At 42.6% G+C, this 115,343-nt stretch carries 92 protein-coding genes, 2 tRNA genes and 3 pseudogenes (1 of these 97 cut by a window edge); 57 read left to right on the top strand and 40 right to left on the bottom strand.

Features of this window, described 5'->3' with window-relative positions:
- A protein-coding gene (locus KPY62_RS03835) for an APC family permease (protein WP_216580892.1) crosses the window boundary here: on the top strand, nucleotides 1-100 show its final stretch. Its footprint begins 1,343 nt before the window's first position; only the last 100 of its 1,443 coding nucleotides appear in the window; its start codon lies off the left edge, out of view; its stop codon occupies nucleotides 98-100.
- Nucleotides 101-245: 145 nt separating this feature from the next.
- Here the strand turns inward: KPY62_RS03835 and KPY62_RS03830 are convergent, their stop codons facing one another.
- From KPY62_RS03830 to KPY62_RS03805, 6 genes and pseudogenes are all read right to left on the bottom strand, one after another.
- Nucleotides 246-1,625: an NAD-dependent succinate-semialdehyde dehydrogenase gene (locus KPY62_RS03830; protein ID WP_216580891.1), complete on the bottom strand. Its 1,380-nt coding sequence runs from the start codon at nucleotides 1,623-1,625 to the stop codon at nucleotides 246-248.
- 158 nt (nucleotides 1,626-1,783) lie between these two features.
- Nucleotides 1,784-2,719: pseudogene (gene aguA, locus KPY62_RS03825) on the bottom strand (agmatine deiminase).
- Between the two features lie 143 nt (nucleotides 2,720-2,862).
- Nucleotides 2,863-3,732, bottom strand: coding sequence for an N-carbamoylputrescine amidase (aguB, locus tag KPY62_RS03820; protein ID WP_216580890.1), 870 nt, complete (start codon nucleotides 3,730-3,732; stop codon nucleotides 2,863-2,865).
- Between the two features lie 122 nt (nucleotides 3,733-3,854).
- On the bottom strand, nucleotides 3,855-5,348 hold the full coding sequence (locus tag KPY62_RS03815) for a Na+/H+ antiporter NhaC family protein (protein WP_216580889.1): 1,494 nt from the start codon (nucleotides 5,346-5,348) through the stop codon (nucleotides 3,855-3,857).
- A 158-nt stretch (nucleotides 5,349-5,506) separates the two neighbouring features.
- Nucleotides 5,507-6,871: an NAD(P)/FAD-dependent oxidoreductase gene (locus tag KPY62_RS03810; RefSeq protein ID WP_228730560.1), complete on the bottom strand. Its 1,365-nt coding sequence runs from the start codon at nucleotides 6,869-6,871 to the stop codon at nucleotides 5,507-5,509.
- 1 nt (nucleotide 6,872) lies between these two features.
- Nucleotides 6,873-8,216 carry a glutamine synthetase family protein gene (locus KPY62_RS03805; RefSeq protein ID WP_216580887.1) on the bottom strand — a complete coding sequence of 448 codons (1,344 nt, stop codon included), beginning with the start codon at nucleotides 8,214-8,216 and terminating at the stop codon, nucleotides 6,873-6,875.
- Between the two features lie 346 nt (nucleotides 8,217-8,562).
- Between KPY62_RS03805 and KPY62_RS03800 the strand changes: the two genes are divergently transcribed.
- Together KPY62_RS03800 and KPY62_RS03795 are read left to right on the top strand one after the other, a co-directional pair.
- Nucleotides 8,563-9,300, top strand: a complete 738-nt coding sequence (locus KPY62_RS03800; protein WP_216580886.1) for a gamma-glutamyl-gamma-aminobutyrate hydrolase family protein — start codon at nucleotides 8,563-8,565, stop codon at nucleotides 9,298-9,300.
- On the top strand, nucleotides 9,278-9,922 hold the full coding sequence (locus KPY62_RS03795) for a cupin domain-containing protein (protein WP_228730559.1): 645 nt from the start codon (nucleotides 9,278-9,280) through the stop codon (nucleotides 9,920-9,922). Before KPY62_RS03800 ends, KPY62_RS03795 begins: the two co-directional genes overlap by 23 nt.
- A 114-nt stretch (nucleotides 9,923-10,036) precedes the next feature.
- Here the strand turns inward: KPY62_RS03795 and KPY62_RS03790 are convergent, their stop codons facing one another.
- The 5 genes and pseudogenes from KPY62_RS03790 to nirB form a co-directional block, all read right to left on the bottom strand.
- Complete coding sequence (locus KPY62_RS03790; RefSeq protein ID WP_216580884.1) at nucleotides 10,037-11,374, bottom strand: glycosyltransferase; 1,338 nt, start codon at nucleotides 11,372-11,374, stop codon at nucleotides 10,037-10,039.
- A 210-nt stretch (nucleotides 11,375-11,584) separates the two neighbouring features.
- Nucleotides 11,585-12,457, bottom strand: coding sequence for a TIGR03915 family putative DNA repair protein (locus tag KPY62_RS03785; RefSeq protein ID WP_216580883.1), 873 nt, complete (start codon nucleotides 12,455-12,457; stop codon nucleotides 11,585-11,587).
- Between the two features lie 61 nt (nucleotides 12,458-12,518).
- A complete protein-coding gene (locus KPY62_RS03780) occupies nucleotides 12,519-13,787 on the bottom strand; it encodes a putative DNA modification/repair radical SAM protein (RefSeq protein WP_216580882.1) in 1,269 nt (422 codons plus the stop codon).
- Nucleotides 13,788-14,087: 300 nt separating this feature from the next.
- Nucleotides 14,088-14,453, bottom strand: a complete 366-nt coding sequence (nirD, locus tag KPY62_RS03775; RefSeq protein ID WP_216580881.1) for a nitrite reductase small subunit NirD — start codon at nucleotides 14,451-14,453, stop codon at nucleotides 14,088-14,090.
- Nucleotides 14,454-14,504: 51 nt separating this feature from the next.
- Nucleotides 14,505-16,485, bottom strand: a pseudogene (nirB, locus tag KPY62_RS03770) (nitrite reductase large subunit NirB); the annotation flags it as partial.
- 97 nt (nucleotides 16,486-16,582) lie between these two features.
- On the opposite strand from nirB, the gene KPY62_RS03765 reads away from it, so the two are divergent.
- The 4 genes from KPY62_RS03765 (at nucleotide 16,583) to cobA (ending at nucleotide 19,112) form a co-directional block, all read left to right on the top strand.
- Nucleotides 16,583-17,167 (top strand): molybdopterin dinucleotide binding domain-containing protein, encoded by a 585-nt coding sequence (locus tag KPY62_RS03765; RefSeq protein ID WP_216580880.1) that lies wholly within the window; start codon nucleotides 16,583-16,585, stop codon nucleotides 17,165-17,167.
- Nucleotides 17,168-17,209: 42 nt separating this feature from the next.
- Nucleotides 17,210-17,635 (top strand): hypothetical protein, encoded by a 426-nt coding sequence (locus KPY62_RS03760; RefSeq protein ID WP_216580879.1) that lies wholly within the window; start codon nucleotides 17,210-17,212, stop codon nucleotides 17,633-17,635.
- Nucleotides 17,636-17,656: 21 nt separating this feature from the next.
- Nucleotides 17,657-18,046 (top strand): (2Fe-2S)-binding protein, encoded by a 390-nt coding sequence (locus KPY62_RS03755; protein WP_216580878.1) that lies wholly within the window; start codon nucleotides 17,657-17,659, stop codon nucleotides 18,044-18,046.
- 157 nt (nucleotides 18,047-18,203) lie between these two features.
- Nucleotides 18,204-19,112 carry a uroporphyrinogen-III C-methyltransferase gene (cobA, locus tag KPY62_RS03750; RefSeq protein WP_216580877.1) on the top strand — a complete coding sequence of 303 codons (909 nt, stop codon included), beginning with the start codon at nucleotides 18,204-18,206 and terminating at the stop codon, nucleotides 19,110-19,112.
- Here cobA and greA read toward each other — a convergent pair.
- From greA to KPY62_RS03725, 5 genes are all read right to left on the bottom strand, one after another.
- Nucleotides 19,099-19,575 carry a transcription elongation factor GreA gene (greA, locus tag KPY62_RS03745; protein WP_216580876.1) on the bottom strand — a complete coding sequence of 159 codons (477 nt, stop codon included), beginning with the start codon at nucleotides 19,573-19,575 and terminating at the stop codon, nucleotides 19,099-19,101. The two genes, cobA and greA, sit on opposite strands and share 14 nt — an antisense overlap.
- A 275-nt stretch (nucleotides 19,576-19,850) precedes the next feature.
- Nucleotides 19,851-23,129 carry a carbamoyl-phosphate synthase large subunit gene (carB, locus tag KPY62_RS03740; RefSeq protein WP_216580875.1) on the bottom strand — a complete coding sequence of 1,093 codons (3,279 nt, stop codon included), beginning with the start codon at nucleotides 23,127-23,129 and terminating at the stop codon, nucleotides 19,851-19,853.
- Between the two features lie 152 nt (nucleotides 23,130-23,281).
- Entirely contained in the window at nucleotides 23,282-23,833 is a 552-nt protein-coding gene (locus KPY62_RS03735; protein WP_216580874.1) for a hypothetical protein, read from the bottom strand.
- The gene (gene carA, locus KPY62_RS03730; protein WP_216580873.1) at nucleotides 23,833-25,071 is read right to left on the bottom strand and encodes a glutamine-hydrolyzing carbamoyl-phosphate synthase small subunit; all 1,239 of its coding nucleotides are present in this window, start codon (nucleotides 25,069-25,071) and stop codon (nucleotides 23,833-23,835) included. The genes KPY62_RS03735 and carA overlap by 1 nt, the downstream gene beginning before the upstream one ends.
- 310 nt (nucleotides 25,072-25,381) lie before the next feature.
- Complete coding sequence (locus tag KPY62_RS03725; protein ID WP_216580872.1) at nucleotides 25,382-25,930, bottom strand: phosphatase PAP2 family protein; 549 nt, start codon at nucleotides 25,928-25,930, stop codon at nucleotides 25,382-25,384.
- 390 nt (nucleotides 25,931-26,320) lie between these two features.
- On the opposite strand from KPY62_RS03725, the gene KPY62_RS03720 reads away from it, so the two are divergent.
- From KPY62_RS03720 to KPY62_RS03705, 4 genes are all read left to right on the top strand, one after another.
- Entirely contained in the window at nucleotides 26,321-26,857 is a 537-nt protein-coding gene (locus tag KPY62_RS03720) for a gamma carbonic anhydrase family protein (protein WP_216580871.1), read from the top strand.
- 67 nt (nucleotides 26,858-26,924) lie between these two features.
- The gene (locus KPY62_RS03715; protein WP_216580870.1) at nucleotides 26,925-27,662 is read left to right on the top strand and encodes an HAD family hydrolase; all 738 of its coding nucleotides are present in this window, start codon (nucleotides 26,925-26,927) and stop codon (nucleotides 27,660-27,662) included.
- A gap of 282 nt (nucleotides 27,663-27,944) precedes the next feature.
- A protein-coding gene (gene prfB, locus KPY62_RS03710; protein WP_216580869.1) for a peptide chain release factor 2 occupies nucleotides 27,945-29,040 on the top strand; the annotation gives its coding sequence in 2 pieces (ribosomal slippage) (nucleotides 27,945-28,016 and nucleotides 28,018-29,040; 1,095 coding nt in all).
- A 45-nt stretch (nucleotides 29,041-29,085) separates the two neighbouring features.
- Nucleotides 29,086-29,370, top strand: a complete 285-nt coding sequence (locus KPY62_RS03705; protein ID WP_201622586.1) for a pyrimidine/purine nucleoside phosphorylase — start codon at nucleotides 29,086-29,088, stop codon at nucleotides 29,368-29,370.
- Nucleotides 29,371-29,506: 136 nt separating this feature from the next.
- On the opposite strand, the gene KPY62_RS03700 is transcribed toward KPY62_RS03705, so the two are convergent.
- Entirely contained in the window at nucleotides 29,507-29,962 is a 456-nt protein-coding gene (locus KPY62_RS03700) for a GNAT family N-acetyltransferase (RefSeq protein WP_216580868.1), read from the bottom strand.
- A gap of 313 nt (nucleotides 29,963-30,275) precedes the next feature.
- Here KPY62_RS03700 and KPY62_RS03695 point away from each other — a divergent pair, with 313 nt between their 5' ends.
- The 6 genes from KPY62_RS03695 to KPY62_RS03670 all read left to right on the top strand — a co-directional run bounded on the left by KPY62_RS03695 (nucleotide 30,276) and on the right by KPY62_RS03670 (nucleotide 40,016).
- Nucleotides 30,276-31,421 carry a DNA topoisomerase IB gene (locus tag KPY62_RS03695; RefSeq protein WP_216580867.1) on the top strand — a complete coding sequence of 382 codons (1,146 nt, stop codon included), beginning with the start codon at nucleotides 30,276-30,278 and terminating at the stop codon, nucleotides 31,419-31,421.
- Between the two features lie 61 nt (nucleotides 31,422-31,482).
- Entirely contained in the window at nucleotides 31,483-32,286 is an 804-nt protein-coding gene (locus tag KPY62_RS03690; RefSeq protein WP_216580866.1) for an SDR family NAD(P)-dependent oxidoreductase, read from the top strand.
- Between the two features lie 169 nt (nucleotides 32,287-32,455).
- Complete coding sequence (locus KPY62_RS03685; RefSeq protein WP_216580865.1) at nucleotides 32,456-33,019, top strand: L,D-transpeptidase family protein; 564 nt, start codon at nucleotides 32,456-32,458, stop codon at nucleotides 33,017-33,019.
- Between the two features lie 345 nt (nucleotides 33,020-33,364).
- Nucleotides 33,365-35,959, top strand: coding sequence for an ATP-dependent chaperone ClpB (gene clpB / locus KPY62_RS03680; protein WP_216580864.1), 2,595 nt, complete (start codon nucleotides 33,365-33,367; stop codon nucleotides 35,957-35,959).
- A gap of 570 nt (nucleotides 35,960-36,529) precedes the next feature.
- Complete coding sequence (locus KPY62_RS03675) at nucleotides 36,530-38,179, top strand: BCCT family transporter (RefSeq protein ID WP_216580863.1); 1,650 nt, start codon at nucleotides 36,530-36,532, stop codon at nucleotides 38,177-38,179.
- Nucleotides 38,180-38,360: 181 nt separating this feature from the next.
- Nucleotides 38,361-40,016, top strand: a complete 1,656-nt coding sequence (locus KPY62_RS03670) for a BCCT family transporter (protein WP_216580862.1) — start codon at nucleotides 38,361-38,363, stop codon at nucleotides 40,014-40,016.
- A gap of 425 nt (nucleotides 40,017-40,441) precedes the next feature.
- Here the strand turns inward: KPY62_RS03670 and KPY62_RS03665 are convergent, their stop codons facing one another.
- From KPY62_RS03665 to dnaQ, 7 genes are all read right to left on the bottom strand, one after another.
- Complete coding sequence (locus KPY62_RS03665; RefSeq protein ID WP_228730558.1) at nucleotides 40,442-40,813, bottom strand: DUF3144 domain-containing protein; 372 nt, start codon at nucleotides 40,811-40,813, stop codon at nucleotides 40,442-40,444.
- Between the two features lie 51 nt (nucleotides 40,814-40,864).
- On the bottom strand, nucleotides 40,865-42,031 hold the full coding sequence (metK, locus tag KPY62_RS03660) for a methionine adenosyltransferase (RefSeq protein WP_201622578.1): 1,167 nt from the start codon (nucleotides 42,029-42,031) through the stop codon (nucleotides 40,865-40,867).
- 501 nt (nucleotides 42,032-42,532) lie between these two features.
- Nucleotides 42,533-43,228, bottom strand: coding sequence for an endonuclease III (nth, locus tag KPY62_RS03655; RefSeq protein ID WP_216580861.1), 696 nt, complete (start codon nucleotides 43,226-43,228; stop codon nucleotides 42,533-42,535).
- Nucleotides 43,229-43,346: 118 nt separating this feature from the next.
- Nucleotides 43,347-44,207 (bottom strand): RnfABCDGE type electron transport complex subunit B, encoded by an 861-nt coding sequence (locus tag KPY62_RS03650; RefSeq protein WP_216580860.1) that lies wholly within the window; start codon nucleotides 44,205-44,207, stop codon nucleotides 43,347-43,349.
- A 78-nt stretch (nucleotides 44,208-44,285) separates the two neighbouring features.
- Nucleotides 44,286-45,287 carry an NAD(+) diphosphatase gene (gene nudC, locus KPY62_RS03645; protein ID WP_216580859.1) on the bottom strand — a complete coding sequence of 334 codons (1,002 nt, stop codon included), beginning with the start codon at nucleotides 45,285-45,287 and terminating at the stop codon, nucleotides 44,286-44,288.
- Nucleotides 45,288-45,450: 163 nt separating this feature from the next.
- Nucleotides 45,451-47,172 carry a hypothetical protein gene (locus KPY62_RS03640; RefSeq protein WP_216580858.1) on the bottom strand — a complete coding sequence of 574 codons (1,722 nt, stop codon included), beginning with the start codon at nucleotides 47,170-47,172 and terminating at the stop codon, nucleotides 45,451-45,453.
- A 147-nt stretch (nucleotides 47,173-47,319) separates the two neighbouring features.
- A complete protein-coding gene (dnaQ, locus tag KPY62_RS13660; protein WP_228730557.1) occupies nucleotides 47,320-49,197 on the bottom strand; it encodes a DNA polymerase III subunit epsilon in 1,878 nt (625 codons plus the stop codon).
- 293 nt (nucleotides 49,198-49,490) lie between these two features.
- On the opposite strand from dnaQ, the gene KPY62_RS03625 reads away from it, so the two are divergent.
- The gene (locus KPY62_RS03625) at nucleotides 49,491-50,048 is read left to right on the top strand and encodes a hypothetical protein (RefSeq protein WP_216580857.1); all 558 of its coding nucleotides are present in this window, start codon (nucleotides 49,491-49,493) and stop codon (nucleotides 50,046-50,048) included.
- A gap of 85 nt (nucleotides 50,049-50,133) precedes the next feature.
- Nucleotides 50,134-50,448 (top strand): hypothetical protein, encoded by a 315-nt coding sequence (locus KPY62_RS03620; protein WP_216580856.1) that lies wholly within the window; start codon nucleotides 50,134-50,136, stop codon nucleotides 50,446-50,448.
- A 174-nt stretch (nucleotides 50,449-50,622) separates the two neighbouring features.
- On the opposite strand, the gene KPY62_RS03615 is transcribed toward KPY62_RS03620, so the two are convergent.
- Nucleotides 50,623-51,090 carry a YkvA family protein gene (locus KPY62_RS03615; RefSeq protein ID WP_228730556.1) on the bottom strand — a complete coding sequence of 156 codons (468 nt, stop codon included), beginning with the start codon at nucleotides 51,088-51,090 and terminating at the stop codon, nucleotides 50,623-50,625.
- 337 nt (nucleotides 51,091-51,427) lie between these two features.
- Between KPY62_RS03615 and KPY62_RS03610 the strand changes: the two genes are divergently transcribed.
- The 6 genes and pseudogenes from KPY62_RS03610 to KPY62_RS03590 all read left to right on the top strand — a co-directional run bounded on the left by KPY62_RS03610 (nucleotide 51,428) and on the right by KPY62_RS03590 (nucleotide 55,921).
- Nucleotides 51,428-52,699, top strand: a complete 1,272-nt coding sequence (locus KPY62_RS03610; RefSeq protein WP_216580855.1) for an LD-carboxypeptidase — start codon at nucleotides 51,428-51,430, stop codon at nucleotides 52,697-52,699.
- 314 nt (nucleotides 52,700-53,013) lie between these two features.
- Entirely contained in the window at nucleotides 53,014-53,808 is a 795-nt protein-coding gene (locus KPY62_RS03605) for a tetratricopeptide repeat protein (protein WP_216580854.1), read from the top strand.
- A 96-nt stretch (nucleotides 53,809-53,904) separates the two neighbouring features.
- Nucleotides 53,905-54,483 carry a tetratricopeptide repeat protein gene (locus KPY62_RS03600; RefSeq protein ID WP_216580853.1) on the top strand — a complete coding sequence of 193 codons (579 nt, stop codon included), beginning with the start codon at nucleotides 53,905-53,907 and terminating at the stop codon, nucleotides 54,481-54,483.
- A 244-nt stretch (nucleotides 54,484-54,727) separates the two neighbouring features.
- A pseudogene (locus KPY62_RS13875) lies at nucleotides 54,728-54,811 on the top strand (SEL1-like repeat protein); the annotation flags it as partial.
- Nucleotides 54,788-54,976 carry an SEL1-like repeat protein gene (locus tag KPY62_RS03595; protein WP_267459616.1) on the top strand — a complete coding sequence of 63 codons (189 nt, stop codon included), beginning with the start codon at nucleotides 54,788-54,790 and terminating at the stop codon, nucleotides 54,974-54,976. The pseudogene KPY62_RS13875 and the gene KPY62_RS03595, both read left to right, overlap by 24 nt.
- 426 nt (nucleotides 54,977-55,402) lie before the next feature.
- Nucleotides 55,403-55,921 carry a spore coat U domain-containing protein gene (locus tag KPY62_RS03590; RefSeq protein WP_216580852.1) on the top strand — a complete coding sequence of 173 codons (519 nt, stop codon included), beginning with the start codon at nucleotides 55,403-55,405 and terminating at the stop codon, nucleotides 55,919-55,921.
- 147 nt (nucleotides 55,922-56,068) lie between these two features.
- On the opposite strand, the gene truC is transcribed toward KPY62_RS03590, so the two are convergent.
- Complete coding sequence (gene truC / locus KPY62_RS03585) at nucleotides 56,069-56,854, bottom strand: tRNA pseudouridine(65) synthase TruC (protein ID WP_216580851.1); 786 nt, start codon at nucleotides 56,852-56,854, stop codon at nucleotides 56,069-56,071.
- Between the two features lie 566 nt (nucleotides 56,855-57,420).
- On the opposite strand from truC, the gene KPY62_RS13655 reads away from it, so the two are divergent.
- The gene (locus tag KPY62_RS13655; protein ID WP_228730555.1) at nucleotides 57,421-57,705 is read left to right on the top strand and encodes a PH domain-containing protein; all 285 of its coding nucleotides are present in this window, start codon (nucleotides 57,421-57,423) and stop codon (nucleotides 57,703-57,705) included.
- Nucleotides 57,706-58,029: 324 nt separating this feature from the next.
- On the opposite strand, the gene KPY62_RS03575 is transcribed toward KPY62_RS13655, so the two are convergent.
- Entirely contained in the window at nucleotides 58,030-59,025 is a 996-nt protein-coding gene (locus KPY62_RS03575) for a diaminopimelate dehydrogenase (protein WP_216580849.1), read from the bottom strand.
- A gap of 511 nt (nucleotides 59,026-59,536) precedes the next feature.
- On the opposite strand from KPY62_RS03575, the gene KPY62_RS03570 reads away from it, so the two are divergent.
- The 8 genes from KPY62_RS03570 to KPY62_RS03535 all read left to right on the top strand — a co-directional run bounded on the left by KPY62_RS03570 (nucleotide 59,537) and on the right by KPY62_RS03535 (nucleotide 71,625).
- On the top strand, nucleotides 59,537-60,514 hold the full coding sequence (locus tag KPY62_RS03570; protein ID WP_216580848.1) for a LysR substrate-binding domain-containing protein: 978 nt from the start codon (nucleotides 59,537-59,539) through the stop codon (nucleotides 60,512-60,514).
- 232 nt (nucleotides 60,515-60,746) lie between these two features.
- A complete protein-coding gene (locus tag KPY62_RS03565; protein WP_216580847.1) occupies nucleotides 60,747-62,015 on the top strand; it encodes an aspartate aminotransferase family protein in 1,269 nt (422 codons plus the stop codon).
- 53 nt (nucleotides 62,016-62,068) lie between these two features.
- The gene (locus KPY62_RS03560) at nucleotides 62,069-63,487 is read left to right on the top strand and encodes a VOC family protein (protein WP_324033788.1); all 1,419 of its coding nucleotides are present in this window, start codon (nucleotides 62,069-62,071) and stop codon (nucleotides 63,485-63,487) included.
- A 169-nt stretch (nucleotides 63,488-63,656) separates the two neighbouring features.
- A complete protein-coding gene (locus KPY62_RS03555) occupies nucleotides 63,657-65,147 on the top strand; it encodes an aldehyde dehydrogenase family protein (RefSeq protein WP_216580846.1) in 1,491 nt (496 codons plus the stop codon).
- Nucleotides 65,148-65,804: 657 nt separating this feature from the next.
- A complete protein-coding gene (gene nhaC / locus KPY62_RS03550; protein ID WP_216580845.1) occupies nucleotides 65,805-67,274 on the top strand; it encodes a Na+/H+ antiporter NhaC in 1,470 nt (489 codons plus the stop codon).
- Nucleotides 67,275-67,291: 17 nt separating this feature from the next.
- On the top strand, nucleotides 67,292-68,578 hold the full coding sequence (locus KPY62_RS03545) for an NAD(P)/FAD-dependent oxidoreductase (RefSeq protein WP_216580844.1): 1,287 nt from the start codon (nucleotides 67,292-67,294) through the stop codon (nucleotides 68,576-68,578).
- A gap of 257 nt (nucleotides 68,579-68,835) precedes the next feature.
- Nucleotides 68,836-70,293, top strand: a complete 1,458-nt coding sequence (locus tag KPY62_RS03540; RefSeq protein WP_216580843.1) for an FAD-binding oxidoreductase — start codon at nucleotides 68,836-68,838, stop codon at nucleotides 70,291-70,293.
- 309 nt (nucleotides 70,294-70,602) lie between these two features.
- The gene (locus tag KPY62_RS03535; RefSeq protein WP_216580842.1) at nucleotides 70,603-71,625 is read left to right on the top strand and encodes an ornithine cyclodeaminase family protein; all 1,023 of its coding nucleotides are present in this window, start codon (nucleotides 70,603-70,605) and stop codon (nucleotides 71,623-71,625) included.
- 247 nt (nucleotides 71,626-71,872) lie between these two features.
- On the opposite strand, the gene rluF is transcribed toward KPY62_RS03535, so the two are convergent.
- From rluF to KPY62_RS03510, 5 genes are all read right to left on the bottom strand, one after another.
- Entirely contained in the window at nucleotides 71,873-72,862 is a 990-nt protein-coding gene (rluF, locus tag KPY62_RS03530) for a 23S rRNA pseudouridine(2604) synthase RluF (protein ID WP_216580841.1), read from the bottom strand.
- Nucleotides 72,863-73,329: 467 nt separating this feature from the next.
- Nucleotides 73,330-73,416, bottom strand: a tRNA-Leu gene (locus tag KPY62_RS03525).
- A gap of 140 nt (nucleotides 73,417-73,556) precedes the next feature.
- Nucleotides 73,557-73,630 (bottom strand) — tRNA-Cys (locus tag KPY62_RS03520).
- 215 nt (nucleotides 73,631-73,845) lie between these two features.
- On the bottom strand, nucleotides 73,846-73,980 hold the full coding sequence (locus tag KPY62_RS03515; RefSeq protein ID WP_216580840.1) for a putative transporter small subunit: 135 nt from the start codon (nucleotides 73,978-73,980) through the stop codon (nucleotides 73,846-73,848).
- A gap of 79 nt (nucleotides 73,981-74,059) precedes the next feature.
- Nucleotides 74,060-75,718, bottom strand: a complete 1,659-nt coding sequence (locus KPY62_RS03510) for a sodium:solute symporter family protein (protein WP_216583103.1) — start codon at nucleotides 75,716-75,718, stop codon at nucleotides 74,060-74,062.
- An 820-nt stretch (nucleotides 75,719-76,538) separates the two neighbouring features.
- Here KPY62_RS03510 and folD point away from each other — a divergent pair.
- A complete protein-coding gene (gene folD, locus KPY62_RS03505) occupies nucleotides 76,539-77,408 on the top strand; it encodes a bifunctional methylenetetrahydrofolate dehydrogenase/methenyltetrahydrofolate cyclohydrolase FolD (protein WP_216580839.1) in 870 nt (289 codons plus the stop codon).
- Nucleotides 77,409-77,527: 119 nt separating this feature from the next.
- Here the strand turns inward: folD and corA are convergent, their stop codons facing one another.
- Nucleotides 77,528-78,721, bottom strand: coding sequence for a magnesium/cobalt transporter CorA (gene corA / locus KPY62_RS03500; RefSeq protein WP_216580838.1), 1,194 nt, complete (start codon nucleotides 78,719-78,721; stop codon nucleotides 77,528-77,530).
- A gap of 50 nt (nucleotides 78,722-78,771) precedes the next feature.
- Nucleotides 78,772-79,161, bottom strand: coding sequence for a DUF2237 family protein (locus tag KPY62_RS03495; RefSeq protein WP_201622557.1), 390 nt, complete (start codon nucleotides 79,159-79,161; stop codon nucleotides 78,772-78,774).
- Nucleotides 79,162-79,805: 644 nt separating this feature from the next.
- Here KPY62_RS03495 and KPY62_RS03490 point away from each other — a divergent pair.
- From KPY62_RS03490 to KPY62_RS03435, 12 genes are all read left to right on the top strand, one after another.
- Nucleotides 79,806-81,071 carry an ATP phosphoribosyltransferase regulatory subunit gene (locus tag KPY62_RS03490; RefSeq protein WP_324033785.1) on the top strand — a complete coding sequence of 422 codons (1,266 nt, stop codon included), beginning with the start codon at nucleotides 79,806-79,808 and terminating at the stop codon, nucleotides 81,069-81,071.
- 174 nt (nucleotides 81,072-81,245) lie between these two features.
- On the top strand, nucleotides 81,246-82,535 hold the full coding sequence (locus KPY62_RS03485) for an adenylosuccinate synthase (protein ID WP_216580837.1): 1,290 nt from the start codon (nucleotides 81,246-81,248) through the stop codon (nucleotides 82,533-82,535).
- Nucleotides 82,536-82,910: 375 nt separating this feature from the next.
- Complete coding sequence (gene ndk / locus KPY62_RS03480; RefSeq protein WP_201622555.1) at nucleotides 82,911-83,342, top strand: nucleoside-diphosphate kinase; 432 nt, start codon at nucleotides 82,911-82,913, stop codon at nucleotides 83,340-83,342.
- Between the two features lie 477 nt (nucleotides 83,343-83,819).
- Nucleotides 83,820-85,085, top strand: a complete 1,266-nt coding sequence (gene rlmN / locus KPY62_RS03475; protein WP_216580836.1) for a 23S rRNA (adenine(2503)-C(2))-methyltransferase RlmN — start codon at nucleotides 83,820-83,822, stop codon at nucleotides 85,083-85,085.
- Nucleotides 85,086-85,311: 226 nt separating this feature from the next.
- The gene (gene pilW, locus KPY62_RS03470; RefSeq protein ID WP_228730553.1) at nucleotides 85,312-86,328 is read left to right on the top strand and encodes a type IV pilus biogenesis/stability protein PilW; all 1,017 of its coding nucleotides are present in this window, start codon (nucleotides 85,312-85,314) and stop codon (nucleotides 86,326-86,328) included.
- Nucleotides 86,325-87,137, top strand: a complete 813-nt coding sequence (locus KPY62_RS03465; RefSeq protein ID WP_228730552.1) for a helix-turn-helix domain-containing protein — start codon at nucleotides 86,325-86,327, stop codon at nucleotides 87,135-87,137. Before pilW ends, KPY62_RS03465 begins: the two co-directional genes overlap by 4 nt.
- A 253-nt stretch (nucleotides 87,138-87,390) precedes the next feature.
- Complete coding sequence (gene ispG / locus KPY62_RS03460; protein ID WP_216580834.1) at nucleotides 87,391-88,506, top strand: flavodoxin-dependent (E)-4-hydroxy-3-methylbut-2-enyl-diphosphate synthase; 1,116 nt, start codon at nucleotides 87,391-87,393, stop codon at nucleotides 88,504-88,506.
- 111 nt (nucleotides 88,507-88,617) lie between these two features.
- Nucleotides 88,618-89,919 carry a histidine--tRNA ligase gene (gene hisS, locus KPY62_RS03455; protein ID WP_216580833.1) on the top strand — a complete coding sequence of 434 codons (1,302 nt, stop codon included), beginning with the start codon at nucleotides 88,618-88,620 and terminating at the stop codon, nucleotides 89,917-89,919.
- Nucleotides 89,920-90,132: 213 nt separating this feature from the next.
- Complete coding sequence (locus tag KPY62_RS03450; RefSeq protein ID WP_216580832.1) at nucleotides 90,133-90,945, top strand: YfgM family protein; 813 nt, start codon at nucleotides 90,133-90,135, stop codon at nucleotides 90,943-90,945.
- A gap of 123 nt (nucleotides 90,946-91,068) precedes the next feature.
- Nucleotides 91,069-92,277 carry an outer membrane protein assembly factor BamB gene (gene bamB / locus KPY62_RS03445; RefSeq protein ID WP_216580831.1) on the top strand — a complete coding sequence of 403 codons (1,209 nt, stop codon included), beginning with the start codon at nucleotides 91,069-91,071 and terminating at the stop codon, nucleotides 92,275-92,277.
- 217 nt (nucleotides 92,278-92,494) lie between these two features.
- Nucleotides 92,495-93,916, top strand: coding sequence for a ribosome biogenesis GTPase Der (gene der, locus KPY62_RS03440; protein ID WP_216580830.1), 1,422 nt, complete (start codon nucleotides 92,495-92,497; stop codon nucleotides 93,914-93,916).
- A 343-nt stretch (nucleotides 93,917-94,259) separates the two neighbouring features.
- On the top strand, nucleotides 94,260-96,158 hold the full coding sequence (locus tag KPY62_RS03435; protein WP_228730551.1) for a sensor histidine kinase: 1,899 nt from the start codon (nucleotides 94,260-94,262) through the stop codon (nucleotides 96,156-96,158).
- 175 nt (nucleotides 96,159-96,333) lie between these two features.
- On the opposite strand, the gene KPY62_RS03430 is transcribed toward KPY62_RS03435, so the two are convergent.
- Both KPY62_RS03430 and KPY62_RS03425 read right to left on the bottom strand, forming a co-directional pair.
- Nucleotides 96,334-97,500 carry a D-alanyl-D-alanine carboxypeptidase family protein gene (locus tag KPY62_RS03430; protein WP_216580828.1) on the bottom strand — a complete coding sequence of 389 codons (1,167 nt, stop codon included), beginning with the start codon at nucleotides 97,498-97,500 and terminating at the stop codon, nucleotides 96,334-96,336.
- A gap of 601 nt (nucleotides 97,501-98,101) precedes the next feature.
- Nucleotides 98,102-98,542: an MCR_0457 family protein gene (locus tag KPY62_RS03425; protein ID WP_216580827.1), complete on the bottom strand. Its 441-nt coding sequence runs from the start codon at nucleotides 98,540-98,542 to the stop codon at nucleotides 98,102-98,104.
- A gap of 548 nt (nucleotides 98,543-99,090) precedes the next feature.
- Between KPY62_RS03425 and surE the strand changes: the two genes are divergently transcribed.
- From surE to KPY62_RS03405, 4 genes are all read left to right on the top strand, one after another.
- Complete coding sequence (surE, locus tag KPY62_RS03420) at nucleotides 99,091-99,951, top strand: 5'/3'-nucleotidase SurE (protein ID WP_216580826.1); 861 nt, start codon at nucleotides 99,091-99,093, stop codon at nucleotides 99,949-99,951.
- A 299-nt stretch (nucleotides 99,952-100,250) separates the two neighbouring features.
- Nucleotides 100,251-101,036 carry a peptidoglycan DD-metalloendopeptidase family protein gene (locus KPY62_RS03415; RefSeq protein ID WP_216580825.1) on the top strand — a complete coding sequence of 262 codons (786 nt, stop codon included), beginning with the start codon at nucleotides 100,251-100,253 and terminating at the stop codon, nucleotides 101,034-101,036.
- A gap of 130 nt (nucleotides 101,037-101,166) precedes the next feature.
- Entirely contained in the window at nucleotides 101,167-102,726 is a 1,560-nt protein-coding gene (locus KPY62_RS03410; protein ID WP_216580824.1) for a phosphatase PAP2 family protein, read from the top strand.
- A 67-nt stretch (nucleotides 102,727-102,793) separates the two neighbouring features.
- Complete coding sequence (locus KPY62_RS03405) at nucleotides 102,794-104,953, top strand: ATP-dependent helicase (protein ID WP_216580823.1); 2,160 nt, start codon at nucleotides 102,794-102,796, stop codon at nucleotides 104,951-104,953.
- A gap of 142 nt (nucleotides 104,954-105,095) precedes the next feature.
- On the opposite strand, the gene KPY62_RS03400 is transcribed toward KPY62_RS03405, so the two are convergent.
- Nucleotides 105,096-105,788, bottom strand: a complete 693-nt coding sequence (locus KPY62_RS03400) for a thiopurine S-methyltransferase (RefSeq protein WP_216580822.1) — start codon at nucleotides 105,786-105,788, stop codon at nucleotides 105,096-105,098.
- Between the two features lie 44 nt (nucleotides 105,789-105,832).
- A complete protein-coding gene (locus tag KPY62_RS03395) occupies nucleotides 105,833-106,177 on the bottom strand; it encodes a DMT family transporter (protein WP_216580821.1) in 345 nt (114 codons plus the stop codon).
- Nucleotides 106,178-106,756: 579 nt separating this feature from the next.
- Here KPY62_RS03395 and KPY62_RS03390 point away from each other — a divergent pair.
- The 3 genes from KPY62_RS03390 (at nucleotide 106,757) to KPY62_RS03380 (ending at nucleotide 109,431) form a co-directional block, all read left to right on the top strand.
- Nucleotides 106,757-108,019: an NAD(P)/FAD-dependent oxidoreductase gene (locus KPY62_RS03390; RefSeq protein ID WP_216580820.1), complete on the top strand. Its 1,263-nt coding sequence runs from the start codon at nucleotides 106,757-106,759 to the stop codon at nucleotides 108,017-108,019.
- A gap of 102 nt (nucleotides 108,020-108,121) precedes the next feature.
- Nucleotides 108,122-108,460, top strand: coding sequence for a RidA family protein (locus KPY62_RS03385; protein WP_216580819.1), 339 nt, complete (start codon nucleotides 108,122-108,124; stop codon nucleotides 108,458-108,460).
- Nucleotides 108,461-108,966: 506 nt separating this feature from the next.
- Nucleotides 108,967-109,431 carry a hypothetical protein gene (locus KPY62_RS03380; protein ID WP_216580818.1) on the top strand — a complete coding sequence of 155 codons (465 nt, stop codon included), beginning with the start codon at nucleotides 108,967-108,969 and terminating at the stop codon, nucleotides 109,429-109,431.
- 202 nt (nucleotides 109,432-109,633) lie between these two features.
- Here the strand turns inward: KPY62_RS03380 and KPY62_RS03375 are convergent, their stop codons facing one another.
- Together KPY62_RS03375 and KPY62_RS03370 are read right to left on the bottom strand one after the other, a co-directional pair.
- Nucleotides 109,634-110,794, bottom strand: a complete 1,161-nt coding sequence (locus KPY62_RS03375) for a glycerate kinase (protein WP_216580817.1) — start codon at nucleotides 110,792-110,794, stop codon at nucleotides 109,634-109,636.
- A 126-nt stretch (nucleotides 110,795-110,920) separates the two neighbouring features.
- On the bottom strand, nucleotides 110,921-112,279 hold the full coding sequence (locus KPY62_RS03370) for a GntP family permease (protein ID WP_216580816.1): 1,359 nt from the start codon (nucleotides 112,277-112,279) through the stop codon (nucleotides 110,921-110,923).
- Nucleotides 112,280-112,466: 187 nt separating this feature from the next.
- Between KPY62_RS03370 and cobT the strand changes: the two genes are divergently transcribed.
- From cobT to KPY62_RS03355, 3 genes are all read left to right on the top strand, one after another.
- Nucleotides 112,467-113,606 (top strand): nicotinate-nucleotide--dimethylbenzimidazole phosphoribosyltransferase, encoded by a 1,140-nt coding sequence (gene cobT, locus KPY62_RS03365; RefSeq protein WP_216580815.1) that lies wholly within the window; start codon nucleotides 112,467-112,469, stop codon nucleotides 113,604-113,606.
- Nucleotides 113,606-114,421 (top strand): adenosylcobinamide-GDP ribazoletransferase, encoded by an 816-nt coding sequence (gene cobS, locus KPY62_RS03360; protein WP_216580814.1) that lies wholly within the window; start codon nucleotides 113,606-113,608, stop codon nucleotides 114,419-114,421. The genes cobT and cobS overlap by 1 nt, the downstream gene beginning before the upstream one ends.
- Nucleotides 114,422-114,562: 141 nt before the next feature.
- Entirely contained in the window at nucleotides 114,563-115,114 is a 552-nt protein-coding gene (locus tag KPY62_RS03355) for a histidine phosphatase family protein (RefSeq protein WP_324033780.1), read from the top strand.
- The last annotated feature ends 229 nt before the right edge of the window (nucleotides 115,115-115,343 follow it).

Raw genomic sequence — 115,343 nt, 5'->3', positions numbered from 1 at the left:
CAAGTATCCGGGTATTAGTGAAGCCATTATGAATGAGGAATTACGTGAATTAAAAATTGTTAATCAATTATGGCTAAAGGAAAATCCGCCTAAAAAATAAGCAGATTTAATCAACGGCTATCAAGAACTTAATACTAAAAAAGCCTAGCGTCAATTCGATACGCTAGGCTTTTTTTATGTTATCTGTCCTATCTTAAAAGAATTTGTCCTTATCAAGATAAGCAGAGGTTCGCATTGATCCAGGTTTATGCTGTGGTTTTATCGCGTATGAGTTTGTAATTTAAAAACTCAGTAATACCAAGGGTACCTAGCTCTCGACCAAATCCTGAGCGCTTGACGCCACCAAATGGTGTGCTGGCTTCAGTACCAGAAGGCGCATTAATAGTGACCATGCCTACTTCTAGCTTGTCAGCAATCTCGGCAGCTAGCTCTGGGCTTTGGGTTTGTACCGAAGCACCAAGGCCAAAGGGTACATCGTTTGCAATTTTAATAGCATCATCGATATCCTGAGCTTTATAAATCACTGCTACAGGGCCGAATAACTCCTGACGGTAGACATCCATGGAATCAGTGACATCCGTAAGTACGGCAGGCTTAAACCAAGCGCCAGGCTTATCGGTTATTTTGCCGCCCTCAATCAATACCGTTGCCCCAGCTTTGATAGCGCTGTCCAGCTGCTGTTGTAAGTTATCAGCGGCAGCTTTTGACGACATAGGACCAATAAAGGTTTGCTCATCTAAGGGGTCAGCTAAGGTCATGGCATTGACTGCAGCAGTAAAGCCTTTGACGAAATCGTCATAAACGTCGGCAACGACAATCAAGCGCTTAGCGGCATTACAGGCTTGACCGGTGTTACCAAAGCGCCCAACGATTGCGCCTTCTATTGCCTGCTCAATATCAGCGTCTGCTGTCACAATAAAGGCATCAGAACCACCAAGTTCTAATACTACTTTTTTGAGGGCGCCGCCCGCTTCTTTAGCAACGGCGGCACCTGCACGTTCAGAACCGGTTAGAGAGATGCCTTGCACTCTTTTGTCTTGAATAATGGTGGCGGCTTGCTCATTGGTCGCAAAGATATTATTGTAAACGCCATCAGGTAAGCCGGCATCTTTGAGAATCTCAACGATAACTTCTGCAGTATTAGGGCATTGCGGCGCATGCTTTAGGATAATGGTATTACCCGCCATGACGTTTGGCGCCACAAAACGAGCCACCTGATAGTGTGGATAATTCCATGGCATAATACCTAGCAGCGCACCAACAGGGTGTTTTTCTACCTTAGCCATACCTTCATCAACTACGATCTCGCTAGTTGCTAATAGCTGTTCTGCGTTGTCTGCATAATAGCGGTAAATCTCTGCTACTAGGCCGATTTCACCTTTGGCTTGTGCAACTGGTTTGCCCATTTCAGTAGCAACGATACGTGCGAGCTCATCTTGACGCTCAAGATAAATGTTAGCAACCTTATGTAATAAAGCACTGCGTTCACTAAGAGGAACATGGCGCCAGTCTTGATAAGCTTGGTCAGCATTTTTGATAGCTTGCTGGATATCGTTATCGCTAGCGACTGGATAGGTGGCTTGAAGCTCACCAGTGGCTGGGTTGTTGACTTGATAATCGCTCATAAAATCTCCTTGGATTAGGATCCATTTTTGGTTATGTTTTAAAGATAGGGACTAAATAACAAATAAATGCTCTCACGAGGTACTTACTGCTGGCTGCTGCTGGGCAATATAAGGAATATTGCTATCACCCAATATAATTGCTTTAGTCTGCACTCTCATTACCTGATGCTTAGGAAAAATTTTTCAAGGTGTTCAATCGTTAAGCTGTTATTTATGTCATCGTATTGAGGTACGATAATACCGTTATTACAGATTAAAAAGTTAGCATAAGAGGCAATGCAGACCTCATCACTAAGTCGTGGTTTGGCATCATCAGAGGATACGATATCATGGTTAACAGGCAAAGTTACTGGGTTTTTAGTACAGCAAAGCTTGTGCACCTTTAAATGTCTGCCTTTGGCACCGGTCATATCTAAGAGCTGACGATAAGCTTTTTACGTTGCTGCATAGAATGGATGGGTAGGGTCATCTGTAAATAAGCAAACTACCTTGCCGGGACGCGCAAAGCAGGCCAGATCATCAATGTGACCGGTGGTCTCATCAGGATCAATCCCATCATCGAGCCACAATACCTTTTCAACGTTGAGGTAGTCTTTAAGCTTATCTTCGATTTGGGGCTCATTAAGATGCGGATTATGGCCGGGGCTAAGTAGGCACATACGTGTGGTGAGTACTGTACCCTCGCCATCGACATGAAAAGCGCCACCTTCCATCACCAAGTCATCAGTACGGTAACGCTGAATGCCTAACTGCTCACATAAGCGCTCAGCAAGCTTACCATCATCATCCCATGGCGAATACAGTCCGTCGTAGTCGCCGCCCCACGCATTAAATATCCAGTCACAAGCCCGTAGTGCGCCATAATTATCGATTAAAAAGGTAGGTACAATGTCCCGTACCCATGCATCATTGCTTGGCATTGCTATTACTTCAATATCATCTGGGAGCTGATCGCGACAACTCTGTAGAGTATCAGCATTAACTAAAACACTAACCTCACAAAATTGCCTGATAACTATGGCAACTGCCGCATAAGCGGCTTGTACTGGAATGGCCTGCTGTCGCCAGTTATCCGTTCGATAAGGCCATATCATCCACACCTTTTGGACAGGCGCAAACTCTGCCGGCATATAAAAGCCATTTCGTTTGGGCGTTGAGTCTGTGATTAACAATGACATAGCAATGACCTTATTTGCTTTACTAAGATAGGTAGCGCTTACAAAAGTAGTTTTAGTACCTAGCCATGAGTAAGTAGAGTGCCATACATCGACCGACGTCGATCACGGAAAACTCCCCATTGATGACGATCAGTCGCCAGCTTGTCCAAATCGAAAGTGGCACTGATAAATTCCTGCTTATCCCTTGAGGCCTCCTCGATAATCTCACCGCGACCATCAGTAATAAACGAGCTACCATAAAATGTCATGACGCTATCAGTCCCATTTTGTGTAATCGTCTCAGTACCGATACGGTTAGAGGCTACTACTGGCATCAAGTTGGCCGCGGCGTCACCTTGCATACAGCGCTGCCAATGACCTTTTGAATCAATATCCAATGTTGGCTCATCACCAATAGCCGTCGGATAAAATAATATTTCAGCACCCATTAGTGCCATGCTGCGCGCACATTCAGGGAACCACTGATCCCAGCAAATACCAACACCGATTTTGGCATATTTGGTATCCCAAACCTTAAACCCGGTATCACCTGGGGTAAAATAGAATTTTTCGGCATAAGGAATACCATCAGGGATATAGATTTTACGATACGTACCTAGTATCTCGCCATCAGCATCAATCACCGTGACGCTATTAAAAAAGGTATTACCTGACTTTTCATAAAAGCTGATCGGTAATACCACCTCCAGCCCTTTTGCCAATTGCTTAAAATGCTGAATAGCGACGTTGTTCTCTACTGATGTAGCAAGCTCAATATAGCTAAAGTCATGAACTTGGCAGAAGTAGGGGGTCTCAAATAATTCTTGTAGTAGAATAATATTAGCACCAGCCTTAGCGGCTTTAGTTACTAGCTCAGTGGCCAGCTCGATGTTCTTTTGCTTGTCCCAGCTACAGGCCATTTGGGTTGTAGCTACAGTGACTGATCCCATGGTCTAATTCCTTTTATTTATCAAGAGATAATAGCCTGAAAATCATATTGAACACTTGCTAACGGGCAGTTGCTAATCAGCAACTACCCGTTAGCTTACAAGGAGATAGTATTAAGTGACGCTTAAGCCATCATAAACCCTAATCCTAAGAAGGTAATAACGGACAGGCCTGCACCTAGCATCGCATAAGGAAACTGAGTAAAGGCATGTTGCATTGGTGAACAACCAGCGCCTTGTGCTGCGAGTAACGATGAATCGCTAAAGAAGCAAGCATGACTACCGAATGAAGATGCTGATAACAATGCACCAATCATCAAGGGCGTGCTAACGCCAAGCGTTAACGATATTGGGAAAACAATCGGCATCGCGAGAACATATAGTCCCCAGCTCGATGAGGTTGCAAAGGTTAAGAATGCCATGACTGCGAAGATAACCGCAGGAAAGATAATAATAGTCATATATGGGGTAATGCTATCAATAACATAACTGGTCATACCAAGGCTGTCATTGACTTCTTTGAGAAAGAAGCCGCCAATAACGGTAGAGAGCGGGTATAACATTACTTTAAAGCCTTTAAAAATAGCCTCAACTTGGGTTTCAAAGGCCAATATACCTTGCATCCAGTACAAAACAACGGTTACAAAACAAGTGAATAATGCACCCCTTAATAGATCAACCTCAAAGTAAACGGTTGACACAATGAGTAATATCATAGGAAAGGCAAAGTTAGTGATGTTAGCTTTGTAAGACAATTTGCGTTTGGCTTGAACGTTGGAGACTAGCTGCTCATCTACAAAGTCCGCAGGTACAGGGTTACCAGCTTTGGCGCGTGCCTCGGCTTTTTTCATCGGTCCCCAATCACCTAACATGCCGTAAGCTACCAAAAACACGATGATCAAAGCAAACCAAGCATAAGCCATATAAGGAATAGCACTTATATAAAGAGTTAAGCCGCTGCCATCTGCTGCCACACCGTTCTCTTCTAATAGACCAGAAAAATATACGGCCCAAGTAGAGATAGGCACAATAATACACATGGGCGCTGCTGTTGAATCCACAATATAGGCAAGCTTTTCGCGTGACACATTATAAGCATCAGTGAGTTTTTTGACCGAGGTGGAAACGGCTAGACAGTTTAGGTAATCATCAATAAAGACCACAACACCCAAAGCAAAAGTAGCTAACATTGACTGGCGACGAGATTTGATAATCTTTTGCAGCCATTCGCTAAAGCCATCAAGACAGCCACTGATCTCAAGCAGCTGAATAAGGCCACCCATCAGTCCGCAAACCAGTACAATCCAGATAATGGTCTCATTACCCAGTACTATAGATATATTGTCAGCAAAAGGAGAGACTAGATCAAAGGGGTTGAGCATGACTAGACCGGCAACACAGCCTGCGATCATAGACTCAAAAGGACGTCTTGAGACGATGGCGGTCACCAACACTAGCAGTGTAGGTAATAGGGACAGTGCGCCCCAAGATTCTGCTGCATCATGATTGAATGACATCCAAGCAAAAACGAGATATATGGCAACCCCCGCTGCTAAGGTCATAAACATACGCTTATTTCGATACTGTCGTTCAATTGCATCGTCGAGTTTCATATTCATAGATACATTCCCTGTAGACCCTCATTGTAGTTATAGAACAATCCTGTTCCTGAGTTTTGTGTGAGGCTATGGCGATCAATAAGAGTGCAATAGCCTACAAAATCAAACGATTAATTTAACGTGTATCCTCAAAGTGAAAGCTGTTACTTATTTTTTAGCTACATACCCGTGCTATCTTTTAGCGCGTACCACCATGATCCCATTACTGAGTAAGGTACTCTTAAAGCTCGACCACCAGGGAAAGGTATCCATGGAATCTGTGCAAAGGCATCAAATTCAGCGGTTTTACCATTAATGGCATCAGCTAATATCTGCCCAAATAGATGCGACCCAGTAACACCATGACCACTATAGCCATGTGCAAAATACACACGATCATGGAGTTTACCTAGCTGCGGTACTCGTGAAAAAGACAAGGCAAAGTTACCGCTCCAAGCATAGTCGACCTTGAAGTCGCGTAGCTGCGGAAATATCTTATACATATTGGGTTTGATTTTATTAGCGATGTCAGCGGGGTCTTGACCGCCATAAACAGAGCCGCCGCCAAATAGCATGCGCTTGTCTGCTGAGAGCCGATAGTAATCAAGAATATAACGCACATCCTCAACACAAACATCCGATGGAATCAGCTCATTTGCTAAATCGCCTAGTGGTTCAGTAGCAATAATCTGTGTGGATACTGGCATCACCCGATCCGTAAGCTTGGGAATGACTTTATTCAAATAAGCATTGCCACAAAGTACTGCTTGTTTGCAGGTAACGGTACCGAATTCAGTGATAACTTTAATAGAGTCATCAGCGTATTCGATATCGACTACTAGGGTATTCTCATAAATAGTACCGCCACCTTGCTCGATGGCTACGGCTTCACCAAGCGCTAGATTTAGAGGATGAAAGTGTCCTCCTGAATGATCAATGATACCGCCCACATAAGCATCCGTATTAATATACTTCTCAATGCCCTCTTTATCTAACATTTCGCGATCATGCATGCCATAACTCTCCCATAAGTCATGGGTACTCTGTAGGTCTTTGAGCTGGCTGGTATTGAAGGCGGCAAAAATATTTTTTTCTTTGAGATCACATTTGATGTCGTAATCGCTAATAAAACGACGAATAATTTTGCCACCGCGAGTAACCAGTTGACTGACAAAATCTGCATTTTTCTGACCATAAGACTTTTTAATCTTCTCTAAGCTGGCATTCAAACCATTGACGATTTGTCCGCCATTGCGCCCTGATGCGCCCCAGCCAATCTGTGCCCCCTCTAAAACGACAACTTCATGGCCTGTCTCTATGAGGTGTAGCCCAGCTGATAACCCGCTATAACCACCACCGACCACACAAATCTCAGCTTGAATATCGTTTTTTAGCGTTGGTCTATCAGGCTTAGGGTTTCGACTGGCAGCATAGTAGCTGTCAGGATACTGTCCGTTGTCCGAATAATGAGGGATATTGCGGTGATTATTATTCGGCAAAGTGTTATTGGTCAACGCGTCATTAGGTAAGGTGTTATTTGACATATTAGACATCCTGTAAATAAGTGCGATATTCAAGATTAGTGACTTGCTGAGCAAAGCGCTTGGCTTCTTGCTTTTTGACTGCAATGAGGAGCTCGATCATTTCACTTGGGAACAGCTCGTCAATGACTTCACTATTCTCAAATTCACGAATCGCAGACAACCAGTCTAAGGGCAAGGTTTTTAACTCAGTGTCGTCATAAGTAATGCTATTGATCGGCTCTGGGGCTTCAAGTTTGTTTTCAAGACCGTATAGCATGCCGGCAAGTACTGCGCTACAGACCAAATAAGGGTTGGCATCTGCACCAGATACGCGATGTTCAATACGACGGGCTTTAGAGTCGCCACCTGGGATACGTACCGCAGCCGTTCGGTTCTCATAACCCCATGAGATGTTATTAGGCGCAAGGGTGCCTGGAGTAAAGCGGCGATAAGAGTTGACGTGTGGTGCAAATAATAGCGTACAGTCTGACATAGTTTTTAGGAGTCCGGCCACTGCATGACGCAGTGTATCTGACCCTGCCTCGCTGCCATCATCAAAGACGTTACTGCCATCTTTATCGAGCAAGCTACAATGGACATGAAAACCATTACCTGACTGCAGGCCAAAAGGCTTTGCCATAAAGGTCGCCGTTAAGCCTCGGCGTGTCGCTACTGACTTGACGACTTGTTTGAATAAAACAGCATCATCTGCCGCTTTTAGGGGATCATCGACATGTAAAAGATTAATCTCAAACTGACCGCAGCCGTTCTCAGCCAAAGCGGCATCAACTGGAATATCAAGTTTGCGACACTGGGCGTAGACTTCATCTAAAAACTCATCGAACTGCAATAGATCGGTAATACTAAGAATTGAGGTTTTGTTTAATCGCAGACCATTTTTAGGGCGAATAGGCGGCAATGGTGTTTCGCCCTCAGTATAGTCAACCAAATAAAACTCAAGCTCGGTTGCCATCACTGGGGTAAGTCCAAGCGCTTTAAATTTTTTGCTAATATAATCTAGGACATGTCTAGCGTCACCGTAATAGGGCTCGTTGTCTTCTGTATAAAGCCAGATCGGTAGTAGTGAGGAGGGCGCACTAGTGTTAAGAAGTGGATAGGCTGCGCGACCTGTAGGTTTGGCAATCGCATCAATATCACCATTTGATTGTGAAGACTCAATAACATCAGCGCCCCAGATATCGACACCTAAAATAGATAAAGGCAGGCGTACACCGCCACTTTGTGCCTTGTCCATTTGATCGAATGGGATGCGTTTGCCGCGTAGTAAACCGTTGATATCACCTGCTGCAATGTATACATACTCAGTATTGTTTGCAGATTCGACCATTCCATTGGCTGCTATCATGTCTCTCATCCTGTTTATTTTAGAGCTTCTAAGGTTTGTTTTAGTACTTCTTATTCATAATATTAAGCACTTAAGGTGTTTCGATATTGTCATCTAACCATTTACTTGTCGTACAAAATCCTTTGTTAATGTTGATGATGTCCTTTAATATAAGTATGAAATTTATAGTTGTCAATGATTATTTAAAAGTATGTAAAAGTAATTTATATCATTCATTTTATCGATTACATAATAACATTGAAGTTTATAGTTTACATATACTCAAAGGATATGCTAAATTCTAGCTAACTAATACTCACAAGAATGAACTTATTCATTATAGAAACCATATTTAAGGAAGATCAACATGCCTACTTTTAGACCAATCATTGCTATCGTATCCTGCCATAAGATGGTGGATGGTCAGCCAGCACAAGCGGTGTATCAAAAATATATCGATGCAGTACAACATTATGGTGGCAATCCTATACTGCTTCCTTATACCGCAGCGGACAGCGTAAACCTTGAGGCGCTCATGGCAGTGGTAGATGGTATTTTATTGACGGGAAGTTATAGCAACGTGGCGCCGACGCGTTATGGTGCTACGCACGTTGAGGACAAGCAGGATTTGAATCGTGATGAGCTTAGCTTTAAGCTATTGGACTATGCAGAGCAATCGGGTACGCCTCTATTTGCAGTGTGCCGAGGGTTGCAAGAGATGAACGTTTATTTTGACGGCACCCTGTATCCGGATTGGCGCGAAGTAGATGGGTTTTATGAGCCGCATTTAGAGGATAAAGATGCGCCTCTTGAGGTGCAGTATCAGCCTGTACATGACGTTGTTATACAGCCAGATGGTAGATTGGCAGCATTTGGCCGAGAGTGGCGAGTTAACTCTTTGCATAAACAAGCTATCAATAAAGTAGGTAAAGGTTTAGCTCTAGAAGCACTTGCACGTGATGGATTGGTAGAAGCTATTAGCTTAACAAAACATCCCTTTATGATTGGTGTACAATGGCATCCTGAGCTCAATTATGAGCAAGATGACTTATCCAAATTTTTATTTACGGAATTCATTCACTATGCCAGTCAAAAACAATCCTGATCATGATATCAGTACTGACGAGAAAGCATCTGCTATAGAGCAGGTGTTGCCTAAAGCAGCTGAGCAAGTAGAAGAAGATATTGGCAAAAAAATAAATCAGTTGCGCCTTACTAAAGGATTCTCACAGCGTAAATTAGCGCGGCTAGCAGGTCTGACCAACACTTCAATAAGCGCCATTGAACGTAATAAAGTGAGTCCTGCGATCAATACCCTAAAAGCTATTTTGTTGGTGTTGGACTCTGATTTAAGTACTTTTTTTAGTGATGACTGGAAAGAGAAAAAAGAGAGAGTAGTCGTTACGCCAAAGGATCTAATTGAGATTAGTGAGCCGAATAGTCAAGTCTCTATCAAGCAGGTTTTTAATGGCAGTCCAACCAAGAACTTAGGATTTTTAATCGAGGAATATCAGCCTAATAGCTCAACGGAAGATAGAATTTCTCATGAAGGTGAGGAGATTGGGACAGTCATCGAAGGCAAGATTTTGATTCGTATTGATGAGGTTACTTACTTGTTAAATGAGGGAGACAGCTATGTTATTAACACTAGCCATCCTCATACTTTTTTGAATCCTAGTAATAGTATAACGCGTATTGTGAGCGCCCATTCACCAGCCACTTTTTAAACATATAGTTGTCAAACATTTGCATAAAAAAAGCCTAGCGTTAAGACGTTAGGCTTTCTTGTTATGGCAATAAAAAACACTTCTAATAGATATGAATGATAATAGCTTTATCGATTAAGGTTGCTTATTCTCTTTATCAAGCACTTTTGTCGCAGATTTCTGTTTTGTGATAGATACAGTAGTGTCTTTCGTCAGTTTGCCATTAGATTTGATAGGATCATTACTAGTAAAGTGGTCAGATACTTTACTAAAAGCTTTACTAGCAGACTTAAGGTGTTTTTTATTATTTTTCATTGAATAAGCTGCTGATTTTTCTTGCTCTTCAATCAACGCACTATCATACAATCCTTTATAAACCTCTAAGGTCTCTTGTATCATCTCACGCATAGTAAATTGATCGGTCATCTTAGGGCGAGTAACACTCTCTAACTGGTTTCTGACCGCTTTACAAAGCGCCTGAGCATTATGCTTCTTCACTAGACCTTGCGGGTACAAAGGTTGGAGGATTTCACTGAACGCTGCTTGGTCCCAACCAATCACTGGAGTCCCTAAATGTATGGCTTGCAACGCATTAATACCGATAGACTCAGGCTGATTGGCTAAAGCCATGACAATATTGGCTGCTGATAGCCACTCACGCATGTCGTTACGCTTGCTACCCACATAAGTAATGCGATCGCCTAGATTAAGAGCATTGCTACGTTGGCGAAAGTCCTCATGCGCCACATCGCCCTCTCTATAATCTTCATCCATAATAACGGCATGAATCAGAGGAAACTGCTCCTGCAAATTACCTAAGATATCAATCAGCCATTCTTGACCATATTCATGACCGATAATCGTCGGAAACACTAGCCACTTTTTATGTTCAAGCTCAGGATATTCAGCAAAGGTACGTCGTATCCAATAGACGGAAGGGTTGTGTCGATAGGGGTAGCGACGAGTATCAATACCACGATAAATACGTCTAATAGCTTTACTTCCCATATGCTCACGGCGCAAACCTTTTTTGAGATAATTGGTTACGCTGTCAGAGACGGTAATGATAGTATCGACGTCAAGTAGTGCTTGCGAATATTTATTAATAGGATAAAAACCATACATCGTTGATACTAATTTGGGCGGACGATTAACTCTTGCTCGACGTAGAGCTAAATGTAGTATCCATGCTGGAGTACGAGAGTGCACGTGGATGACGTCAGGGTTATAACGTTCAATCAAATGACGTAAAGGTATGATTTGTAATAACGATATCCAAGACTTTTTATTCACATGCAACTGGTGATATAAGGTACCGTCGCGCTCTAGACGTTTGACTAACTCATTATCATAGTCAGCGCTGGAGATAATAATAGAAGTATGGCCGTTTTTTACCAAAGCACGACCAAGATGAAAAATACCGCGTTCGGATTCATCATGTTTTAGAGACGACAACAAGCGCATAACTATCATAGTAGCAACAACTACTCAGTAAAATATATAAAGGTTAAAAAGCATGCCAGCTGCTATTGTCAGTTAAAAACTAGCAAAACTCAACCATAACCGCAAACTAGCCTAGAGAAATAAGTACTTTTGCCAGCAGTTGTAAATAAAGCACGGATAGTTATAGTGGCTTATTAATCAAGCCCCCTCGTTATTAATGCAGAGCAATTGTAGCCAACACTAACGACGCTTTTGTAGATAGTCGGCATTAGGGAGTATTTGCTTTTCGCTAAGATATTTCCAATAGCGCTGCGGCAAATATTGCTTGTGTAGCCGTGAGTTTTTGCGCTCCTTGATATTAACATTAGTAAAGTAACCTTGCCAAAAGCGCTGGTAACGCTGCTCATCAGCACTATGAATGCTGGCCGGATTGCGCAGCACCGCATTATCAAGGTCGGTAATAGTTTGCAATTCGGCCGGGCGAGACGCTGTACTCTGGCTTTTGTCGTAGTAAATACCATAGCCACGGGCTAAGTCATAAATCGCCCAATGTTGATCCTGATAGCGTTGGCGAAAGTGCTCTCCAATCAATGGCAACACATTGAAATCAGGTTCTACTCGAGCAAAATAAATATCATCGGTAGTGTGCTCAAAGCGCACAAAAGCTTCCATACGATGTTTTTCTCGCCCAACTGACTTTACCGTTTGTGCCAATTCCAACACATAAAGATTACCTAAGTCTTGTAAGATGGCGCGCTTAGGATAGTCGATGGCGTATTTGATTACCTGAAATAAGGTAGTACCGATGTCCACTTTTTCGGATAAAAAGCCCCATAGGACTTGGCGCATACCTGAGCGGCCTAGTAGCTTATTTAATTTGATTAACACTCTTTGAGCTTTTTCATCATCGATAGCCACACTACTAGCGGCACTAATCAATGAGGGGACATAACAATCTTGGGCGGTCAACTGTAAGCTCGGATCGTGCTGAAGTTTATTATCGTACACATAATATACGGCACTGAGCCAACCCTCAAAGCTTGGCTCATAAAGCACGATACTAGCGGTCAAATGACCTAGCGAATAGCTGTCTTTTGCGATCAGTGCTGACATGTTTTCCTCAAGTTGCTATCAATTAAATCCGCTCAGGTAGAGGTGATGATTGCCGCACTGTTTAAAATAAAGCTAACTGGCCACTACGCTGATCTTTAAACTTAGTCTGAGTTTGCGCCAATACATACTGACGAAAGTTATCACGAGTCAGATGCGAGAGGTGCTCATTTTTACCAGTAGTGGCGATAAAGTACTTAGCGCGGTTTACCGCTGCGCCCATTTTCTTTAGATGATATAAAGTTAGCTGATTAAACTTACGGGCTTTTACTATCTTCTTAGCAGTCTTAACCCCGATGCCAGGAATCCGGACGATCATCTCGTAAGAGGCGGTTTGAATATTAACAGGGAAATGCTCACGATGACGAATCGCCCAAGCCAACTTAGGATCACAATCTAGATCTAAAAACGGCGAATCTGGCTCGACAATTTCATGAGCCCCAAAGCCGTAAAAGCGCATTAGCCAGTCAGCTTGATAAAGACGGTTTTCACGAATCATCGGTACTGGAGTACCAATTGCTGGCAAGCGGCTGTCAGACAGCATCGGCACATAGCCAGAGTAATAGACTCGTTTGAGATCGTATTGTTTATAAAAGTGACTCGATAGCTGAATAACTTGTAGATCAGTCTCATTACTAGCGCCAACGATCATCTGACTGGTCTGACCAGCTGGGACAAATTTTGGTGCTTTTTTATGAGTTTTACGGCTTTCACGAATAGTAATGATTTCTTCTTTCACCGTTTCCATTGGGGCTTTTAGTTGCTCATGTGACTTCTCTGGCGCCAGTAGGGCTAAGCCAGACTTAGTAGGAATTTCGATATTAACGCTCAAGCGATCGGCATAGAGGCCCGCTTCTAATAGCAGCTCTTTTGAGGCACCAGGGATAGTCTTTAGATGAATATAGCCATTAAAACGCTCACGAGTACGCAGAATTTTAGCAACCTCGACTAAGCGCTCCATGGTATAGTCGCCGCTTTTAAAGATACCGGAGCTGAGAAATAAGCCTTCGATATAGTTACGACGATAAAACTGCATAGTCAAATCGACTACTTCTTCGACGCTAAAAGCGGCACGCACAGTATCATTGCTTTTGCGAGAAGTACAATAAGCACAGTCATAAATACAATGATTGGTCAGTAATATTTTGAGTAAGCTGACACAGCGGCCATCCTCAGTATAGCTGTGACAAATACCAGTCGCTGAGGCATCACCCAAACCACCGCCTTGGTTTTTGCGCGTGCCAGCAGAGGAGGAGCAAGAAACATCATACTTGGCAGCATCGGCCAAAATGTTCAGCTTGCCTTGCAGTCTTTCATAATTGATGGTTGCCATAAGTAAGGATTTACCACTTAATTAGTAGAAGACTATTTTAACAAAGTGCTAGATAAGTCACTGTAATTATTGGATAAACGACAAAACTATACGACAACGGCTGTCGTATGAGACAGCCATTGTGTTAGCCCTAATGATATAGGCGCAGCAGACAACTAGTGTCGTTCATTAACAGGGATAGAGCCAAGTAGTCTATCGCCATAACCGCAGTGTTTTATCTGTGCTTATGGCTTCTACCTTTATAAACAGTGCTGTAAATAGGCAATAATCAAGGATGCATGGACTTATAAGCGCCAGCCGTTAACCAGCATCAGATAAAGGGCTGCTAATGACGACATCGTCACCTTCTAATTGCACAGGATAAGTGTCAATCTTGATACTTTCATCATCTAAGCACTGACCAGTAGCCAGATTAAAACGCTGCTTATAAATAGGGGAGGCGACATAAAGTACGGCCTCCTCTACACCTTTATGATCAGTGATAACGGTATCACCAAGTAAACCTCTAGAGAGTACGTTGGCTTGACTAAAAGGATCATAATTATCAACCGCGAACAGCTCTGCTTGCTTAGTACAAAAGATGGCGACCTGTTTGCCATTGATTAGTGCGTAGACACCAGTCTCTGGAATGATATCATGAAGTTTACAAACGGTTTGCTGGAACATTAGATGATCGTTAAGGAGTAAGGGTAAAAGCTAATGACAACGAACGGCAGCCTAAACAAGTTCAATGGTTTTAATCTGAAATTTTTCAGACTTAGTTGCTGGGAGAATTTGCTCGCGCTCAGTCACAAAGATCACGTTGTCATTATCTCTTTCGCTATTGACGAAATGACGGAAGCGTTTGAGTTTCTCAGTATTAGTAATAGTCTCTTTCCACTCGCACACATAGTTATCAATTAGCAGCTGCATCTGTGCTTCTAGCTCATCTGCTATCTCTAAACTGTCTGTGATAATGACGTCTTGCAGATACTCAAGACCGCCCTCTAAGCTCTCTCGCCATTTTGAGGTGCGCTGCAATTTGTCAGCGGTCTTAATGTAGAACATAGTGATGCGGTCGATATATCGAACTAGGGTTTCAGTATCAAGATCTGTGGCGAACAGCTCGCCATGACGCGGGGTTATACCGCCATTACCGCAGACGAATAAATTCCAGCCATTTTCAGCCGCTATCATGCCAAAATCTTTGCTTTGCGCCTCAGCACACTCTCGCATACAGCCAGATACGCCCATTTTTATTTTATGTGGGGAGCGTACCCCTTTATAACGGTCCTCAAGTCTTAATGCTAAGCCGATGCTGTCATCGACGCCATAGCGGCACCAGTTATTGCCAATGCAAGACTTTACCGTGCGCAGCGATTTGCCATAAGCATGTCCCGTCTCAAAGCTGGCTTTTACTAGCTCAGTCCAGATATCTGGCAGTTGCTCAAGTCTTGCACCAAACAAGTCAACGCGCTGACCACCAGTAATCTTGGTGTATAAGTTATAATCTTTGGCCACTTGACCCAGCACAATGAGCTTATCAGCAGTAATCTTGCCACCTGGTACGCGCGGTCCTACTGAATAGGTACCCTCTTTTTGGATACTACCTAGATAGTAATCGTTACTGTCTTGTAGTACGGCCAACTCAGGTTTGAGTACATAATCATTCCAGCACGAGGCCAAGATAGAGGCGACAGTCGGTTTGCAAATCTCACAGCCGCGGCCACTACCATGCACAGTCAATAGCGCATCAAAGGTTTTAATTTCATGCACCCGAACTAAGCTGTATAAATCTTGACGCGAGTAAGAAAAATGTTCACATAAGTCGTGATTTACTTCGAATCCAAGCGTGGTTAATTGGTAGCTTAAGGTATCCTTGACCATTGGCGCACAGCCCCACAGCCCCACAGCCTGTAGCAGCACTAGTATAGGCTTTCACGTCCGCTATTGAATAGGCACCACCCTCGACCGCTGCGCAGATATCGCCTTTGCTGACGTTATAGCAAGAGCAAATAGTCGCTATGTCTGGAAGGTTTTCAATACCCATTACTGGCTTTTCGACATTGGGCAATATCAAGCTCTCAGGATGAGCGGGTAGGTCGATATCGTTCAAATACAACTGTAATAGGTTGTTATAGTCTTCAGTATCGCCGACTAGTACCGCACCCAGTAGATTTTTATTGTCATCAGTGGTTACCAGCTTTTTGTAGACGCCCTCTTTGGGGTTTTGGTACAAGTAGCTTAAGCTGCCCTCAGTCTTGCCTTGCGCGTCACCAATACTGCCGACTTCCACACCCATCAGCTTAAGTTTATTGCTCATGTCAGCGCCGGTAAAGGTCTGCTCAGTATCACCAGCGATTTGCGCCGCACAAATACTTGCCATGCTATAGCCGAGTGCCACCAGATCAAATACCTTATTGCCCCACACCGCACACTCGCCAATTGCGTATATATTATCAGCCGTAGTACGAAACTGTTCATCGATCAAGATACCGCCACGGCCGCCCAGCTTAATACCGCACTCAGGATTGTTTTTCACAATGGCATCTTGCGGCCGAATACCGGCACTGAAGACGATTAAGTCGGTGTCTAAGGAGGTGGCATCAGTGAATTGCATTGTCAGATAATGATCCTTATCTGACTGAATACTCGTATGATGTAGGATCTGTTTAGTATTCTTACCCGTCAAGACGGTTACGCCCAATGCTTCAATCTTGCGCTATAAGATATCGCCGCCTGCCGCATCAGGTGCGCTGAGAATCGACAGATATGAGGCTATGACCCCTTTTTAATGGGGAGGTCCACGTATAGTGATGAATGAGTCGCCACCTACTAAAAACCTTAAATCTAGTCACCCAATTACCAGTGACACTCATTACCCTAAAACCATGCTGACCGCTATTGCTTCTTCTAATACACCAAGCTTACCCCATTTGCATCAAGGCAAACGTCAAGTTACTAGCAAGCCTACAATTAAACCCTATCAACATAGTAGTGACGCGCACCACGCAGGCTTTGCTGATTCGCCTAGTGTTAATTTGCGCCTTATTACTGGGCGATTGCGTGATCAATGGCATACCATGAAACGAACAGGATTAGTGGCTAAGCTCAATCAGCATCAAGCCGTGCCAACGATCACTCTACATCCTAGCGATGCTGAGTTATTAAACCTTAACAATGAGGATTTTGTACGGCTTTCTGCAAGATACCTAGATAGCAGGGCGGCCAACGAAGAAGCCTTTCAGTCAAAGCATAGCAAGGTGCTTGCACAAGTTACTGTTAGCGATAGTATGCGTATTGGTGATGCCTCTATGCCAATGCATTGGAGTGATGCTTTTGCAAGCTGTGCTCGCGCAGGTACGCTCATTCCTACAGTGGTTGATCCGCACTCTGGATAACCTGAACTAAAAGATTCAGCGATTAGTACCTGTCCAGTACCTTTGCAGACGTTTGGCAAGATTTTGGTGCATCCTGAGTGGCAAGATAGCCTTATAGAACAGCTCAGGGCTATGTTAGTGGCTTTTGAGATTCAACGAGCCAATACGGCTCCAAAGGTAAGGGCGTTGCCTGACTGTAAGCATCCAAATGAGCCCTTATCGTTACCAGCCTTGACTTGGAGCCTTAACCATCAAGCCAATAGCCTGCTGACTAACTTGGCAAGTCCCGTTGCCAGTATGGCGCAGCAGCTAGTTGATTCGAAGTTTTGGCAGCAGTTTATAAAAAATCTACAGACGCTTTTACCAGTAGAGTCACCAGTGATTGAGCCAATACAAGCTGAGCTTACTGTATCTAAAGAAGCCGCTTCATTAACTGACGACGTTAAGATGACGACTTCATTCAGTAGTGCCTTTATAGTGAGTCCGTAGCAAAGGCAACTAAACTTTGTTTTGACCCAAAATCAGGATAATAAAACAGCAGACTCGGAGATGCTAGAGGCAGTTGAGCACAGTAAACGGCTAATAATGGCCATATATTTTGCTCCCTCATTAGCGAAGCTACCAGTAAGCCATTGGCTTGATAGTTGTTTTTTAAGCACTAGTGATATTCCAGCTGACCTGCGTTATAAATGGCTACTAGCTGGTAGACCGGCTAGCGGTTATGTTGACCCAGGGCCGATGATATGTTCATGCATGTCGGTTGGTAAAAATAGAATAATTGAGGCGATTACTAAGCAGGCCTGTAGCACCGCAGTGGCAATCGGCAAACAGTGTGCAGCAGGTACCAATTGTGGATCTTGCGTGAGTCAGATTAATAGGCTAATAGCAGAGTATGGTTAATTAACGCCACTAAATGTAGGGGGCGATCATACCTATAGCGTGGCAATTGCATTTTATTAAAGAGTACTCACTCTACTTATCACTATACCACGGTTTTTTTTGCTACTAGCAATGGTTTTACTGAGCTTTATGAATGGCATTATTAGGAGCTATTAACATGACTGATTTATCGCTCTCTACCCCCACTATACGATCTGATTATTCAGCTAGTGATATTGCTGAACTGACGGGAGATACTAAAGTGAACTTCAGTAAACCTAGTCTATCATTGAGTAAAAATGCTTCATTAAGCGCAAGACAGGTAGGTACGGTGCATTTAGTCGGAGCAGGGTCTGGTGATCCTGAGCTATTAACCCTAAAAGCACTGCGAGTGATGCAAAGCGCAGACGTGGTGCTTTATGACAGCTTAGTATCTGAAGACGTTTTGGATATGTGTGCGATGAGTGCAGAAAAGATATTCGTCGGCAAACGCTGTGGCGCTCATGCTATACCACAAGCCGGTATCAACGAGTTACTAGTGAAGCATGCGCTGGCCAATAAAACAGTAGTCAGACTCAAAGGTGGTGACCCTTTTATCTTTGGGCGGGGTGGAGAAGAGTTACAAGAAGTGGCGCGTCATGGCATCCATTTTGAGTCTATTCCAGGCATAACGGCAGCAAGTGCCGCCGCTAGCCGAATAGGGATTCCCTTAACCCATCGCGACTATGCGCAGTCGGTCAAATTCGTTACCGCATGCAAAAAAACAGGCGGCGCCAACGAGGACTATAAGGAATTATTAGATAGTACCCAAACCGTTGTTTTTTATATGGGGTTACAGCGCTTGCCTCAGCTGACCCAAGGTCTTATAAGGGCCGGACGAGATAGTGAAACGCCTTTTGCTATTATTAGTCATGCCAGTTTGCCTACTCAGCAGATACTTATTGGTAAGCTTAGTAGTATTGCTGAGCAACAAGCATTGGCTAAACTACCCACACCTGCGTTACTTATTATGGGCAATGTAGTCACTTTGCATTATGAATTGGCCGCTTATAACCTTGGGAGCCTTGAGTCACTTAGTTATAAATAACTTTCATCAACTCATATTCAACCATACCCTTTGGAGTTTCGATACGGACTTCATCGCCTTCGAATTTGCCGATGAGACCACGAGCGATAGGCGAGTTGACTGAGATTTTGCCAGCTTTAAAATCAGCTTCATCATCGCCAACGATTTTGTAGTGCTTTTCTTCTTCGGTGTCCATGTTTTCTATGACTACTGTCACCCCAAATACCACTCGACCATCATTCTTTAAGGTCGCAGGATCAATAACTTGGGCGCCACCAAGCTTGGCTTCGATGTCACGGATACGGGCTTCACAAAATCCTTGCTGTTCACGAGCAGCGTGATACTCAGCATTTTCTTTTAAATCGCCATGTTCGCGGGCTTCAGCGATAGAGGCAGTGATGCGTGGACGATCCACACTTTTTAGCTGTTTTAATTCGACTTCTAAAGCTTCGTGTCCTTGCGGAGTCATGGGATAACGTTGCATATTTTTTCCTTAAACCAATAACAGCACATCGTCTCTTATGGAGACGATGTTGGCGTTATTATAAGTAGTATAAAATGTGAAAAAGGTGGCACTGCTTAAGGGTTGAGTGGCTAAACAGTGCTCAGTTTAGACAGTACCCAATAACAGTGGATAATAAGAAGTCATAATAAAAAGCATAGCCGCAATGATGCCACTATGCTTTTTTAATTTTCGGTTGCTAGTTGTTAGCAAACTGGTTGTTAGTAAACTAAATAGTTAACTCTAATTTACTGAATTTATTCAGCCACGTCAATAGGCTTTGCTTGCTGATGTAAATCTTGCAATTTATAAACTTCGAATGGTAAGTCGATAGCATAAGACTTACAGACCGCATCGGCAGCCCCTAGAGTAGTCACATAAAACACTTTACCTTGTAGGGCACTGCGGCGGATAGAGAAGGAATCCTCTTGCGCTTGTTTGCCTTCAGTAGTGTTAATGATCATATTGATTTTGCCGTTCTTCAGAGCATCAACGATATGCGGGCGACCTTCAGTGACCTTATTTATTTGCTTGCACTTAATACCGTTGGCAGCCAATACTTTTTGAGTACCAGTAGTGGTGACGATATTGAAGCCAAAGTCGATTAACTGACGAGCGATTGGCACTACTTGTTGTTTATCGCTATCACGAACTGAGATAAATACGGTCTTAGTTTCGCCTTCAATAGGTAGGCCCGGTAAGCGCTCATTACTACCGATAACCGCTTTATAAAAAGCTTCGCCAAAGGTTTTACCTACGCCCATCACTTCGCCAGTAGACTTCATCTCAGGGCTTAAAATAGGGTCAACACCTGGGAATTTAGCAAAAGGGAATACCGCTTCTTTTACCGCAAAAAATGCAGGAACGATTTCTCTAGTAAAGCCCTGATCTTTTAGGGAGGTGCCCGCCATACAACGAGCTGCGACTTTCGCTAATGAAGTACCGATACACTTAGAAACGAAAGGAACTGTACGTGCCGCACGTGGGTTCACTTCTAAGATATAAACCGTTTCGCCTTTTACCGCGAACTGAACGTTCATCAAGCCAACCACACCAAGCTCTTTGGCCATGGCTACCGTTTGCTCACGCATCACATCACATAACCCTTTTGATAATGAGTAAGGCGGTAGGGAGCAGGCTGAGTCACCAGAGTGCACGCCAGCTTGTTCGATATGCTGCATGATACCGCCAATAACCACATCAGTGCCGTCACAAATACAGTCTACATCGACTTCGATAGCATCATCTAAGAAGCGATCGAGTAGTACTGGGGCTTCGTTAGAGGCTTGCACGGCAGTACGTAGATAGTGTCTGAGCTCGTCTTCGTTATAAACGATCTCCATCGCACGGCCGCCCAATACATAGGATGGGCGTACTACTAAGGGATAACCGACATCTTTGGCTTTGACTAAACCATCTTCTAAGCTAGTCGCTAAAGCATTAGTTGGCTGTACAAGATTCAATTGCTGAATCATGTGTTGGAAGCGCTCACGGTCTTCAGCGCGGTCAATCGCATCAGGGCTAGTGCCGATGATTTTGACTCCAGCGGCTTCAAGAGCACGGGCCAATTTCAACGGGGTTTGACCACCGAACTGGACGATGACGCCATCAGGCTTTTCGATACGGACGATTTCTAACACGTCCTCTAAAGTAATTGGCTCGAAGTACAGACGATCTGAGATGTCATAATCGGTCGAAACCGTTTCAGGGTTACAGTTAACCATGATAGTCTCATAACCGTCTTCACGCATGGCAAGGGCGGCGTGCACACAGCAATAGTCAAACTCGATACCTTGGCCGATACGGTTAGGACCACTACCGATTACCATGATTTTTTTCTTGTCTGTTGGTTTCGCTTCACATTCGCTATCATAAGTAGAGTACATGTAAGCGGTGCTAGTCTCAAACTCTGCGGCACAAGTATCTACCCGTTTGTAGACGGGATGCACGCCTAAGTCCCAACGTTTTTTACGCAGTTGCTTTTGTGAGATACCTAGTAGTTTGGCTAAGCGTAAGTCTGATAAGCCTTTACGTTTAAAGCGACGTAGGTTTTGCTCAGTCAAGCCGCCAAAGCCTAGCGCTTTCACAGTCGCCTCAGTGTTAACGATATCTTCGATTTGTACTAAGAACCAAGGATCAATTTTGGTAAAGCTAAATACTTCATCGACGCTCATGCCAATACGGAAGGCATCGGCCACGTAGTAGATGCGTTCAGGCGTTGGAATAGTAAGACGATTGGTAATCTCACTACGAGCTTTATCAGCGCTAAGTTGACCATCTTTGATAGCCGCAAAGTCGATTTGTTCATCGAAACCATCTGAGCCAGTTTCCATGCCACGTAGGGCTTTTTGCATCGACTCTTGGAAGTTACGACCGATAGCCATAACTTCACCAACTGACTTCATTTGTGTCGACAAAACACTATCCGCTTGCGGGAATTTTTCAAAGTTAAATCTAGGTATTTTAGTGACCACATAATCAAGCGCTGGCTCAAAGCTGGCTGGGGTTTTGCCACCAGTGATATCGTTTTGCAATTCGTCTAGGGTATAGCCGACTGCTAGTTTTGCAGCGATTTTGGCGATCGGAAAGCCAGTAGCTTTTGAGGCTAAGGCTGATGAGCGCGATACGCGTGGGTTCATCTCGATGACGACCATGCGGCCAGTATCAGGATTAATGCCGAACTGTACGTTAGAGCCACCGGTTTCTACCCCGATCTCACGCAGTACTGCCAAAGAGGCGTTACGCATGATTTGGTATTCTTTATCGGTCAAGGTTTGTGCTGGGGCAACAGTGATAGAGTCGCCCGTATGCACGCCCATCGGATCGAAGTTTTCAATGGCACAGATGATGATACAGTTGTCTTTTTTGTCACGAACCACTTCCATCTCGTATTCTTTCCAACCGATCAACGACTCATCAATCAGCAACTGATGGTTCGGTGATAAGTCAAAGCCACGCTCACAAATCTCGATGAATTCGTCACGGTTATAAGCGATACCGCCGCCTGAGCCGCCCATAGTGAATGAGGGACGGATGATGCACGGATAGCCCATTTTTTCTTGCGTAGCAAAGGCCTCTTCCATAGTCTCAGCAGTCTCGGCACGAGGGCATTCAAGGCCAATACGCTTCATAGCTTTATCAAACAAGTTGCGGTCTTCTGCCATCTCGATTGAGTCTTTGGTCGCGCCAATCAACTCGCAATTATATTTAGTCAATACGCCGTGCTTATCTAACTCTAAGGCACAGTTCAAAGCCGTTTGACCACCCATCGTTGGTAGGATGGCATCAGGGCGCTCTTTAGCGATAATTTGCTCAACAGTCTGCCAAGTAATCGGCTCAATATAAGTGGCATCAGCCATCGCCGGATCAGTCATGATAGTCGCTGGATTAGAGTTAACTAAGATGACTCGGTAGCCTTCTTCTTTTAGGGCTTTACATGCTTGTGCGCCTGAATAGTCGAACTCACACGCTTGGCCGATAACGATAGGGCCTGCGCCAATGATAAGAATACTTTTTATGTCGGTACGTTTTGGCATAATGTTTTTAAGTCCTATTTTGGCGAGTTTATATTTGTATGATGTTTGGGTAAGCAACAAGATTTATAAATAATTAAAAATCTTCTGAAGACAATGTGATTTAATAATTTTAAATACTAAAATAATTTTTATTTAATTTTAAGTAGTATCATTTACTTAATGTTAATCTTTTCAAGAGCAATATCAAGACAGGCTAAAAACTCTATAAATTCATCTGATGAATACGAATAGTTAGATAACCCAACTTCTAGCGCATGTCCAATTACAGCAAAAGTTTGTTTGAGAGATAACTCTGAGTTTTTAGCTAATAATTCAGAAAACCTTCCTAATTCACTAATCGTAAATCCGTATTCATACTTTGCTATTTCTATATCCTCTAACATTATTTCAATAATGTCTGAGTCTAAAGTACGGGTATGTATCAATGGAATATCACGAATAATATCTTCTAATAAATCAAACGGTAATTCTTCATTAAAATTGCTCAAAAGAATATAAGCGAAATCCCAGCGTTGTTTAGCTGATAACTTTGATAAATCCTGAATGTATTTGTTTTGGAAATCTTGTAATACAGCATTCCATGACTTATCAAAGTTTTGCTTATTTTTATCACTCATATTGCTAGAAAATAATTTATGATCTGACAAAGCGTTATCTATATTACTACCACTTTTTCTCACGAAAAGCTGAGAGATAAAGCTCACTATTTAGACCTAGCCATCATCGCCGCAAACTTATCAAACAATGGCGCAGCATCATGCGGCCCAGGACTGGCTTCGGGATGACCTTGGAAGCTAAAGACTGGTTTATTGGTCAGCTCGATACCTTGGTTGGTGCCGTCAAATAGTGAGCGATGGGTCGCTTTTACATTAGCAGGTAGGGTGTCTTCATCAACCGCAAAGCCATGATTTTGACTGGTAATCATAACCGTGCCTGTGGCTAGATCCTGTACTGGATGGTTAGCACCATGATGACCGGTTTTCATTTTGATAGTATTGGCACCACTAGCTAGACCGATTAGCTGATGACCTAAGCAAATACCAAAGGTTGGAATGTTAGTTTCTTCGATGATATGACGGACGGCATCGATAGCATAGTCACAAGCCGCAGGGTCGCCTGGGCCGTTCGATAAGAAGATACCCTCTGGATTCATGGCAATTACATCAGCAATCGGAGTCTGCGCTGGAACCACAGTCACATGACAACCACGGTCAACGAGCATACGCAAGATATTGGTCTTAGTACCGAAGTCATAAGCGACGACGTTATATTTTGACTCGATATGAGTGCCGAGCTGTTTAAAGAAGCCACCAGTACCGCTCTCATGGCTACCGACTAAATCGCGGTTGAGTAGGGTGTCTGATAATTCCCAAGTACCGGCTGTCCACTCAAAGCTATCAGAAGTACAGCACTCTTTGGCTAAGTCCATGCCTTCAATACCAGCAAACTCTTTTGCTAGATTAATCGCTTGTTGCTCATCGTCTTGACTGACCGTTTCACCATTAGAGGCCGTCATGATGCAGCCATTCTGTGCGCCTTTATCCCGTAATAGGCGAGTAAGCTGGCGAGTATCAATCTCAGCAATAGCAACAGTATCGTTACGCTTGAGATAGTCAGTCAAGGATTCAGAATTGCGGAAGTTAGAGGTAACCATAGTGGCATCACGAATGATGAGGCCTTCTGCCCATATTTGATGCTTATGATCTACATTGCCTGATTCAGCATCTTCAGAGTTAGTACCTGTATTGCCGATGTGCGGATAAGTCAGAGTGACTAGCTGACGGGCATAACTAGGGTCAGTTAGGATTTCTTGATACCCTGTCATAGCCGTATTGAATACCACTTCACCGACACGATGACCCGCGCTACCGATACTCAGACCGCGAAAAATCGTACCGTCTGCTAGTGCCAAAATTGCTTGTATTTCTGTCGATGAATTCAAGGATTGCCTCCGCTGTTATAAGTGAGTGCCCCTATGTTCTGCTAGGATAAATATTGGTTTAAAGTTGCGATTTATAGGACTATAACTGCAGTCAATGAACTATAAAAAACAGCCTGAGACAAAATTTAGCCGCAAAAAAGCGAGAAGACATTATCAACGAAAACTACAAAACCCACTAATTAGTGAATAAGTAAATCGTATCATGTCCGCTCGCTTAGGCACAGATTTTGCGCATTATACTAGAGTTTTGCCCTTAGGGCTAGCGACATAAATAGGAAAAAGCTATAAAAGAGTAATAGTTATGGCCGTACTAAAACTGATAGTTTACGGTCAGTCCATAATAATCAGGGGCAAGGTTAGTGGCGATGTGTAAGTTATCATTATAACTTTTGGTTAGAAACATACTGCTGGCAATGCCCAGCGCCGCACCTGCTAACACGTCAGTGGTATCATGCTCGTCTGCCTCTAAGCGAGTATAAGCGACAAAACCTGCGCCTACATAAGCGGGTATGCTGTATTGGAGTCCATAACGTTTATGGATAAAGCTGGCGCCTTGGAAGGCTACTGATACATGTCTAGAGGGAAACGAATTATTATCGCTACCGTTAGGCCGCTCTTTATCGACAGTAGCTTTGAGCACTTGCGTGGCCGCAAGGTTAGTAGCAAACGAACCATAAAATTGCTTACGACCTGCTGTATCATCCATATAATAGGTGCTACCGTAAGCAATAGCGGGGATAGCAACAGCAACAATATCACCAGCTCTTGTAAGATCTGAGTCATTGGCGATACAAATTGGACTAGTCAAGATCAAGCCTGATGATAACAAGATCGATGCGGCACACTTTTTATGGCTCATAGCCTTACTCCTAAAGATGTTTTGCTATGGGTATTGAAATGCTATCATCCGTTTTTATTTAATGATAAGCCTCAGTTATTGGGTTGCTTCCTTAATCATTCTTTTATTGCTTGTTTAGTCATTTTTTCATTACTTAAAGCTAGCTAGACCAGCGCTAAAGTTCGCTTCAAATCCAGCTTAATGACCATAAAAACTGCCTTTAATAGCAGCTAATTTGGATGACTTGGCAATTGTACTATAAAGCCGGACTAATTTTTTTATTATCTAATACTTATCAAAATCCATTATAAAAACTATTATAAAAACCTTTATCAACACTGATTTATCGCTAGGCACTTGTTGCTAGCTATCTGCTATTGATCAGTTACTATTCACTATTAAGGATCGATTATGATTTATCAATATTTAGACAAAGTACCTAAATTTGCTAGCCCTTTTAATGGTTGGGTAGCCGACTCAGCACGAGTGATTGGTGATGTCTATTTGGGTCATCAAGCTAGTGTTTGGTTCGGCGCTGTAATCCGTGGAGACAATGAGCGCATTCACATCGGCGACTATAGTAATGTGCAAGAGAATAGCGTTATCCATACTGATGCAGGCATTGAGGTCAGTATTGGTAACTATGTTACTATTGGTCATTTGGCGATGTTACACGGCTGCGAAATCGGTGATAATAGCTTGATTGGCATTGGTGCGGTAGTGCTTAATAATGCCAAAATTGGCAAAAACTGCATCATCGGTGCTAAGGCTTTAATCACCGAAGGCAAAGAGATTCCAGACAACTCATTAGTGATGGGCGCACCTGCCAAAGTAGTCAAAACGCTCACTGATGAGCAAGTCGCTATGCTGCAAGCTTCTGCCATGCATTATGCCGCGCGTTGCCAAAATTTTAAAAATGGTCTAAAAGAAATAGCTATGCCTGAATAGATAGGCGCCAGCTTTACAGTTAATACCATTCTAAGTATGCTTACCTATTATCGACGAGTATCACCCTATGAGTAACCCAGCTATTGATTCTTCACTTAACCATTCTTCTATTAATAACATCCCCGCATCAAAGCGCACTTTAGCCTTATTTGACTTAGACCACACTCTACTCGATGTCGATAGCGACTATTTATGGGGAGAATACATTGTTAATAACGGTCTGGTCGATGAGGCGGAATATCGAACTGCCAATCAAGCCTTTTATGAGCAATATATCGAAGGCACGCTAGATGCGACTGAATATAATGAGTTTGTAGCGCAGTTTTTGACTAGCTTGCCGCTGCCGCGCTTGCATGAGCTACGTGAACACTATATCCAGACTGAGATCGAACCGCATATACGTCCAAAGGCGCTAAAGGTATTGGGTGAACATATCGAATTAGGCCATGATGTAGTGATTATCTCAGCGACTAACGATTTTGTAGTATCGGCTATCGCTAAGCGCTTTGGGGTAGAGCAGGCGAATGTATTAGCGACGCCACTTGAAATCATTGATAAGCGTTATACCGGTAAATTAACTGACAAACCCAATTTCAAAGAAGGTAAAATCTATCATCTGAATAAATGGCTGGACAAGCAGCAAGCTGCTGGCGTTAGCTTTGATAAAACTTATGCTTATTCGGATTCCAAAAATGATTTACCGTTATTGCAATGGGCGGATGTGGCCGTTTGCGTCTCACCCGACGATGCTTTACATGCGCATGCTTTAGCGCATCGCTGGGCAGTGGAGGATTGGAGTATTTAGTTTTATTCAGGTATCGAATATTTTATAAGTAGCGTGGGTGGTAACCCACGTGATAATTTAGCTCAGCGTTCCGTGACTGTCATGATTATGGAAATCCTATTTAAAGAATTTCCCTTGCAAAGCTAAAATTGCATTGCAATTTTTTAACGCTTTTCAGGCGTAGGCTAGGTTTTTAACCCAGCGTTTTCAATTCGTAAAGTCTTGCAGCGGGGCTAAAAGCACTAGCCTACAACAGACCTTATTTATCTTATTTTTATTACTTATTAACCTTTAGGAACATTTATGGAAATCAATCCGTATCAAGAGCAAATCAAAGACTTATCTGAGCGTGGACAGGACTTACGGAGGTATCTTTGACTTCGATGGTAAGCAAGAGCGCTTAGAAGAAGTTAATTTAGAACTAGAAAACCCTGAGCTATGGAACGATCCTGAGCGAGCGACTAAGATCAATAAAGAAAAGAGCCATTTGGATGGCGTTATCGACGTAGTGGTATCGCTTGAGACTACCTTAGAAGATGCAACAGCGATGCTAGAACTAGCCGTTGAAGCGGAAGATGAGTCATTGCTTAACGATGTACAAGCTGAGCTGGACAGTGCTGAAAAGCGGGTGGCAGATTTAGAGTTTCGCCGGATGTTCAGCGGTGAAATGGATCCTAACAATTGCTATTTAGATATTCAGTCTGGTAGCGGGGGTACTGAAGCGCAAGATTGGGCGGAAATGCTGCTGCGTATGTACACCCGCTGGGCAGAAGCGCATGGCTTTAAGGTTGAGGTCATTGAAATCTCATCTGGCAGCGTGGCAGGTATCAAGTCAGCAACCATTGAGATTAAAGGTGATTATGCCTTTGGCTGGTTACGCACAGAGATTGGCGTGCATCGCTTAGTTCGTAAGTCACCGTTCGATAGTAATAACGGCCGTCATACTTCATTCGCTGCGGTGTTTGTATCGCCTGAGATTGATGATGATATCGATATCGATATTAACCCAGCAGATTTGCGCATTGATACCTATCGCTCATCGGGCGCTGGTGGTCAGCACGTGAACACTACTGACTCTGCGGTGCGTATTACTCATGAGCCAAGTGGCGTAGTAGTGACTTGTCAGAACGAGCGTAGTCAGCATGGTAACAAAGCCACAGCGATGAAAATGCTGCGTGCTAAACTTTATGAGCTGGAAATGCAAAAGCGCATGGAGAGCCAACAAGCGGTTGAAGACGGTAAGTCTGATGTTGGTTGGGGCAGCCAGATTCGCTCTTATGTCCTCGATGACTCGCGTATCAAAGACTTACGTACTGGCGTTGAAACCTTTAATACCGGAGCGGTACTCGATGGCGACTTGGATCAGTTTATCGAAGCCAGTCTAAAAGCGGGTTTATAAGCCTCAATTCATATTTAAAAAACCAAAACTTAATTAAGGAAGATTATGCCAAGCGTTAATCAATATTTTGATGATAAAGTGACTTCTATTGCCTTTCAAACCGCTACTAAGCCAGCTACTGTAGGCGTTATGTCTATCGGTGACTATGAGTTCGGTACTAGCGAGTTTGAGACTATGAGTGTGGTTAGTGGCGCATTAACGGTCAAGTTGCCTGACAGCGATGAGTGGCAAACCTTTGCTGCTGGCGAGCAATTTACTATTGAAGCCAATAAAAAATTCAAAGTAAAAGTCGCAGTTGAAAGTGCTTATCTATGCTTATATGGTAAGTAGGATTTGTAACTAGTAGCGGTTATGTAGATCGTTTTCCCCGCTAAAAAAAACGCCAAACATTATCTGATTGGCGTTTTTTTATGGCTGTTATTTCTATACCTATTATATGACTAACTGAGCGGTAAACTGTTTTGAGTCATAAATCTTTTCGGTATTGCACCATATCTGTTTGACTAGCGATATGGTCATAAAGCACCCTTGCTGGAGTGTTGCTCTGTTGGGTAGTCCAATAAACACGATTACAGCCTCGTTGCTTAGCGAAATCATAAACGTATTCAATCAACGTACGGCCAACCCCTTGTCCACGCACCGATCCATCGACATATAAATCTTCCAAATAGCAACAGTCAGTAGTGTTCCAAGTATTAGGGTGTAGCACTACATGAGTGATGCCGACTAATACACCAGCCATCCGAGCGCCAAAGCCGTAGATTGCTATCTCACTGTCGATTATCTTGCGCCAAGTATAGTCGGTGGTTTCAGCTGCTAAGCTCGTCTCATAAAAGCTTAAATAGTTTTGCCATAGCGTTAACCAAGCATCATAGTCAGAATCTACAAGCGGGGTTATGGTAATAGAAGATTTACTAGTCATAGTTTATTCAGCTTTACAAAGTTAAAGGGTGTTAAATTATGCCTTAATAGTCATAATTTTATAACCCTGCCAGCCATCATATTGTGCAGCAGGGTGCTTTTAGGCGGTTGCAGGTTTTACACAGGATTACACATTAGGCGTGGCAAACAAACAGTAAAAAAACTGCGAACTCTCTATGCTAAGGCTACGAGAGGTTATTGACTGTCTACTACTAAACTTTAACGACTAAAAATAAAATATCTAATGGTTAAAGTCCAGGCAGCTGCTGGCGATAGCTTACTCAAAATCTTAGTGAAAAAAGGCGCACTATTTTATGGCTAATCGGACTGAGCAAGCAATGATAGAAGATCTACGTCATGATTATGAGTCGCTTGCACGCCGTGCCAAGCTACTTTATGTTAGTGATGAGGAACCAGGCTATCAGCGTCGTCGTCATGGGCGCGGTTTTACTTATCGTGATGCTACTGGCCATACGGTCAAAGATAAAAAGCTACGCCAACGTTTTGAGGCGTTAGTTATTCCACCGATGTGGTCAGAGGTGTGGATATGCCAAGATGATAGAGGACATATCCAATCGACGGGCCGTGATGACAAAGCGCGTAAGCAATATTTATACCATGAGCTTTGGGATAATGTGCGTGACCAAGCCAAGTTCGATGCTATGATTGGCTTTGCTGAGGCGTTACCTAATCTGCGTGCGCAAGTTGAGCTGGATTTGGAGACAACGTCGTTATCTCGTGCTAATGTATTGGCTGCGGTAGTCAAACTGTTAGAGACCACCCTAATTCGGATAGGTAATAGTCGCTACGCTAAACTCAATAAGAGCTATGGTCTTAGTACTCTACGCAGTAAGCATGTCAGCGAGATCGACAATGGGTTGGCCTTTGACTTCGTTGGTAAGAGTGCCAAAACTCATCATATTGAATTACAAGATGAGCGTTTGATTGCTATTGTACAAGCGTGCTCGGAGCTACCAGGCTATCAGATATTTAAATATCTTGACGAGCAAGGTGACAAGCAAGTGGTGGATAGCGCTGATATCAATCGTTACTTACGTGAGAATCTGTGTGCTGATAGTAGTAGTGATAATCAGGATCAAGAAGAGGTTGATAGACGCTATAGTGCCAAAGATTTTCGTACTTGGATGGCTAGTGTGTTGGCTGCCAGCTATCTCTATGACGAGCTACATAGCCCCGCAGGAGCAGAGATAGTCGCTAGCGAACCGCATAGCAAGCTGCGCCAAGCATTAGTGACAGAAATGGTCAAAGAAGTAGCTAGCGAGTTAGGCAATACCCCTAGTGTCTGCCGTTCCTCCTATATTCACCCCGTTATCATCGAGCGGTTTTTGGCTGGAGAGTTCTTTGAACCTTATAAACAAGCACGACGTGGACGCACTAAGCAGTATCAAAGCTCTGAAGAAAAAGCCTTACTTAGCTTCTTATACCGCTTAGAGGTTTGAAACTGCTGAAGCAATAAAGTAATAAAGTAGTACAAGTTAATTCATTACTAAAGGAATAGTTATGAAAATTGAAAACAGCAGTTTTTTGGTTACTGGTGGGGCATCTGGGCTGGGCGAAGCCGTGGTTCGGGCTATCACGGCTCAAGGTGGTAATGTAGTCATAGCGGATCTCAATGAAGCCGTTGGTCAAGCTTTAGTAGCAGAGCTAGGCGCTAAGGTACGTTTTACACGTTGTGATATAACTAATGGCGATGAAGTACAAGCTGCTGTACAGCTAGCCGAACAAGATTTTGGTGGCTTACAAGGTTCTATTAACTGCGCTGGTATTGCCGTAGTACAAAAGTTACTCGATCGTGATAACAATCCTGCCGACCTTGAGGCATTTAGCCGTGGGGTGAATATTAATCTAGTTGGTTCCTTCAATGTGGCACGCTTAGTAGCTGCTAGTATTGCTCGCCGAGTTGCTGCTACTAATATCGCTAATAGTGATGCCAATCAAGAGACTGAAAAGAACCTAGATCAAGGGGTGATTATCAATACCGCCTCCGTTGCAGCCTTTGATGGACAAGTTGGCCAAGCCAGTTATGCCTCTTCTAAAGCTGGGGTAGTTGGCTTGACTCTACCTTTGGCTCGTGAGCTGGCACGTCATGGTATTCGGGTAATGACTATTGCGCCCGGAGTTTTTGGCACCCCAATGATGAATAGCATCCCAGAAAAAGCGCGCGAGCAGTTGGAGTTAGCCGTTCCTTATCCTAAGCGCTTGGGCGCACCTAGTGAGTTTGCTAAGTTAGTTACCCATATCATCGATAACGCTTATCTCAATGGTGAAGTGATTCGCTTGGATGGGGCTATTCGTATGACTTAAGGCTTAAAAAGTCGATTTTCGCAGTATTTAAGGTACTCGCAGTATTGATAGTGTTCGCAGTATCCACGGTATTAATAGTATTCGCACATAACTTAGCCCTAGGTTTTGCTATATTGATGACAAAAGTTTTTACGCAACATTCAAATAGCCCTAATAAGGATTAAAACCTATGTCGTTTTCTACTATGGATACTAATAAAGGCTTACGCTGGTTACTAGTCGCTATTGGCCTTGTGCTGATTATTAGTGTTGCTACTAGCAGTTACGCAAAGAGTGTCACTAACTATGAGCAGCCTATCGATGACAGCGTAACTATCGATAAGATATTTGTCGATAAGTCTAAGCGGCTGTTAAAGCTAATGAATAAAGATCAGGTTATTAAGAGCTACCATGTGGCCTTAGGAGACAGTCCAGCAGGTCATAAGCAGCGACAAGGTGATGAGCGTACCCCGACAGGCAACTATATTTTAGATTATAAAAATGAAAAATCTAAATTTTATCGCTCTATTCATGTTAGCTACCCTAATGCTGCTGATAAAGCCCGTGCCAAAAAGCTTGGCGTTAATGCTGGCGGCGATATTATGATCCATGGCCAGACTAACGGTTTAGGTCATTTGGCGGCGATTACTCAGCAACGTAATTGGACGGATGGTTGTATCGCAGTTACTAATGATGAGATGGATGAAATTATGGCTATCTATAAAGTAGGTATGCCGATTGAAATTGTAGAATAGGCCAGCACAGTTACTGTTTTTTTGATTGCCATTTTTCAATCATTGGTTTTCGATTGTTTCTTGCTTAGTATTTCAATAGATAGTCAGCTATTCCCAGCGTTTGTTCTTAGCCGAGCAAGCGCTTATTTTTTACATTTTTTAAAGATTTTATGGTTTTATTGTCCTTGAAATAGTCGTTAAATATACCAATTAATTAGTCAAGTTAAATATCACTGTTATAAGTAAGGTTTTATTGATTAGCTAGGTTGAAATAACCCATAAGTTACCTTATATACATAACAGAGAATGGTAAGTAAAAACTATAAATTTGCTGCCAAATATACCAATTATAAAAGGATCTAAAATATGAGATTTGAAAAATTTACTCAAAAGTTGCAATCAGCGATTCAAGAAGCGCAGAGCTTAGCGCTAGGGCGTGATAATACTGGGATAGATCCAGTACATCTACTAGCGGTTTTGTTGCAAGATGAATCGAATTTGTCTATCTGTCAGCAAGCTGGCGGTTCTATCCCCGCATTGAAAAATGGGGTAGCCAAAGCCTTAGATAATCAAGCAACGATTAGCGAGCCGACTGGTGATGTCAATCTGAATCCAAACTCAGTCAAAATATTGAACCTTGCTGATCGGCAAGCACAAAAAGAAGGCGATGATTTTATCGCTACTGAATGGGTGATGCTAGCGCTAGCGGAACAAGGTGAAACTAAGAAGATATTTGAAAATGCTGGGGTAACGGCGACTAAATTAAAAGCAGTCATTGAACAGCTACGTGGCGATCAAACCGTTAACAATCAAAACGCAGAAGATCAACGTGATGCGTTAAATAAGTACACTATCAATCTGACAGAGCAAGCAGAGCTTGGTAAGTTGGATCCAGTAATTGGGCGTGACGAAGAGATTCGCCGTACTATTCAAGTGCTGTCACGTCGGACTAAGAATAACCCGGTATTAATCGGTGAGCCTGGTGTGGGTAAGACCGCAATTGTTGAAGGCTTAGCGCAAAAAATTATCAATGGCGATGTGCCAGAAGGCTTACGTCATAAAGAAGTACTATCATTAGACTTAGGCTCACTGATTGCGGGCGCTAAGTTCCGTGGTGAGTTTGAAGAGCGCCTAAAAAGCGTACTTAGCGACTTAGCTAAGCAAGAGGGTAATGTCATCTTGTTTATTGATGAGCTACATACTTTGGTAGGCGCTGGTAAAGCAGACGGCGCGATGGATGCGGGCAATATGCTGAAGCCAGCGCTAGCTCGTGGTGAGCTGCATTGTGTAGGGGCGACTACTTTAGATGAATATCGCAAATACATCGAAAAAGATGCTGCCCTTGAGCGCCGCTTCCAAAAAGTGCTAGTCGATGAGCCAACGGTTGAAGATACTATTGCGATTTTACGTGGTCTTAAAGAGCGTTATGAGCTGCATCATGGGGTCGATATCCAAGATAGCGCCATTATTGCTGCTGCTCGTATGAGTCATCGCTATATTACTGATCGTAAATTGCCAGATAAAGCGATTGATTTGATTGATGAGGCTGCTAGCCGTCTACGCATGGAGATGGACAGCAAACCTGAGTCGTTAGGTAAGCTCGATAGCCGTTTGATTCAGCTTAAAATGCAACGTGAAGTGCTCAAAAACGAAGAAGATGCTGGTGCGCAAGCTGAGCGTAAAGCGTTAAATATACAAATCGAAGAGTTAGAAAAAGAATACGCTGATCTCAATGAGATTTGGCAAGCTGAAAAAGCGCTAGTCAAAGGTAGTCAGCAGTTAAAAGATGAGTTAGATAAAGCCCGTACTGCTTATGACAAAGCCAGTCGTGAAGGGGACTATGAAGCGATGTCAAAATTGCAGTATGAGACTATTCCGCAGTTAGAGCGCCGGATTACTGAGTCTGATCTTGCTGAGCAAAAGGAGCAGACTAATGCGCCTAATATCAAGCTGCTACGTAATAAAGTGACGGATAATGAGATCGCTGAAGTGGTTAGCGCGGCCACTGGTATCCCAGTCAGTAAAATGATGCAGGGCGAGCGTGATAAACTGCTGGCGATGGAAGAAAAACTCCATGAGCGGGTCATCGGTCAGGACGAAGCAGTAGAGGCGGTAGCCAATGCGGTACGTCGTAGTCGCGCCGGCTTGTCTGATCCCAACCGTCCTTCAGGGTCTTTTCTATTCTTAGGCCCAACAGGGGTAGGTAAGACTGAGCTGACTAAATCACTAGCGCACTTCTTGTTTGATAGCGAGGACTCGTTAGTCCGTATCGATATGAGCGAATACATGGAGAAGCACAGCGTTAGCCGCTTAGTGGGCGCACCCCCAGGGTACGTTGGTTATGAAGAAGGTGGTGCATTGACCGAAGCGGTACGCCGTAAGCCTTATAGCGTAGTACTGTTCGATGAAGTGGAAAAAGCGCATCCAGACGTGTTTAATATTTTATTGCAAGTGCTCGATGATGGACGCCTGACTGACTCACAAGGACGAGTAGTCGATTTTAAAAACACCGTCATTATCATGACTAGTAATTTAGGCTCGCATAAAATTCAAGAAATGGTCGGCGAGAGTTATGAGGATATTAAGTCTGAGGTGATGGATTCAGTTAGTGAGCATTTCCGCCCAGAGTTCGTAAACCGTATCGACGAGATTGTGGTATTCCATGCTTTAGGGCAAGCACAAATGGCTGGTATTGCTGATATCCAGATTGATCGTTTACGCAGTCGCTTACAAGAGCGTGAATTGGATATCACCTTAAGTGACGAGGCGATGACTCAGCTAGTGGCTGTTGGTTATGATCCAGTATATGGCGCGCGTCCTCTAAAACGTGCGATTCAGCAAGAGATCGAAAATCCGCTGTCATTAAAACTGCTAGCTGGCGATTTCGTGGCAGGGGATATCATCAAAGTCGAAGTTGGCAATGATGATCGATTGACTTTTAATAAGCTTAGAATGAGCTAATTAGAGAGTCAAACTTAGGTGTTTAATGTTAGCTTTTATAACGCTAACTATTGACGCTCAATGCTAATGTTAGGTACTTAACCCTAACACTAGTGTTAGCTAATAGTGACCCACCCCTTACTTGCCCTAGCAGGTAAGGGGTTTTATGTTTTTAGCTATTAACTTAAGGGCTTATGTTATAGATGAGTCTAGTACTAGTTAAGATTTTGGCCTAGATTTTAGTTTAACTACTGGCTTGGGTTTTAGCCTAGCTGTAAGAGCAAATGGCTCGGAGTTAATAGGGTTATGATAAGAAATACTCTGTATAAGTAGTAGAGGGGTAAGGATGCGCACTAATAGACAATAGACAGTAACAAAAGAAGATTGCTATGCTTACAAGCACCATAATAATAGACTTTCATCAAGTGTTCCTCACCAGTCACTCTACTAGCTAAATTATTTTATATCTCAATAAATTTTGCTAAGTTATTGAAAATATGTTGGTTATTTTATTTGGCTAATTTTTGCCATTTGTTGATAATTGGTAACCAGTTTGTTACAGTGACCTTCCTTAGAAATTGAGATTTAAAGATGGATCATGTGAAGGTTGGCAGATTAGGTCCGTTTCCAAAGGTGAGTAAACCTGTTTTTATTACCTCAGCATTACTTATCGTTGGATTTATTATTTTTGGCGCTTTCTTTACTGAAACCGCTGGTGCTGTATTTGGTTTTTTACAAAAATTTATTACTGATAAGTTTGGCTGGATGTTTATTATTTTAATGAATGTTGCACTAGTCTTTTGTATTTACTTAGCAGCGAGCCGTTATGGTGATATTCGTTTAGGACAACAAACAGAACGTCCGCAATACAGTTTGTTCTCTTGGATAGGTATGCTGTTTTCGGCAGGTATTGGTATTGGGTTAGTATATTGGGGAACGGCTGAACCCTTATATCACTTTATGGCACCGCCATTAGGTGAGGCTGAAACTATAGAAGCCGCCAAGCAAGCGATGAGTATTTCATTCTTGCATTGGGGATTACATGCATGGGCTATTTATACTATAGTCGCTTTATCATTAGCCTATTTCCATTTTCGACGTGGATTACCGCTATCTATTCGCTCAACCCTGTACCCAATATTGGGTAAAAAGATTTATGGGCGTTGGGGTCACACAGTCGATATCTTAGCCGTATTTGGCACGATGTTTGGGGTAGTAACCTCTTTAGGTTTAGGGGTAATGCAGATAAACTCTGGCCTCGAAAACTTATTCGGTATACCCAACTCTTTAACCGTACAGTTCGTTATTATCGCTGTTGTAACCGCATTAGCTTGCGGGTCATTGATGTTAGGTCTTGATAAAGGAATCAAGCGTTTAAGCGATATCAATATGGGTTTTACTGGCGTACTATTAGCGTTTATGGTCATTTTGGGACCCACTTTATTTATTTTCGATAGTTTTATTGAAAATATCGGTAATTACTTAGTAGCTCTAGTGCCTTTATCTACTTGGGGTGAAGCTTATAGTAATACCGATTGGCAAAGTGGTTGGACTATATTCTACTGGGCGTGGTGGGTAAGCTGGGCCCCATTCGTAGGGGTATTTATTGCCCGTATTAGTCGTGGCCGTACCATACGTGAGTTCGTATTAGGTGTCCTATTAATCCCTATGCTTATTTTGTTCTTTTGGTTCACAACTTTCGGTGGGGTGGCTATTCATATGGAGCTGCTTGCCGCTCTTGATCCAGCATTAGTCAGTCCAGGGTTGGTAGAAGCGGTCCAAGCCGATACTGGTAGCGCTATCTTTAAGTTGGTCGAATACTATCCACTTACTAAGCCTGTTACTTTGATGATTGTGATTATGATTGTGCTGTGGTTTGTGACTTCATCAGATTCAGCCAGTTTCGTTATTGATATGCTGACTGCTGGTGGTGATACTAATCCGCCAAAGATTCAGCGCTTATTTTGGGCAACGATGGAAGGTTTAATTGCTGCCATATTATTAGCAGCTGGTGGACTTGGTGCCTTACAAGCTGCCGCTATTGTGGCAGGACTGCCATTTGCACTAGTAATATTTGTGATGATGTATGCGCTGTTACGGGGTCTAGGTCGTGATCGATTGATCCTCTATCGAGCGCAACAACACTTTATCACTGATGAGTCTGCGGATCACAACTCGGCTAATGAGTTCGTCGATGAAGACCTTTTAAAGGGTCCCCCTAAGATTGCATCAGGAGAATAAAAGCTAGCTCTTCATTCTCTAAATATAGCATTAGCTCAGATATTTTTGTAACAATAAAACCCCAAGATACCTAGTTATCTTGGGGTTTTATTTATTAGTAGAACTATAAAGAGCACTAGCTGATTTGATAGTTAGTCCTTATCTTGTTATGGTGTCCCTCTTAAAAATTTGAGACGATGACATGGATCATGTAAAAGTTGGCCGCTTGGGCCCTTTTCCGCGGGTAAGTAAACCTGTGTTCTTAACCTCTGCGTTATTAATTCTGGCATTTATTATCTTTGGTGCGTTTTTTAATGAACAAGCAGAATTAGTATTCAATCAAGCAAAAGCATTTGTTTCGGTACGTTTTGGCTGGTTCTTTATCGTAGTAGTCAATTTAGCTTTGGTCATGAGTATCTACATGATCTTTAGTCGCTATGGCGATATCAGGCTTGGTCATCAGACCGAAAAGCCAGAATACAATTTATTTTCTTGGATAGGTATGCTGTTTTCAGCGGGTATCGGTATCGGACTGTTATATTGGGGTACTGCTGAGCCGCTGTATCACTTTATGGCACCACCATTAGGAGAAGCTGAAACTATTGCGGCCGCTAAACAGGCAATGAATATCTCATTCCTGCACTATGGTCTGCATGTGTGGGCGATCTACGGTATGGTCGCTTTGTCATTGGCTTATTTCCATTATCGAGTAGGCTTACCTTTAGCCATTCGCTCAACGCTCTATCCTTTGATCGGCAAAAAAATCTACGGTCCAATGGGTCATACGGTCGATACTTTGGCAGTATTTGGTACGATGTTCGGGGTAGTAACGACACTAGGTTTAGGGGTATTACAGATCAACTCAGGTCTTACTACCTTATTTGGTATTCCTAATAATATTACTGTACAGATTATTTTGATCGCTTTTATCACTATGCTGGCGGGATTATCGCTGTTTATGGGCTTAGATAAAGGCATTAAACGCTTAAGTGATATCAACATATTATTCACTATAGTGCTACTAAGCTTTGTGATTATACTAGGCCCTACGCAGTTTATTTTTAATAGTTTTGTCGAAAATGTGGGTAACTATCTGCATCAAGTTGTTCCATTAGGTCTATGGACAGAGTCTTATAACGGTAAAGAGAACTGGCAGTCATCTTGGACTATCTTTTACTGGGCCTGGTGGATCAGCTGGTCACCTTTCGTTGGCGTATTTATTGCCCGTATCTCTCGTGGTCGTACTATTCGCGAGTTCATATTAGGGGTGTTGTTAATTCCTATTACTATCTTATTCATATGGTTCACCGCCTTTGGTGGTTCAGCGATACATATGGAACTGCTAGCAGCGGCTGATCCTAGTATTGTTAGCCCTGGTCTCATTGAGGCGGTAAAAGCCGATACTGGTAGCGCTATCTTTAAACTAATGGAATCTTATCCGCTTACCTCAGCCCTTAACTTGCTGATCGTAGTAATGATTGTATTATGGTTTGTGACCTCATCAGATTCTGCTAGTTTCGTTATCGACATGCTGACTTCTGGTGGCGATACTAATCCACCAAAAATTCAGCGTTTATTTTGGGCAGGTACAGAGGGCGTTATCGCTGCAGTATTATTAGCAGCAGGCGGTTTAGGGGCACTACAAGCAGCTTCTATCGTTTCAGGCTTTCCGTTTGCCATTGTAATAGTCATCATGATGTACTCGCTACTGCGTGGTCTAAGTCGCGATAGACTGATCCTCTATCGTAACCAGCAGTGGTTTATCACTGAAGAATCAGCAGAGCATAATTCAGCTAATGAATTCCGTGATGAGGACTTATTGACAGGGCCACCTGACTTCAAAAAGTCTACTGATTAAAATATAGCTTTAGTAAGCTTAAGGGTAAACCCAAAAGTCCCAACTTAGACTATAAGCTGGGACTTTTTTTATGTCAAAAAACTCTATTTAACCGCTCAGTTAAAATTCTCTAGAAAAATCTATACTTAAAGTTTAAGATTAACCTTTAGACCTAAACAGGGATTTAAAAGTTTTTCCTGAGACGAAGGTAATAGTCTGATGTAATGGTCTGATGCAATAGTCTGATGCAATAGTCTGATGCAATAGTCTGACAGGTATCACGCTATAGCCCTTTGAGCGCTAAGTACAACAGTCGAACTATCGAGCTGCCAATTTAGATAAAACAGCGCTGAATAACGACAAAAAAACGGCCCCTTTTAGTCTAAGCTATAAAGGGGCTATTTTATAATTCATAAACGGCTATTAATTAATAGCGTTTAAATAGGCTATGTCTGTTTTTCGATAGTGATGTACTTATCGAAGTTTTGCGCATAATCGGTCAGATTGTCACTAAGCATTTGACGGTATTGCTTGACATAAAACTCAACGATATCGTCTTTTTCTTTAGCAAAGTCATCGCCTTTGATAAAGCCGATTGAGGCCACAGAAGCACTATAACGCGCCGCCGCATAAAGTAGCGAAGCGCCGACTTGACCGGAATGTGCCTGCTCTCCTAGCTGACTATTAGCGACCCCAATGATGGCATCGGCGCGCTGGTAGAATGATTGCATCTCTGGAGTTATTTCAACGCTAGCATCAGTGCTGTCGTTACTATTGATAGTGTTCTTGGTAGTGTCTTGAGCGTCGTTCTGAGACATAAGCTTGTCCTATTAAATATGAGCTGTAAGATAATTGATTTTAAAAAGGGTTTATAAACCGGCATCTGCTTTTAGGATTTCAGCTTTATCTGTTTTTTCCCAAGTAAAAGCAGTCTCAGAGCCTTCACGACCAAAGTGGCCAAAGGTAGAGGTTTGCTGATACATAGGCTGCAATAAGTTTAGCATGCGCGTAATACCATAAGGACGCAAGTCAAAATGTTTGCGAATCAGGATGATTATTTCATCATTACTGATCTTGTTAGTGCCAAAAGTATTGATCGAAATAGAAGTAGGTTCAGCTACGCCAATAGCATAACTAATCTGAACTTCACAACGATCCGCAATACCAGCGGCTACGATATTTTTGGCGACATAACGTACAGCATAAGCCGCACTCCGATCAACCTTGGAGGGATCCTTACCACTGAATGCACCACCACCATGACGTGCCATACCACCATAAGTATCGACGATGATTTTGCGCCCTGTTAGGCCTGCATCACCTACGGGACCACCAATCACAAACTTACCCGTCGGGTTAATGTGATAGCGAGTACCCGCATGTAATAGCTCTGCTGGCAACACGTGCTTGATAATAGATTCCATGATAGCTTCTTGCAGATCAGCTTGCGAGATACTAGGGTCATGCTGAGTTGACAGTACTACGGCATCGATAGAGGTGGGACGATTGCCATCATATTTAAGCGTGACTTGTGCTTTAGCATCAGGACGTAACCAAGGCAAATCACCAGCACGGCGCAGCTCAGACTGACGCTGCATTAAACGATGCGCATATTCGATAGGAGCTGGCATAAGCACGTCAGTTTCGTTACTGGCATAACCAAACATCAAGCCTTGATCACCAGCGCCTTGCTCTTCAGGATTTTGACGATCAACGCCTTGGGCGATTTCAGGGGACTGCTTACCGAGCATGTTGATCACTGCACAAGTTTCGCCATCGAAGCCAAGATCAGAGTGATGATAGCCAATACCGTTAACCGTATCACGCACAATACGTTCAAAGTCAATATTAGCAGTAGTAGTGATCTCGCCTGCTAGCACTACAGCACCGGTTTTGACTAAAGTCTCGCAGGCAACACGTGCCTGTAAATCTTCACGCAAGATTGCATCAAGTATCGCATCGGATATTTGATCGGCCATTTTATCTGGGTGGCCTTCGCTTACGGATTCTGAAGTAAATAAACTATATTCACGCATAGTGGGTTCGCTTAATTGCAGGGACTGTTGTCGATAAGGTCAGTCATTATTGAATGTGGGAAAAAAGAGCAAATAGAACAAAAAATAGCACATTTTACCGTGATTTAGCTTAAAACTCTAGGGCAGCTTTGATATTAGCCAAGCTAGTGTTAGTCGATGGTCATTACTGCTGTCAAATTGTAGCGTAATGCGGTTTCGGCTAGTACAGTACTTACCACGATAGACAAGATTCAGTCAGCGCTATCGGCCATTGACTAGCAGTAAAATATCAGTTCGATAGTCTAACGCGTTTGGCGCTATTGTTTGTAGGCTAACGTTATGCTTATTACGAATAATGCCACCAGTTAAAGAGGTGAACGGTAGACGATAAAGCTCAGATAGGCAGCTAAACATCTTAATAGCGCTTAACAGATCTAAAGGTTCAAAATTATCAAATACTACAGCAGTTAAGGTTTGTATGGAGTTACCTTAGCGTTTTAATAGTCGCTATTAACCGTATTTTTAAATCTCCGCAAAAGCCGCTTTATCCTTAAACATACACTCAGCATACACCGGACATTCGCCGCATTTAGGGGTACGGGCCTGACAAATATAGCGCCCATGCAAAATAAGATAATGGTGAGCATCGAGCATAAAGTCATCGGGTATGCGCGCCACTAGCTTTTGCTCGACGATCAAGACGTTTTTGCCAGTAGCTAGCCCAGTACGATTGCCGACCCGAAAGATATGAGTATCAACCGCCATAGTCGGTTGACCAAAAGCCGTATTCAGCACTACATTAGCGGTCTTGCGCCCAACACCTGCCAGTGATTCTAAATCTTTACGGTTGTCAGGAACTTGGCCATCGAAGTTATCTATTAAGTCGCGACAAGTCTTGATAACGTTTTTTGCTTTAGCATTATAAAGCCCGATGTTTTTTATATAAGGTTTGAGACCATCGACACCTAAAGCCCAAATGGCTGCTGGGGTATTGGCTACTGGATATAACTGTTGAGTGGCAATATTGACACTGATATCAGTAGCCTGCGCTGATAAAATAACGGCGATAAGCAGCTCAAAGTTGCTTTTGTAATGCAGCTCAGTGACAGGCTCTTTAATAGTTTCTGCTAACTTTTCAAAAAACGGCCTAACATTACGTTTAGGCATTAGTCGCGATGGTGGCGTATTAGCGGTTTTATGTTTGACTATTTTACTCATATTTACTCATGTCTAGTAATAGGGGCTGATAACACCTTATAACGTCTTATAAAAGCTAATAGCGATTGGACTAGGGTTGTTAATAACTGTCAGGGCAGCAACGCTAGTTTTAACCGCCTTAAATAAGCGTCAACTCTGCTTTTAGAGCCATAAGCTCTTGCTGCTTGGCCGTATTATCACGCACGCTTAACTGTTTCTCTAACTTTTTAATCTTACTACGTAGCTTAGCTGCCGCAATAGTATCTTTGGCTTGCTGCTCACTGATATCCAAAGTTTGACTAGCGGCATTGTTGAGTTTGGCCTCGACCATACTGACTACTGGTCTAGCATTGCTGCTATCAGCTAGCTGTTCAGTGACGCGCTGAAGGTGAGTGTGATAACGCAAGCGCAAATCATCCTGCTCTTGAGTCCGCTCAGCATCAGTCAGCTCACGCTCGATAGCTACTAAGTCGATGCAATCTACTGGGCAAGGCGCTATACATAGCTCACAGCCAGTACATAAGTCAGTAAAGATAGTATGCATATGCTTACCTGTACCAATGATGGCATCGACTGGACAGGCAGGGATACATTTAGTACAGCCAATACAATCATCCTCACGAATGATAGCTCGCACTTCAGTAGGGCGTTTGGATGTCGGTTCTATCGGCCACTTTGAAGGCTCAGCACTAAGTAGATTGTCAATATTGACATCATGGTCAGTAGCAATAATCTGTGCAATAGCATCAGTAACTGGCTGACCGCCTGGCACACACTTATTATAGGGCTCATAGTTAGTGACGATAGCAGTAGCGTAGGGCAGACAGCCATCAGGATGCTCACACAAGCCGCATTGAGTCTGGGGTAGACAAGCATCGATCTGCGCTATCTTTAATTGAGTCGCTGTCGGTAACGTATCAATAGTCAAAGTATCAAAAAGGATAGGGAGACTAGTTAAGCGCGCATGATTATGGGTAGGAGTGCTGGTATAACTGGACATTCGATCACTGGCCTATAAGCTGGTATAAAAATTAATGGTAAAACTGTTATTCGCCATGATTGTTATTTGCAACAAGGTTTACAGACAAACACCTTGCTCTTGCGCAATTTGGGCAATCAAATCGTAAGCGATACTGCCCTTAAAAGGGATCTTCGGCAAGTTCGATATATCAAAGAACTCTGCATGAGACAGCTCATCTTCTTGGATAACGATATCACCACCCACATAACTAGCTCGAAAGCCTAGCATTAGGTTGGATGGAAACGGCCAAGGCTGGCTACTCACATAGCGGATATCAGTCACCCGAATACCAACTTCCTCAGCCACTTCACGTACTACCGCATGCTCTAAGCTCTCACCAACTTCAACAAAGCCAGCAATCAAACCATACTGTAATGACGGCGTCGTTTGCCCATAGCGATGATGATGTGCCAGCAAGACTTGCATCTCATTAGTCACTGGATTAAGTCGAGTAATAGCGGTAATCACACACGGCTGCACTCGTGGATATTGACGCAGTCGGCAGACTGAGCATACCATTGCTCGCTCACCTGATGTTGCTACTTTTACGGGCGCACTGCAACGGCTACAGAACTGAGTATCTGCTTGCCAGCGCAATAACTGTATGGCTTGACTAAGTTGATCAGCGAGGGCTACTGACAACCTGGCTAATAGCTGGCGATAGGGAATAAAAGCCGTTATGGCACTGTCACTGTCACTGTCACTGTCATTGGCATCTAGAGCAGTATTTTTATTAGCATGGGCTGCAACTTCACCTACACTTGATAACGGGGTTATCTTAGGTAAAGCTAGCTGATGGTTTTGCGCATAATAATAAGTAATAGCGCTAGTCGCTGGTGCGCCATGCTCCATAACTATCGAGTCAGCCGTCGTCGGATCGGCTGATTGCCAGTAGCTAGGGGCTAAGCTGGTCTGCAGTTGGACGCGGCCTAATTGATAAGCTGGCTGCGGCTTATGGTCAGTGCTGAATGCTGGCAAGTCGACTAGTACAGGTGACCAGCCGCTAACTGTTTGCTGACATAACAAAGTTTCATCTTCAAAAACAAATGCACTACTCATTAATAACTATCCAAATAAATTATATAAAACAACTTTTAAAAAAGACCCCTAAAGAAAATACTTCCGTTGAGCGTCCAAAACTAAACATTTAAAACCAAGCATTTAAGACTGAGTATCCAGACTAAGCATTTAAAACAGCCAGCCAAAAATTGACGCACAGTTATTAGGCGGCCAGTAGCTTGCTTAAGCTATGTTGACCCACTTCCAGCGCTTGCTTTATTACCGGTCGCTTATGTTGAGAGCCGTCCAAATAATAGTCTACCGACACCAGCACATCAGCAACATAAGCCAGCATATCGCTGTTAATCAGCTGATTGGATTCAATGCAGGGGGTCAAAAATTTTGCCAATTGATTGAGCATAGTCGCTAAAGTCGATAACTGTACAAAGCTAAGCGCCCCAGCCACTTGACTCATAGTGTGGGGCACTTGTTTTAATAGCTGTAAACCTTGTTTAGGAGCTATTGAATACTCATTGATGACTTTTTCCGTACTAGCAAGGGCGCTACGGCACTCTTTAATCACTGCCTCATAAGCGCTATTGAGCTGATGCAAGGAGATATCAGTATTATTAAGAGGCAGATAGATTTCACCTGGCGTGTGAATCTCAGCCATAGTGATAATAGCGTTTTCAGCGCTCATAAGAACTAGCAATAAATAATCAAAGTCATCAGGAGTCGGTTGCTGCCATTGACTTACCGCTTGCGCTGCACAGCGCAGGGCAGTAGCTGCTGAATTTAGGCCTATCAATTGTAGGGTAGAGCTTAACAATATAAGCTCAGCAACTATTTGCTCGGCTCGAGCCGCAGAGTCATTGAGTTCAGGATTAGCAAAATCACATCGAGAATAAATATCGATTTTTTCTTTGATAGCATTTATATGCAGTTGAACCCACTCATTTAGAGTATCAGTAACTTGTCGATTAGGACCAAACAAAAAGCGCTTCATTCGCTCGCACTGAGTACTATCAAGCTTATTGCTAGTGTACTGTTCACATACCATCTTTGCTTGCTGATGGTCACGTTGGCAGGCAAAACTTACTAAGTCAGCAAAACGACTGTCGATAATCGGTAAATAATTATGAAACTGCTGTTCTAAATAAATAAGCGTGTGCTTTTGGCGTATAGTCAAGGGCAATACAGCCTCGATATCGGTGACTAGCGCATTTGCTGCTTGCCAAAACAAGGTTTGACTATGAGTAGCGATCAGCGCACAAGCAGCGCTCATAGATTCGATTTTTTGCTTATCTATTGCACTAAGCTTACCGTCTTTATTGGTCAACACTACTGCCAAACCACTACGATAAGCATGAGAGAGAAGTTTATGGTCTAAGTTGAGACTACTCAAAGGCTCAAAGTTTTTCTCAGGGTTAGCAATGACTACACTGCTACCACTAAAAGCAAAAAAATAGTATTCATCTATAGGGTCTATACTGCAATGGCTGTAGAGCTTGTTAATAATAGGTAATAATAAGATGGGTTCTACTGTCTCAGTCAAAAGTACGAACTCGATATAACGATCAAAGGTCATAATAGCCTCTGACAAGTCCATAATTAGGGTAGCATTAGTTGAGTCATTCTCATCATTACTGTCATTGTGCTGACTATGGTGATAGAGCTGCTGTAGAGCTGTGCCGATAGCACTACTAAGTAATCGCGCGCCTTTTAAGGCAATCAGCTCAAAGATGCTAGACAACTGCTTCAATACTTCGATCGATTCTAATAATAACGCAGCTTTTTGCTTATCATAATTAAATTCGCTTAAATGACATTCAGTGTCTTTTAGAATAATGACAATCTCTTGATGCAATAAGTGTAAAGAAGGGAGATTAAAATTAGTAATGCTAAGCGTGGGCATACTCAAAGCTAACTGCTCAGTCTGACTCATAATTATTTTTCCGTAAAATTGCGAACTATAAAATGTAAGTAATAGGCTGCAAGTAGCTAAGTTTGGGCGATGAAATATCAATAATTGAGATTAATTTTTAGTATTAAAACTCTTTTTAGAGCGCTATTAAAAATGCTGCTCAGCTGATTACCACTGGGTCATTTTAGTTTTAAGCTCAGGATTTTTTTCTGCCAAGTTAGCGAACCAAGCCTCATTGGCAGTACGGTCCGCTGCTGAGTCTACTAATAGCGCAGCAAGATTAGCAAAATTACTATGAGCAGTATGGCCGCCTTCTGTCTGACTGTCTTCCTCTATCCCTAGCGTCACTTGACCGCCAGTCATAGCCAAATAGACTTCTGCCAAAATCTCCGAATCCAGTAAAGCCCCGTGAAAAGTACGATCTTGTTTACCGACATCTAAGCGCCGTACTAAAGCATCTAGGGTGTTCTTTTGTCCTGGATACTGCTGTTTAGCCATAAACAGTGAGTCTGTCACTTGCACACGCTGAGCAAAGTCCGTCATACCCACTCTATCGAATTCCATGGTCAAAAAACTCATGTCGAACGAAGCGTTATGGGCGATGATCTCAGCGCCATCCATAAAGTCATATAATGACTGAGCAACCTGATCAAAGGTAGGCTTGTCGGTCAAAAAAGCTTCTGAGATACCGTGAATACGTACTACCACTTCATCCATACCACGCTGTGGATTGATATAGACGTGCAGTTTTTCGCCAGTGAATTTACGCCCAATCATCTCTACAATACCAACTTCAATGATCCGATCGCCTTTGAGCGCATCCAGCCCTGTGGTTTCGGTATCCATAATGAGCTGACGATTAGTCTCACCACGATGAATAGGCTTAGGCAACAAAGGGCGAAAATTCGGATTGGCGCGACTAGTATCGCCATCGAACTTAGTTACTTCGGTTAGATCTTTATTATCTATACTTAAGTTGTCTGTCGTCATAACGTTGGTAACCATAGCATCTGTAGTCATAGTATTAGTGATCATAGTAAGGGTGCTGATAGGCGAGCTGATACTTAGAGCAGGCGCATCGAGTTTAGCCTTAGCATTATTTATCGCATTATCTGTTTTTGCATTATTAGTATTAGCACTATCAGTCGTTGCACTATTAATAGTTATATTATCAATAGCTGCCTTATCAATAGTTACATCATAAGCAGGTTGCGGCGAATTAACAGCGACCCTTATCTGCAAAGCCAAGTCATTGCTCGATTCATCGTTTAACGGATAGTTTGAGTCATGGCTTACGTCGCTACTCGAACTAAGGTATAAGTCATCGCTAAACGACCCATCCATTGGGTCATTTGCTTCTTCTGTTTCTGCTTCGTCATCCAGTGCGTCTAAGCCTAACGGGTCAAAATCTAACCAGTCCTCGTCCGCCAAAGCTTGCGGTTCATTGTTAAATAGCTCTTTGGCAACTGTATCGCTATTATCAGCTATGGAGAGTTTTTTTTTAGCGATACTATTAGTATCTTGCTGATCAGTATCTTGCTCGCTGCTTGAGTTTACTCCAAGATTGGCCAGCTCATCAGCCTTTTCATTACCAACATGGCCAGCATGACCTTTGACCCAATGCCAACTGACCTCACGCGCACTATTTAATGCATCCAACTGCTGCCATAAATCTTGATTGGCCACTGGCTTTTTGCTAGCCGTTTTCCAGCCCCGTTTTTTCCAATTGGCGATCCATTCAGTAATACCGTTTTTTACATAGCTTGAGTCAGTCCAAATCTCTAGCTTTAACTCATTCGGGCTGTGCTTAAGCGCTTGGATAGCACCCATTAGCTCCATACGATTATTGGTAGTATCCGCCTCACCACCATATAAATCTTGAGTACTACCATCACTGAATATTAGATGAGCGCCCCAACCACCAGCGCCAGGATTACCCTTACAAGCACCGTCGGTATAAGCTACAGTAGTATTGAGCTTGGCGGCCATAGGGTCAATAGCAAGGTTGGCAATGGTAGACGCTGTTGACATAAAGTTCTCTGACATAAAAGCTCGTTGGGTTTATTAATGATTTAATAACTATTTATTAATTATTGAAAAGGGTCTGGCTCGCTTGGTAGTAAATCAGCACAGTCTAGTTTTATAAAGTATTTTTAATCGGTTATAGTGTAGCAAATTAAACAAGGTCAATGATAACAAATAGCTAGTGAATAGCGCTAATCCTAAGCTATAGAATCATCAACTATAAAGCACATATCAAAACAGAAAACGATTGAATTTCTGCTAAAATAATAACCTTCTTTAATGCTTTTAATACCCTAATGCAGGATAACGATGCCATGCCCTTACGCTCAGATATTATTGGCAACAAGCTCACTATATTGGCGACTAGTCTCACAGCCTGTAGTGTACTATTTTTGACGGGCTGTAGCGATAACAACAGCACAGCTGCAGACACTAAAGCGGTCGAAACTGCGGTAGATCTATCTATATTTGAGGGCTGCTATACGGTAAGTAATGATGAGCCCGCACAAATCAAAGTCAGTGAACAGCAAGGCGTTTGGGTAATGCAAATGAAAGAGCCGGCTAGTGCCAAGCGCGTCTGGGATACTCCTGAGCCATTAGAAATTGTCAAAAGTAGCGAAATTCCAAAATTCTTTTCGATAGACCCAGATAATGTCGATGCTGTAATCGCTCGTCCTGATCGAGTTCTAGTACTAGCTCATGTCAAACCAGTATATGCCAATATAGATCCGCTACTAGATAGCGAGTATTTGTCATATATCTATAAAGGAGCAAATACTATCTATCGGGTGGAGTGTGATGAGATTAATACCGATATTTTAGCCAATCCGCATGCTAATTTAGTTATCGATAATGTCAATGACAGTATTTGAGTAATGGGCTGTCCGAGATTGAGCGGTTATTTATATACTGCTTGTTGATACAGAATTTTATTAAGTACTACAAGAGTCAAAATCTATGAATTTTTTGAGTTATGTCATTTTAGGTGGCTTGTCTTACGCGGCAGGTTGGGCGGTCAGGGTTCATGTATTAGGTAAACAGCCAGCGCCAGAGCAACCTTATAATCTAAAGCATCCCACTATTTTAGGTTATTTGGCTGGGTTTTTTATTATTATGCTGATTATCTCATGGCTAATGGGTCGCTATATATTGGGTCATCTACAAATAGATTTATTGTTTATTATTATCAACAGCATCGTTGCTACTTTTGTGTTTTCATTTGGCCTAAACCCAGAAAAAGCCCGTTATGAGGTGCCTGATGATAAGTTTTAAAAAACGGTCTTTATAGACCCTGCTTTAAGCAACCAGTCATCAATAAAGCCTAAGACCGATATTTTTAAGCAAAAATAATGACCAAGGCTATTAGGCATTGGTCATTTGCATTTGTGTACTACTGTTTTCTATAGTGCTGCTTGCTATTAAACTATCAATAGCTCAGGGCTTATATTAAGCTTCTGTTTGGGCTGACTCATGCTTTTGTGCTTGTTTCCACGCTTGATATTTATGTAGATCTTTTTCGACTAGTTTCAAACAAAAAGCAATGACTAGAGCATCATCAATGTGACCAATAACTGGGATGAAGTCCGGAATGATATCAATAGGGTTTATTACATAGATTAAACCAAAAACGATTGCTGAGATGGTCTTATAAGGGATGTCACGATAGTTGCCTTGATAGTAATCTTTGACTAAGCTGACAAACAAAACGATATCAGTAGTAAAGCGCTCAAGATGGCTACTATCTTTTACTTTTTCTTTAAGATTTTCTTCTTCTTCAATAATATACTCAAGATCAGCATCTAATAACTTTTCGTCTTTTACGCTATTTTGCATCTCTTCGGTTTTAGCATTTATTTTATCGTTAAATAGCATATTTTTGCTAAGGTTAGTATCATCCTTTTTTTTGTCCGTCATTATCATTATTCCTTATTTTGGTTTATTAGTGAGTGCATACTATAGCAAGAGTGTTGGTAGCTACCAAATATAGTTACTTAGCAATTTGTTATGCGCTGGTAGCAACCTTACTGTTTGTAGTAACTTTCTAGATGCAAGGTTATTATACGAGCTCATCATGTAACCTTTTCATAAAAACATCGTCATAAAACATTGTCATATAAGCTTGTACGCATTGACACAAAATATTTTGATCTAGATTTTAAGCTTAGATAGCCATATTGGGGGTTAATAAGGTTTTGATAGCCTCTTATAGTAGCTAATCTAAGATCATTAAGCTTTAAGGTAGCCGTATAACATGCCGCAAACAACTTCTAAGCCCCTAGTCTCACTAATAAATACTAGTCTCAAGCCTGAGCTCAGTCGTCGGCAGTTCTTACGTCGCTTAGGAGTAGGGGCGAGTGCCAGCTTATTAGCGAGCCAAAGCATCGCCCAATCGTTAGCCACCGATATTACATACCACGAAAGTGCGCAGCTAACCAAAGATGATTTACCAGCCGCCAGCATTGACGCTAATCCGTCATTAGTGGCTAATACCAAAGCTACTAGCGCCCCAAGCCAGTGTCTAAATCCTAGTATTGAGACTCGCCTGTTTGCCAGCTCTAATGTCGGTGCCAATGAGGTGCGTAATCAGTTGGCGCTGCAACGTATGGCTTGTGCAGGGTTTAAAGTACAGAATCCAACGATTACTGAGCGTCAATACTTACGTTTTGCTGGTACTGATAGCCAACGTGCTAGCGATTTGCAAAATATTGCTAGTGGAGCGATCGCTGCGCCCAAACTACTATTAGGCGTACGTGGTGGTTATGGGGCGATGCGTATCCTACCTTCAATAGACTGGCGGACTCTGGGTAGTATTATGGCAGAGCGGGCAACGGTTTTAGTAGGCTTTAGTGATGTGACTGCTATTCAGTGCGCTTTGCTCGCCCAAGGTAAGATGAGCTCGCTTGCTGGGCCGATGCTGTATAGCGAGTTTGGCAAAACTAATCCGGATCAAGTCAGTTGTCTACAGTTTGCTCAAGCACTGAGCAACCCTAAGCTAACTATTGAGGTTAACAGCGCTGCGTTAACTAGCGAGCAATTGCCAGTTATTTTTGCAGATAATAGCAGCCAAACGATCACTGGTACTATTTGGGGTGGCAATCTGAGCGTAGTATCGGCGCTGGCGGGTAGTCCTTATCTGCCCCGTATCGATGGCGGCATTGTATTCTTAGAGGATGTTGGGGAGCAGACCTATCGTATCGAACGCATGCTTTATGATCTGTATTTAGCAGGGGTCTTTAAAGGTCAGCAAGCCATTGTGTTTGGTGCTTTGACTGGGACAGGTGAGGATAGCTATGACCCTCGCTATGATGTAGCCGTAGTGATTCGTCAGTTACATGAGCTGACTGGCTTACCTATCTATAATGGCATGAGTTTTGGTCATATTAGTCAAAAATCCAGCTTTCCATTAGGAGCCACTTGTCAGATTAGCGCTAATACGGCTGGTGGCTATCAACTGAGTTTTGCCGATTATCCGACTATCAAGGCAGAGGCTATTAATGTTGAGGGTTTTTGGCAGCAGGCTTAATAGTAGTTATAACCCCTGCAAAAAACAGGCTAAGTTACCCTTATTTTATATAGCGACTTAGCCGCTTAAATTGCTAGGTAATTTATTGATATCTTAAACAATATTAATATCTAATCCTGTTAAATATAGCTAAACTTAATAAGTTAGCTAGGGCTTTTGAGTTCCCCCTAATAGTAGTTGATAACCAGTAGTTGATAGCTAGAATTTTATAAGCTAGGTAAAAATTTTATAAGCTAAGTAATGGCAAGTCATGTCTGCGCATAAGCTAAGGTTATTAAATTAGCAGTTTATTATTAATAGGGAGAGTATTTATCATGCCTATATTTAAACTATCCTCGATTTATAGAGTGTTGCTATTAAGCTTAGCGTTAGGGTTAACATTGCCCGCATCCGCATCATCAGACTTTACCACTATAAAATCTCTTGCTGAGCAAGGCAATCCAGAGGCTCGATTTCAACTTGGCGTCCTTTACTTTGAAGGCGATGAGGTAATACAAGATTACGATCGAGCTGTTAAATGGCTCACCCAAGCCGCTGACCAAGGCGACGCAAAGGCGCAATATGTTCTCGGTGGCATGTCCTACTTCGGTAAAGGCGTTGAGCAAGATTATGCTAAGGCTAGGCAATGGTGGCAGTCATCAGCAGAGCAGGGCTATGACGAAGCCCAGTATAATCTTGGGGTCATGTATAGTAGTGGCGAAGGAGTGACTAAAAACCATCTACAAGCGTTTGAGTGGTATCAAAAAGCCGCCAAACAAGGCCAAGTTGACGCTCAAAATAATCTTGGGGTCATGTATGAGAACGCTAGCGGTATTCCTCAAGATTATGTTAAAGCTGTTAGCTGGTACAAAAAATCTGCCGCTCAAGGTTTGGCCGAATCGCAATATAACCTAGCTTGGATGTATGAGACTGGTCAAGGTGTTCCTCGAGATTATGAGCAAGCATTTAATTGGTATTTAAAAGCGGCCAAACAAGGTGATCCTATGGCAGAATATGTTATTGGTACTATGTACAACTATGGCAGAGGGGTAGTGCAAGACAAATCGCAAGCGGCATTATGGTTTAATAAAGTTTGTGATGATAGTACAAAAATGGGCTGCAATCAGTAATGGCCGCTCTATAAGCAATAAGTTATAAAGTATTGAGCGCACTGTAAAAAATATGCATAAGCTCAATTGTCATCATCTTTATTATAAGGAATGGCCATGACTATAACCAGATTAAAACTGACTTCTATGCAAACGATGATGGCTTTAGCTTTATCGTTTGGACTAACCGCACCAGTAGTAGCCTCAGACTTTGCTACTACTAAGGCTGCCGCTGAACAAGGTGAGGCTGTGGCTCAATATAATCTAGGGGTTAAGTACGATAAAGGCAGAGAGGTTCGCCAAGACCATGTAAAAGCAGTCGAATGGTATAAAAAATCAGCTGAGCAAGGGTTGTTAGAAGCGCAGTATAACTTGGCGGTTTCATATGATACTGGCGAAGGTACTAGGCAAGATTATGGCAAGGCGTTTGAATGGTTCCAAAAAGCCGCTGAACAAGGTGACGCTGATGCTCAATATAGCCTCGGAAACTTATACAACAACGGCAATGGAGTTAGCCAAAATTATATCAAGGCTTTTGCTTGGTATCGACGAGCCGCTTTGCAAGACCACGCCAATGGTCAATACGCGCTTGGCTGGTTGTACGATAATGGTAAAGGCATTCGTCAAAGCGACACCCTAGCAAAAGAGTGGTACCAAATGGCTTGTGATAACGGTAATGAAGATGGCTGTGATTAATTCATCCACTGAGGGTCAAGGTGACTAAAAAGTGAACTGCTATTGCGGTTCATTGGTTTGATTTTTTCGTTTGGTTTTAAGTAAAGCGAAAACAAAGGGTAATAGCCATGGCATCAATAGGAAAAAGGCTTATCCATAAAGCGCTGATCTTATGTGGGTCACTTATGCTATCAGCTGTAGCAGCGGATTTTTCGGCTACTAGAATTCTAGCCCAGCAAGGTAACAAGGTAATGCTGAAGCACAATATAACTTAGGGCTGATGTACGAAGAGGGCGAAGGCATCAGTCAAGACTACAACATGGCCATGAAATGGTATCAAGACTCTGCTGATCAAGATGATGCCGATGCTCAGTATCGTATTGGAGTGCTATATGCACAAGGAAAAGGTATCAGTAAAAATAAACTGCAAGCACAACAATGGTACCAAGTAGCTTGTAATAACAGTAATTCCAGAAGTTGCACTGCCTACAGCAAGTTAACCTTAAATCAATAATACTGCAAACCACTGTCAAATCACGTCATCACTAGCTTGTAGATACGTTTGTTTTTATGAAAATGGGTCACTTTAGCATAGCTGTCGCCTTGCGCTGCGAGAGTAGTACTTTGCTCTATCTTCGCTTATATCTATGACAATCACACACTTCACTCTAATGCTTGGGGTGTGAGAGTAGTATCTCTCAAGTTCAATGCTTAATCTAACAAATCAAAATTAAATTTCTGAGTCGAAATAAAACGCTAATAATAGTAGTTATATATACATAAAGTATGCAATAATTAGTTAATAATATTAAAGAGTGGTTAAATTCAGTAAAGATATTCTTAAAAATAAAAAACTCAATTAAATCTCAGATGAATACGCCATAATCAGCGAATTTTACAAGATTAAAATAATAATAAACCTAACTCTTGGTGCTTCTCTATGCAATTTAAAAACCCTCTATTCATCGCGACTATATTTACCATTGGTAGCTTAGTGACCCTTTCTAATGCTACTGCAGAGACTACTACTGGTGAGTTTAAAGTCGGACTCACTATTCAAGCTGCCTGTAATTTAACAGCAGGATCAAGCTCAAATATTGATCTCGGTATCGTTAGTGATGGCAGTATTAAAAAGGGAACTAATAACATTTTCGTAGCTTGCAGTACTGGGATTCCTTATAAAATTGGTCTTTTGGCAAGAAATGATGGCGGTGCTGGTGGTGTTGGTGTTTTAAAAGGAGCAAAAAATGGTGGGGCAATTAGCATCATTTATAAGCTGACTCAGGATTTAAATGGTGATACTCCTTGGGGTAATACTGCGGGCACTAATACTGTGGATGGAACAGGAACTGGTTCGCTACCATCCATATCTTATCCTGTATATGCTACAACAGTTGGCAGCACCAATGTTGTAGCTGACACTTATTCTGATACTATTGATGTAACCGTGACTTATTAATATTAAGTCTATGGTTTTTCCCTGTTGCAAGATCCATTATCTTGGTGTGCTGCTACAGCCTCACCGACTTAAAAAACATTCTTTTATCTAGATTTTTTGCACTGCTAAAAGTTCTTTGGGTATAGAATTTCTTAAACCCTAAACAGTTTAACCTTCAGCACTCTCTACCCAATCAAACTCTTCTAAAATACGCAGCCATTGACTATCTAAGCCTGCTGTTAGCAGCAAGGGCTCAGCAGTCACTGGATGGCTGAGCGCCAAAGTTTGGGCATGTAGCAGCATACGCGCGCAATCATATTGAGTACGAAAAAATCGATTGTGCCGTCCATCACCGTGACTAGTATCACCCACTATATGATGAAATAAATGACGCATATGCCGACGTAGTTGATGCTTGCGCCCAGTCTCGGGTGTTAAGCGTACTAGACTATAGCGGCTAGTGTCATGCTTTTTTGATACCGCAAAGGGCAGCTCAATTTGTGCCAAATTCTGCCAATGGGTCACCGCCTCTTGAGCGGGTTTATCTAAATCGGCAAGCTTATCGGCAATGGCATCTCTCTTAAAGCTTAACGCATAATCAACGCTACCTTGCTCTGACATAAAGCCGCGCACTACGGCCAGATATTGCTTGGTCACTTGCTGATTAGTAAAAGTCTCACCAAGGCTACGTGCTACGCTTGGGCTCTTGGCAAATAACAATACGCCTGAAGTCGGCTTGTCTAACCTATGAACCGGAAAGACATGGCAGCCTACCGCATCACGGGTGAGCTGCATAGCAAATCGCGTTTCGCCTTTATCCAGCCAACTGCGATGCACCAACAGACCGGCCTCTTTATTAATCGCTACCAGAAATTCATCTTCATAGATAATTTCTATTGGCTTATCGATGTCGCTTTCGGTACTCATGTTTTCAGTGCTGCTTTCGATACTCATGTTTTTAGTGCCTATACTTTAGAGGCTGTAATTATATATCTGCTATCTTTTCTAAATATCCTTTTTATCGTACCCTAGCAAGTCACGCAAAAAGCTCTGACAATAATTTTACTCATACTTGCACTGATATTTGTTGTCCATATTACAACGTTTAAACTGACTCACTGCTTCAAAAACTCTAAAAACTCCAAGAATAGCTATTAAGTTTTATGATGATATAGCTAAAGTAGATAGGCTAATCTAGTGTTTGTGTTCTCTAGTGAAGATCTGGATATTAGGGTGTACGCTGTATACGCTAGTAAGTTGAGCTCTTAAAGTAATGACAGTGTACTCGATGGGGTACATAAAGTGAGCTTTTCGAATATAAATATTAACTTAGGAATTTCTGCTAACAAATTATGATAAATGCTGTATTTACCTCAAAAGTTGATTTCTGGTTAGCATTTTTAATATTGGGTTCTAGTCTATTACTCATTCTAGTGCCTTTATGGGAATGGATATATAACTATAGCTCTATTAGAAGAGTACTGTTTATTAGCCTTCTCACCCTCCCAAGCGCGGTATTAATGTTATTAATATTTTTCAATATAAATTACAGCTTGTCAGATGAAGAACTGTTAGTGAAGAATGGTTTTTCTACTCAGAGCATCCCCTTAAAAGACATTACCTATATTACTCCTACTAATACCATGCTATCTGCTCCAGCACTGTCCTTAGATAGGATTGAGATAGGATATAAAGGGGGTAGTGTAGTGATATCACCAAAAGATAAAGATGGGTTTTATCATGCGATACACAGCCGTGTTCCTACTTTAAAGACCGATAGTAATGGCGGCTTGATAAACAATTAATCAACGATTCGATATCTCGATATAGAGGCATCGATCTGCTAGGATGAAATAAGAAGTAACGACTAGCAAATCGACATTTTAATGGCTTGCTATAAGCCGAGGCTGTGATCAAGACGCTGAATACAAACGCTAATGATATCTTAAGGGCGCAAATACTAGTCTTAACATAGTCAGCAGACCTTATCGCCAAAACTTAACGATCGGTGCTGTATTAGCTAAAATAGCAGGATCAAGGATGCAACCATAAAAAAAGCACCGAGCCTTCAAATGGTTTGGTGCTTTTTTTAGCTTAGTGCTTTTTTGTTTTTAACTCACAGCTAGTGTTTATAGCAGCTCTTGTCGCAGCTGCGCAGGGGACTTAGGTGACAATAAGCTTGGGGCTACGTCGAGCACAGTTTTTGCACCGGACTGTCCTGCTTGATTCATCTTATAGGTGGCACGGGCGTATGCCACTAGCACGCTGGAAGTAAACTCAGGGTTACTGCCGAGCTTTAATGAAAACTCTAACACTTGGCTGTTCTGCTCATTATCGATACCGCTTATGCCACTGCGAATGACAAAGCCACCGTGCGGCATTTTCCCGTGCTCAGACTCAAAAGTCTGCTGATCGATAAAATGTACTGTGGTGTCATAGTCAGCAAAGTAATCCGGCATAGTGACTATAGTATTGCGCACCGTGTCAGCATCGGCGCCATCGGCTAACACGATATAGCATTCACGGGTGTGCTTCTGGCGAGTGCTTAGGGTTGGCTGCTCGCCGCTGCGTACCCGAGCCATGGCAGATTCTGAGGGAAGGGTATATTGTACGCCCGACTTGACCCCATCCACTCGGCGTACTGCATCTGAGTGTCCTTGGCTTAAGCCTTTACCCCAAAAAGTATAAGTCTCGCCGACTGGTAAAATAGCTTCGCCATATAAGCGGTTGATAGAAAACAGTCCAGGATCCCAACCTACCGACAACATAGCTACTTTGCCAGCTTTCTTAGCAGGGGCATCAAGAGCGGCAAAGTACTCAGGAATCTTAGCGTGAGTATCGAAGCTGTCGACAATATTAAAAAGACTTGCGAATGCTGGGCCTTGCTCGGGCAAATCTGACTTAGAGCCGCCGCATAAGATCAGTACGTCTATGTCATCTTTGTATTGCGCAATGTCATCCATGGCATAGACGGGTATGCTGGTGTCAATAAGGGTGACCGAAGTGGGATCTCGGCGACTAAATACACAGACTAACTGCATGTCTGAATTTTGCTTAATAGCGGCTTGCGTACCGCGTCCGAGGTTGCCGTAACCGGCGATGGCAACTCTAATTATTGCTGTCATTATGATTAGCCTTACGTTATTGTAGCGAACAGTCAGTTACTGTTGAGGTGATATTTATCAAGTAATACAGGTTAACTGATAAGGGTGTGCCGTAAGCTGCACGTCACTTACTAGTATTATTATTTGCAGAAAATAAAATTTAAAAAGAGGTAGTCCGTAAACACCTTAATTATAGCTGACAGTTAAGCGATTACCGTAATAAATTTCTGCTCCTAGTCAACTTAATGACCGTTTTTCACTATAGTCCTCTCGATATACACCCTACAACAGGGCTTGATCCATTATGTTTTGTCGAGTGTGTAATTTTATCGTTTAACACAACCTTCTAAGCTTATTGAAACTTAGCCAAGACTCTTGTTAATATTAGCCGAATCTATAGTTATATTTGCTCGATGTTAGAGTTTTGAACAGAGGGCAGCGGTCAATTATTAACTAACAATTAGTCATTTATTGGTTATTATTTGGGCAACTACTACACCTTTACGGTCATAAAAATAAGAAAAAATATATTATGCAACCAGATACTTCCAACCCTCTCTCCTTCAGAAAATACCCCTCAACTACCGCTATGCAGTGCTTTGAGACGGCAGCTCGCCATTTGAGTTTTACCAATGCCGCCTTAGAGCTGCACATGACGCAAAGTGCCGTGAGCAAGCAAGTCGCGCAGTTAGAAGAGATGCTTAATATTTCTTTGTTTTATCGCACTTCACAGCGTATCTCGCTGACGCCAGCGGGCAAAGACTACTATATCGATGTGCTCAATATTCTAAAAAATATTGAGACGGCCACGACTAAGTTGATGTCGCACAGTAGTAATGTCGAAATACTGAAAATGGTCTCGCATCCGACTTTTTGTGCCCGTTGGCTGATTCCGGCGCTACAAGGGTTTAGTCAGGTTAATCCTTTGATTAGGTTGGAGATCAAAGAGCAGGTGGGGCCGTTTTTCTCTGAAGAGCACGATATCGATATTGCGTTCTTATATGGGGAGGGGACTTGGTCGGGAATGGAGACTATCAAATTATTTGATGAGTACTGTGTGGCGGTTTGCCACCCGGATTATTTGCAGGGCCAACCGTTACAGCCGCTGCAGTTAGGTAGCCATGTCTTGCTACAACTGAGCTCACGACCGAGCGCTTGGTATGAGTACTTTAAGCAGCAGCTTATTAGCTTGGATGGGACTTTTGTAGGGCCACGTTTTGATACCTTTCATGCTTGTATTTCAGCAGCTTTAAGCGGTTATGGAGTAGCTTTAGTGCCGCTACGTCTAGTAGCACCGGAGCTACAATCGGGTCAATTGGTTACCGCGTGGAGTTATGCGGCGAAGGGTAGAGGCGCTTACTATATGTCGTTCCCACTATCGCTGGGCAATTCGCATAAAACCAAAGTGATGCAAGCCTGGATAGCTAACTATTTGCAGACCTCAAGCCAAAGTCAGATTGAATTGGCCAGCTCACTGGGTATTACTTTTAACAGTGTTAGCCACGAGTGAAGATTTTTATAACAGGGCTAGAAGGGGTTTAAAAAGGACTATAGCAAGTTGCCACAGAGCCAAGGTAGAACGGTTTCTACAGCATGCTATAGCGGTTGTGTTTTGGCGATCATAACCAAAACGTGAGTCCAACAATGAAAAAAAGGCAGGCCTGCCCAACTATTATTCGTTTGCCCAAACCCTATGGTTTTGTTGAAATGAGGGTCTAACTCAAGGAAGACGAGAGACGTTCATGGAACCGTTATATAACGTTACCGGTGCATTCACCATGGTGCATCCAGTAACCCTTAGCAAAGGCAAAAATGCGCACGTTTGGGATACCGACGGCAAGTGCTATATTGATTTCGTCGGTGGTATCGGGGTATTAAACTTTGGCCACTGCCACCCGCACATCGTTGAGGCTATCGTCGAGCAGTCACAAAATCTCATCCACTACGCTTATAATGCCGCCGGACACGTCCCCTATCAAACCCTCATGCCCAGACTCTGCGATTTGATCCCCATTGAAGGCGAGCTGGCGGGCATGCTGACCAACTGCGGTGCCGAAGCGACTGAAAACGCTATTAAAGTCGCGCGTATGAAGACCGGCCGGGTCGGTGTCATTGCCTTTGATGGTGGTTTTCATGGCCGTACCCTTGCTGCCGTCAACTTGAATGGTAAAGTGGCTCCCTATAAACGCGGTCTTGGCCCTCTTGCTGGCAGCGTCTACCATATTCCATTCCCAAGCCCCGACAATGACATCAGTGACCAGCAGGCCATTGACGCTTTGCTGCGCCTATTCGAAGTCGAAACCGATATTCATAACATTGGTGCTGTCATCATGGAGCCGGTGCAAGGCGAGGGTGGTTTTCAATTAATGTCGCCAGCATTTGCTCAGTACCTGCGTAAATTCTGTGATGATAACGGCATCTTGCTGATTATGGATGAGATTCAATCGGGCTTTGGCCGTACCGGTACCCCCTTTGCCTTCAGTCATTTAGGGATCGAGCCCGATATGATCCTATTGGGCAAAAGTATTGCCGGTGGTATGCCATTGGGCGCGGTGATTGGCAAAGGTAGCGTGATGAACGACCTACCCAAAGGCAGCTTGGGCGGCACTTATTCGGGCAATCCTGTCGCCTGTGCGGCTGCCAATGCGACCCTCGATATTATGATGGAGGACGCCGTTTGGGACTCGGCCAAACACTATCAACAGACTATTGCAGCAACGATTGAGCAGTGGCAAGAAGAGGGTCTGACCCCTTGGCTATACGGTCTAACCGGTATCGGCGCTATGCGCGGCATCGAGCTACGCCATCCCTCTCACGGCACGCATCCGAGCGTTATGGCTTATATCTTAGCGGAAGGTCGTAAGCAGGGTTTGCTGTTGATGCCGAGTGGCAAATACCGCCATATTATTCGTCTACTGCCGCCATTAACCATTGAGCCTGAGACTTTGCAACAAGGTCTAGATATCTTAAAGGGCATCCTAGCGTCTATTCCTAATGAGCTGCCGATTTAGTAAACGTTTTGCCTATCTGTTTTGTTATTTAAGCCAATTTAAGGGGAATAATTGTGAGTTCAGAGCAACTGAGTTCAAACCAAGACTTTATAAGTAGTGATGCTATCCGTCATAGTTTCTCGCTAGCCATGTCCAAGATGTACCAAACCGAAGTACCGCTTTATACCGACCTGATGGAACTCGTCGCTGAGGTCAATGAGGAAGTATTAGCGCAGCAACCCGAGATTGCAGAGCAGCTGAAAAATACCGGTGAAATCGATAGATTGAGCATGGAGCGTCATGGCGCGATTCGCTTGGGTACGGCAGCAGAATTGGCGATGATGCGCCGCTTATTCGCTATCATGGGTATGCAGCCGGTGGGCTACTATGACTTAGCTCCTGCAGGCGTGCCGGTGCATTCTACAGCGTTTCGCGCGATTGATACGGTGTCTTTGAATAACAGTCCGTTCCGCGTATTCACTTCGCTATTGCGTCTAGATTTGATCGGTGATGAGATGCTCAGACAGCAAGCCCAAGCCGCTTTAGATGCCCGTAACATCTTTACTGATGGCGTGGTCAAACTAATCGAAACTTATGAGCAACAGGGTGGTCTAACTAAAGAGCAAGGCGAGCAATTTGTCGAACAAGCGCTAGAAACCTTCCGCTGGCATGAGCAGTCGCCCATTGCCAAAGACATCTACGAGCAGTTGGCCGGTCAGCATCAACTGATTGCTGATGTGGTCGGGTTTAAAGGCCCACATATCAATCATTTAACCCCGCGGACGCTAGATATTGATGCGGTGCAACAGGGCATGCACAGCCGCGGTATTCCCCCAAAGGCTATCATCGAAGGGCCGCCACGTCGCAACTGCCCAATTCTGCTGCGTCAGACCAGCTTTAAGGCATTGGTAGAGCCTGTGAGCTTTAAAGGCGCAGATGGCCAGTACCAGTCCGGCCAGCATACCGCTCGCTTTGGTGAGATTGAGCAGCGCGGCGTCGCGTTAACACCGAAAGGACGTGCCTTGTACGATCAATTGCTTAGTGAGGCGCGTGAAAAGTTAGGGGGAACAGCAAATGAAAACAACGCTCAGCAGTATTATCAATTGCTCAGCGAGTCTTTTGCCGCCTTCCCAGATGACTATAAAACCTTGCATGATGAGCAGCTAGCTTATTTTCATTATCAACCTAACCAAGCTGATTCTGCGCCATTAACAGGTTTGGATGTTTCCACGAGCAATCTACAGCAGCTCATCGAACAAGACGTTATCCGAATCGAGCCGATTGTTTATGAAGACTTTTTGCCAGTCAGTGCGGCCGGTATTTTTCAATCCAATCTCCATAGCGATATTGCAAGCAGCTATGAGGGTCAATCAAACCAGCAAGAGTTTGAGCAGGCCTTAGGAGCGAGTGTGCATGATGAGCTTGCACTCTACGCGCAGAGGCAAGATGAGAGCTTACAGGCGTGTCTTGCGTCATTACAACAGGTGGCATAGCTAATAACTAGTTAAAACTATGATCAATTCAGCTTTAATCCCATAAGTTTAATGTGCCATTCCAAAAATGAATGACTGCAAGAAATTTATTATTTTGCAACTTGTGCAACAGCAGGGTAGTTTAATAGGGGTGCAAGGACGTAATGAAATACTATACAAAGGAGTCAGTATGATTAAGCAATATATGTCGGCCATGGGCGTCGATGAGAGTCAGTACCAAACGGGCGATTTTGCAGTCAAAAGCCCTATCGATGGCGAAGTCATCGGTAAAGTCACTTTGCATCAAGTGAGCGATGTCGACAGCCAAATACAAAATGCTAAAAAAGCCTTCAAAGAATGGCGTACAGTACCCGCTCCTAAGCGTGGCGAATTGGTCCGTATTTTGGGCGAAGTGCTGCGTGAGCACAAAGAAAACCTAGGCGCTCTAGTCTCTCTAGAGGCCGGTAAAATCAAAGAAGAAGGTCTAGGTGAAGTCCAAGAGATGATCGATATCTGTGACTTTGCAGTAGGTCTATCCCGTCAGCTTTATGGCCTAACCATCGCCTCAGAGCGTCCTGGTCACCACATGCGCGAAACTTGGCAGCCCCTAGGCGTCATCGCGGTCATTTCAGCATTTAACTTCCCAGTCGCCGTTTGGTCATGGAACACCGCATTAGCTTTAGTTTGTGGTAACCCAGTAATTTGGAAGCCTTCAGAAAAAACCCCACTAACTGCCATTGCTTGCCAAGCGTTGTTTGAGAAAGCCTTAGCCAAATTTGGTGATGCGCCTGCTAACTTGTCGCAAATCCTATTGGGCGAAGCCGATGTTGGTAACGCTTTGGTTGAGCATAACGATGTGGCGCTAGTCAGTGCGACAGGCAGCACGCGTATGGGCAGAATCGTAGGTCCTAAAGTCGCTGAGCGCTTTGGTAAGTCTTTACTTGAGCTTGGTGGCAACAACGCCATGATCCTAACGCCAAGTGCTGATTTAGACTTAGCTCTACGTGGCATTCTATTCTCAGCAGTCGGTACGGCCGGTCAGCGTTGTACCTCGCTACGCCGTCTATTCGTTCACGAGTCAGTGAAAGATGACATCTTGCCCCGTGTGAAAGCCGCTTACTCAACCGTCAGCATCGGCCATCCGCTAGAAGGCAATTTGGTCGGTCCATTAATCGACCAAGATAGCTTTAATAACATGCAAGACTCTTTGACCAAAGCTCGGGAATCTGGCGGTAAAGTCACTGGTGGTGAGCGAGTATTACAAGATAAGTATCCAAACGCCTACTATGTCACGCCCGCCATCGTTGAGATGGATGAGCAAAACGACGTAGTGCGTCATGAGACCTTTGCACCCATCCTATATGTCATGACGTACACAGAATTTGACGAAGCCTTAGAGATGCAAAACGATGTACCACAAGGTCTGTCTTCCTGCGTATTTACCAATGACTTGCGTGAAGCTGAGCTGTTCTTAAGCGCTCGCGGTAGTGACTGTGGTATTGCTAACGTCAATATCGGTACTAGTGGTGCTGAGATTGGTGGCGCGTTTGGCGGTGAAAAAGAAACCGGCGGTGGTCGTGAGTCAGGCTCTGATGCGTGGAAAAACTACATGCGTCGTCAGACCAATACGGTCAACTACTCAACTGAGCTACCTCTAGCGCAAGGCATTAACTTCGGTTAGGCCAAACTGTAATTATCGCTAAGTATTTTTAAAGCGAGCTGATTGTATTTTTACTTAGTTAAGCGCGCGTTATGTGCGCTTAACTGCCCTTTAACCTTTTTAATAGAGTCAATCCTATTTAAAACTAGTATATCAGTGAGTCACTGATATAATTTTTCTGGCTAGAAGTCATGATATGACTGAGGCAGGCGCAAACTTATACCAGTGACTCTGTGCTAAATCTTGAATGGACTGACTATATAGGCAAATAATAGCCTAAAGCCAGTTATAAAAAAACAGTAACAACTATTGTCCTAATTTGCATTACTTTTTATTGCCATTCTATTCAAGCTTTTTAGTAAGTCTTTAGATGATTAATAGTCCCTAAAAAGGGTTATTAAATATCTGAATCAATATTAAGTTTTAACGCTTTATTTTTAAATTCTTTTATTTTTAATTATTAATTAATACCTTTTAAACATCTGTTTTGACCGATGGTAATATTTTATTGCTTAATATAATACCTAAGTTATTGTTTTAATTAATAATTTAATTTAAATCTATTTTTAGAGGTGACTTAGGTCACTAGGTTGGTTTTAGATTGACCAATCAGCAACACCGTACTACGACTATATACCAATGGATTTGGTTTTAACTACTAGGATAGGTAGATATATCATGAATACACAAACCCCGCACAAGTCACCAAACCCTGATATCGAAGGCTATGATCCTTCCTCTAGCTTTCTGCTAGATATTGCTCCGCTACTATTAACGGCCATTCTCCTGATGGTACAGTTCTTTGTCTTTAAAGACTTTACTCCGCATATTCCGCTAGCTTGCGGCATCTTAATTACTGGTCTGTTTATGAAGATCCGTGGTCGCAGCTGGGAGGGCATGGAAGAGCGCTTTTTAAAGGTGGTAAAAATCGGCTTGCCGGCCATGATTATCTTGATGGGGGTCGGTATGCTAATTGGCGCTTGGATTATCGCTGGTACAGTTCCCACTATTCTTTATTACGGTTTTAGCGTCTTCTCTCCGTCCTCTTTCCTAGTCTCCGTTTGTATTATTTGTGCCATTATTTCTGTGGCAACCGGCACCTCTTGGGGCACGGTTGGTACAGTCGGTCTGGCTATGATGGGTATTGGTTTAGGCTTGGGTATCCCGCCGTCACTAACGGGTGGCGCCATTGTCTCTGGCGCTTTCTTTGGTGACAAAATGTCGCCATTGTCTGACACCACTAACCTAACGCCAGCCGCTGCCGGGGTTGATCTTTGGGATCACATTCGTGGCATGTTGCCAACCACTGTACCGGCCATGATTACCGCCTTGATTATCTATGCTTGGATTGGCATGGGTTATGGCGCGGAAAACGTCGATTTAACCTCAATCAAAGAAATTCAAACCTCACTAGTGGCTAACTATAACCTGAGTATTATCACTTTATTGCCGGCTGTTGTCGTTGTCATTGCTGCGGTTATGAAAATGCCAGCTATCCCAACGGTATTGTCAGGGGTAGTGGTCGCAGGCTTAGTCGCGTTCTTTATGCAAGGCGTGGGTGTTGATGAGATTTTTAAAGTTCTACAAAATGGTTTTGTTAGCGAGACCGGTTTTGCGGTTGTCGATCAGCTGTTGTCTAAAGGCGGCGTGATGTCTATGACTTGGGTTATTACTTTAACCATCTTTGCTTTAGCTTTCGTCGGCTCAATCGAGCATTACGGTACCCTAAAAGCTATCATGGCCAAAATCAATAACATGGTGAAGTCGCGTTTCGGTCTAGTGATTACTACTTATGCCAGTACTATCGGTGTTGGTACGCTCATCGGTGATGTCTATACCACGCTAGTCTTGCCAGGTCGTCTGCTCAAAGACAAGTATCAAGAGATGGGCTACAAGCGCACCACGCTCACTCGCTCTATCGAAGATACCGGCACGCTGTTATCGCCACTCATTCCTTGGAACATGGGCGGTAGCTTTGTCGCAGCGACCCTAGGTATTGCCACTTTAACTTATGCCCCATTCGCCTTTGCCTGCTGGTTATCGCCATTATTTGGCTTGCTATGGGTAGTGTTAAATAAATTTATTCCTCGCGAAGAGCCTACTGTTGTCAACAATGCCAGCACGCTATCTACTACAGACAACATTTAATTTAGAAGGAAGCTGAGATGTTGCAAGAGCAATGTTTGTGGAGCGTTACGGCTCCCAAAACTCACCACTATGACACGCTAACTAGCGAAACTCAGACTCGAGTGTGCATTATCGGTGGCGGCTATACAGGACTGTCTGCTGCCATTCATCTGGCAGAGCAAGGCGTGGCCGTAGTGTTATTAGAAAGTAAAGTCATCGGTAGCGGCGGCTCAGGGCGTAATGTCGGCTTGGTAAACCCTGGCACTTGGGCGCGTCCCGATGATCTCAATCTAATGTTGGGGGAGGCGGCGGGTGAACGTTTAGGTAGCGCACTTGGCAATGCGCCAAGTCTGGTATTTGACATGATTGATCGCCATAATATCGATGCACAGGATACTCGCACCGGCAATATCCATATGGCCCACAATGCCAAGGGTGAAGCCGATGTTGACATTCGCTATGAGCAGTTGACGCGTCGCGGTGTCCATGCTGAGGTATTAACCGGCGCGCGCTGTCACGAGTATTGTGGCACCACCAGTATCAACAAAGCCTTGCTTGATCACCGTGCTGGCACTATTAACCCGTCGGCTTACGTTAATGGCTTAGCCGATGCAGCGACTAAGCTTGGCGTGCGCATTTACGAGAACTCCACGGTAACCTCGGTCGAGAAATCGGGTAACGATTGGTATGTGCGTACGGCTGATGCTGCGGTACAAGCGGAAAAAGTCATCATCGCGACCAATGCTTACACTGAAGGCGAGTGGACGGAAATTAAAAAGACCTTCTATTTGGTCGATTATTATCAGATTGCCTCTGAGCCTTTGACCGGTGAGGTAGCCGATAGAATACTGCCTTACAAAACGGGCTCTTGGGATACGCGCTTAGCACTATCGAGTATCCGCCGTGATAAAGACGGTCGTTTGCTGCTGGGTACAGTCGGTGGTAAGGCAATGAAGTCCAAAGCTTTTTATCAAAATTGGGCCAATGTAGTGCAAAAAAGTTATTTTCCAGACCTGCCTAAATTTAATTGGCAGTATGAATGGTATGGCCATTTTGGCTTTACTCAAGACCATATCATGCGTATCTTTGAGCCAAAAGAGGGTATCCTTGCCGCGACCGCCTTTAATGGTCGCGGCATTACCACCGGTACAATGATTGGCAAGTGCTTTGCTGATTATATTATCTCAGGTGACAAGGCAGTATTGCCACTACCGTTTAAGACTATTAAAGAAGCTAAAGTCGGTATGTCGGGCTTTCGATCGGGCTATACGGAACTGGGGCTAACTTTGTATCATATGGGCCAGTGTCTAAAGATTATTGCCTAATTTTCTACAGTAGTTGAGCTTTGGAAAGTATTTGAGCTTACAGAAGCTAGTTATTGCTAAATCTAGTTAGCGTTAAATCTAGCCAAGCCATTTTAGATTTTAACCCTTGCTCAATACTGTGCTGGTTGTTGTTAAAATTGATTATAGTGGCCTAGTTTTTTGATGCAGTGCTTGCTGTTTATTTATTTCCTCCGTCGATTTGCTGGATAGGGTAAGTGAACAACATGCGCTGCTTTTATTTATTTGGAGCGTATACTATGAATGCTGTTTTAGCACTGCCTACTTTAGACTCTATTCAGGATTCAACCACGCTAGCATTGACCGAGCAAGTATTAGCCATCCTGCAATTAGAGCATGGTTATGACGCGACCCAAATTAAGACGGATGCGGCGAGCCTAGAGCATTGGGGCAAGGACTGGACCAAACACTTTGCGCCAGCACCATCGGCTATCGTATTTCCGAAGTCGACTGAGCAAGTACGAGCGCTAGTAAAATTGGCCAATGAGTATAATATTGTCATTACTCCAAGCGGTGGTCGTACTGGACTATCGGCAGGCGCGGTTGCCAGCAATGGAGAGATCGTTGTAAGCCTCGATAAGATGAATAAAATCGGACAGTTCTATCCGGCGGATCGTTTGGTAGAAGTGCAAGCGGGCGTGATTACTGAGCAGTTGCAGCAGTTTGCCGAAGCCCAAGGCTTATATTATCCGGTTGATTTTGCTTCAGCAGGCTCCAGTCAAATTGGTGGTAATATTGGTACTAACGCTGGCGGTATTAAAGTGATTCGTTATGGTATGACTCGTCAATGGGTGATGGGCCTCACTGTGGTAACCGGCAAGGGGGATATCTTACACCTGAATCGCGGCATGATTAAAAACGCTACCGGCTATGACTTACGCCAATTGTTTATTGGTGCCGAAGGTACTTTAGGTATCGTCACTGAAGCGCAAATAAAACTGGATCGTCCGCCGCACGATTTGACAGTGATGGTGCTGGGTATGGATGAGTTTGACCATGTGATGAAGGTGTTATCCACATTCCAAGCGCAGATCGATTTGACCGCTTTTGAATTTTTTGACGATGTGGCTATTGACAAGTTAATGGCTACCGGTCATGTTCAGGAGCCATTTGAGGCGCGCACCAAATACTATGCACTATTAGAGTTTGAAGCGCCTTATGAGCCGATTATGGACAAGGCAATGGCTATCTTTGAGGGTTGTATGGAAAATGGTTGGGTGGTCGATGGTGTGATGAGTCAGAGTATTGCGCAGGCGATGGACCTTTGGAAATTACGCGAATATATCTCCGAGACCATTTCAGTCTTTACTCCGTATAAAAACGACGTCTCAGTATTAATTACCCACGTGCCGAGCTTTATCCACGATATTGAAGCAGTGGTTAATGCTAGATATCCCGACTTTGAAATCTGCTGGTTTGGTCATATTGGTGATGGCAATTTGCATTTGAATATTCTCAAGCCGGAAGCTCTGTCGAAAGATGAGTTCTTTGAAAAATGCCAATCAGTGAACGACTCTATATTTACTATCGTGCAGCAGTATGGTGGTTCAGTTTCTGCAGAGCATGGCGTGGGCATGACTAAGAAACCGTATCTGCACTATAGTCGTAGCGAAACCGAGATTGACTATTTGCGTGAGATTAAAAAAGTCTTCGATCCCAATGGTATTATGAACCGGGGTAAGATTTTTGATATTTAAATAAAGATTATCATAAGGTTTGAGGCAATTTGAGCCATTACCGTAGCTGGTAAAAATTTACTGGCGTGCTGGCCGTCTACGACTCGCCAGAGGCTGCATAAATTTCTCCCAGCTACCTGTATTAAGTACGAAATGAATTTTTATATTTAGTTAAAGGTTACCATGACCTTCTCATCTTTATAAAATCGTTATAGGCTGTGGCTTTAGCCCAACTTATTAAATAACACTTATAAGATTGCTGGGCTAAAGTACCAGCCTACGCCAATCAAATTAAACACCTTTTATTAATGAAAATGACAAGGAACCCCCATGCAAATTTTAGACAGTCAAGCTGTTAAAGAGCAATTGACTATGGTTGTGGCTATCGACGCCATTGAGCGCTTATTGGTATTACAGTCCGAGCATCCAGAGTGGGTAAAATGTCCAGAGCGTTTGGTGATTCCTACCTTTACTGCGAGTGATAAAAATAGTGGCTCGCACCTCTCGATGCCTTCGGTATTGTTTGATGGTAAAGAAGAGTTTGCCATCGTAAAGCTGGTCACCATTTGCCCGGATAACCCAAAACGTAACTTACCCACCACTACCGCAGTGGTAACTGTCTCCAATAACGACACTGGTGAGATTCTGGCCTTTATGGATGGCGTCTACGTGACCCAAGTCCGTACGGCAGCCCTGTCAGGTATCGCTAGCAAGTATTTGGCGAAGCCGGACAGTGAGCAAGTAGCGGTAATCGGTTGTGGTGGCATGGCGTATGAGCAGCTTAATGCGGTATTAACCGTCTGCCCTAATATCAAAGCGGTGACTTTGTGGAATAGAAGCCTTGAAGGTGCTAATACCTTTAAGAGTAAGTTTGCTGAGCAATATCCACAGTGGCCAGTGACGTTTGACATTTGCGAGGATATTGCTAGCGCGGTAAAAGATGCAGATGTGATTAACTTAGCAACCCGCGCTACCGAAGGTTTGTTTGAGCTGAGTGAAATCAAAGCTGATGCACATATTAACGCAGTAGGGGCTTATCAACCTGAGATGAAAGAGGTGAGTGATTCGGTGATCGAAGCCTGCTCACACGTAGTTATCGATGATGCTCCCGGTGGCCGTCATGAGGCTGGTGATTTAATTCAGGCAGATTCGGCTAACGATTGCGACTGGACTTGGGACAATTTAACAGGCGATTTAGCTGATTTAGTCACGCAGAAAATTACTATAGAGCACGATAAAAAAGGCGTGACATTATTTAAGTCAGTGGGAGCCGCCAGCTTCGATGCGGCAGTGGCTCTAGAAGTGGCGCAAAAAGCTAAATTAGTTGACCACTACCACCACTATAAGCTCTAACCTTAGTAATAAAGGGAGATGGATATTAATGGTGGTACAGCAGCGCTAAACGATCAGCGCTAGTGGCAAACCATAAAAGGCAAGCAGGTCATTAGTATTCGCTTTTTGGTAAGCGCAACCTAGATATTGTCTTTACTCCTTCCTAAATGTGCGGCATGGGCTTTAATTGTCGCTTTGGCTATCATTGTCCATCCCTTTTGGGCTGAGACTGGGGCTAGAGTAGTGATTTAATTATATCGCACAGGTGTTAAGAACGCTTAGAGCTGCGACCTTTTGCAGGGCGCTTGCCATTGGTAGTAGGTTTGCCATTACGTCCAGGTTTTTTACTGTCCCCAAAAGGACGCCTATCGTTACCTTTAGAGCCTGCGGGCTTTTTAGGGCCATTCTTAGGATTTCTATTTTTCCCCTTTGCTGCGCCCGTTGTTTCTGTAGACGCTTTGGACTTGGATGGCCCATCGGTACGAGGTTTTTTTCGTGGTGCATTAGCAGATTTTTTAGCCGGAGTACTACTATCTGAAGAAGAACCTTCTATAGATTTAAGTAAAACAGCCAACTCTTTTTGAGTCAAATCTCGCCATTCGCCAACCGCAATACCCTTGTTACTCACATTCATAATCCGCGTACGCTCAAGCTTTACCACTTCATAACCAAAATGCTCACACATACGACGAATCTGGCGGTTCAACCCTTGTACTAAGGTAATATTAAACACGTTAGGCGAAATCTTAGTCACTGGGCATTTTTTTGTCATCCTACCTAGCATAGGCACACCACCAGCTAAACCCTTGATAAAACTATCAGTTATCGGCTTATTTACCGTCACTAAATACTCTTTTTCGTGATTATTACCAGCCCGCAGTACCTTATTGACTAAGTCACCATTGTTGGTCAAAAAGATGACACCTTGTGAGTCTTTATCTAAACGACCAATCGGGAAGATACGTAGACTATGTCTAACAAAATCAACAATATTGTGCCTCTCTGAGCTTTCTGTAGTGCTGACAATGCCTACTGGCTTATTTAAGACTATAAAAACAAAATTATCGGCGTCTTGGGGCTCAATGAGTTGGCCGTTCACTTTTACCGTATCGCCAGCAACTACTTGCTGTCCCACCGAAGCACGCTTACCATTGATGAACACGTTGCCTTGTTCAATAAAGCGATCAGCGTCTCTTCGAGAGCAAATACCACTTTCGCTAATGTATTTATTTAAACGAGTTGAGGAAGGGTTAAACATAAAGTACCTTTTTACCTAATAAAAAGCCTTTGTTACTAAGAAAAAAGCTTAAATTTAATGGATCATTAATAATGAAATGGATTGAATCATCATATAGGAAACTCAGTAGCCGTGTCAGCAAAGGCGAATAAAAACTTAGAAATATATTCGTAATGGTGATGGCAGGGAGCTAAGACCATCTCTACAAGTACTAGAGGTGCTTTAACCACGCTTAAAGGATAATTTTGCAGTTGCGCTAAAGCTATGTGCAAAACCTAAGCTTCGATAGGCTAAAAGCTTAGTCTATAAATAGTAGTGCATTTTGCAGTATTTATTACAATCAGCTCTTACTAGAGTCAAGACTCAGTAAAGCCAAGATTTAGAGATAGAAATTAGCAGTAAGATAATTGGTTTAAACCCTAAAAGATAACAGCCATAAAAAAACGCCGTAAATCATAGTGATTTACGGCGTTTTTAGTACTGCTATATGGTACCCGGAGCCGGACTTGAACCGGCACGCTATTGCTAGCGAGGGATTTTAAATCCCTTGTGTCTACCAATTTCACCACCCGGGCAAAACTTGTATTACCTGCTAAGTAGCTGCTATTAAGTAAGCAATATACTCGTTAGATAGTGGTCGCTATTATAAGCATTTGAGTTAATAAAGCAAGCTAAAATTAACTTATTACTAATAAATATTTAAAACTTAAATAATTGGAGGCTGGAGTCGGAATCGAACCGACGATCAAGGAGTTGCAGTCCAGTGCATTACCACTTTGCTATCCAGCCAATCAAGGTTGACTATATTAGCAAAAATATTTTAAATTACAAGACATTTTTTAGATAAAGTGACTTTATTTAGTATTGCTAGGGCTTTGAGGTGCTTATTGCTGCTCAAAGGATTTATTACTTGTGGTTGTAGCAACCTTATTAACTAAGTTAGTAACTAAAATAGCAGTACTAAAGCTTTGCTCAGTGCTGCTATTTTAGGGCTATTTCGAGTGTTAAATAATATCTTTATTATTACGGCGGGCTTTTTGGATATCGCGATAGGTTGCAGTGCAAATAAGTACTAGCACTCCAAGTGTAATCACTGGCCAAATTAAGATATATAACCCATAGATAAAAGTACTACTCATACCAGCTCCTTATGTGATTAGTGACAGGCTGATCTAATAGGTAATCAACCGGTCTTAGTTAGAGAACAGTCAGTGCTGATTAATTACTTTTGACATCAGCGACTGGGGTTACTTTTGCTTTTTTATCATAATCACCAACACGCTGTTGAATGAGATCAAAGTCGAAGTACTCTTTACTCATAAGACTGATGACAATACAGACGATAGTACTGACGCCGTAAGCAGTCAATGAGGCTAGAAGCACCATATATTGACGCAAGAAGTCTGTGGCAAAGATCAGCATGAATATCAGTGCAATACTGGCCGCTAGTAAGCCCATCTTGCGGCCTAAGAAACCAAAGACCATCAGGCCAATGACTACTGAACCGCCGACGCTGGCCATAACTTCGAAGAATAGGGCAGTAACACCAGTAATGGACACTAACTCAAAGCGAGCGATGCAGAAGAACAGTAAACCTACAAGTACTGCTGAGGTAAAGGCGGTATTAGTTACCCGATTCCAATACACACTAGCAATGACTGGGAACACCACTGCGCCCCATAACGCGCCTACAAATACCAGCATCACTAGAATGTCCAGCTTAAAGCTTGCGAATATAAGCCCAGCAGCAGTGGCGACAATCATCGTCCCACGGCCAACTAGCATCATTGTTTTTGGTTTTACCCCTCCTTTTTTGGCGATATTCTTGGCATAAACATCAGCCATCATAATCGTCGAGAGCGCCGATAGATCTGAATCAGCCGTTGACGACAGGGAGCCAATGACTAAGATAAAGAATAGGGCGATAAATACGGGATGCAGATAAGTGCTGACCATTTGTGGGATCAGATTATTCATATTGCCATCTAAGGGCTCAATACCGATGGTCAGCGCCATCAGGCCAATCATGCCTAGACCAATGACGATACCGGCATAGCCGACAGTCGCCGTAATAAAGGTGGCTTTAATTTTGGTTTTATCGATCGCGAATAGTCGCTGAGTGATAGTTTGGTTACCGATAGCATAAGCCAGTACGGCAACAAAGAACGGTGCACCTTGCTGAAAAAACGCCTCAGAGGAGAAGAAGTCTTGCTGCTGCAAGGTCAAGTTGGATAATCCGCTGACCATTACTGAGGGACCGCCCATGGCAAATAGCACCGCTGGAATAATCACTACGCCAATCGCCATCAAGGCAACTAGCTGGGCAAAATCGGTAAATACTGAGGCACGAAAGCCTGAAGTCAAGGTATAGCTGAGCACGCCAACCCCGGCGATAATGACGCCAGTCTGGAATGATAATGGCGACAATACCGACACTAGCGCCCCCGCTGCGGTAAAGTTGACCATCAAGCTAATTAAGCTGCCCATAATATTAGAGATGGCTAAAATTAATTGGCTTGATGAGCCATGGCGAGCATGTATTAGCTCGCCCAAGGTGTGACCATTGGGCGCAAGTTCACGAAAGCGCATACCGAATGGGTAGATGAATAAAATCATCAATGCACCCCAAAAGCCATAATGTATAGGCCCTGAGATACCATACTTGTAGCCGGAAGTGGCTGCGGCATAAAACGATGCTGCCCAAATCCAAGTGGCAGTCATACTGGCTGCACCCATACCGAAACCGACGCTATGGCCAGCAACCATAAAACCAGTAGTCGACTCTTTGTCTTTTTTGATCAATAAAGACAATAGATAAGTACCGCCATAGAACGCTACTAATAATAAAATAACGGTTAGTGCTGAGAATTGGAACAATGACTCAGTTTTCAACTTCATACCTCGCAATTGTTTATAATAGTTTATAACGACTTATACAAGCTTAGCGTTGCTAAAAAACATAGACGCTTGGCAATTAGTCATTCAACAAACAACAAAATAAACTTAGCTTCATTACTAGGTATTGACTGAACTAACTGTTAACTCTACCGCTAATAAGTAATAAGCGCTTATTAGCGGTCAATGATGCTACCGCTATAAACCACACAGGCACCAATCATTAAGAGCGTCTGCAAAAAGCATAACCATCAGGTTTATACTAATGTATGTTGTCATGACAACCGAAAATAAGTACTTAATAAATAAGCACGTTTGACTAAGCGTTTAATAGATAAGCGCTAATAAGGATAGAATAAGTAGACTATTCTTAATGCTGACAGCTGAGATTAATTGAGGTATGTCTAACCCCTGAATCAATCTGCTGCGATAAGCGAATTGGTACAAAACATGGTACCAATTGCAAATGATATATAATAATTAGTGAATTCAGTGCTAAAAATGATCCTGTTTTTAAACTACAATCATCTCGCTATTGATAAATAAAACTACAACTACGTTAAATATAAGTAACATTAATAATTCATAAGAATACCTTATTATCTCTTTAATCTCAAACTTGTGAGCTATCCGAGCGGTCAGAAGTGCTAAATAATCTGGGTTAAATGGTAGGGTATAGTGGTAAAAATTTGCTAGATTTTAAGCTAAATAGGGCTTGTTACTAGGATTTTTGTTGCAAGGTAGGTACAATACTATCCTCTATAAAACACCTGTTTCTATCGCTTTATCTATTGGAGTTACTATGTCGACCGCTCAAGAAACGGCTATTGTATTAGATGGCAAAGCACTTGCTGCACAAATAGAACAAGAGTTACGCGTACGTGTTGATGCGATTACACAAAAAACCGGACGCACACCGATTTTGGCAACGATTTTGGTCGGTGCTGATCCTGCTTCAGCGACTTATGTGCGTATGAAAGGTAATGCTTGTAAGCGCGTTGGTATGGACTCTATGAAGGTGGAATTACCAAGCACTACTACTACAGAGCAGCTACTGGCAAAAATAGATGAGCTTAACAATAATCAAGATGTGCATGGCATTCTATTGCAGCATCCGGTACCTAGTCATGTCGATGAGCGTGCTTGCTTTGAGCAGATTGATTTGGCAAAAGATGTCGATGGGGTGACCTGCCTCGGTTTTGGTCGTATGAGTATGAATGAGTCAGCTTTTGGCTCTTGTACGCCACAAGGCATCATGCACTTATTGCAGCACTATAATATCGAGCTGTCAGGTAAAGAGGCAGTAGTAGTTGGTCGTAGTCCTATACTTGGTAAGCCAATGGCGATGATGCTACTCAACGCTAACTGTACTGTGACTATCTGCCATTCGCGCACTGAGGATCTAGCCGCTCATGTTAAGCGTGCTGATATCATCGTTGGCGCAGTTGGCATACCTGAATTGATTAAGGCTGAGTGGATTAAAGCGGGTGCAGTAGTGATTGATGCAGGCTTCCATCCGACTGATAATGGCGGTGTAGGTGATATTGAGCTTGCTGGCATAAGTGCTATTGCAAGCGCTTATACTCCAGTACCTGGTGGCGTAGGACCTATGACTATTAATACCTTAATTCGTCAGACTGTCGATGCCGCTGAAAAATCAGCAGCTATTTAACTCAGTACCCATAGCGCTAACAGTTTATCAGCGTCACTGAGATATAAAAAAAGGGCTAATTGATATATTAGCCCTTTTTTGCATCAAGTTTTTACAACAAAGATTTTATAGATTGAAATTTACAACCAGCCCAAACGCTTAAAGTTATAGTATAAGTAGCTACAGAGTGCCGCAATTAATAATAAAATCACAAAATAAGAATACTGCCAATGCAGTTCAGGCATAAAGTCAAAGTTCATGCCATAGATCCCAGCTACCGCTGTCGGCACGGCTAGAATACCCGCCCAAGCCGCCAGCTTGCGTACCACTTCATTCTGGCCCATATTGACCATTGCCATATAAGTGTCCATCGCTAAGCTTAACATCTCGTTGAGACCGTTGACCGCATCCAAGGCGCGCAACAGATGATCATTGACGTCACGAAAGTAAGGCTTAGCCGCATTAGGGAAGGCGGGGATGAGGTCGCTTTTTTGATGATTAATAAAGAAGTTGCAGATATCTTGTACTGGAAGAATGACAGCGCGCATATGTACTAGCTGCGATTTAAGCTCATATAAGTTTTTAAGGGTGCTTTTACTAAACTCGTAAGTGAAGATATGGCGCTCTTGCTCGCGTAAATAGCTGCCCAAACGGTCGGTCACCGGCATGTAGTTATCAACGATGAAATCAAGAATAGCATGCAGCACAAAAATAGGCCCCATCCGTAGCTTTTCCGGACGCAAGTGGTAATGGTCACGTACTGGGGCGTAGGAGTTAGAGGGGCCTGTGCGGATAGTTATTAGGTAGTTCTTACCCATAAATATCGCTGTAGTCCCATAACGTATAAAATTATCATCAAGCTTAGCAGTACGTACTACTAAAAATATCGTATCGTTATTATAGTTTTCAACTTTGGCACGTTGATGCTCGGCAAAAGCATCTTCGATCGCCAGCTCATGCAACTCAAAAGCGTTTTGTACTTTTGCTATAGTTTGTAGACTAGGTTCATATAAGCCAAGCCAAATAAACTGGTTATTATTGGTCAAGGCCTTACTGACTTCGCTAAGCTCTAACTTATTAAGCTGCTCACCTGTTTTGCGCAAATAGGAGTAGCAATTAACCACCTCACCTACGCTTGAAGTGTCGATATCTTCGTAGCGTTCAGCATCAGGATCGTAGACCGTCATGGTCTCAAGCGTATCTTCTAGCGTGGCGTCAACATCACCATAGATATAGCTATCATAATCCACTACATCTGAGTATCTATGCTCAGTATTAGACTCAGGTGCAACGTGAGTAGTCGCTTTAATGGATAAATCGTTATCATTTTTCATACACCCTCCTCTGATAATCGCTACTTAATAACAGAAATAGCTATATATAACTATAGTGCGTAACTTTTTAAGGTTTCGAGATCAACTAAAGTCAATAAGCTCTCATGACAAGCTTCTAGCTTCAACTGAGGAGCAATATCAAAATCTAACGCTTCAACCCAGCGTAAGGCGCAGACACACCAATAGTCACCTGGCTTAAGACCAGGAAAGTTATATTCAGGTAGTGGGGTAATCAAGTCATTACCACGGCTAGCAGAGAAGTTCAAAAACTCGCTAGTCATCTTCACACATACGGTGTGCTGTCCAACATCCTGATTACCAGTATGACAAAAGCCATTGCGATAATAGCCAGTAATAGGGTCAAAACAGCAACTGGCAAGGTCAGTTCCCAATACGTTAGTCTGGTTAATAGCTGGATTAGGATGGTGATCAATTGACATAAGGCTTCCAAGATAAGTAGGTAATAGTTGCACAATTTCGTACAATAAAATTATGCGCTAGTGTACCATGAGTTTAGGGAGACGGCGTAGCGCTAATAATGTAGGCCCTCTTACCTTTAGGCTCGTACAACATAGGGTTTATAATGGCTAAAGCTATAAGGGTTGCTGAAATAAGCAAGCTCGAAGTATAGAGGACTCATACTCTATAAGCGCAATATTGGCTATAATTGTTACTAGGCGAAGCTTAGTTGCTATGCTAAACTGAAGCGTAAAGTTTATTGATCCCTAATTGCCTTTACTCAGTTGCTTTATCATCCTAATCTTTACTCCTTACTTAATTCTCACTCAGTTTTTTATACTTGGGTTTATAATTTCTTGTGTCAAAATTGGCATATTGAGACTAGATTAGGAAACAGTATTGATCCTTTATCAAGGTGCTAAGGCTTAAGTACTGATTTGCAGTACTAAGTTTCAGTAATAGGCTCAAAAGCTAAGCTGATAGGAAGTGGATCACAAGCTGATAAAAAGTATCAAGATTATAGAAGACTTTATGTTATTAATAACAACGTTGATAACATCGTGCCGTAACGCCCTATTATAGAGCTGCGTTTTTAGGTAAACGCTATGCCAAACAAGGATTTATTGTGTCTGCCAGTTCTAACTCTGCTACTCCTGACTCTGTTCCCTATTTAAGTAACTTTCACCTAAGTAATTTTACTGGCGAAGTTGCCAATAGCTGGCTATTACCAGATGGTGTGGTCGATGTATTGTTTGCAGAGGCGCAAAAGCAAGAAATGCTGCGTTATAAGCTTACTCAACAGCTGATTGGTCATGGTTATCAGTTAGTGTCCCCGCCAATGATTGAGTTCACTGAGTCATTACTTAGTGAAGCTTCAGAAGATCTAAAACGCCAAACCTTTAAGATTATCGATCAGCTTACTGGTCGATTAATGGGTGTGCGGGCGGATATTACTCCACAGATTTTGCGTATTGATGCGCACTGGGGTGGGCAAGGTATTGCACGCTATTGTTACGCCGGTGATGTGATTCACACTTTACCTACTGGGCTATTTGGCTCACGGACGCCTTTACAGCTAGGGGCTGAAATATTTGGTTGTGCCTCTTTAAGCGCTGATATTGAGCTGATAGATGTACTATTTACGCTAGTGAATAGCCTGAATATGAGTGCTAATCTGCATGTGGACTTAGGCCATGTAGCGCTATTCAAACGCTTATCGGTATTGGCACAGTTGTCTGATAGCGATACTGAGCAATTAATGCACTTATATGCTAATAAGAATTTGCCGGAGTTAAAACGGGTCTGCGAAAGCTTAGAGATGGGCGCTGATTTTTATACCTTAGCTCGTTTTGGTCATGATATGACGCAGCTATTGGCTAAATTGTCTGATACTGCGCAGCAAGACAGTGAAATAGCGGAAGCAGCCGATGAGCTGCAACGCCTAAAAGATCATTTGCAACATCAATGGCAGTGTGAGGTGAGTATCGATGTCACTGAATTGTCCGGCTATCATTATCATACTGGTATTGTCTTTAATGGCTATATCAATAGTGAAACCCAGCCATTAGTCAGGGGCGGACGTTTCGATGGTATGCAAAGTCGTAATAGCTATGATCAAAACCAGCAGCCCCGTGAAGCGACCGGTTTTAGTATGGATATCAGTCGTCTACTAGCGCATATTGAGCTTGATGTGGCAAAAGTGGTAGTTGTGGATTTTGCTGATATCAATAGTGCTGATAGCACCCAACGACAAGCATTACAGCAACAAGTGACTGACTTACGTCAACAAGGCTACTATGTCACTATGCCGCTGTCTGTAGATGACTGTCCGACGGATCTCACACATCGTCTAAGCTTGCTAGATAATAACTGGCAGCTGACCGTTATATAGTAGGGAACTGCTCAAGTACAGAGCGCTTTAACTAATTTATATGCTTTTTTATTATGTTTTAAGGGCTTTATTAAATAGTCATTAACCAATAATTAGCAAGCAGTAACTTGTTTGATTTAATAGTAGTTCTAAATCGTTATCGTACACTTCAATACATCATTGTAAGGATTCATTATGGGTAAGAACGTCGTAGTTTTAGGTAGCCAATGGGGCGATGAAGGCAAAGGTAAAATCGTCGATTTGCTGACTGAAAAAGCATCAGCCGTAGCACGTTTTCAAGGCGGTCACAATGCTGGGCATACGCTAGTAGTCGATGGAAAAACTACGGTTCTGCATCTAATTCCATCAGGTATTCTACGCGAAGGCGTTACTTGCTTTATCGGTAATGGCGTAGTACTAGCGCCTGACGCGCTATTGAAAGAGATGAAAGAGTTAGAAGATAATAATGTGCCAGTACGTGAGCGCCTGCGTATCTCACCTAACTGTCCTCTTATCATGCCGTATCATGTGGCACTCGATCAAGCTCGTGAAGCCAAACGTGGTAGCGGCAAAATCGGTACTACTGGTCGTGGTATTGGTCCCGCTTATGAAGATAAAGTGGCTCGCCGTGCTATTAAACTTGCGGATCTTTTCCGTGATGACTTAGAAGAAAAGCTACGTAATCTTATCGAATACCATAATTTCCAATTGACTCAGTATTATAAAGTGGAAGGTATCGATTTTGATGAGACCTTAAAGCTTTGTAAAGAATGGAAAGAAGAGATTAGAGGTATGGTTACTGATGTAACCGAAGATCTTAATCAGCTGCGTCTTGCTGGCAAGAACTTGATGTTTGAAGGGGCGCAAGGTACTTTGCTTGATATCGATCACGGTACTTATCCGTTCGTGACAAGCTCAAGCGTAACTGCTGGTGGCGTATCAACAGGTACTGGTATTGGTCCGCTGTACTTAGACTACGTCTTAGGTATCACTAAAGCTTATACTACTCGTGTTGGTAGTGGTCCATTCCCGACTGAACTGTTTGACGATGTTGGTGCTCATTTGGCTAAAGTTGGTCACGAATTTGGCGCAACTACCGGTCGTGCTCGTCGCTGTGGTTGGTTCGATGCTGAAGCGTTGCGCCGTGCAGTAGTGCTTAACTCGTTATCAGGTATCTGCTTGACTAAACTTGATGTACTCGATGGTTTAGAAGAGCTGCTAATCGGTGTTGGTTATGATGTGCCAGATACTGAATTTGCTGGTGCTCATGATGCTGAATTCTATGAGTCAGTAACCCCTAGATATGAAACTCTACCAGGTTGGAGTGAGTCTACGGTTGGTGTTACTAACTATGATGATCTGCCTCAAAACGCTAAAAACTATATCAAGCGTATCGAAGCCTTGATCGATTGCCCAGTGGATATCATTTCAACGGGTCCAGATCGTGAAGAGACTATCGTACTACGTGATCCTTATGATGCTTAAATGTGATCTATATAATGCTTAATTAATAGCATTGGTCATTATTTAAAATAAAAACCCTATGTTAATAGCATGGGGTTTTTATTGGTTAAAGCTAGAGGTTTTGAGCTTTTTATAACACTATAAATGAGTTTTAGTTAAGCTGATGACTGTTTTGTTTATTTTGAAAAAAGTTAAATTGTTAAACAAACCCTATCATTTACAGCGTCAATCATTATAATGGTCAGCAATCATCTATTGACGCGCTTGGCTGATCTAATTGGCTAATGGTGTAGATTTCTATCGGCAATCGTAAATAGCCTAAGTCAATACTTTGATCAACAAGCACGTATAACCGTTATATTTTTATTATCAATAATCATTCATTAGGAGCTTTTTATGGCTATCGAACGTACGCTATCTATCATCAAACCTGACGCTGTTGCTGGCAACAATATTGGTGCTATCTATGACCGCTTTGAACAAGCTGGTCTAAAAATCGTAGCAGCAAAAATGATGCAACTCGATGATCAAAAAGCTGGCGGTTTTTATGCTGAGCATGCTGAGCGTCCATTTTATAATGATCTAAAATCTTTTATGATGTCAGGTCCAGTATTAGTATCAGTGTTAGAGGGCGAAAATGCTATCGCTAAGCATCGTGAAATTATGGGTGCAACTAACCCAAAAGACGCTGAAAAAGGCACTATCCGTGCTGACTTTGCTAGCAGCATCGATGAAAACGCGGTTCATGGTTCAGATTCAGCTGAATCAGCTAAGCGTGAAATCAGCTACTTCTTCAATGACGAAGAAGTTTGTGCTCGCACTCGTTAATACAGATGGCTATTAACTCGTTACTGCTATGCTAAACAGATAAACAGATAAGCAGAGTAACAGTGATAGCTGCAGTATTAATAAGCAGCAAGGTGAAACGGCTTATATCTTATGGGTATAAGCCGTTTCACTCATTGTTGTTTGATGAGTTAGGATGGCTTTTATTAGCTACTAGCCAGTTTTAACGAGTTAACAGCTATTAGCAATGTCAAAAGCTAAGTTGATTGAAATTCATCGGCACTTGCCTCATTACTACCACCTGAGCGCTTAATAAACGTTTTACCTATAGCCGTAAATATTTACTAAGCGTTATCAATCCTATGTAAGCACAACGCACTATTAATAAGCGTCGCTGGTCAGTAGTGCCAGCCAGTATTAACATTTAGTCTTAAACTATTAAAGACAGAACTAAGCTTACAACGGATTGCTAACTTATAACTATTCATGAGCTGATACTCATGTGAAAAGGTCACTCTAATGTCAACTATCGCTACCACAGATGCCACATCAGCGCAGCCAGTATCAACCCATACACCTGCCAAGCGCAGCAATAGCATCAAGCTATTGGACGAGGCACAAGCAAAAACCAATCTATTGGGTATGACGCAAGCACAACTTGCTGATTACTTCAAAAGCATCGGTGAGAAACCCTTTCGTGCCACTCAAGTTATCAAATGGATTTATCAGCAAGGGGTGACTGACTTTGAGCAAATGACTAACTTAAGCAAAGGCTTACGAGATAAGTTAGCGCTCAATGCTTGTGTAACGCCTCCCAAAGTTATTCACCGTCAATATAGCGAAGATGGTACACGTAAATGGGTATTCGAAGTGACTGGCGGCTCGCTAGTAGAGACCGTACTAATACCAGCAGATGACAGCAAAGAAAACGGCCGTAAGACTTTATGTGTTTCCTCACAAGTAGGCTGTGCGCTCGATTGCAGCTTTTGTAGTACTGGGAAGCAGGGCTTTGAACGCGATTTAACCGCTGCTGAGATCTTAGGTCAATTATGGGTGGCTAATGCGTCTTATATGACTGACGATCAAGATAGCTTGGCAGGGGTTGACCATAGTTTATGGGACAATCAAGTGACTAATGTGGTCATGATGGGCATGGGCGAGCCGCTGCTAAACTACAAGCCAGTGGTTAGCTCGATGGAGCTAATGCTCAGTGATCATGCTTACGGTTTATCCAAGCGCCGTGTCACTTTGTCAACGTCGGGTGTCGTACCAAAAATGTATCAGCTGGCACAAGACATCGATGTCGCTTTAGCGATCTCTTTACACGCACCCAATGATGAGCTGCGTAACGAGCTAGTGCCAATCAATAAAAAATATCCGTTAAGTGAGCTAATGGCCGCTGCCCGGAACTATGTGTTCGATGTCAATCCACGGCATAAAAAACACGTAACTATAGAATATGTGATGCTAGATGGGGTCAATGATAGCAATGAGCATGCCGAGCAATTAGTAGCGCTGCTAGGTGATTTGCCTAGTAAAGTTAATCTTATTCCTTTTAATCCTTTTCCGCATGCAGGTTATGAGAAGTCGAGCAATAACCGTATTCATGCCTTTAGTAATATTCTTAGCGAAGCAGGCTTTGTCTGTACTATTCGTCAAACTCGTGGCGATGATATAGATGCTGCTTGTGGGCAATTAGTCGGGCAAGTAGCCGATCGTACTAGGCGTTCAGCAGCTTGGCAACAAAGTATCAAAGATCGCACTATAGTAGCAGCTGATGAATAAATAGCCACTAAAGTTTAGCGGTTTAGGGTTGCTGAACTTAATCTGAACTGAGGCGATACTATTTAATTGTACTAGTAGTTACAACCGATTAATTAATGTCATTTGTCTGTCATTATAGTAATAAATATGTAGTCAACAAAATTAATAGCAACTAAATTGTACTTATTAAGGTTAAATCCATTAAACTGATGTTTCGTTAAATCACAGTTTTATGATGGCGGCTATAATGATTTTTACAAATTACTGTCAGCTCAATGCTAAATTGAACGCTAATACAGCTTTGCTTAAGTCTTATAGTGCTGAGTTAAGTAGTTGTAAATTTAGTAGAGCTAAGTTAAGTAGCGCTAAATTTAGTGTTACTGAGTTGACTGGTGCTCAATCAATAGGCTTGCAACTCATTAATGCTAAAAGTATGCTGACTGCTAGTGTGCTGTTGGCTTTGGTATTGACTGGTTGCCAAAGTACTTCAACTGGTAGTTTGACAGGGGGTACTGCCTATCAGACCACGACTGAGCCTAGCAATAACCGCAACTTAGATAAAAAACAAATAGCTCGGGTGCGCACTGCACTGGCAGCACAATACATCCGTAAAAATAAGCTGGACGCCGCCCAACGCCACCTCGAAAAAGCTTTTGCTGCCGATAGCCGATATGCGCCAGCCTATGATATGATGGGCGTTTTATTACAGCAAGAAGGTAGCCGACTCAATCTTGTAAAGGCTGAACAGTATTTTAAGCAAGCCATAGCACTAGATGCGGATTTTGAACAGGCCCGTAATAATTACGGTGTTTATCTGTCACAGATGCAGCGTTATAATGAAGCGCTAAGCCAATTTGAGATTGCTGGTTCCGCTCTAGGTTACGAGGGTCGTATTGGCGCTTTAGAAAATCTAGGCCGCACTTACTTACAGCTAAATAACCATCCAGCAGCTGCTAAAGCTTTTTTGCGAGCTTTAGAAGGCAATCGTAATAGTTTGATTGCTCATATTGAGCTAGTTGATTTGTGGCTTGAACAACAGCAGGTTACCCAAGCGCAACGACTTTATGATGAAACTCTGATATTGATTAAAGGACAAGGCATTAGCCCACGTCTGTTACTGCAAGGTATAAAATTGGCCGCCGCTCAAAATGATATGAGCAAGCGCCAACAACTAGCACAGCAGCTACTTTCCGCTTCTCCTCTAAGTGAGGAAGCAAAACAACTTAAGAATTGGCTTAATAATCCAGAGGCACCATGGAAATGACCAACCCACTATCAACCAATCAATCAAATGCTCAGGGATCATTCGGTGCCATGTTGCAGCAAGCCCGTAAAAATAAGCAAGTGAGCTTAGAAGAGGCGGCAGGCGAACTATTCATTCTAAAGCGCCATCTGCAAGCATTAGAAAGCGAAAGTTTTAGTGAATTACCGCAAGCCGCATTTGCTCGTGGTTTTGCCATTAATTATGCTAAGTTTTTGGGTTTAGATCCAGCAAAGGTTGCTAGCAGTTTTGATAGTGTTTATCCCAATGAGCTTAAACCACGCTCAATGAATAATACGGAATCGTTATTGCGTCCTATGGGCACTCTGCAACGTGATAACCGTAGTCGTATTCGGTTTAATCCGTTGTTGGTAATAGCCGCTATTGCGCTTGTTGTTTTAGCGGTATTTTTATTTCGGATGGTGACTAATGCTAGTAAAGATGAGCAACCGCTTACTCCAGTAGCAGAGGAAGTAACCGCTTCTGAACAAACGCAAGGGGCCGCGCTTAACAGTGTTGATAATAGCGTTGGTGCTTCAGGTTCAGCGTTGAATCTAGGAGCCGCAGACACAGAAAATGCCTCATTACAACTTAAGCTGACAGATGCAGCTTCGGTAGGGGTGATTGATGCTACTGGTACTAGTCTGATTAGCGGTGAGCAAATTGAAGGTGATTATCAGTTATCAGGACAGCCCCCTTTTAATATTGTTATTGATAATATCGACAATGTTGATTTATCTCTCAATCAGCAGCCAGTTGCTTTAGAGCAGTATGCAACGGGTAAAAAAGCCAGCTTTGCATTGACGCCTTAGTCGGTTAATATATGCGGCAGCAGCCATTGATGGTTAATAGTTTACGATTGGACAGGGCTATGACTAATCACTGACCTTAGTCAAAATAATCGACTGCTGTTTATAATATTTTGATCATAGTGCTTTAATCATAGTATGTTAAGTATAGTGTCTATTATTTGCTCAGAGCTTAATTATAGAGTGATAGCCGTTTGAATACTGTTTAATCAAAATTGCTTGTTACTATTATATTTGCTTATTCCAAGGATTTTATATGTCAACGTCAGCCCCTATCAACCGTCGTGTCACTAAAAAAATATACGTTGGTGATGTCGCGATTGGCGGCGATGCACCTATTAGCGTGCAGAGCATGACCAATACGGATACTTGCGATGTGGCTGCAACAGTAGCTCAGATCGAACGTTGTGTTGAGGCCGGCGCAGATCTTATGCGAGTATCGACTCCAACTATGGAAACGGTTGCTGCCTTTGGGAAGATTCGAAAATTAGTGAATGTACCGCTAATCGCTGATGTGCATTTTGATCATAAGATTGCCTTAGCCGTTGCTGAAGCTGGTGCTGACTGCTTACGTATCAATCCTGGTAATATTGGTAGCGATGCTAAAGTTCGTGAAGTAGTGGCTTGTGCGCGCTATCACAACATTCCTATTCGCATTGGGGTCAATGCCGGATCATTAGAAAAAGAAATCCAGCGCAAGTATGCGGAACCAACTGGCGAGGCTATGCTTGAGTCTGCCATGCGTCATATTGATATATTAGAACGTTTGAACTTTGATCAATACAAAATCTCGGTCAAAGCCAGTAACGTATTTTTGACTTTAGATGCTTATCGTTTAATCTCAGCACAAATCGATAACCCATTACACCTTGGGGTAACAGAAGCTGGTGTCTACCGTACTGGTGCCGTTAAGTCAGCTATTGCCCTTGGTGGTCTACTATTAGATGGTATCGGTGATACTATTCGCATCTCTTTAGCCGCAGAGCCGGAAGAAGAAATCAAAATTGGCTTTGATATTCTAAAGTCGTTAAATATTCGCTCTAACGGAGTGAATTTTATTGCTTGCCCTAGTTGCTCACGTCAAGAGTTCGATGTTATTCGGGTGATGACCGCCTTAGAGGCGCGTTTAGAAGATGTGCGTGAACCGATGAATCTTTCAGTAATTGGTTGCAAGGTCAACGGTCCAGGTGAGGCTAAAGAAGCCGATATTGGTATCGTTGGTGCAGCACGTCGGTCTTTAGTGTATCGGATGGGTACAAAGAGCCATCTTATCGACACGGATAACTTAGTTGATGAAATCGAAAGTATGGTTCGCGCCCATGCAGCAGTGCTAGAAAAAGCTCGTGAAAATGAGATTATTCGGGTTAAATAATAGGTAAAGCGGTTTTAAAAACACAGCTGCTTTAATAATAGATTTTATTTAAAGCTCGTATATAAAATAATAATAGTAATACTGATTAAAATTTGAGGATATAAGCGCACCATGATTAAAGCTATAAAAGGGTTCAACGACATTTTACCGAATCAATCAGCGCAATGGTTGCAGTTAGAAAAGGTCTTAGCCGAAGTAATGAGTAGATACGGCTATCAGCATATCCGACTGCCTATCGTTGAGCAAACTGATCTTTTCGCTCGAGCTATTGGTGGCGCGACTGACATTGTCGAAAAAGAGATGTATAGCTTTGCTGATAAGTCTGATCCTCCGACACCGCTTACCTTACGCCCTGAAGGTACTGCGGGTGCTGTACGTGCTGTTATCGAGCATAATCTATTACGTGGTGATACTCCTAAGCTTTGGTACATCGGTCCGATGTTCCGTTACGAGCGCCCGCAAAAAGGCCGCTATCGTCAGTTTCATCAGCTAGGCGTTGAGAGTTTTGGTAGCGCATTACCCGATGCTGATGCCGAATTGATTGCTATGACTCATTTGATGTGGCAAGCCTTGGGTCTAAAAGACGAAATGAGTTTGCAGCTCAATAGCTTAGGCGAGATCGATGAGCGTCATGCTTATCGTGATGCTTTAGTCGCTTATTTGACCGACAAACAGCACTTGTTAGATGAAGATAGCAAACGCCGATTAACTACTAACCCTTTACGTATTTTAGATAGTAAAGAGGCGAGTACTCAAGCGTTATTAGTCGATGCCCCTAAGCTTGCTGATTTTTTGGGCGAAGAAAGCATGGCGCATTTTGAGCAAGTGCAAGCTTATTTAGATGGCTTAGGCATTGATTACCAGATAAATCCGCATTTAGTTCGTGGTCTTGATTATTACAATAAGACAGTTTTTGAATGGGTCACTGATAAGTTAGGTAGCCAAGCTACAGTTTGTGCAGGTGGACGCTATGACGGTCTCGTAGGTCAGCTAAAATCTACCGACAGCCGTAACCATGACAGCCAAGCAAATAGCAAGCCTATCCAGTCCGAACCGGCGGTAGGTTTTGCTATGGGTCTTGAGCGTTTATTGTTGCTAATAGAGGCGGTAGCGCCTTTTGCAGAAACGGCTGCTTGTGACGTATTTATTGTCACTCACCCTGAGGTTTATAGCTCAGGTATGATTTATGCCCAAAACTTGCGCTACCAGCGCCCAGATTTGCGAATTAAGATGGCTAGTGCGACTAGCTTAAAAGCACAAATGAAAAAAGCTGATAAGTCAGGAGCACGCTTGACAGTTATCATCGCTCAGCAAGAGCTTGATGAGCAAAAAATCAGTATTAAAAATATGCAAACGGGCGAGCAAACTAGTATGAATCAAAACTGGTTAGCCGATATAGAAAATTTTAAATAACGGTTTAACTGGACTGGATGCTTTTTCATTCAGGGCTCAGCAGCTAAGCGCTTAATAACGACTGGCAAGGCGTAGCAAGTAACGATTGGTCATTACCTACTGAGTAAGGTAATGAATGATCAAGGTTTGACCCCTTTAACTCTGAGCACTGAAAAGCCAATAATAGTAGTAGCATTACTCGCATTTTAATATAAATTTATCAGGTAACTATCCATGGCTCTGACCCCTAATTCGCCAAATACAGATAACTCGATGCAAGCGCTAAAAAAATACGGCGGCAATATTGTCACTGTTATTCTGTTGGCATTAGCCGGCTACTTTGGTTGGACTTATTGGCAAAACAATCATGCGCGAGTAGATACAGTTGCTGCTGATCAATACGCTGATATTCAGCGTCTTAATGAAGAAGTTACTCTAGCGTCGCAAAATCCAGACCTAGAAGCTGAAGCCTTGACAGCACTAGCGGACAGCCGTAGTAAGTTAAATGATAATATTGATACCTTGGTTAACACTCATGGTAGCTCAGTATATGCTTGGCAAGCGTTAATGATTAAAGCGCGTACTCAAGTAGACAATGATGACTTTAAAGGAGCAAGCGCTACCCTCAAAAAAGCTTTAGCCGTTGATTTGGGTGATGCCGGTCTCAGCGCTATTGCACGTTTACGTTATGCCGAAACCTTATTGGCAGCTGGTGATGCTGATGCCGCTTTAGCCGAAGCTAGTAAAGATATGCCAAGCTCATTTGAAGGCAGTCAACAAGAGCTATTGGGTGATATTTATTTAGCCAAGAATGATAAAGATGCGGCCATTAAATCTTATAAGAATGCTTGGGAGCTAGTGCGTAAGCGTCAAGAGACTCGTGCAGTACTAGCACTGAAGATGGAGAGTTTAGGCGTCGTTGCTGAGCCTATTGCTGAGCCTGCTAGTCTTATCCAAGCTTCCAAGGTAGCTCCAGATAACCAAGCTTTAGCAAGCGCTAACAATGAAAATGCTACGGCTATTATTGCCCCAGAAAATACCCAATAGCTAGTGAGCAGCCAATCAATAATAATAACAGTAGTACCGCATGACTCAGTAGATAAGCTACTGGACTATGTTGTTTGTTAGCCCATTTATAGATCGTCAACTTATTCGTAGTGAGAACATACCATGACCTTAAATATTCGCTCTAATAACTATGCAAATAAGACCCTGCTAAAAACTACGGTTATGCATGTAGCTGTATTAGCACTAATGACTAGTGCTGTTATGGGCTGTAGCCGAGGCATTAAGCCCGTGGTCAATGACCCAGTAAAACTGGTACAGCTTGCGCAGCCTATTAGTGTCTTACAGCCAGTATTCATGGTAGATGTCGGCAATAAAAAAGCCAGTTCAAAGGATCCCTTGAGCTTACAAGTGGGCTATGACAATAATCAGATAGTTATCGCCTCACGCGGTGGTGACTTAGTAGGCTATAATGAGGCCGGACAGCGTTTATGGTCATTGAATGTCGATGATCAGATCGTGGGTGGGGTAGCATTAGACAGTTTTAGTCAGACGGCAGTTATTACTACACGTAGCGGAATGGTGATGGCCTTTGATAGTACTACAGGTGCTAAGCGCTGGCAGCAACAGCTAACTGGTACGGTATTAACCAAAGCCTTAATTAGTAATAACCGAGTTATTTTGTCGGCTAACGATGGCTTCTTACAAGGCTTGTCTTTACAGAATGGCCAGCCTGTTTGGAAGTTTGCTACCCAAGTTCCTGATATTAGCGTTCGTGGCACTGCTGCGCCTACCTTGTTAGATGATAAGACTGCACTGTTGGCAACTGCTGATGGTCGTTTGCATGCTATTACTGTTGATAATGGCTTGCCGCAGTGGTCACGTCGTATTGGTGTAGGCACTGGCAGTAGCGAAGTTGAACGTATGAGTGATGTCGATGGCACTCCTATTGTCGATAACAATGAGCTATTCGCTATCAGCTATAGTGGTCAAGTTATCGGTATTGACTTGGCTTCCAGACAAGTTAAATTCGTTAATGAGTTAGCTAGCTTAAAATCTTTAGCGGTAAATAATCAGCAAGTTATCGGTACGAGTTTAACTGGTAAAATCGTTGCTTATGATCGCAGTAGCGGCGAAACACTATGGGAAAATGATGAGCTTGGCTATCGTAAATTGACTAACCCGGTGATGATAGGTAACTATATCGCTGTAGGTGATTTAGGTGGTGTAGTGCATTTAATTGACCCAGCCTCTGGTAAGATTGTCAGTCGTGTACAGACCAAAGGCGCGCTACAGACCTTGCAAGTACAAGGCAGTCGCTTATTAACTCAAAGTACTTCTGGGCAAGCTGCAATTTGGCAGTTAGCACGCTAAAGAGTCCTGCTGATTTTATTAGTTCAGCTCGTATCTATTAGCTTAGTTCGATCATAAACTTAGTATAAGATCCGCTAGTATTCAGTTTGGATATATACTGATTTTATGTGTTTAATTTACTAAAGCTTTATTAATTATTATCTATTTAAGTTTGTGACAATAGCCAGTCTAAGTACTGGTTTTATTGTCCTTTATTGCCTATCAGCGAGAGTAATGCATGAGTATCAAGCCTGTGGTTGCCTTAATCGGTCGCCCAAACGTCGGTAAATCTACCTTATTTAATCAATTCACTAAAAGTCGTCAGGCATTAGTTGCTGACCTTTCAGGTCTGACTCGTGATCGTCAGTATGGTGATGCTGAATATGAGGACAAAGCATTTATCGTAGTAGACACTGGTGGTATAGGTGAAGCTGATGATGGCAGTGGCAATATTGATGACTATATGTCTGAGCAGTCTCATACCGCTATTCATGAAGCTGACATTATAGTATTTGTAGTTGATGCACGAGCGGGCCTGATCGGTGCTGATGCAGAGATTGGCAAGTTTTTACATACTTTAGGCAAGCCAGTATATGTAGTAGCTAACAAGGTCGACGGCGCTCATGATTCAGCACCTGCTGAGTTTTATGCATTAGGCTTAGGTGAGCCCTATCCGATGGCCGCCAGTCATGGTCGCGGCGTTGGTAACTTGTTAGAAGTCATTACCGCAGATATGCCGGAAAAAGAATCTATAGTCGAGCCTCAAGGTTTGAAGCTTGCGATTATTGGTCGTCCAAACGTCGGTAAATCAACACTAGTCAATCGTCTATTGGGTGAGGATCGAGTCGTAGTATTCGATATGCCAGGGACTACTCGTGACAGTATCTATATTCCTTATAAACGTGATGGCAAAGATTACGTGCTGATTGACACAGCAGGGGTACGTCGCCGTGGTAAGATCGATGAAAAAGTAGAAAAGTTCTCGGTAATCAAGACTCTACAAGCTATTGAAGATTCGAACGTGACAGTTATTGTCATCGATGCCCAAGAAGGTATCGTCGATCAAGATCTACATATGATTGGCTATGCCCTTGATGCGGGTCGAGCTTTAGTCGTTGCCATTAATAAATGGGATGGTTTGACTCAAGATCAAAAAGACTATATTAAAATTGAGATGGATCGTCGCTTTAACTTCATCCCTTATGTAAAAGTGCATCTAATATCAGCATTACATGGTACTGGAGTAGGTAATCTATACCCTTCAATCCTACGAGCTTATAACTCTTCAATGTTTGAAGTGTCTACCAATCGCTTGACTCAAATTCTACAAGATGCAGTAGCGGCGAATCCACCACCAGCGGTTTCTGGGCGTCGTATTAAATTGCGTTACGCGCATATCGGTGGTCACAATCCACCAGTCATCGTTATCCACGGTAATCAGACGGGTTCGCTGCCTAAGAGCTATCAGCGCTATCTAGAAAACCAATTCCGTGAAGTCTTCAAGCTAGAAGGTACGCCGCTCAACGTAGTGTTTAAGCTTAACGAAAATCCTTATTCTTCTAAAAGCGATACTCCGACTAAAGCCAAAGCGCAACAGCTGCGCCAACGTGAACGTAATAGAGCGCAAAAATTCACTACTCGTGAAAAAAAGAAGCGCTAATATTGCTATTTACCACTAATCCTGCTGTTTGCTAATAGCAGTATTAGCTTATATAAAAAATTAGCTCATATAAAAATAACGACTTAAAAAGTTAATTAGTAGTTTTAGATTAGAGCGTATTAACATTCACAAGTAGACAATGCTGTGGTCGAATGTTCAATATGCCCTAACGACTATTTTTATATGAGTCGTTTATTCCCTATAAAGAATTTTGAAATAAATAAAGTGGTTAAGTATCAACGATTATAAGTAAAAAACCTTGAGTTGACTGAATAATATGGTTATAAACTCGATTAAAACACTGCCTAAGCTTATCTGGAACTCTCTGTTGCAGACTATAGTCTTGGCTGTTTTAGTCGGGTTTTTATTTTGTTACGTTTATGGTTTTGTTTACCATTATCAACAGCAGCGGATGCATGTGCAGCAGCTAGCTGAGCTATTGGCTAAAAGCGCTTCTACTGATGCTGCTGCTAATCTAGTAGCCAGCCAAGTGGGCGTCCTGATAAACGAAGATTCCAGCATCCAAAATATCGTTTTTTATTCTACCGATCATCCTATTAGCAGTCTTGATGAACTCGATTTAGAGCAAAACAGCAACGACTGGTACACCGCGTTGTTTACCGATACCATCAGTTTTAATAGAGCAGTGACTAGCGGTTACGCCTCTGAAAGCGACACGCAAGTGAGCAACGTTAACTCGCCAATCGCTACTCCAGTAGCCAATAGACTAACTAGTGTTGAAAAAGATGATAATCATTCAGATTTGGCGTCAGTAAATACTAATAGCTTAGTAGGCTATATCAATATTACCTTGGATATAGATAAGCTACGTATGCAGTGGTTACGCAAAACAATTCTATTATGGTTACTGACTTTAATCTTAGTAATCGCCGCTATAGGATTTATTTTTCGCAAGCTGCTGCGCACCACTGAAGATCTCGTTCAAATCGCCAATGTTTGCACTTTATTAGTTGATAATCCGAATCTTGAGCAGCTACCAGTCATTCAACAGCGTTTTGAGTTTCGAGAGTTTATTGATATTAAGCAGGCCTTTATTCTACTGTTTGAGCGTCTAAGAGAAATGCAACGAGAGCATGCGGCACTAGGAGATTTTGAGCAACAGCTTCATCATAAAGATCGATCGCTTGAGGTTCAACGTAATAACTTTCAGAGTATGATTACTCATGAGCTTAAGACTTCACTCAATGCCATCTCTGGTGGCTTGCAACTGTTAGACAATCATTACTTGAGCTATGACCAGCAAGATACTTTAGAGATTATTCGCAATGGTAGTGAGCATTTGGAGTCGACCTTAGAGCAGATTATTCAACTCAATAAAATTGAAAAAGGCCAAGTAGTTGTTACTTTAATTGAGTTCAATCCTTTGCTAATGATTGCCGATTTATTAGCGGAATTTGATCCTATTGCTCAGCAAAAAGGCGTAGAGTTGATTAGCCATATTCATCATATTGACTATAATCTTGAAGGCGATGCTAATAAGATTAAGCAAATATTGACCGCTGTTATTGACAATGCTATAAAATTCACTCAAGAGGGACGAGTTACTATCGAGTCGCAACTGACTCATTTCAATAATAGTATTCGCTGGCAGCTCAAAATTATTGATACCGGTATTGGTATTAATGCTAATTACATAGATGATATATTTACCCCATTTTTTCAGATTGATTCTTCAAGAACTCGAAAATATGAAGGGGTTGGCGTAGGTTTGCCGGTTATAAAACAGCTGTTACAGCTGATTGATGCCTCGATTGATGTCGATAGTGAGCTTGATAAAGGTAGCCAATTTGTAATCACTATCCCACTACGTAATAAATATAAAAGCTGGCAGCAAACCTTACTAAAGGACTTAGAGATTATCTATTATTATGCTGATGAAAACGACCTCTTGGTTAAAGAGTTACAAGGACTGGGTGCCACGGTAATCTCTAGACAGTACGAGCAGCTTATGCTTGGGAATATAGATAATATAAAAGTTGATATGGTGATGTTTGCAGAGGATATTCTACCGGAGAGGGTAGCGCGGCTAGCACGGTTGATCCGAAATGCTGAAACCAGCCACCGAGCTTTATTGATTTACTGGTGTCCCTCGCATAACAAGTATGACCTATATGGCATTGAGCATGAGCTAAAAGTTGCTGGTATAGACTATTGCGAAGGCGCCACGCAAAACACTCAAAGACTTATTAAGATACTGAAGACGTGGATCGGAAAGACTTAGCGAATAACAGTAGAAATAGCCAATAGACCTCGTAACGGCTATGGTTGAATGTTCAACATACCCTAGTCCAAAGTAAATGTGATAACCACAAAAAGGCCACTTAAATTAAGTGGCCTTCTATGCAATCACTATAATAACTTTGAGATAATAACTGCTAGTAATTAAAAACTAGCTGTTAAAATACGTTTTGTCCCCAACGTACGACATGCTGCCACATGCGACTAAAAAATCCTGCCTGCTCGATGTCACTAGTAGCAATGATAGGTACTGAGGCTACTGCTTTACCATCAATAACGGCTAGCATCTTGCCTACTTCTTGACCCTTTTTAATAGGAGCCTCTAAACTCTCAGGGATATCAACAACCGTAGTTATTTTATTCTTTTGAGTCTTAGTGGTTAGTACTTTTAAACTGTCCCCAGTAGCCAACTCGATCTCTTTCGCTGCCCCGAACCATACTGGCAGCTTGCTAACGAACTGTCCTGCAGGCGCTTTGGTTACTGTAGTGAAGTGACCATAGCCCCAATTAAGCAACTCACGTGATTGATCAGCACGTTCTTGTTGGCTTTTAGTGCCCATAATAACTGAAATTAGACGCATACCATCACGGTTGCTTGAAGCGACTAAACAATAGCCAGCTGCATCAGTATGGCCAGTCTTTAAACCATCTACAGTACTATCTGTGCTCAATAGCGCATTACGATTGCCTTGAGTGATGCCGTTATAAGTAAACTCTTTTTCGGAATAAATTTTATAATAGTCGCCGCTATTCTTAATAATAGCGCGCCCCAGCTTGGCCAAATCCAGTGCGGAGGCTTGATGACCTTCATCAGGCATACCTGTGGCATTAACAAAGTTAGTATTATCCATACCTAACTTTTTGGCTTGCTCATTCATTAGTATGGCAAACGAGGCTTCGCTACCAGCGATATGTTCAGCCATAGCCATTGAAGCGTCATTACCTGATTGGATAATGATACCGCGCAGCATATCGATGACACTAGCTGTTTTATTGACAGGTACATACATACAAGACTGGCTACTGCTGCCACGACACCAAGCGTTCTCGCTCATTAAAACTTGTTCGTCTTCTGTCAAGTCACCTGAAGCCAAGCGCTGTTCAATAATATAGCTGGTCATCATTTTGGTTAAGGAGGCTGGTGGTAGCGGCGTAGTGGCATTTTTTTGTGCTAAAATTTCGCCAGTATTATAATCCATCAATATATAGGCGGCATTTTCCATAGTAGGAGGGGTGATAGCCGCATTTACTGCTACTGATCCTAAAGAGACACTAATACCGACTACTAGTTGTACAAGCTGTTGTTTTACATACTTCACGGTCATAAACTGTTACACCACATTATGAGATTAAATTTGTCTAGCGCTATAGCTGCTACTATTAATAAAGCTAGTCACAGCAGATACTAGACATAGAATTAATATCTTAGCAATTTCACCATTAAGTAAATAGGCACAAATAAAAAAATATTCTCGCAGAGAATAATCTAAAAAGCCGCTGCCAGCAACAGATAACTGAGCTATTTAGGCATAATTAGTTATTAACTGGCAAACTAAAACCTTTCATCCACAAAAAAGCTTGCTGTGCAGCTCAGTGTATTGAGGCTGCAAACAGCAAGCTATAGTCAAATAATACAGGTATTGGATGGAAACTATCTGCTAATTTAGCGAAGCATCATATTCTTTACTAAAATGAATCAGGTGCAATTGGTTTTATTAATACTTAAGGGTAGTACTTAGTATTAATACTTAAATGTCACTAAGCTATATCTCTAGTCTTAGTTCCTCTTAATTGCTTAGCCTTAAACGAAGCTGCCTAGATATTTAGTCTTAATCTTAGCTAGCTAATCGATTGCTTAGAGCTTTGGATGATGTAAGTATGGATAGTCCACTGTGCTAGCTACTAGTGACTGTTAGTACTCTACACTTAGTACTCTGCATTGGCTAAATCTTCACAGATAGACTTATTATCTTGCTTAGAAAAACTCATAGTCCAGCTACGAATACTTTGCAAAATCTGACGATAGTCTTGTTGGGTCGACAAGTACTGAATAGCCGCTTTTGGATCTTCTAATGAAGGCATCAGTTCATGCAATTGCACGTTATATGATTTATAAAAACGTTGCTTTTGATTACCATTTAACATCGGTGGACATATTTCAGACAGCACTTGCATCACTGCTATTTCGTGCTTAGTGATATTCATACCCGACATATCTAAGGGAATAGTAGTACTAGGGGCAGCAAAAGTAGCTGACGATAAAAGAGCTGCACTAGCCATTAGACCTGCTACGCCAATTTTGCTTGCAGCATTAATCATAATAGTTGTTACAGGGGAAACTACCGCCAATATCGATTGATTGTTCATTCGGTATCACACTCGCTTTGCATTATTTGATGCTGTTATGGTAATAGGAATAAAAACAAAAGTCACATAAAATATTGACTGATGTGTAGATGTATTGTGACCTAAAGGGCATTTACAGCAACATAGCAGCAGCATGTATTGGTAAGTTGCTTGAGCATTAACTAATAAGTTTATATTGTTAGTGCTTGTTGCCTAATGTAAGCTATTTACTGATAATATGCACCTATAATAACTACTGCTAGCGTCTTTATTAGCTCAGTAAGACGCCTAAATCAGTCTTTTGTAAGTTATATAGGGCAATATTTCCAATGTCTGCTCTAAAATTTTAGTAAGGTTAAGCAGGGCATTTGTCCAAGCAATAGTTTTTATGAGCAGTGCCTATTCTTTTATGAGCAGTGGCTATTAACGGATAATCACCATCCATCACAGTGCTAGCAGCCAGTAGCTAACCCTTATTAAAGTTAAGTAGTTCAGGTTAAATTATTAGGGCTAGCAGTTGAATAGACAGTTAGCAGTTAAACAGAAAAATATAAGTATATTGAGCTGATATGAAGTTTTTGATTAGTAATGATGATGGAGTACAAGCTCCCGGTTTATTAGCATTATATGGTGAGTTATCTAAGATAGGTGAGGTCATTGTAATAGCTCCTGATAGCGAGCAAAGTGGCTGCGCTAGTGCGCTACATATCTCGCAGCCGCTATATACACAGACTTTACAGTCGGGATTTATAGCCGTTAATGGTACTCCTGCTGACTGTATATATTTGGGCTTGCATGAGCTATACCGTAACAGCCATTTTGATTGTGTGATCACTGGGATTAATTCAGGAGCCAATTTAGGCCAAGATGTATTATTTTCGGGCACTTTTGGCGCGGCATTAACCGCACAGCTGTTCGGTGTCCCTGCTATTGCCACCTCACTAGTGGGTGCTAGCAATGACAGTAATTATCAGATGGCAGCTGAGCAGATTGTCAAACTAATCACTGAGACAGCCATACTCGAAACCATCAAAAGTTTGCCCTATCATGTATTAAACGTTAATATCCCTGATGTAAAGTGCGCAGCTGACATTAAAGGTCGCAAAATAACGTGTTTGGATCACAGTACTATCGCCAAACCTGTGCACCATATCGTTGACCCTCGTGGGCGTAATGCTTATTGGTTGTCTCTACGCAAAGAAGCTAATCCTACCTCTAAACCCTTAGCTTTGCAATCGGCAGGGAGCATACTAAAACCTACGGCTATCGATCTATCAACCGCTGAAAATCAGCGATTGAATAACCAATGCCTTATCGATACTGTTACTGATGTTCAAGCGATAGCTGATGGTCTTATCAGCTTATCCCCAGTCAAATTGCATCATACTCCGAGTTCAGCTTTAGATAAGCTGTCAGCATTGATACTGTAAGTTTGGCTCTACAACTTATTATCATAACTGGAACTCAGATTTTGTTATCGCATTTTGATAGGGTATTTTTATATCATGCTTTGACAGTATTCAAAGCCGCAAAGATATTTATTAATAGCACTAGTTTGTCGCTAAAGTAGTTTGTAACTGAAGTCAGGGCAAAGATAATTAAGCTTACTGCTATTTAGAACGGATAAGATTGAGAACGGATAGGATTTAAGAAGAACTACTATCTTGATACTAATATAAATATGGCTGGCTCGTCAGCAGCCTCAGGTATAGACATTAGGAAACCTTGTATGAAAAAGATCACTTCTAAATCATCATTAGTAACGGCAGCATTGGCAGGTACTTTGACCGTTGCTGTGCTAACCATGATGGGTTGTGCCACCAAACCAACTTATCAGAATAACCAGTCAGGCCCTACCATTATTACTAATAACCAAGGTGTTCCCAACTATTATCTAGTTAAACGTGGTGATACTGTCGGTCAGATAGCTGAGCGCTACCGCATGAGCTATCGCCAAATTGGGGCGTTGAATGGTTTGGACAGTAAATACACTATCTACACCGGACAGATGCTTAAGCTTTGGCAAGGCAACCAAGCTACGGCTAGTAATGCCAATGCCAACAACAGCGGTCGTCAGCCTGTAAACAATACGCCAGCTTATAACACTCCAGCCCCAACGCCAGCTTATGAGAATACTGCTAATGCAACTTCGGGCTATGAATATCCTACCCGTAACCAAGTGGTGCGTAACTTCGATGCCTCAGTAGGGAATATGGGCATGTGGTTCGCTGGTAAAGTAGGCGATCCTGTAGTAGCTAGCCAAGGCGGTACGGTACTCTATTCTGGTAATGGGTTGGAGGAGTACGGCAATTTGATTATGATTCGTCATAGTAATAACTACATCACCGCTTATGCTCACAACACTGATTTGCTAGTCAAAGAGGGCGAGCAAGTACAAAGCGGACAGCGTATTGCCACTATGGGTAGCAGCGGTCAGACTAATCAAGTAGGTTTAGAGTTCCAAGTGCGCCTTAACGGTAGCCCTATCGATCCTCGTGCGGTATTGGGGCGCTAACGCTCAGCACTACTCTATTTGGCTTGAATAAAACAGGTGGCTCAGCTTTATGTCTTATGTCAGCTACTATGCTATGAGCTACTATGCTATGAGCTACTATGCTAATGAATAGCCCGCATAACCATCGGTAATGAGTAATGAAGCTGGTAGACAGCGACTATTACTATCGACACGTATTTGGCACTTAACCGTAGCGATACTGCTGTTTACGCTGTTATATAGTCTAACCAATTACTATAGTGCTGCGCTGTTTGACTGCTGTTCTGAGCGTATACACTATGTAGCGACCAGCTTAGACAGTAGCGTGCCATTTATTGCCGCCATGATCGTTCCTTATAGCTGGTCAATGATATTATTCATTGCCAGCTTTTTTATGGTGCGCACTCCTAGTCAGCTTTCTTCGCTTAGCTCACATCTGCTACTCGCAACCTTGCTTGCTGCGCTTATATTCTATTTATATCCTGCACGTTTCTCTTTTCAGCGTCCCTTAACTACAGACTGGACCGCATTTGGCTATGCATGGTTAGAGGTTACTGACCAACCCTTCAATCAGCTACCATCCTTGCACGTGGCATATGCGTTGCTGTTAGGCGTGTCTTTATGGAATGTATTAGTTGATTGCCAGTGTCTGGCAGGTCGAAACTGGTTAGTGCTAAGTTATAGATGCCTACTGGTGCTAGTCTGCTGTTTAATTATAGTGTCGACAGTATTTACTTACCAACATCATCTACTAGATATTATTGCAGGCGCGCTATTGTCTGCTATCGTACTATTTATGGTTGACAGACAGCGCAGTGTATTAGTGCTTAAATATTTTGCCATCGCAATCAGCGGTTTTTTGCTGTTGGCTATTACTGGATTCTTGATAGCTATTAACTTTAAGCAGCCCTTATTTGAGTATGCTAGTCTAATAATGGCAGGGTATTGGCTGCTAAGCTTTATGCGTCTGGCTTGGGTTTATCAAAGCGCCGAGATAAATACTAATAGTAGCTATTTTATAAAAGATAACCAAGGTAAATTAACGCTAAGCACCTGGCTAACTTTTGCGCCTTTGCTACTGGCTTATAGAGCAATGTCGAGCTTGAGCCAGCGTTATTATAGCTATCAGTACCCTGACAGATTTGGTAGCATGGTTTGGCAGCCAATAGGTAATAATACTTCTGTATCGGCAAGCGCGCGTTTATCATCGCCGTTATTCATCAAGGGTTTTCTCCCCAGCGAAGTAGCTGACTTAGCTGCACAACTAATCATCGTCGATCTAGCAGCAGAGGCTAGTAGTCACTTGTTAGCGGTCAGTGCTATTGCTAATAATAGCGTGAAAAATGCGGCGCGAAATACGGAATATAGCATCCATTATTTATATTGGCCCTTATTAGATCTACAACCCTTTAATGAGGCTGATGCGCTAGTATTAATAGGCTTGTTTGAGCAGCTAAATCAATTGCTGGCTGACAATCGCCAGACTAATAAAGTACAAGCTGGTACTTCATTGACGCTAATAAACTTCCATTGTGTGATGGGGTTTTCGCGCAGCATTGCTACGCAAGTTCTGTATTTAGTATATTGTGATAAGCTAAGCTTAGAGAATTATCAAACTTGGATAAGGCAAAACTATCCGCAGGCGCATCTGGCTAGCTCTTATTTACCTGAGTCGCTAATAACAGCGCTAAGCTGCGCTAAAAAACTTTAAAGCATAAAGCTTGCAAAGCTTAAAGCGCAAAATTTTAAACCTTAAAACAGTAAGGCAATAACTAATAATGACGGCATCCCTATTTAATATTCAAAGCTATCAGTATCCGCAAAACTTTGCTGATATCAAGCCTAAGTTGGCACGCTTAGAGCAAGCAATCAATAAGTTAGAAGCGAACCTTATTAAGGCTGAAGATGCTACTGAAAGTCGTAGTGAAAGTCGCAGTGAAAGCCTTACTGAGCCGCTAAAAGTTGATTATGCTAGTGAGCTAAATCCCAATCAACTACTTGCCGCAACTACTATCGAGGGCAAAGTGTTAGTGATTGCTGGGGCAGGGTCAGGAAAGACTAAGACTTTAACTTATCGGACGAGTTACTTGCTGGAGAATGGGGTTGCTCCTAAAGAGATATTGCTGTTAACGTTCACTCGTAAAGCGGCTAACGAAATCAAAGGTCGAGCTAAAACTTTGCTGGCGAGTACAGCAGCAAGCAGCAACGCGCTTAACGATATCACTAGTGGCACTTTTCATTCATTCTGCAATAGATTACTGCGCCAATACTCAGGACTACTAGGTATCAATCCGCGTTTTACTATCTTAGATACCGCCGATAGTGAAGATGCTATTGATCTTATTTATAAAGAAAAGAAGTATCCAGCGCAGACTAAAAAGCAGGCCTTTCCACGCAAAAAGACCCTACAAAATATCTTTTCAAGCTCTAGAAATCGCCGTATCCATATTGGTGAGTTAATAGAAAATAACTATCCAGACATAGCGATACATACTCCTATTATCGAGCAGTTAGCCGTTGACTTTCATCAGTACAAGCGCGCCAATCACTTGTATGATTTTGACGATATTATCAGTCAAGTGGTCAGTCATCTAAAAAATAATAGTAAGTTTCGCCAGCTGGTACAGCAGAATTATCGTTATGTGATGGTCGATGAATATCAAGATACTAATATTCCCCAAAAGCAGCTGATCGATCTTATTTGTGCGCCAGCCTCAGTATCCTTGATGGTGGTTGGTGATGACAACCAAAGTATCTATGCCTTTCGCGGGGCGAATTATGAGAATATTCTACTATTTGGTGAGACTTATCCAGAAGCTAAGCTGATCAAATTGGAGCAAAACTATCGAAGCACGCCAGCAGTTTTAGATTATATCAATGCCTTGTCAGCACAAATCACTTTAGGCTATCAAAAGCAATTATATTCTAAGATGGCTATAGTAGGACAAAAGCCTGTTTTTAGCCGTCTGAGCGATGAAAATCGTGAAGCCAAATACATCGCTGATAAAATAATTGAGCATAAAGCAGATCACGACTATAACGACTACGCAGTACTGTGCCGGACGTCCTTTCAATCCAACTATGTACAGCTAGAATTTATGGAGCGTGGTATCCCCTTTATAGTGGTTGGCGGTATCAAGTTCGTCGAGAGACGTCATATCAAAGACGTATTGGCTTTTGTAAAGATACTCTATAACCCTAATGACACTATCGCTTGGCATCGAATTTTGACTTTGTTTCGAGGGGTAGGCGGGGTGACGGCGACTAAGCTTACTCAGGCAATTAATGCCGATAATAATTCTTTTGAGCCGTTGCGTGCACCAGTGTTTAGCAAAAAAAGCGCTCAGCTTGAATCTTTATATGCACTACTAAGCAAGGCCAGTCAGGCGCAAGCGGTTGAGCAAGTCATTGAAGATATTCTAGAGTTTTATATTCCAGTACTAAAGACTCTTGAAGAGAATTGGCGTGAGCGCTCAGAGGACTTTCGGGTACTCAAAAATCTAGCAACTGAATACAGTAGCTTAGATAACTTTTTAGAAAACCTAGCGCTGGATCCACCTAATGATTCGGTAGCGGCTATGGGGCAGTTTAAAGCTAGTAGTGAGGAGGATAACGATAAAGTCACTATCTCGACTATCCATAGCTCAAAAGGACTGGAGTGGCCAATAGTATTCGTCAATTCCTTAGTCGATGGCATGACGCCGCATCATCGCTCTTTAGATGACTTTGAGGAGTTAGAAGAGGAGCGCAAGCTATTTTATGTGGCTTGTAGCCGGGCTAAGACGAGACTGTATCTAACCGCACCTGATTACTTTGCTAGCTACTCAGGCTACTTCGATAAGCCGTCAAGATTTATCGCAGAGTTGTCTGCGGATAAGGTTGATATTGAAAGCAGCAAAAAACTGATAGTCGAGAGCGATGATCCGGTTTGGTGGTAAGCTGCCAAACCGGAGGTAGTTGATAAGTAGCTGGGGCTAGACATAGCAAATAATTTGCAATCGTATGAGGTGCGACTTGTTTGCTACAGCATAGCTGTAGCCTTCTGTATTTTTCTTTTCAATCATCTACTTGCTTACAGCTCTATTGGTTAGTTATTAGCGCATAGACTAGACGATATCCCGAGTCGCCTGCAGTAGAAACATAATCCGCCTTTTCCCTTTCTAGCAGATTTATATCATAGTGCTTAGCATAGTACGTTTCGAGTTGTGCTAGTGATACTAAGAATGGCGGAGTATTTTTCTGATTATTATGATGCTTTTTTTCGCTGTCATAAGCAAACGATAGTAGAAGTTGGTTTGCGTTATTACTGAGCGCCATAATTTTCTGTGTATAGCGTGTACGTAGGTTGTCCGGCTCATTGTCTGGAAGGGCAACTAATGCCCCACGGTCATAGAGGGCGTCTATTTGTCCAATATCAGCAGCACTTAAATCAAAGATGTCACCAACCCAGATTTTGAGTGTTTGACCTAAGTGCTTGGTCTGGTAACAAGTTAGGCTAGGTATAGTTGGGTGTGATGATACTGTCGCTATCAAATCATTTTCAATAAAAAACTGCTCAACGGCTGTTGCTATTAACTCGACACCCACAACGTCAAAACCTTGTGTGATAAACCATAGCATATCTATACTCTTACCGCATAGAGGCACGAAAACACGCCCATTTTTAGGAGTGTTTAAGGTTTTGAAGTGCTGGGTGAGCATAAAATTTGGCTTTTTCTGAGTGAAGTTAGTTTGGTTGTTATGCCATGCATTCTGCCAAAATTCAGGATTCATAACTTTAACCTTATAGTTGTAGGTTTTAACTATCTATTATAACCTCAATGCCCAACGGTCTGCGAAAACACATTAATCACTATCACGCCGCTAATAATCAAGGCGATACCGATAATAGCGGGGGTATCGATGCTTTGCTTAAAGACTACAAGTCCTATGATCGCCGTCAACACAATACCTATACCGCCCCAAATCGCATAGGCGATACCTAAAGGTAGGGTTTTTAAGGTTTGAGTCAAAAAATAAAACGAAAAAACATAAAGGATAGCTGTTAATAAGGTAGGGACTAAGCGGGTGAACTGTTCTGACTTGACCAAAAAAGTTGTGCCTAGTACCTCAAAGATGATGGCCAGCATCAAAAATCCATAGCCGATTAAAACAGGGTTCATACAAGCATTGCTCCAGCTATTGTCTTAAAGATAATAATTACAGCGCTGCATTATCACTCATAAAGCCTAAACTGTCAGCCCTAGAGTGACTTCATTTATTTATCAGTAATTAACTCAACCATTGTTAAGTTTATCTATATTATGCTGCCTGAATATAGCTCTATTATTTATTGAACTAAAGCCTAGTCTCAATGGGAGAATACTAGGCTTTCGCTGACTCAAAGTTATTATAGATAAAATCGCTGCTTGCCTTACAGTTAAAGGGCTTAAGCTTTCAGCATGAGCGGTGTATTTATTTTTAACAGCATATGAAATCATAGGGTTAAAGGGTAAAAAAGTAGACCTACAGAAGGGTTTTAAAGCTCTAGTATAAAGGTATAAAATCAGCTATAACAAAAAGTAACTCTTAACAAAAATATCTGTTAGATATAGGTTTATTAATTGCTAAGTACGCGTTACTATCACCATTGCATTTATAGCAGCTAATAGCTTTTTAAGCTTCAGTTTTAGTAGCGGTTATTAGTAGTTATATTTTAATCTTGATATCTATGGTTAGTACCTATTCTAAAAGGATTTGCTATGCGTTATGACGTTATTGTTATCGGTGCGGGTATGGTCGGCACTTCGGCTGCTTGGCATCTACAGAAAAATAATTCAAAAGTTCTAATGCTTGATAGAAAGCTGCCGGGACTTGAGACTTCATATGGTAATGCAGGTTTAATCCAGCGTGAAGCGATTCATACTCATCCTTTTCCGCGCCAGATTACTGAATTGGTCAGAGTTATGCCTAACCAAGGTACCGATATTCGCTATCGTATACCTGCTATCCTACGCTATCATCAAGCGCTGTTGCAGTACTGGAAGTACTCAGCACCAGCTATGGTCAAACAGATTGAAAGTGAATGGCAAACGCTGATTGCCCATTGTACTAGCGAGCATCAGACTATGATCGAAGCTTCTGGCGCTGATGAGCTGATTACTCGTGATGGCTGGCTGCAATTGCATCGCTCAAAAGAGACCCTGAAGGTAGCTGCTGATACGGCTATCCTTGATCGTGAGCAGGGCGTTGAGCATAAAGTATTGAGTGTAGATGAGTTAAAAGTGCTGGAGCCTAATGCCAATTTTGATGGTTTTGTTGGCGCTATTCACTGGTTAAACTCTTGGCAAGTCTCTAACCCAAGCCTATTGGTTAAAGCGTATGCTAAAAGTTTTGAGCAGATGCAAGGGATCATAAAAGAGACTGATGTCAAAGAAATCATTCCTGAAGTCAGTAGCGATGGTAATGGCTGGAAAGTGATTACCACTACTGATACTTTTTATAGTGATCATCTAGTTATCGCTGCTGGACCTTGGTCGAATGAGCTGATCAAACCACTCGGTTACGATCTGCCGTTATTCCCAATGCGTGGCTATCATCAGCATTTTAAAGTCAGTGCTAAAAACACTATCCATCACAGTATGTTCGATATGGACAAAGGCTTTGTGATGGGGCCGATGCAACAAGGTATTCGTATTACTACGGGTGCTGAGATGACCACTATGGATGCGCCAAAGAACTTTGGTCAGCTAAAGACAGTATTGAAACTGGCACGCAAGATATTGCCATTAGATGAAGCAGTGGAAAGTGAAGCTTGGGCGGGTTCGCGTCCTTGTATGCCAGATATGAAACCGGTCATTGGCCCAGCTGGCAAGCATGATAAGTTATGGTTTGCTTTCGGTCATAGTCATCAAGGTTTTACTCTAGGACCTATCACTGGTCGTCTAGTAGAAGAGCTGATCCACGATAAATCATTAACCGTTGATGTTAAGCCTTTTAACGCTCAGCGCTTCTCTAAAGCGTAACTTGTAAATGTAAATATGTTAAAATATTTCCTCAAAAATGTAAGGGAGCACTATAAGCTAAAATAGTGCTCAGCAATAACACTAAAAATATAGGGATATATCATGAAAAAGCTACATAGTAATGAACGAGCTAGCAAAATCGTCATCCATAATCAAACTATCTATCTAAGTGGTCAAGTTGGCAATGCTGAAGATGATATCCAAGCACAAACTTTGACTTGCCTAGAAAAAGTTGAAGCTTTGCTAACAGAAGTGGGCAGCGACAAATCAAAAATGCTTTCTGCTACCGTTTGGATCAGCACTATGGATAACTTCGATGCCATGAACCAAGTATGGAACAAATGGTTCGAAGGCGTACAGCCACCAGCCCGTGCTTGCGGTGAGTCAGCACTAGCCCGTCCTGAGCTATTAGTAGAAGTCACCGTTATCGCAGCTGAGTAATGGTTTCGTTTTTAGCTTTACAGAGAATAAAAAGGACATCCTATAATTAGGGTGTCCTTTTTTTATATCTAGCGCACTGCTCTCTGCTTGCTGGCTTGTGGGTGCTCAGCACTACAGCAGTTATTGATAGAGGATTAAAGATCATCGTTAATCTTTTGCAGTAGGTTATCAGTGCGTATAGCTATATCTTTTCTTAATTGCCCTGATAGAGTAGTCAGTTTGTTGAGCGTTAAACTGATCAGTGAATCTACTTCAGGGTTAACTGTCTCTCATTTGTTCGTTGTTAATAACAGTTAAACAGCTATAGAGTAATCATTATAATATGTTATTATACTAAAATACATTATGTTTAATATAATATTAGATACTTCGTTTAGGTTTTTGCTAAAAATTTTAAATCAGCTTTATCAAAAAAATGCTTAGCCGTCCGATAGTTGCTAAACAGCAGCTATTTAGTAGTTAAGCTAACTTCAGTACTGTTAATCGATATCACTGGGAGTAATACTATGAAAAAAATTCTTATCACTACGTTGACCGCACTTGCCACCTTGTTTGCTGTTAACTCTGTCTCTGCTGAAGAAACCCGTACTATTAAACAAGCAGCGCCGCCTTTATTGGTGATAGTCACCTCGGATGACGCTCAAGTACAGTTGATGTCTATGGTGCTTACTATGCAATCGGCACAGCAAGGGGCAAAAGCTCAAGTGTTGCTTTGCGGTGCAGCTGGTGATATGGCACTACGTGATGCGCCAAAAAGTGTCACTACTGGCCAACCACCAATGAATATGAGTGCGCAAGGTCTGATGAAGACTATTATGGAAAAGACCAAAACAAAAGTCGAAGTGTGCGCGATTTATCTGCCCGGGAAGGGTCTTGATCCATCGGCATTGATCGAAGGCGTTACAGTAGCCGATCCAGCAGCTGTTGCCAAAATGATGATCGAACCAACCACTAAAATAGCCAGTTTTTAATAAACATAACTAGCCAGCAACTAATGGCTTACTCAGTAAAATACAACAGCTTTAACAGTAAGTTTACAGACTAATAAAAAGGACAAGATAACTAATATCTTGTCCTTTTTTTATCAGTGTAGAGTCGTAGGATAGTTTTGCTAATAACTGGGGAGTTAGTCGCAGGCCTTATACAGTCGATGAACTATATAAAGCCTTGTCCTTAGTGTAAATTTTGTCCCAAGCGGATGGCTGCAGCGATATTCATAGCGGTTGCTTCGATATTAGCATAAGCATCATTTAACACTTTATCAATAGTGTCTAGCCTTTGAATGCTGGGTATAATCACATCGAACTGCGCTCTTTGAGCAGGCTCTAAGGTTTCAACGCTGCCACAAATAGCGATGATAGGAGTGGCATGAGCCTTAGCCAGTTGACTGATACCGCTAGCCACTTTGCCCATAGCAGTTTGCGCATCAAGTTTACCTTCGCCAGTGATCACTAAATCCGCCTCAGCGATTTGCGCCGCTAAAGTTACTGCGGTGGCTACTGTATCAAATCCTGATTGCAACTTGGCGCCACAAAAGCTTATTAAGGCAAAGCCAAGGCCGCCCGCTGCGCCTGCTCCTGGTATATCTTGAGCGTTTTTAACCTCTTTAGGTGCATTATAGCTAGCCTGTTGGTGGTGACAGACCTTAGCGAAGTGGCTTAAAGATTTATCTAAGATCGCTACTTGTTGAGCATCAGCGCCTTTTTGTGGGCCAAAAATAGCGCTAGCTCCTTGCTCGCCGCATAACGGGTTAGTCACATCGCAGGCCACTTCAAACACTGTATTGACAATCTGTGCATGAAAAGCTGAGTCATCTATTCGTTGCAGCTTAGCTAATGATTCACCACCTATTCCTAATAACTGGTCGTTACTATCATAAAACTTAATGCCTAAAGCCGTCAGCATACCGACCCCAGCATCATTAGTGGCGCTACCCCCTAAGCCGATGATAATACGCTTAGCCCCTTTGTTTAGGGCATCAGTAATCATTTCACCAACGCCATAGCTGCTAGTAAGCAAGGGGTTTCTTTCTGCTATTGTCAATAAATGCAGACCACAAGCTTGAGCGATTTCTATCACCGCTGTTGCATCGGGCAGTAGCAAGTATTTGGCACTGATACGGCGCATTGAGGGATCATGGACGGTCACTTGCTGCCAATCACCACCAAGGGCGTAAGACAACACTTCGCAAGTACCTTCGCCACCATCGGCCATTGGTAGCAGGGTGTAATCAGCGTCAGGAAACACTTGCGTGAAGCCCGACTTGATGGCGTGGCATACTTCTAAAGCAGTTAAGCTTTCTTTAAATGAATCAGGGGCAATAAGGATATTCATTGGCGTCTCTTAAACTATTTATTGCAAAGTCACAGTCGATATAGCGGCTGCTGTCACTATTTAGCTTAGCTCTATTAAAGTTATTGCTATAAAAAGCATTTAATAAAACTCATTAAATAAAACCCATTAGATAAAGACTAAGGTTAATAGCCAGATAAAGATAATACTAGTCACCCCTTGGATACCCGTAGCTACTGAGTGAGCTTTATACGCTTGTGCCACACTCATACGACTAAATTGGCTCACAATCCAAAAGAAACTATCGTTGGCGTGGGAGATAGTCATTGCCCCGGCACCGATAGCCATTACACAAAAAACACGGCCAAGTTCGCTATCGAGTCCAATCTGTCCTAACAGCGGTGCTACCATCGCTGAAGTGGTGACTAAAGCTACGGTAGTCGAACCTTGAGCGGTTTTTAGTGCTGCCGAGACGATGAATGGCATAAATATACCTAATCCTAAGGCGGATAACGTAGTGCCTAAGTAGTCGCCTATCGGCGTAACTTTTAACATCGCACCGAATGCACCGCCAGCCCCAGTGATTAATAAAATAGGAGCCGCTACTACTAAACCTTGTGAGATAGCATCGCTCACTTGCTGAGTTTTGTCATTGCCCTCTATTAGCAGAAACGATAAAAACAAGCCAATAAGTAGCGCTGTTAATGGGTTACCAATGAATATCAGCAGCTCAGCCATTAAACCGTCGCCTAAAGGCGCTGTAGGAAAGTTAGCAAAAGACGATAAACATATCAACACTATAGGGACTATGATGGGTAAAAAAGCCATAGTTGCTGAGGGTAGCTTATTATAATCTTCACGAGATTTCATGTTTGCGGGTAGGGTAACAGCCGCTGCATTATCAGCATCTATATTGTCTGGTTCAACATTAAGAAAGCGATTGGACCAAAGCCAACCTGCCAGCACAGCAACAGTAGTGACCACGATGCCCACCATGATGACTAAGCCTAAGTTTGACTCTAATCCCAAGTTGCCAGCAGCAGCAATAGGACCTGGGGTAGGAGGGACAAAAGTATGAGTGGCATATAGACCTGTTGCCAAAGCAACACTCATTGCTACACTAGATACTTTTAAGCGCTCTGCCAACGACTCTTTTAACGAGTTTAAGATCACAAAACCTGAATCACAAAACACAGGAATCGACACTACGGCCCCAACTATAGACATAGTTAAAGTAGGGAAGCGTGGTCCTAATAAATTAATAACCGTTTCGGCCATTACAATCGCTGCACCAGTCTTCTCTAAGATCAGTCCGATGATAGTGCCGAATACTATAACTAGACCAATATATCCTAAAATACCACCAAAACCATCAGCAATAGTTTTAGCCACTGAATCAAGAGGAACTTGATAAAATAACGCTACTAAAAAAGCTGACAATATCAGCACTAAAAAAGGATGCCACTTCAGTTTTGCAGTAGCAAAAATAATAAAAAGTATGGTCAATACAAGCCAAAATACTATCATCACAATCTCTATAAAATTACGGTTGTCGTTAGCTAGGAAAGCTAACGTATTTAGTTGTACAGCGATGCTTCGCCGATTTTAAATGGCCTATTTTATAGTACATGACAGTAGCTAGGAAATGATATTTATATAGTGGTTTCTGCTACCATAGGCAGCTATTTATTTACCTCATCATTAGGATCAATCATTGACCACATTTAATATCCCTAAGATTGCCACTATCGCTGACCCGCAATTACAGCAGCAGCTCCAACACATTATTGATAATAAAACCAAGCCACTAGGCGCACTAGGTAGATTAGAAACGCTAGGGTTACAGTTAGGACTGATTCAAGGGTCGACTACGCCTACTATAGAGCAGCCACAGATTCGGGTCTTCGCCGCTGATCATGGCTTGACCAAGCATGGTACTTCAGCATTCCCAAGTAGTGTTACCGCGCAGATGGTGCTTAACTTTTTACAAGGCGGTGCGGCTATTAATGTGCTGGCGCGTCAGCATAATATCGAGCTAAAAGTTGTTGATGCTGGCGTTGCTACTGATTTTGATAGCGCACACTTTACCAGCCATTCACCAAATCAAAACTATCCGCAGCTGCTCGACTATAAAGTTCGTCACGGCAGCCGTGATGCTTTGACTGAACCCGCCATGACTGATGAAGAGTGCACGCTGGCCCTCAATAACGGCATCGCAGTCGCCCAGCAGCTAACCGGCAACTTATTAATAGTTGGTGAGATGGGTATTGGCAATACCTCAGCGGCGAGCTTGCTGTTGGCCAGATTAGGTGAGCTACCGATTGCCGACTGTATAGGTCGTGGTACTGGGCTTGATGATACAGGCCTGCAGCATAAACAGTCTATCTTAAGCCAAGTATTGCAGCGTCATAGCACTGCGTTATCGCCGCTAGCAGCATTAGCAGCATTAGGCGGTCTTGAGATTGCGATGATGGTAGGGGCGCTGATACAAGCGGCTAGTGATAGACGGATATTACTGATTGATGGTTTTATCGCTAGTGTCGCCTTGTTAGTCGCTGAACGCTTAGCGCCAGGAGTTTTGCAATATGCCGTATTTGCCCATCATTCAGTCGAGCCAGGACACAGCCATTTGCTTAAGCTATTAAACGCTGAGCCGCTGTTAACTATGCAAATGCGTCTGGGAGAGGGCAGTGGCGCGGCATTAGCTTATCCGCTATTACAATCAGCCTGCGCTATCATTAATGAGATGGCCAGCTTTAGCGATGCTGGTATTAGTGAAAAAACCAGCTCTGAAAGCAATAGTGAAAGTAATAGAGAAAGCCCAAGTAAAAACAGTAGCGAGCACACCCACTGATGGCATCGTTACTAAGTCATATTCGTTATGAAGCACGCTTGATATTAGTGGCGGTGCAATTTTTGACTCGTATACCTGTCCCTTCATTCGCTCATTATGATCCACAGTGGCTGCATCAAAGCAGTCGCCATTTTCCTGCGGTGGGGCTGTTGGTAGGGGTGCTCTGTGCTGGCATATTTTGGCTGGCAAGTCTACTGTTTAATCCGTTAGTGGCAGCAACAGTGAGTAGTGTTTTTGGTATCAAGCTAACTGGTGCCTTTCATGAGGACGGTTTAGCCGATACTTGTGATGGTCTCGGCGGTGGTCTGACTCGTGAGCGTACTCTGACGATTATGAAAGACTCGCGTTTAGGCACTTATGGGACTTTAGGTTTAGTCTCAGCACTGTTACTTAAGATTACTTTACTGGCGGCTATGCCCGTATCAGTAGCGATAGTGGCGCTGATAATTGCTCATAGTGCTTCACGCTTGTTATGTACTAGCCTTATAGCACTTCTGCCTTATGGTGGTGAAATAGAACATGCCAAAGCTAAGCCTATGGCGCAACAATTGACTTTAGCTCAAGGTTTTTTAGCTAGCGGCTGGCTATTATTAGGCATAATTTTAGTGCTGTTAGTCTTCCCTAGAGCAGTGCAGCTGATCAGTATTTGGCAAGCTTTATTGGCGCTACTGTTGGCTTTGATTGCTACCGACTACATGCGTCGATTATTACGTCGACGTCTGGATGGCTACACTGGTGACGGGTTAGGAGCTACGCAGCAGCTGAGTGAAGTGGCAATCTATGCAGGGCTTGCAGCAACACTACCTTTTATTTAACGGCGCAATGAGTAGCTTGCAGTATATTATCTTGTAACTCAGTAGCTTGCCATTTAGCTACTGTTAATTTAGCACTGTTAGTTTAGCGCTAAGCTTTGCCGCTATTGATTATGGAAAACTATTGAAGACTAGGAGACGTTTGTGCCTCTATTATATATCTGGCGACATCCCAAACCGTTAGCTGCTGCTGGTATGTGTTTTGGACAGACTGATATGGCTGTTGATAAGCGTAAGCTTAAGCGCCTTGCCAATCAAATCCAGCGTTATGTGCGTCGGCAGCAATTGCCAAAAGTGATATGGGTTAGCCCTTTGCAACGTTCATTGATAGTGGGCCAGTTATTAGTACAGCACGGCTTTGAATGTTATATAGCGCCTGAGCTTATTGAGATTGACTTTGGCGATTGGGAAAATCGTCCTTGGCAGCAAATTGCTAAGCAACAGATAGATGACTGGTGCAATAATTTTGCGCACTTTGCCCCTGATAATGGCGAAAGCTTGCAACAGTTTTTTACTCGTGTAGAAGGCTGGCTAAAGGCCCAAATGACGGATAAGCCAATACTAGCCGTAGGTCATTCTGGCTGGATTAATACGGCCAAAATGATTAGTGCGGGACAACCAGTACCACAAATAGCTGCGGATTGGCCTCGCTCACTTGCTTATGGAGAGCTTACTGTGCTGGACTTTGTCGTTTAGTTCAGCTTAGCGGCTTTTATTAGTAAATATTATAGTTTTAAATTTACATTCATTTAGACGAATTTATGATGACTATCAATCAATTCGTCTTTTTTTTATCACAAAAAAAATACGGGGATAATGGTCAACTATACAAGGGATACTGACTCGATTTTATATTGAACCAACAGATGATTAGCTATTATAACTGTCTGTTTGATGACTTAGATTGGTTAGAGTAACTAATAAC

The sequence above is a fragment of the Psychrobacter sp. TAE2020 genome (assembly GCF_018919485.1).
Taxonomy (GTDB): Bacteria; Pseudomonadota; Gammaproteobacteria; order Pseudomonadales; family Moraxellaceae; genus Psychrobacter.
Note: the sequence above shows the minus strand (reverse complement) of the source record. Positions and strands in the feature narration are given on the sequence as shown.

Coding starts and splice junctions, on each gene's coding strand:
- KPY62_RS03830 (WP_216580891.1), bottom strand. CDS start 1,625: ATGAGCGATTATCAAGTCAACAACCCAGCCACTGGTGAGCTTCAAGCC.
- aguB (WP_216580890.1), bottom strand. CDS start 3,732: ATGGGATCAGTCACTGTAGCTACAACCCAAATGGCCTGTAGCTGGGAC.
- KPY62_RS03815 (WP_216580889.1), bottom strand. CDS start 5,348: ATGAATATGAAACTCGACGATGCAATTGAACGACAGTATCGAAATAAG.
- KPY62_RS03810 (WP_228730560.1), bottom strand. CDS start 6,871: ATGTCAAATAACACCTTACCTAATGACGCGTTGACCAATAACACTTTG.
- KPY62_RS03805 (WP_216580887.1), bottom strand. CDS start 8,216: ATGATAGCAGCCAATGGAATGGTCGAATCTGCAAACAATACTGAGTAT.
- KPY62_RS03800 (WP_216580886.1), top strand. CDS start 8,563: ATGCCTACTTTTAGACCAATCATTGCTATCGTATCCTGCCATAAGATG.
- KPY62_RS03795 (WP_228730559.1), top strand. CDS start 9,278: ATGCCAGTCAAAAACAATCCTGATCATGATATCAGTACTGACGAGAAA.
- KPY62_RS03790 (WP_216580884.1), bottom strand. CDS start 11,374: ATGATAGTTATGCGCTTGTTGTCGTCTCTAAAACATGATGAATCCGAA.
- KPY62_RS03785 (WP_216580883.1), bottom strand. CDS start 12,457: ATGTCAGCACTGATCGCAAAAGACAGCTATTCGCTAGGTCATTTGACC.
- KPY62_RS03780 (WP_216580882.1), bottom strand. CDS start 13,787: ATGGCAACCATCAATTATGAAAGACTGCAAGGCAAGCTGAACATTTTG.
- nirD (WP_216580881.1), bottom strand. CDS start 14,453: ATGTTCCAGCAAACCGTTTGTAAACTTCATGATATCATTCCAGAGACT.
- KPY62_RS03765 (WP_216580880.1), top strand. CDS start 16,583: ATGAATGAGTCGCCACCTACTAAAAACCTTAAATCTAGTCACCCAATT.
- cobA (WP_216580877.1), top strand. CDS start 18,204: ATGACTGATTTATCGCTCTCTACCCCCACTATACGATCTGATTATTCA.
- greA (WP_216580876.1), bottom strand. CDS start 19,575: ATGCAACGTTATCCCATGACTCCGCAAGGACACGAAGCTTTAGAAGTC.
- carB (WP_216580875.1), bottom strand. CDS start 23,129: ATGCCAAAACGTACCGACATAAAAAGTATTCTTATCATTGGCGCAGGC.
- KPY62_RS03725 (WP_216580872.1), bottom strand. CDS start 25,930: ATGAGCCATAAAAAGTGTGCCGCATCGATCTTGTTATCATCAGGCTTG.
- KPY62_RS03720 (WP_216580871.1), top strand. CDS start 26,321: ATGATTTATCAATATTTAGACAAAGTACCTAAATTTGCTAGCCCTTTT.
- KPY62_RS03715 (WP_216580870.1), top strand. CDS start 26,925: ATGAGTAACCCAGCTATTGATTCTTCACTTAACCATTCTTCTATTAAT.
- KPY62_RS03705 (WP_201622586.1), top strand. CDS start 29,086: ATGCCAAGCGTTAATCAATATTTTGATGATAAAGTGACTTCTATTGCC.
- KPY62_RS03700 (WP_216580868.1), bottom strand. CDS start 29,962: ATGACTAGTAAATCTTCTATTACCATAACCCCGCTTGTAGATTCTGAC.
- KPY62_RS03695 (WP_216580867.1), top strand. CDS start 30,276: ATGGCTAATCGGACTGAGCAAGCAATGATAGAAGATCTACGTCATGAT.
- KPY62_RS03690 (WP_216580866.1), top strand. CDS start 31,483: ATGAAAATTGAAAACAGCAGTTTTTTGGTTACTGGTGGGGCATCTGGG.
- KPY62_RS03685 (WP_216580865.1), top strand. CDS start 32,456: ATGTCGTTTTCTACTATGGATACTAATAAAGGCTTACGCTGGTTACTA.
- clpB (WP_216580864.1), top strand. CDS start 33,365: ATGAGATTTGAAAAATTTACTCAAAAGTTGCAATCAGCGATTCAAGAA.
- KPY62_RS03675 (WP_216580863.1), top strand. CDS start 36,530: ATGGATCATGTGAAGGTTGGCAGATTAGGTCCGTTTCCAAAGGTGAGT.
- KPY62_RS03670 (WP_216580862.1), top strand. CDS start 38,361: ATGGATCATGTAAAAGTTGGCCGCTTGGGCCCTTTTCCGCGGGTAAGT.
- KPY62_RS03665 (WP_228730558.1), bottom strand. CDS start 40,813: ATGTCTCAGAACGACGCTCAAGACACTACCAAGAACACTATCAATAGT.
- metK (WP_201622578.1), bottom strand. CDS start 42,031: ATGCGTGAATATAGTTTATTTACTTCAGAATCCGTAAGCGAAGGCCAC.
- nth (WP_216580861.1), bottom strand. CDS start 43,228: ATGAGTAAAATAGTCAAACATAAAACCGCTAATACGCCACCATCGCGA.
- KPY62_RS03650 (WP_216580860.1), bottom strand. CDS start 44,207: ATGTCCAGTTATACCAGCACTCCTACCCATAATCATGCGCGCTTAACT.
- nudC (WP_216580859.1), bottom strand. CDS start 45,287: ATGAGTAGTGCATTTGTTTTTGAAGATGAAACTTTGTTATGTCAGCAA.
- KPY62_RS03640 (WP_216580858.1), bottom strand. CDS start 47,172: ATGAGTCAGACTGAGCAGTTAGCTTTGAGTATGCCCACGCTTAGCATT.
- dnaQ (WP_228730557.1), bottom strand. CDS start 49,197: ATGTCAGAGAACTTTATGTCAACAGCGTCTACCATTGCCAACCTTGCT.
- KPY62_RS03625 (WP_216580857.1), top strand. CDS start 49,491: ATGCCCTTACGCTCAGATATTATTGGCAACAAGCTCACTATATTGGCG.
- KPY62_RS03620 (WP_216580856.1), top strand. CDS start 50,134: ATGAATTTTTTGAGTTATGTCATTTTAGGTGGCTTGTCTTACGCGGCA.
- KPY62_RS03615 (WP_228730556.1), bottom strand. CDS start 51,090: ATGACGGACAAAAAAAAGGATGATACTAACCTTAGCAAAAATATGCTA.
- KPY62_RS03610 (WP_216580855.1), top strand. CDS start 51,428: ATGCCGCAAACAACTTCTAAGCCCCTAGTCTCACTAATAAATACTAGT.
- KPY62_RS03605 (WP_216580854.1), top strand. CDS start 53,014: ATGCCTATATTTAAACTATCCTCGATTTATAGAGTGTTGCTATTAAGC.
- KPY62_RS03600 (WP_216580853.1), top strand. CDS start 53,905: ATGACTATAACCAGATTAAAACTGACTTCTATGCAAACGATGATGGCT.
- KPY62_RS03595 (WP_267459616.1), top strand. CDS start 54,788: ATGAAATGGTATCAAGACTCTGCTGATCAAGATGATGCCGATGCTCAG.
- KPY62_RS03590 (WP_216580852.1), top strand. CDS start 55,403: ATGCAATTTAAAAACCCTCTATTCATCGCGACTATATTTACCATTGGT.
- truC (WP_216580851.1), bottom strand. CDS start 56,854: ATGAGTATCGAAAGCAGCACTGAAAACATGAGTACCGAAAGCGACATC.
- KPY62_RS13655 (WP_228730555.1), top strand. CDS start 57,421: ATGTTATTAATATTTTTCAATATAAATTACAGCTTGTCAGATGAAGAA.
- KPY62_RS03575 (WP_216580849.1), bottom strand. CDS start 59,025: ATGACAGCAATAATTAGAGTTGCCATCGCCGGTTACGGCAACCTCGGA.
- KPY62_RS03570 (WP_216580848.1), top strand. CDS start 59,537: ATGCAACCAGATACTTCCAACCCTCTCTCCTTCAGAAAATACCCCTCA.
- KPY62_RS03565 (WP_216580847.1), top strand. CDS start 60,747: ATGGAACCGTTATATAACGTTACCGGTGCATTCACCATGGTGCATCCA.
- KPY62_RS03555 (WP_216580846.1), top strand. CDS start 63,657: ATGATTAAGCAATATATGTCGGCCATGGGCGTCGATGAGAGTCAGTAC.
- nhaC (WP_216580845.1), top strand. CDS start 65,805: ATGAATACACAAACCCCGCACAAGTCACCAAACCCTGATATCGAAGGC.
- KPY62_RS03545 (WP_216580844.1), top strand. CDS start 67,292: ATGTTGCAAGAGCAATGTTTGTGGAGCGTTACGGCTCCCAAAACTCAC.
- KPY62_RS03540 (WP_216580843.1), top strand. CDS start 68,836: ATGAATGCTGTTTTAGCACTGCCTACTTTAGACTCTATTCAGGATTCA.
- KPY62_RS03535 (WP_216580842.1), top strand. CDS start 70,603: ATGCAAATTTTAGACAGTCAAGCTGTTAAAGAGCAATTGACTATGGTT.
- rluF (WP_216580841.1), bottom strand. CDS start 72,862: ATGTTTAACCCTTCCTCAACTCGTTTAAATAAATACATTAGCGAAAGT.
- KPY62_RS03515 (WP_216580840.1), bottom strand. CDS start 73,980: ATGAGTAGTACTTTTATCTATGGGTTATATATCTTAATTTGGCCAGTG.
- folD (WP_216580839.1), top strand. CDS start 76,539: ATGTCGACCGCTCAAGAAACGGCTATTGTATTAGATGGCAAAGCACTT.
- corA (WP_216580838.1), bottom strand. CDS start 78,721: ATGAAAAATGATAACGATTTATCCATTAAAGCGACTACTCACGTTGCA.
- KPY62_RS03495 (WP_201622557.1), bottom strand. CDS start 79,161: ATGTCAATTGATCACCATCCTAATCCAGCTATTAACCAGACTAACGTA.
- KPY62_RS03485 (WP_216580837.1), top strand. CDS start 81,246: ATGGGTAAGAACGTCGTAGTTTTAGGTAGCCAATGGGGCGATGAAGGC.
- ndk (WP_201622555.1), top strand. CDS start 82,911: ATGGCTATCGAACGTACGCTATCTATCATCAAACCTGACGCTGTTGCT.
- rlmN (WP_216580836.1), top strand. CDS start 83,820: ATGTCAACTATCGCTACCACAGATGCCACATCAGCGCAGCCAGTATCA.
- pilW (WP_228730553.1), top strand. CDS start 85,312: ATGATTTTTACAAATTACTGTCAGCTCAATGCTAAATTGAACGCTAAT.
- KPY62_RS03465 (WP_228730552.1), top strand. CDS start 86,325: ATGACCAACCCACTATCAACCAATCAATCAAATGCTCAGGGATCATTC.
- ispG (WP_216580834.1), top strand. CDS start 87,391: ATGTCAACGTCAGCCCCTATCAACCGTCGTGTCACTAAAAAAATATAC.
- hisS (WP_216580833.1), top strand. CDS start 88,618: ATGATTAAAGCTATAAAAGGGTTCAACGACATTTTACCGAATCAATCA.
- KPY62_RS03450 (WP_216580832.1), top strand. CDS start 90,133: ATGGCTCTGACCCCTAATTCGCCAAATACAGATAACTCGATGCAAGCG.
- bamB (WP_216580831.1), top strand. CDS start 91,069: ATGACCTTAAATATTCGCTCTAATAACTATGCAAATAAGACCCTGCTA.
- der (WP_216580830.1), top strand. CDS start 92,495: ATGAGTATCAAGCCTGTGGTTGCCTTAATCGGTCGCCCAAACGTCGGT.
- KPY62_RS03430 (WP_216580828.1), bottom strand. CDS start 97,500: ATGACCGTGAAGTATGTAAAACAACAGCTTGTACAACTAGTAGTCGGT.
- KPY62_RS03425 (WP_216580827.1), bottom strand. CDS start 98,542: ATGAACAATCAATCGATATTGGCGGTAGTTTCCCCTGTAACAACTATT.
- surE (WP_216580826.1), top strand. CDS start 99,091: ATGAAGTTTTTGATTAGTAATGATGATGGAGTACAAGCTCCCGGTTTA.
- KPY62_RS03415 (WP_216580825.1), top strand. CDS start 100,251: ATGAAAAAGATCACTTCTAAATCATCATTAGTAACGGCAGCATTGGCA.
- KPY62_RS03410 (WP_216580824.1), top strand. CDS start 101,167: ATGAGTAATGAAGCTGGTAGACAGCGACTATTACTATCGACACGTATT.
- KPY62_RS03405 (WP_216580823.1), top strand. CDS start 102,794: ATGACGGCATCCCTATTTAATATTCAAAGCTATCAGTATCCGCAAAAC.
- KPY62_RS03400 (WP_216580822.1), bottom strand. CDS start 105,788: ATGAATCCTGAATTTTGGCAGAATGCATGGCATAACAACCAAACTAAC.
- KPY62_RS03395 (WP_216580821.1), bottom strand. CDS start 106,177: ATGAACCCTGTTTTAATCGGCTATGGATTTTTGATGCTGGCCATCATC.
- KPY62_RS03390 (WP_216580820.1), top strand. CDS start 106,757: ATGCGTTATGACGTTATTGTTATCGGTGCGGGTATGGTCGGCACTTCG.
- KPY62_RS03385 (WP_216580819.1), top strand. CDS start 108,122: ATGAAAAAGCTACATAGTAATGAACGAGCTAGCAAAATCGTCATCCAT.
- KPY62_RS03380 (WP_216580818.1), top strand. CDS start 108,967: ATGAAAAAAATTCTTATCACTACGTTGACCGCACTTGCCACCTTGTTT.
- KPY62_RS03375 (WP_216580817.1), bottom strand. CDS start 110,794: ATGAATATCCTTATTGCCCCTGATTCATTTAAAGAAAGCTTAACTGCT.
- KPY62_RS03370 (WP_216580816.1), bottom strand. CDS start 112,279: ATGATAGTATTTTGGCTTGTATTGACCATACTTTTTATTATTTTTGCT.
- cobS (WP_216580814.1), top strand. CDS start 113,606: ATGGCATCGTTACTAAGTCATATTCGTTATGAAGCACGCTTGATATTA.